Genomic DNA, 115343 nt, shown 5'->3' on the forward strand with positions numbered 1-115343 from the left:
CAAGGGTAAAACGAGGGCGGCAACCACCAACGCCCGTTCCCCGCCAATCCAGAACGCCGCCAAACTGATGGCGGGCACAAAGGCCAGCGCGGCAGGGCCACTCAGAACAGAAGCAAGAGCATCAAGAACGCGTTCGAATTTGATATGTTTCCACATCGGATTTCTGGGCCTCTACGTTTGGCAAAGCACGTATTGGGCAACCGTAGAAAACCAATCTGAGTCAGACGTTAACGCAGCTGAGGAATCTCGTCCGAATTTTCGTCTTTTTTGCCAGTGTTTAGCGCAAGGTTGGCGAAATCGAACAGTTTTGAGTCCAACAGATGCGACGGTCGCGCATTGGTCAGTGCCCGAAACATCACTTGGCGTCGACCGGGACTGTTTCTTTCCCACTGATCCAGAATCTGTTTCACCTGCTGACGCTGCAAGCCGTCCTGGCTGCCGCATAAATCGCAGGGGATGATCGGATAGTTCATCGAGGTGGCGAATTTCTCGCAATCGGTCTCGGCCACGTGTGCCAGTGGGCGGAACACGAACAGATCGCCTTCTTCGTTCACCAGTTTCGGTGGCATCGTGGCCAGACGCCCGCCGTGGAAGAGGTTCATGAAGAACGTTTCCAGAATGTCGTCCCGATGATGGCCCAGAACCACGGCTGAGCAACCTTCTTCGCGGGCGATCCGGTACAGGTTGCCCCGGCGCAGGCGTGAACACAGGGCGCAAAACGTACGGCCCTGCGGAACCTTATTTACAACGATGGAATAGGTGTCTTGATATTCAATGCGGTGAGGCACGCCCATGCGTTCCAGAAACTCGGGCAGGACCGTGGCGGGAAAACCAGGCTGACCCTGATCCAGATTACAGGCCAACAGATCGACCGGCAGCAACCCGCGCCACTTTAGTTCATAGAGAACCGCAAGCAGGGTATAGCTGTCCTTGCCGCCCGACAGGCAGACCAGCCAACGGGGCGGTTTGCCGTCCTTGTCATGGGCGGACGGGTCCACCATTCCGTAATGCTCAATGGCTTCACGGGTCTGGCGTACGATGCGTTTGCGCAGCTTCTTGAACTCGGTGGTCGAGGGCGCGCCAGCAAAGAGCGGGTGGATATCGTCAGTTTCGTCAAACATGCGCCGTGGTTACAGTCGATATGGCAAGCGAGCAAGCGTGATAAGCCGGATTGTAGATTTTGGGGCATTGTTGACCTGTGATAAAAGGGCGGCATTTATCGAGGAGATTATTATGGACTATGCCTTTGTTGCCCGCGGCAAAAGCGGAAACGGCTTTTCTAACGAGCCTGCAGCCAGCCATTTTCTGGAAATTCCGGAAAGCGCGGATGATATGATGCTGTCGCACAAGATCACAAAGCGAGAATGGCGCGACAAGGTCATATTGGCCGCTCAGGGCGGTACGACGAACCCTTATACCGAGGGTGACATCGTGTTCTACGTGCATGGGTTCAATAACTCTCAGGCGGAAGTTCTTTTGCGGCATCGCAAAATCAAAGCAGGTCTAAAAGAACACGGCTTCAAAGGCGTTGTTGTCAGCTTTGACTGGCCCAGTGCGGATTCGGCCTTGAATTACCTGGAGGACCGGATGGATGCTAAGCAATCGGCCTTCCGGCTGGTGAGGGACGGCGTCGCGATGTTTTCGGAGATGCAGCGACCAGAGTGTCGGATCGACTTGCACATACTTGCACATTCGATGGGCAGCTATGTGGTGCGCGAGGCATTTGATGATGCCGATGACCGAGCCCGAATTGCCAGCAAAAGCTGGTCAGTCAGCCAGGTCATGTTGGTGGCTGGAGATCTGTCTGTCAAATCGCTTGATCCGGAGAGCTCCAAGTCTTCATCGCTTTATCGTCACTGCGTACGACTGACGAATTACTACAATACAATGGATGACGTACTGTCGATATCTGCGGTCAAACGGATCGGGGTTGCACCAAGGGTTGGGCGGAATGGTATGAACAGGCCGCTGCATAGCAAGGCCGCCAACGTGTATTGCGCGGCGCGCTTTAAACAAGGCGGTTTTGACGGCGGTATCAATTCCGGACACACGTTTTATTTTGATGACCCGGTATTTCTTGAAGACGTGTTCCACACCATTTCTGGCAAGTTGGACCGCGAGGAAATCCCGACCCGTACACACACGACGCAGGGCAACCTTGCTTTAAGGCCGAGTTGAGACCGCTATTCTTTGATACACGTCTGCTCTAGTCTTTTGGTTTCTGCTCTGGAACCGGGTCATACCCGTCACCACCCCAAGGATGGCAGCGCCCGATCCGCCGGGCGGTCAACCACGCGCCTTTGATGGCGCCGTGCTTTTCCAATGCTTCCAGCGCATAGGCCGAACAAGTGGGTTGATAGCGGCAATTGAAACCAACCCAGGGGCTGAACACCAGCCGATAAGCCCGAATGGGCAGGGCAAGGATATGAGACAGCAGAGTCATTTCCGCGCGCTGTGAATTTTGCGCAGGGCATAGCGCAGATCATCCAGCAAAGCTTCATACGGGCGCGCGGCAGTGACCTCGGCGCGGCCGATCAGCACGTAGTCCCAACCATTCTGACCCTGTGCAGGCAGAACCGCGCGGGCAGCTTCGCGCAGGCGCCGCTTGGCGCGGTTGCGCGCCACCGCATTCCCAACCTTCTTGGAACAGGTGAACCCGACGCGAATCCCCGTAGCTTCATCCGCAGCACGTTTGCGCGCCTGCACCATCATGGACGAGGTGCCCTGCCTGCGCGCGCGGGCGGCTTTCAGGAAATCGGATCGTTTCTTGAGAACAGTCAATGTCTCAGGCACGCAAACGGACGCCGCCGGGGGCTTGACCCTCGGCTGGTTCTTACCATCCTCAGGGGCCTCCGGCGGCGTCATGTTCATAACCTGATCGGTGAGCGGTTTATGCGCTCAGCGATTTGCGGCCGCGTGCGCGACGTGCGTTCAGGATCTTGCGGCCGGCCTTGGTGGCCATGCGCGCGCGGAAACCGTGGCGGCGTTTGCGAACCAGGTTCGAAGGCTGATAGGTGCGTTTCATCGCTCCGTCTCCAATCTATGCGGTGGGGTGCGGCGCGGATTCGCCTGGCCCTAGTGTTCGAAGCCCGTCCTCTACTGGGTAGCGGTGGGTAAGTCAAACCCCTAGGTGGGGGTTTTGACGCCTTTTGCAACAATTCTGGTACGGCGTCACGCAAAAGGTTTCAAAATAGCGGTTTTATGGCCTCAAACCCTCACATTACCCGTCATTTGCATCAACGCCGCGTGAGGTCCCTGTTGCATGGGTCCCGCGCGGCGCATGTTGGGGGCAGAATGAAACGCACCAAACCGGACAACTTGATGAGCGAAACCACCCAAACCCCGCGCAGAGGGCTTGCGCGACACGTACCTTTGCTGGCGATTCTCGCCGTGGCTGCGGTGGGGTTCTTTACGTTGGGCGATTATCTGACGTTCGAGACGTTGCGTGACAACCGCGAAGCCCTTTTGGCGTGGCGGGATGCGAATTATTGGTCCATGGCGGGTGCTTTTGTGGCGATCTACATCGTCATCGTCGCCTTTTCGCTGCCCGGCGCGGCTGTGGCGTCCATGACCGGAGGGTTTCTGTTCGGCCTTTTTGCCGGAACCGTTTTTAACGTCTTTGCAGCTACCATCGGTGCATCGGCGATCTTTCTGGCCGCGCGTTGGGGGCTGGGTGAATCCCTGACCGCACGGCTGGAGGCTTCGGAAGGCACCGTGAAAAAGCTCAAGGACGGCCTGCGCGAGAACGAAATCTCGGTGCTGTTCCTGCTGCGTCTTGTGCCAGTTGTGCCGTTTTTCGTCGCCAATCTGGTGCCAGCGCTGGTGGGAGTGAAATTCCGCAATTTTCTGATCACCACGGCGCTGGGCATCATTCCGGGCGGCATCGTGTACACTTGGATCGGTGTCGGTTTGGGTGGCGTGTTCGACCGCGGTGAGACGCCGGATGTCTCGTTGCTGTGGGAACCCTTCGTTATCGGCCCCATCCTGGGCTTGTGCGTGCTGGCCGCGTTGCCGATAGTTATCAAAGCCCTACGCGGCAAAAAGGACACCTGAACTCATGCAAGAACTGAAGACGGATATCCTGGTGATCGGGGCCGGGTCGGGTGGTTTGTCCGTTGCTGCCGGGGCTAGTCAGATGGGGGCCGACGTCATCTTGCTGGAAGGTCACAAGATGGGTGGTGACTGCCTGAATTTTGGCTGTGTACCTTCCAAGGCGCTGATCGCCAGCGGCAAGACAGCTTATGGGCAGGCCCATGCCGCTGCCATGGGTGTGGCAGACGTGATGCCGCAAGTGGATTATGCGGCTGCCAAGGATCACGTCCGTGACGTGATATCCCAGATCGAACCGATGGACAGCCAGGAACGCTTTGAAGGCTTCGGAGTCAAAGTGATACGCGAATTCGGCAGCTTTGTTTCCCCCACGCAGGTGCAGGCGGGCGATCACTTGATCACTGCGCGACGGGTGGTGATTGCCACCGGCTCGTCGCCTTTGGTGCCGCCGATCCCGGGTTTGGATCAGGTGCCATATTACACCAACGAAACCATATTCGAGCTGCGCGAAAAACCCGAGCATCTGCTGATCATTGGTGGTGGCCCTATCGGGCTTGAGATGGCACAGGCCCATATCCGTCTTGGTTGCGAGGTGACCGTGATCGAAGGCATGCAGGCGCTGGGCAAGGATGACCCTGACGCGGCGGCTGTTGTGTTGGACACTTTGCGCGCCGAAGGTGTAGCCCTGCATGAACAGGCGATGGTTGCCCAAATCAGGGACAATAACGGGCTGGTCGATGTCGTGACCGAGAATGGCGATATCTACACTGGCTCGCATCTGCTGATCGCCGCCGGGCGCAAAGCCAATACCGACCGCCTTAATCTGGAAGCCGCCGGGATCGAACCAACCCGTACCGGGATTAAGGTGGACGCCTCGCTGCGCACCACGAACCGCAAGGTCTATGCCATCGGCGACGTGGCGGGCGGGCTGCAATTCACCCATGTGGCCGGGTATCATGCCGGGATCATCATCCGCTCGGCCTTGTTTGGCCTGCCATCCAAGGCAAAATCGACACATATCCCCTGGGCCACCTATACGGACCCGGAGCTGGCGCAGGTCGGCCTGACCGAGGCGCAAGCCCGCGACCAGCATGGCGACAGGGTCGAGATCGCGCGCTTTGACTATCACCATAACGACCGCGCCATAACCGAACGCAAGACGAAAGGCTTCATTAAGGTCATGGTCGTAAAAGGCCGTCCCGTGGGCGCCACAATCGTGGGTCATCAGGCGGGCGAATTGATCAACTTGTGGTCGCTGGCGCTCGCCAATAATCTGAAGATGGGGCAGATCGCTGCGATGATTTCGCCCTATCCGACGATCGGAGAGCTTAACAAACGCGTGGCAGGTGCCTATTTCACGCCAAGGCTGTTTGAGAATCAAATGGTTAAACGAGTGGTCGGGTTCGTCCAACGCTGGATACCCTAACCGGAAAAGGAGCGTATAGTGAACTCGCTGTCGGGCCGATTTCTGATCCTGACGACGGTCTTCGTAATGTTGGCCGAGATTTTGATTTTTGTCCCCTCGATTGCCCGGTTTCGCGAAGACTTCCTGTTGAACCGGTTAGAGCGTGCGCAGATCGCTTCGCTGGCCTTGTTGGCCGATGACATGCTGGCCGAGGATCTTGAGGCCGAATTGCTGGTCAATGCAGGCGTGTATAATGTGGTGCTGCGGCGCGATGAAATTCGACAGCTGATGCTGTCCTCGCCCATTCCCGAAAAGATCGCCAATACCTATGATCTGCGCGATGCCGGGCCGTGGATTTTAATCCGGGACGCCATGTCGCGCCTGTTCACACCTGAAAACGAAGTCATTCGCGTGATTGGTGAGCCGGTCAAAGATGCAGGTCTTCTGATCGAGGTCACGACAGACAGCAAGCCGCTGAGAATGGCGATGACCGATTATGGTCTGCGTATTCTGGGCCTGTCCTTTGTCATTTCAATTATCACCGCTTTTTTCCTGTTCCTTGCCGTGCGCGTTGTTCTGGTGAAGCCGATCAAGGGCGTCGTGGGGTACATGCAGCGCTATGCAAGCGCCCCTGAAGATGCCCGCGGGATCATCTCGCCCAATTCCAAAGTGACCGAGTTGCGCGAAGCTGAAGAGGCGCTGCAGCAGTTACAGACCGAACTGACGCAAGCTTTGAAACAGCGCGAACGACTGGCGCAGCTGGGTGGTGCTGTGGCCAAGGTCAGTCATGACCTGCGCAACATCCTGACGTCGGCGCAGCTGTTCACTGATCGGATCGAGGCCAGCGATGATCCGCTGGTGCGGCGCATGGCGCCGAAGCTGGTCAACTCGATCACGCGGGCTGTGTCCCTGTGTGAAAACACGCTGGCGTTTGGTCGGGCGGAAGAGCCGGCACCGACCTTGACAATGGTGCCTTTGCGCGACGTGGCCGAGGATGTTGTGGCAAGTGAAAAGCTCGCCATTGCTGATGCCTGTGTCGAGATTGTGAACGAGGTTCCGAAAGACCTCGTGGCGCGCGCAGATCCCGAACAGATTTTCCGCGTGATGATGAACCTGGTGCGCAACGCGCGTCAGGCGTTGGTGGCGTCCGGAAAACCGGGCCGAATAACGATTGCCGGCTGCGTACACGACAATGACTGGTGCGTAGAGATCAGGGATAACGGCCCTGGTTTGCCGCCGCGAGCGCGCGAAAACCTGTTCACTCCGTTTCAAGGCGGGGTGCGCAAAGGAGGCTCGGGCCTTGGGCTTGCCATCTCGCAAGAATTGGTGCGTGGACATGGTGGCGACTTGGTTCTAACCCAGACCGGACCGGAGGGAACCACCTTTGAAATCAGGCTGCCGCAGGGCGACGTGACTTTTTAAAAGTTTTTTGAAGAATCGGCTTGCACGTCCTCTGACGTGGGTCTACATACCGCCTCACCAACGCGGACCGATAGCTCAGCTGGATAGAGTACTTGACTACGAATCAAGGGGTCGGGGGTTCGAATCCTCCTCGGTCCGCCATTGGTTTCCTGTGTCAGGCGACACATAGTTCTGCCACCAGCGACAGAACCTTTCCATTTTCGCCTCACATCCTTCATCCAGCACCTAGACCGGTTTCAATGATCCTGACTTCTCCATTGGGAAATTCAGGGCTGATTTGCAGATCAGACGCCGAAGGCGCCTGTTCCTGCTGATCTGCCACGTGGCGAACGCGGATGGGGGCGAGGCAATGCTATTCGACAATAGTGGTGCGGCCCGCAGGCGTAGCCGAGGACACGGTGTTGTCTAATAGGGTTGCCCGAGGGGGAAGGCAGCGCCTTACCCCTGATGGCCAGGGGCGTTTGGCTTGTCCAAATCCCGCTGCCCCAAAACAGGTGCAGCTGTTGAACGTCACACGAACCTGACCCAACCGTCATAGTTGGACCAGAAAAGCAGTGAATGTTCGACATCAGAAGGCGCCCCCAAAGTTGGACATCAGTTGAATTTGATCTGACTTCCCTTTCGGAAAATCAGAGCTGATTTGCAGATCAGACGCCGAAGGCGCCTGTTCCTTCTGATCTGCCACGTGGCGAACGCGGAAGGGTGCGAGGCAATGCTATTCGACAAGGGCGGTGCGGCACGCAACCTAGTTTCGTGTCACTGCGTATCTTGCTTGGTCATTTTTTCTTTGTCTTCGACAGAAACAACCGTTTTCATGTTACTTCTGAGGGTGGATATTGGCGCAGTTGCAGCCAATTTACACTTTGTCCGCGAATCAGCCTTTAGTACTCGTTCCACTGAACGGCCATCACTCAACCAGAGATCGCTTCACATAAAACCGCTTTAAGGATGTTCGCGGTTTGTTATGGTGGTGAAAACAACCCTTGGTTGCGGAAGCTTGGCGTTCTCATCCTTGTTTAAACGGCTGCCTGATGAAGCGGGTTCGGATGTTGAATCATAAACTTACGGAATTCGTTTGGTAAGCACAGTAATTATACTTGCCTTTCAGGTCCCGTGCCGCTGATTCAGGTGATGGAGATAGGCGGCAACAACAGCGAGCTACATAGCCTCCAGCGTATGTGAAAGACCGTTTCGGATGTGATCTACCAACAGCTTCTTAGCGGTGCCCGCGTCTCTGGCCAATGCGGCATCGAACATGCCCTTATGCTCCTTGACGGCCTCTTCGCCGCGATAGGTCAGCACGAGCATCTGATACCGCAGATACTTGTCGTAGATGATCGAGTGCAGAGACAGAAGGTTCTTGGAGTTGCAGGCCGCGATCATCGCTTGATGAAACTCCCAATCATATCGTTTCCAGGTTTCTTTCTCGGACTCGTCGCCCTTGAGAAGCTGCTGTTCCATCAGGTGCAATTTGTGGTGCGCGGCAACGAGGTTGCCTTCCCAGTCCGTGTCGCCATTCGCAATGGACAACTCCAACGCGTGGCATTCCAGCAGGACACGCAACTCTGATATCTCGGTCAGGTCCTCGCGGGAAACAGGTGTAACCAGGAACCCCCGTTGTTCCGGGGCTTCGACAAACCCGTCGCTGGCAAGCCTGTTCAGGGTTTCACGAAGTGTCGAAAGGCTTGCTGAGTAGCGCTCTTTCAATGCGTCCAGCTTCAGTTTGGAGCCGGGTTGCAACTCTCCGAAGATGATATCCCGCTTGATGCGCTGATAGGTGCTTGCACCTATCGTAGACGGCTGTTTCGCCATGCGTTTCACCCGATATTTTTAGATTCCTCCTTCAAATACCACTTTATAGAGTTATCAGCAATCCAATGTGATGTATGGTAGAAATAAAAATATCATACATTATTGTGGAATCGCAAAAACCCCAATACGGTCGAGTTCAAGTTGGGCAAAGCAGCTCAGTCATAAACATTGGTTTCGGAGTTTCCGAACCCTCTGGAAGGAAGCAAAGTGTCAATGAACTTTCGCATTGCCATTGTCGGCATTGGCCTTGTTGGACGCCGCCACGCAGACGCGATCCGCGCGTTGCGTCATGTCGATCTTGTTGCGGTTGTTGATCCCAGTGACGAAGGGCGCACCTACGCTGCGGAGCATGGCGTTGCGTGTTACGAGACCCTCGAGGATATGTTTGCAAATCAGACGCCGGACGGAGCTGTGCTCGCGACGCCCACGACGCTTCACGTCGAACAAGGGCTCACATGTGTTCGGCATGGTTGTCCCGTACTCGTCGAAAAACCGATCGCCGTGGAAGCCTCCGCTGCACTGGAGCTTGTCCAAGAAGCGGAGAAGGCCAATGTGCCACTGATGGTCGGACATCATCGTCGGCACAATCCTTTGATCAAGTCAGCGAAGGAAGCCATTGTCGATGGGAAGATTGGAGATGTGCGCGCTGTCCATGCGAATTGCTGGTTTTACAAGCCCGATGAATATTTTGACGCCGCACCCTGGCGTAAGAAGCCCGGAGCGGGGCCCATCTCGGTCAATCTTGTCCATGATGTCGATCTTCTGCGGTACCTGGCCGGAGAGGTCGTGACCGTACAGGCGCAGTCGGCTACCTCGCAACGCGGCTATGACAACGAAGATGTCGCCGGAGCGCTATTGACGTTTGAAAGCGGAGCGATTGGGACCATTAGCGTATCCGACAGCATTGTTGCTCCGTGGAGCTGGGAGATGACGTCTCAGGAATATCCAATCTATCCGTCGACCACTGAGAGTAGCTACATGATCGGTGGCTCTCATGGGTCGTTGTCTGTCCCCGATCTAAGACTATGGACCTACCAGGGTGAGGAAAGGGATTGGTGGATTCCAATTTCGTCAACCGCGCTGAAGAAGGGTTCCTCTGACCCACTGGTCAATCAACTCGGGCACTTTGTTGACGTTGCTCGGCACGAAGCAGATCCGATTGTGTCCGGATGGGAAGGCTTCAGAACACTTCAAGTCATTGAAGCCATTCAGAATTCCTGCAGAACTGGCGAGACTGTCAAGATAAGAAACCTTCAGGAAATGCAACAACAGAAATTGCAGGTAATGAAAAATATCTGATATTTTGCAAAAAATCTTGCAAAAAGTCCAAAATAGGTCAAAACTCAGAATCGGAAAAATGCATCATGATGTCTCAGGGAGGAGCAAAGTGATTACCAAACTTACCCGCCGGGCTGCTGTGTCAGCCCTGGTTGCAACCGGTGTTCTGTTTAGCGCAACAAGTGGTGCGCTGGCGGAAGACAAAGTGCAACTTCGCCTCGCAACATCAGGATCGGAGACCGACCAGCGTTCGGTTGCCATGGCCGAGGTTTTCGCGCCCATGGTCGCCGATTTCGCAAGTTATGAGCCCAGCTATAACGGCACGATCTTCGCGCAAGGCACTGAGCTGGACGCTATCAGTCGCGGCAATCTGGAGATGTCGATCACCTCGGCGCAGGAGCTGGCACAGTTCTTCCCCGAGTTTTCGATCTTTACCGCAGGCTATGTCCACCAGGACGCCGCGCATCAGGTGGCTGTCTTCAACGATCCCTTGATGGATGCCTTCAAGCAAAAGGCCGAAGAAGAACTGGGCGTCAAACTGCTGTCGGTCATGTATCTGGGCCGTCGTCAGGTGAACCTGCGTCAGCCCAAGGATGAGTTGACGGTCACAACTCCGGCCGATCTGGACGGCGTGAACCTGCGGATGCCGGGCACCGATGCGTGGCAGTTCCTTGGCAAAGCGCTGGGTGCCGCACCGACACCAATGGCCTTCTCCGAGGTTTATACCGCGCTGTCGACCGGTGCCGTTGACGGTCAGGACAACCCATTGCCGACTGTGGTTGATGCCAAGTTCTACGAAGTGACCAATCAGATCGTCCTGACATCGCATCTGGTCGACCTGAATTATATCGCCATCGGCAAAGAGGTTTGGGACGGGCTGACACCGGAACAGCAAGCAAAGGTTCAGGAGGCTGCAGACGCAGCGGCTGAATCGGGGCGCCAGAAGCAGCTTCAGAAAGAAGAGGACCTTGTCAGCTTCCTGAAAGAGCAGGGCATGGAGGTCTATGAACCCGACCTCGCGGCGTTCCGCGATCAGGTACAGACCATGTATCTGGAAAGCGAGTTCGCCGGATCATGGCCGGATGGCGTTCTGGAGCAGATCAACGCTCTGGGCAACTAAGTTCATCTACACAAGGGAGGGAGAACCACAATGAAAGGCTTCATAAAGGGGTTCTCCCGATTGACCGAAGCGATTGCCGGCGGGATGCTGGCGGCAATCTTCCTGATCTTCCTTCTGCAAATTCTATTGCGCTATTTCTTCACCCCTGCCGGATGGACGCTAGAACTGATCGGCATCCTCTGGGTCTGGGTGATCTTTTTCAGCTGCGCTTTCATCGTGCGCGAGCGGGATCACGTAAAGTTCGACATCATCTACCTTTCGGTACCGATGCGGGTGCGCCAGGTATTTGCGATGCTGGCGGCCGCGGCAATCGTGGTCGGGATGCTCTATAGTTTCCTACCGACTTGGGACTACATCGACTGGATGAAAATCCGCAAGACCGCGACGGTACGCAATCCCTTTTCGGGTGAGAAGATACCGCTGCGCACCGTTTTCTCGATCTATGCCGTGTTCATGCTGGTCGTAGCGGCGCGGTATGCATGGCTGTTTTTTGACATTATGCGCAACGGCCCACCAAAAACCGAACTTGAAATGGTCGTGGGATACAACGTGGTCGACGAACATCCCCGTGTTGATGTGGAAGACGACGAGGACGCAAGCAAATGAGTTTTGAACTTCTTTCCTGCCTGCTCACACTCTTTGTTCTGGCAGGCATCGGGACTCCTATCGGGTATTCCATCCTGCTGGCGTCACTTATGTATCTGGGTGTCGCCGGTCTGGACGTTGCACTGGCGGGTGAAAAAATCCTGCAGGGTTTCTACAAAAGCACGATCCTGCTTGCCGTGCCTTTGTTCATCGTCGCCGCGAATATCATGAATGCTGGGTCGATCACCGATCGCCTGCTTAATTTTTGCGTCGCGGCGGTCGGGCGTTTCAAGGGCGGCCTCGGGCATGTCAACGTTGTGGCGTCGTTGATTTTCTCCGGCATGTCCGGTTCGGCTGTCGCGGATGCTGCAGGGATCGGCAAGATAATCATTGAAATGATGACCAAGGATGGCCGCTACAGCCGAGGTTATGCAGCCGCAATCACGGCGGCTTCGGCGACGATCGGCCCGATTATTCCGCCTTCGATCCCGATGGTTCTGTATGCGCTGGTCTCAAAGGCCTCTATCGGGTCGCTGTTCCTTGCTGGCATTCTGCCGGGCCTGATCATGGGTGTCGTTCTTATGGCGATGAACTACTATCTGGCTGGAAAGCGGAACTTTGCATTGGAAGAACCTGTTCCGTTGCGCGAGTTGCCGGCTAAAACCGCCAACGCGTTCCCGGCACTGCTGATGCCCGCAATTCTGCTGTACGGCATATATGGCGGCGTCACTACTCCGACAGAGGCCGCCGCAGTTGCTGCATTCTACGCCCTGCTACTGGCAGCGCTGTTCTACCGCGCACTGACCTTCCGTGGTCTTTATCAAGTGTTCGTCGACAGCGCGCGCTCTTCCGCCGCCGTCGGAGTGGTCATTGGTGGCGCGTTCATTCTGAACTTCATCGTCATTCAGGAACAGATTCCACAGTCAATCTCGGCCTTGCTGGAGGGTTCGGATGTCAGCCCGATTGTGTTCCTGATCCTCGTCAACCTGCTAATCCTCGCACTAGGGTGCGTATTGGACGCAACGACGATCATTCTGGTGATTGTGCCCTTGTTCATTCCCACCTGCGAAGCGCTTGGGATTGATCTGGTGCATTTCGGAGTGCTGGTCGTCGTGAACTCGATGATCGGTCTGATCACGCCGCCCTATGGCATTCTACTCTTTGTGATCAACGCCGTGACGGACATTCCGCTGCGTGAAATCATCTCGGAAATCTGGGCCTTTCTGGCTGTGCTCATCTTCGCCCTGATGATCATGATGCTGATGCCTGATCTGGTTCTGTGGTTGCCGCGTATGTTTGGATATCAGGGATAATGTGCCTTTCGGTTTCGACAACGTCGATCCCCGGTGATCTGGCTGAAAAGCTGAGTGCTATCGCTGACGCGGGATTCGGGGGTGTCGAACTACACGAACCGGATTTGACCGCTTTTGATGGGCCGCCATCGCAAATCCGGAATATTGCATCAGACCTCGGCCTGAAGATTTGCCTGCTACAACCCTTCCATAACCTCGAAGGTCAATCCGGCAGCGGTCGGCAGCGCGCTTTTGATCGGCTAAAGCGCAAACTCGACCTGATGAGCGAGTTGGGAACAGAATTACTGCTAATCGGGTCTGCTTACGAGGTCGATGCCGCTGCAACCGAAGAACAGGTAATCGCGGACCTTGGCGAGGCGGCCAAGATCGCGAAAGAGATGGGGTTGCGTCTGGCCTATATGGGCTTGCCATGGTCGGATCTTGTTCACTCGGATGAGCAGGCGTTAGGCGTCGTTGAAGCCATCGACAGCCCTCATTTGGGGTTGGCCTTGAACTCATTCTTCTCGCTTGCCGACGGGTCCAAACCCGCCCGCCTTCGGGACATTCCCGGAGAGCGGCTGTTCCATGTGCAACTGTCCGATGCACCCCGGCTTGAGATGGATATACGTCGGCTCAAACGGCACTTTGGGCTTCTGCCAGGGCTCGGATCGCTGAACCTTGCAGGTTTCGTGCGGGTGTTGTCCCGCGCCGGGTACAAGGGGCCTTGGTCTATTGCGCGCGTCAACGAAGCAGCTCCTCAACCCGGTGGCCGAACATTGGCCCGAGACAGCTATAGGTCGCTGGTGAACCTCTTGGACGAGGTGTCGCGGACCGAGCCCGGAACGAACTTTGGTATCCCGAAATTGCCTGAACGCGTTTACGCCTCAGGCTTGGAATTCGTTGAGTTTACAGCCGACGAAACGAGTGGGACCCAATTGGCAGACATGCTGTCAGCAATGTGTTTTCGAATGGAGCGAAAGCACGTCAGCAAGTCCGTCGAGCTGTGGCGGCAGGGGGCTATCAACATCGTAGTGAATACCGAAAAGGACGGTTTTGCCCAATCGGCGTTCCTAGGCCACGGCCCCTCGGTTTGTGACATGGGGTTGCGTGTCAAAGATGCGGATCAGACGGTCCAGCGTGCGACCGCGTTGGGCGCTCCGAATTTCTTGCAGCCGGTGGGAACAGGAGAGCTGGATATTCCGGCCATCCGTGGTGTCGGCGGCAATGTCGTCCATTTCATTGATGAGAAATCCGATCTGCATCGGGTTTGGGATATCGAATTTGAGCCGGTAGCGAAAACCAAAGCGACCCAGCCCGCCGGTTTGCGCCGTATCGACCATCTGGCACAGACGATGAGCCACGATGAAATGCAAAGCTGGCTACTGTATTACATCTCGACTTTTGAGATGGAGAAGTCGCCTATCGTGAATGTGGCCGACCCGTCCGGCGTCGTGCAAAGCCAGGCCATCGAAAGCCCCGAAGGCGAAGTGCGCCTGAACCTGAACGGGGCAGTTGGTCGCCGAACTCTGGCGGCTTCGTTCCTTGAAGATGGCTTTGGGGCTGGTGTTCAGCACATCGCCTTCCAGTCTGACGATATATTTGAAACTTCAGACCAATTGCTCAACTCCGGCTTTCCCAGCCTGTCCATCCCAGAAAACTACTACGCTGATCTGCAAGCGACTTTCGGATTGGATGACGATTTGATCGCCCAACTGCGCCGAGGCAACATTCTCTACGATCGGGCAGCAGGTGCCGAGTATTTTCAAATATACAGCCGCCCCATCTTTAATGGCTTCTTCTTCGAAATTGTTGAACGCCGCCTGGGCTATGCCGGTTATGGCGCGCGTAACGCACCAATTCGCCTCGCCGCGCAAAGCAAAATCCAGACCGTGAAAGAGGTGCAAACTCAATGACCGTGCTGGATGAAAACATGACAATGGATGAGCGCGCCGTTCGCCAATGGTGGCGCACATCCATCGTCGACATGAAACCCGGAAAGATCGCTTTTCGTGGCAATGCCATAGAGGACCTGATCGGGAACGTATCTTTCCCGCAAATGATCTGGCTGATGGTACGGGGCGGTTTGCCCAGCGATGCGCAAGCGCGCCTGTTCGAGGCTGCTTTGATCGCAGGCGTGGATCACGGACCACAGGCTCCCTCGATCGCGGCTGCGCGTATGGCTGCCACCTGCGGGGTGGGTCTCAATAATGCGATGGCGACTGCGGTGAACATGCTGGGCGACGTGCATGGTGGGGCAGGAGAGCAGTGTGCAGGGCTGTACTATGATATCGCGGCTCGCATGGATGGCGAAGCATCGTTGACCGACGCTGTGAGAGATGGTCTGGACAGCTGGCGCGAGACCTACGGCAAGATTGTCTCGGGCTTTGGTCACAGGTTCCACAAACCCGTCGACCCGCGCGCACCTCGGCTGATGCAACTAGTTCGAAATGCGGCAAAGGAAGGCACAGTTTCAGGCCGGTTTGCCGACATTGGCGAAGAGGTTCAGGCCGAACTTGCCCGTCAACGCGGAGGTCGACTGATTGCCATGAATATTGATGGCGCGACAGCTGTGATCTTCTGTGAGCTTGGCTTTCCTGCGCCCTTGTCGCGAGGGCTGTTCTGCCTGTCCCGCTCGGTCGGAATACTCGCCCACGCTTGGGAGCAGATGGGGCAGGGCGGTCGGAACAAAGGACCGATGCCCCCGAATTACTTACCCCTCTACGAAGACAGGAATGATGACACGTGAGACATCGAAATCCTTCCGGGTCGGCCTTATCGGCTGTGGTCGTATCAGCGATATCTATCTAAAAACACTATCCAAATATTCGAGCGTCGAGGTCGTAGCTTGTGCAAGCCTTGATCCTTTGGAAAGTCGCGCCAAAGCGGATCAATACGGTGTCGCCAAGGCCTGCACGCCAGATGAAGTGTTTGACGATCCGACGATCGACTGCGTTCTGAATCTGACAATTCCGGCGGCGCATGCGGAAATCAGTTTACGCGCGTTAGAGGCGGGCAAACACGTCTATTCCGAGAAGCCACTGGTTATGAATCGAACGGATGGTAAGGCGATCCTGCACATGGCCTCTGAAAAGGGGTTACTGGTCGGCTGCGCACCCGACACGTTTCTGGGCGGTCGCTGGCAGACCGTTCGGCGCTTGATCGACGAGGGTGCTATTGGCAAACCGACAGGGGTTTTTGCCCATGTCGGGACCCACGGGACGGAGCGCCACCATCCCAACCCGGATTTCTACTACCAGGCCGGTGGCGGGCCCTTGCTGGACCTTGGCCCATACTACCTGACCGCGATGATCTGCTGTCTTGGACCAATTGATGGGGTCGCTGGAATGGCACGGCGGACCTTTGAGCAGCGTATGATCGAAAACGGCCCGCGCAACGGCGAATGGATGGATGTCGAGGTCGACACGCACTCCCTGAGCCTGATGCAGTTCTCATCCGGAGCTATAGGGTCGATGACCATGAGCTTCGACATTTGGGACAGCGAAACCCCACGGTTCGAAATCTATGGTGAAAACGGAACCATCAGCATCCCTGACCCTGACCCGGTTCATGGTGCCAATGTCTTTCAGGGGGATGTCTGGTTGAAGACGCGAGACACCTCGCGCTGGTCTTATCAGCCCCGTCCAGCCGGTCGCGAAGACTGGCAGGTTGTCGAAAACAAACATGGGTTCAATGAAGACAGCCGCGGGCTCGGCCTTTTGGATCTGGCCCTGGCGGCACAAGAAGGACGCCAACCCCGTGCAAGTGGAGCGCTTGCCTACCACGTTTTCGAGGTCATGGACGCGATCGAACGGGCGCCGAAATTTGGCGCCTATCAGACGATAGAAAGCCGTTGCGAGTCACCCGAGCCTCTACCGGTCGATTTCCTAATGAATGAGAGGAAGGAGTTGGCGCATGCCGATTGAGACACTCGACTTTGCCCAGCCATTCTTTTGCGTCCAGCACATCACCGGTGAAGATAGTATGTCTATCGAGGGTCGTGCAATTGTTCTTAACCTTGGGCGACTGGATCTCTCGATCGAGGATCAGGCCGTTGCACCGCTTTCGTCCGTTATCGTGCAAGACAGCACGCTCAACGGCGTGGAACGTGCAGTCATTGTCCACGGTTTCGACGCCCATGCCGATGACAACGAGTTGTTTGCATGGGTGAAAGATACATGGCCATCTGCTTTCGATATCCGCCAAGAGGAGCGTCTGCGTGGTGTCAGCCACTACATGTCGCCGAAGGTCTTCGTGGGTAACGTTGGACTGACCATGTACCACTCGGGCTCGGTGCCGCTGAATGTCGGATTGCACAAGGATCATCCGTTCTGCCCGGTACCGGGGTTTCGCGAAGTGCATACGCAAATCGTAGGCTTTGGCAAAATGCAGCAATGCCGCGAACGGGACGTTGAAACCCTTTACCTCGAAGAATTCATGGCCCCCGGCACGACGCACAAGCCGATGTATGACGCTGAAGGCAACTATCCCTGGCATCAGTACGAGACGATTACGCCCAGCATCTTCATGGCGGTGGAAATGCTGCCAGAAGGCGTACGGGCCCCGGAAATGGAGGTTCAGAATGGCTGAGAGACTTTTACCCGAAAACCTGAATTTTGACGGTCCTTTTCCCCAGCTGTTTCGCCGTTTGCGGCTGGGCGTTGTTGGCGGAGGACGGATCTCTGTCACGCAAGCAACGGCTGCGCGGATGACCGACCGGTGGGAGGTCGTCGCAGGGGCGCTCAGTTCAGATGCCGCTCGCAGCAAGGCGCGTGGGGCTGAATGGTTCTTGCCGGCCGACCGGTGCTATGCGTCGTTCGAGGCGATGGCACAGGCCGAGGCGGCGCGCCCGGATGGCGTAGATGCCGTCATGATCACGACCCCAAACCACGTTCATTTCGGCGCGGCCAAAGCGTTTCTGGAGGCGGGCATTGACGTGCTGTGCGACAAACCCCTGACCAACGAAGTCGCCGAGGCCGAGGGGCTTGAGGAGATCACCGCTCGCACGGGGCAGGTCTTTGCCGTCGGCTATGCGATGTCGTGTTTCCCAGTGATCCGGCAGGCCAAACAAATTGTCGCCGAAGGAGGCATCGGCAAAATCAACCAAATCCATGTTGAGTTTATGCAAGATTGGATGACGCCCGAAGATGTGGCAGATGCGCCCCATGTCAAATGGCGGCTGGACCCCAAGATTTCAGGTCCGACCAGTTGTGTCGGCGATATCGGCACCCATGCCGCGCATCTGGCCAGTTTTGTCTCGGGCCTGCCTTTGACTGATCTGCGGGCCGAGTTCCATGTCTGCGGCGCGCCAAAGCCTTTGGAAGACACGGTATTCATGTTCACCCGCTATCAAAACGAGGTTCCGGGAACCCTGATGGCGACGCGCCTTGCCCCTGGAAATCGGGGTGGATTGCGGTTGCGGGTCTTTGGGAGCGAAGGAGGTTTCGAGTGGGACCTGGAGAACTCGGAACAGCTGAAGTTCAATCGGTTCGGTGAGCCGGATCGTACCATCAGCCGAGGTCACGGGCATGGCATTGGCCCCGGCGCTGAACGCCTGATCCGTACGGCGCGCGGCTTCCCCGAAGGGATTATCGAAGCATGGGCCAACCTGTATACTGAATTTGCCATGGCAGTGGCCGCGCGCCGGGACGGTGTCACAGTTCCAGCCGATTGGCTTACTTATCCCAGTGTCGATCAAGGCGCAGACGGCGTCCGATTTATTGCTGCCTCTGTACGCTCTCACCAGTCCGGAGGCGACTGGGTCACTATCTAAAGCATTGCCAAACGAAGGTTAAACACGCCCGGGGTATTGCCCGGGCGTTTTCATTTCCTGCCCAACATTAAAAGTTGATATTTTTAAAAATATCAGATATTTTTTACTACGTGTGATGAAATTGAGATTCGCAGACACGTGGAGCTGTCGTTCATGGCGAAACCCGAAGAGGCTGGCGCAAGCCCCTCTCTCTATTCCTTGGCGCATCTGACGCTGATTGGCTGTACGCCGCCCGAGTTGGTCTATATCGCCGCGCGGGCCGGTTACGATGCCGTCAGCCCACGCTTCATTCCGATGCATGTGCCCGGTGAATTCACTCAATCACCGATTGACAGGGCGCAGGTTCAGGCCACCAAAACTGCTCTTTCCACGACCGGCTTGAAAGTCCTCGATGTCGAGCTTGCGCGCATCACCGAAGATGTCGACCCGCGCAATTTTGAACCGTCGCTGGAGATCGGCGGGGAACTGGGCGCCAAACGCATGATCATGAGCGCGTGGACCAACACCCGCGATGATCGTGACTTCCTGATCGAGGTCTATTCTGAAACCTGCGAACTGGCGGCGCCCTATGGGCTGACGGTGGACTTGGAGTTTCCAAGCTTCTCGCGCTTGCGCACTTTGGACGAGGCGCTGGATATCGTCCGTGCCGCAGATCAACCGAATGGCGGTATTCTGGTCGATACGCTTTACCTGCATCTCAGCCGTGTGGATCTCGGAGAGCTCTTGCACGTCCCCTCGGACCTGTTCCACTTCCTGCATATCTCCGACTGCCTGCCCGGCATCGCCGATACGCGCGAGGGCATGATCCAGTTGGCCCGTGATGCAAGGTTGTACCCTGGCGAAGGCTGGATCGATTTCACCGGCATCATTGAACGGATGCCGCCCGTCGACTATTCCATTGAATTGCCCAACCAAAGCCGCGCTGCCGAGTTGGGATATGAAGAACACGCGCGTCGCTGTCTCAGCCACGCCAAGCGAACATTCGGCGAGGCGCGGTCACAGCGTCGTATGCCCGATGCAGCAATTCCAAAACACCAAGAGGATCATCATGGGCAAAGAGCTCACTGAAAACGACCGCAACATGGCGGGTGATATGCTGGCACGTGCCCGCGCTGCAATGGCCGAGATTGAGGATTGGGATCAGAACAGGCTGGACCGCCTGTCTCAGGCCATCGCGTGGTATGCGGGGAATGAGAAAACCTTCACGCGCCTGGCCCAGCAAGGCGTGGACGAAAGCGGTATCGGAGATCGTGAAGGGCGCCCTGCGAAGCGGTTTAAAATCCACATGGTACTACGTGATGTCCTGCGCACCCCATCGACTGGTATTGTCGAAGTCGACGAAGAGAAGGGTCTCGTGAAATATGCCAAGCCTGCCGGTGTGATTGCATCGCTGATCCCGATGACCAACCCGGCGATGACACCTCCAGTGACCGGTGTTTCCGCCGCAAATGCCCGGAATGCGGTCATCTTCAGCCCGCACCCACGAACCGCCCATACAACCTTCGAGATGGTTGAGGTCATGCGCGCGGCCTGCCGTGCCGCCGGTGCCCCCGAGGATCTGTTTCAATCGATCCGCAAGCCTTCGATCCCGTTGACGCAACACCTCATGGAGATCTGCGATCTGACGCTGGCGACCGGCGGTAAGCCGATGGTCAAAGCGGCCTATAGTTCGGGGCGTCCGGCCTATGGCGTCGGCGCGGGTAACTCGTCCATCGTCATCGATGAAACCGCAGATTTGGACATCGCCGCTCAGAACACTCGTATTTCTAAGACCTCTGACTTTGGATCAGGCTGCTCGGCCGACGGCAACATAATCATCCAGCGCTCGGTTTATAACGAGATGATCAAAGCACTGGAGGCCGAAGGCGGGTACCTGTGTTCGAATGATGAGAAGGCCATGCTCGAAGCGGCGATGTGGGACGAAAAGGGCAACCGTACATTCCCGACCATCGCCTGTCCGCCTCAGCAAACGGCCAAAGTCGCCGGCTTTAGCATCCCAGAAGATCGCAAGTTTCTGATGGTTGAAAATCAGGGGCAAATCGGGCCGCAGCACAAGTTCTCCAAGGAAAAACTGACCACGCTGATGGCGCTTTATCACTTCGACACGTTCGATGACGCGCTGGAAACGGTCAGCCGGATTTACAATACCGGAGGTAAGGGCCATTCCTGTGGGATTTATAGCCATAATGACGATCACATTGACCGGTTGGCGCGTCTGGCTCCGGTCAGCCGCATGATGGTGCGACAGCCACAATCCAAGGCCAACGCAGGTGCCTGGACCAATGGGATGCCCATGACCAGCAGCCTGGGTTGCGGCATCTGGGGCGGCAACATCACCAATGAAAACGTCACCATGAAACACATGATGAACTACACCTGGGTCAGCCGTCCGATCCCCGAGGATCGCCCCTCGGAGCCGGACCTGTTCGGTGAGTTCTTCGGGCAGGAGGTCGCGTGATGGACGGAGCGAAACTGGACGGAAAAACCGTAGCTGAACACATTGTCGACTTCCTCGAACGCCGTGAGGTGAAGCATGTGTTCGGCCTATGCGGCCATACCAATATCGCGGTTTTAGCTGCATTGGCGGAAAGCCCAATTGATTTTGTAACGGTGCGTCATGAACAAATCGCCAGCCACGCGGCGGACGCATATGCCCGCGTGACGGGCAAGGCCTCGGTGGTGTTGTCCCATCTCTCTCCGGGGCTGACCAATTGCGCCACCGGGGTCGCCAACGCCGCACTGGACTGTGTCCCGATGGTTGTGATCGCAGGCGACATTCCCACGCATTACTACGGCAAGCATCCGCATCAGGAAGTGAACCTGCACGCGGATGCGGCCCAGTGGGAGATCTACCGCCCCTTTGTTAAACGTGCATGGCGAGTAGATCGGGCAGACCTGATGGCCGAGATTTTGGAAAAGGCATTCCATCTGGCAGAAAGCGGCCAACCCGGACCGGTTCTGGTCAATGTGCCCATGGACATTTTTTCAGAGGTGATCCCATCGGACAGCTTTGATCGTATCCGCGACAACACCCGCGCGCTCAAGAAACCGTCTATAGATGATGAAACCGCGCGTGAAATCATTGAGGCTCTGGCACAGGCCGAAAACCCGGTCGCCTATGTCGGCGGTGGTATCCTGCTGGCGCAAGCCAGCGAAGAGTTGCGCGAATTCGTTGAACATATGGGCCTGCCAGTCGCGCATTCCCTGATGGGTAAAGGTGCGTTGCGGGACGACCATCCGCTTGTGCTGGGCATGACTGGTTTTTGGGGCACCGAGCTGGTTAATCAGACCTGCCTGAATGCCGACTACATTTTTGCCGTTGGGACCCGTTTCAAGGAGGCTGATTGCTCCAGCTGGTATCCCGGCTACACGTTCAACATTCCCGGCTCCAAGGTTATTCATATCGACATCGAACCGCAGGAGATCGGGCGGAACTATCCGACCGAGATCGGCGTAATCGCGGACGCCAAGGCCGCGCTTCGTGTGCTTATTCGGGTGGCCTGCGAGATGTATCCAGAGGGTTTCAGACGCCCCGCGTTGGAAAAAAAGATCGCTGGCTTCCGAACAAACTTCAAAACGCGCAATGTGGAAATGGCAACTTCATCTGCGTTTCCGATGATGCCCGAGCGCATTCTTGCAGATACCCGAAAAGCGCTGCCTGAAGATGCCATCATCACGACGGACGTTGGGTGGAACAAAAACGGTGTCGGACAACAGTTCGATATCCTGACCCCTGGCTCAATCCTGACCCCGGGTGGTTTTGCCACGATGGGTTTTGGCCCTCCGGGTGCGATCGGCGCGAAACTGGCGGCACCTGATCGTGTGGTGATCAGCCTGGTTGGCGATGGTGGTTTCGGTCAGAACCCGTCAATGCTGGCAACGGCCGTTGAACTTGATCTGGGCATCATCTGGCTGGTGATGAACAACAACGCTTTCGGAACTATCGCCGGCCTTCAAAAAGCGCATTACGGTCTGACCTATGGAACCACTTTCCCCGGATCAGCCGCCGCACCCGCAAACGGACCGGGCTATGCCGACATTGCGAGAGCCTACGGCGCGGAAGGGCACAGACTCAGCGCTGCCGACGAACTGTTGCCCGCACTGGAAACGGCAATCGCCAGTGGCAAGCCAACCGTGCTCGATGTGCCAATGATCAACAACCCGACACCAACGACCGGACATTGGAACATCCTCGACATCTATTCGCCAGACAGGGATGTTTCGCACGTTGCAACCTAAAGAAATTTAGAGTGTGCGATCCGCCTATGCATACGGCTTTTGCCTGTATCGGTTAAACAGAAGGGCAATTGCCGCTGTGCGATGGTTTTAGCTTGATGGAAAACCTTTGAGTCGCAAATGGCAAGACTCGTGCGTCGTGCTTTTTAAGGCAAATTAGAAATCAAAGATTTAGATGTCGCCGAATGGCAAAACTATGTGTCGCCTGACATCTTTGTTGAACGTCACCCGAACCTGCCCCAACTGTCATAGTTGGACCAGAAAAGCGGTGAACGTTCGACATCAGAAGGCACCCCCAGCGTTGGACATCAGTTGAACTTGACCTAGGCGCCATCAACTAACACGCCGCTGCTATTTCAGACTCCAGCAGACAGTTTCGTTTGATCTGACTTCCCGTTTGGAAAATCAGGCCTGATTTGCAGGTCGACAGCGAAGCTACCTGTTCGGGCTAATCTGCCACGTGGCGAACACAGGAGGGGCGAGGCAACGCTATTCGATAGGGGGGGTGCGGCCCGCAGGCAAAGCCGAGGACACGGCCCTGTCTAAAAGGGTTGCCTGAGGGGGAGGGCGGTGCCCTCACCCTGACGGCCAGGGGCGTTTGACTTGTCTAAATCCCGCTGGTCCACGAAAGGAAAGTGAGGGGAAGAAGGCCCGCCGCCATTAGCGATTGTATAATTCTGCCAAACTGCAAAAAACAATAGGGCCACATAGCTGCCGTTCAGAGACGTTCGCGGTTTGTTGTTCCGGAGTGTTCATCTGGAGGTTGGGTGCGCTTCGGTTTTTGGCAGATAGCCGTGCTGCCTTCCAAGATTTCTGCCTTATGCCCACAATCAGATTTTAAGTTAAGCTGACCCAAGCCGCATTCCTTGAAGAGCTTTGCACGCATGCGGCCACAAATTTAACACCATTGAGTCCGTCATGAACCGTTGGATAAACAACCGACCCGTCAGGTGAAATCCCATTTCGGAAGGCTTGGATTGCCTCTGCGGCCTCTCCATAGATATTCGCGAACCCCTCAAGATATCCCTCTGGATGTCCCGGAGGAACTCTACTCAACCGATTGGCTGCGTCACCAGCACCAGCACCATTTCGGGTGATCAAACGCTTGGGTTCGTTGTATGGCGTAAACCAAAGATAATTGGGATCTTCCTGAGACCACTCAAACCCGCCTTTTTCGCCATAGACGCGTAAACGAAGTGCGTTTTCATTGCCGGGGGCCACCTGAGACGACCACAGCATACCGCGCGCTCCACCTTCGAAACGAAGCAACACGTGCGCGTTGTCATCGACTTTGCGCCCCGGCACAAAGGCCTGCAAGTCCGCCGCCAAGCTTTCCGCCTTCAGCCCGGTTACAAAGCAAGCGAGGTTGTAAGCATGAGTCCCGATGTCACCGGTTGATCCACCCGCGCCCGAGCGTTCGGGATCGGTTCGCCACTCAGCCTGTTTGAAATCCTGCTGCTCGGTCAGCCAGTCCTGGGGGTATTCAACCTGAACCACGCGGATCTTGCCAATTTCTCCGTTAGCAACCATTTCACGTGCCTGCCGGACCATTGGATAGCCCGTATAGTTATGGGTCAGTATGAATAGGGCATTCGCGCTTTCCGCTGCTTTGACCAGCTTTTTTGCATCGGCAAGGGTCGAGGTGAGTGGCTTGTCACAAATTACGTGAATACCGCGTTTCAGGAACTCGCGCGCGGATGCATAGTGGACGTGATTTGGCGTGACAATTGAGACCGCCTCAATTCCGGATTTCAGTCGGGCTTCCCTTATCGCCATTTGTTTGAAGTCTTCATAGACCCGTTCGAGCCCCAACGCCTGACCACTTTCAAGAGATTTCTCTGGCGTCGAAGACAAAGCACCGGCAACCAATTCAAACTTGTCGTCCAGTCGCGCCGCTATTCGATGAACGCCGCCTATGAAGGCGTCGTTCCCGCCGCCAACCATGCCAAGTCGAATGCGGCCTGAGGTTTCTTCATTGCGTCCTGTGACCATCATTCAATCCCCAGCATTTTACGATTGGCTGCTTCGTCTGCGCCACCATCAGCGAAATCATCAAAGGCTTTCTCGGTAACACGGATAATGTGATCTGACACAAACTTAGCACCTTCACGCGCTCCATCCTCGGGGTGTTTGAGGCAGCATTCCCATTCGACAACTGCCCAACCATCAAAGTCATTCGCCGCCATTTTTGAAAAGACCGCCCCGAAATCCACCTGGCCATCACCAAGCGACCGGAAGCGCCCGGCACGATCGACCCAGCTTTGATACCCGGAATAAACACCCTGCCGGCCGGTCGGGTTAAACTCGGCATCTTTGACATGGAACATCCGGATCCGATCTTTGTAGATGTCGATATTGTCCAGATAGTCGAGGCATTGCAGCACGTAGTGCGACGGGTCGAACAACATGCAAGCGCGTGGGTGATTGCCTGTCCGTTCAAGAAACATCTCGTACGTCACGCCGTCGTGGAGGTCCTCACCTGGGTGAATTTCGTAACAGACGTCAACGCCGCAGTCCTCGGCGTGATCCAGTATTGGCACCCAACGACGAGCAAGCTCCTCGAATGCCGTTTCGATCAAGCCAGCAGGGCGCTGCGGCCAAGGATAGACATAGGGCCATGCCAATGCGCCTGAGAATGTCGCATGCGCTGTAATACCCAAGTTTTTCGAAGCAGATAGCGCTTTTTTAACTTGGTCTACCGCCCATTCTTGCCGGGCTTTCGGGTTTCCTCTGACGCTTTCGGCTGCAAAACCATCAAACGCGCTGTCATAGGCCGGGTGAACGGCCACAAGTTGGCCCTGAAGGTGGGTTGAAAGTTCAGTGATTTCGACGCCATTTTCCTTGGCTTTGCCTTTAAAGTCATCGCAATAACTGGCGCTGGATGCGGCTTGTTCCAGGTCGAACAACCGGCCATCCCAACTAGGAACCTGAACGCCCTTGTATCCACAGTCAGCCGCCCATTTAGTGATCGCGTCCCACGAATTGAACGGCGCTTCGTCCCCCGCGAATTGCGCAAGAAATAAAGCTGGACCTTTGATTGTTTTCATAAAATTTCCTCCCCAAAACCTGAGCCTCTATGGCGGTAAATTTTCCTTTAGATAGATGTCGATACGGATACGTTCCTGTGCTTTGTTGAACGGAACCTTGTCCGAAGTTGCGCGTAATAGACGGACGGCAGAACGAACAATGTGCCCGGTATCTTGCGAGATTAAGGCGTCAAATGTGCCAAGCCTAAGCGCCTCACGACTGAGCGGAGTAAGCTCATGAGCTATGATCACTAGATCTTTGCTGAGTTTGTTCTCTGAAAGAAATTGAATCAGGCCCGCATTGCCCGCTGCTGACGAGTATATTCCAACCAGATCCGGATAGGTTTCAAAGATTTCGGGCATCATCCCGTAAATCAGATCCGGGTCATCCCGGCCCTCGACAGACGCTACGACTTCCAGGTTCGGAAATTCCTCAGCCACAACTAGGTCAAAGCCTTGACGACGCTCTAGGTGGTCACGCGCCAAACGGGATCCTGTAAGGACCAAGACCTTGCCTTCGCGATGGACAAATCTTCCCATCAGCTGAGCGGCGGTTCGTCCTGCCGAAACGTTATCAATTCCGACAAAGTGGTCTCGCTCAGAACTTGGCAAGTCAGACACCAAGGCAACAACCGGAACGCCTTTGTCCCTGAGCCTTTTTACAGCGTCGCGGACAGAAGGCGTTTCGGGCCCGAAAACGGCGACTCCGTCAACGTCCAAACTTTCGACAGCATCTAAAATGTTGACGATATCTTGCGGCTCGAACGGAGCGACGTTCTTTACTGCAATGCGCGTCCGTTGGATAAATTGGTCACGTGTTTGTTCAGCGATCTGACTGCTTATTGCCTCCACAAACTCGTTGTCCGTGTCTGGTAAAACAAAGAGGAAATTGTAGACGCGGTTTCGCGCTAGGTTGGCTGCGGCGGTGTCGCGCACATACCCCAGCTGATCAATCGCCTTCTGTACTTTCTGTACAGTCACTGCTCGCACGCCGGGGCGCCTGTTCAAGACCCGATCAACGGTCGCCAGGCTAACACCCGCCACGCGAGCGATGTCATTAACGGTTGGCTTTTTCACCAATTCTAGTTTTTGTTTTTGATCTTCCACGTGTTCTTCAGCCCTCAATCTCCCGTGCTAAGCCTTCAAACAACAAAGCAACAGCTTCAGCGCCGGGATCGTTATGTCCAACTAGGTTTTCTTCGGGAACATAGGCCGCGCGGCCCGCCTTCGCACGACGAATACTTGCGGTGTTGTTCGCGCCTTCGCGGGCAGCCTCGGCTGCATGCGTCAGACCAGATGGTAGTGCGGCAAGTGCTGGTGCCAGGGCGTCAATCATTGTCCTATCACCGACCTTGGCACCCCCAACCTGACTGACGCGATTCAGTCCTTCGACCAGAGACTTCGGTACCGAAGCCCCGCTCGCACAGGCATCGCCAGCTGCGTTGAAGAAAATTGCGAGTATCACGCCGGAAGAACCACCCATTGTCTGGCTTAACTCATTGCCTAGTGCCGGAAATAGTTGCGTCAGATCAGCAAGCGGCATGCGGTCAAGGCTACCTTGCAAAGCTCTTGCGGCAGTGGCGAGTGTGCTTCCCGTATCGCCATCTCCGGATTTCGCGTCCAGCTCGTTCAGGTTCTTCTCTGCGTTGATGAGCAGTTCAGACAACCGGGTGATCGTTTCCCTTGTGGAGGGATTGTTCGAAGGAATTGGATCGATTGGAGTCAAACCATCAGGCAAAGGCGCTACTTTTATCGAGTCGATGGAATTGACGCCGGGCCAAGCCGCCAGGTCAACAGGCGCTTTAAGCGCCGATAAATCGTCCTGATCTACCGGCAGAATAGAAACAGAAAACCCGTGCATATCCAGCGATGTCATCATTGGGGCCGGGCCAATGATATGGTGGGCAATACCAGTTTCGGCCAGCGCATGCGTGAGGACAGCCATTTCCAGCGGCGTTGTAGAACCCAGGTTGTTGACCAACGCCACACAATCCCCGGACCCCACCCGTTGTTTCAGCTTCTCCACAACTGTGGACATAGCCGATACAGCATTTGAGAATTCGACTTGCTGTACACCGGGCTCGCCATGGATACCCAAGCCAAGCTCTGCTTTCCCGGGGGCGATCCTGTCTTCTTTCGGAGATCCCGGAACGGTACAGGTGTCCAGGCTCATACCGATGCTGACGACCTTGGCTATGGTGCGTCTTGCTGCGGCGGTGACGGTGTCCAGATCAGCACCACTTTCTGCAAGCGCTCCGGCTATTTTGTGCACGAACAACGTACCTGCCACGCCACGTGGTTGCGGAAGGTCGGGCAGGGCGATGTCATCATCAACGACGACCATCTCTACCTTGCGACCCAATGCACGGGCGCGTTCAGCCGCTAGTCCAAAGTTCAGCCGGTCACCGGTGTAATTCTTGACGATCAGCAGGCACCCAGCTTCACCCGTGACCGCAAGAATGCCCGCCAAAACCGCTTCGACTGATGGGGATGCAAAGACTTCCCCGCAGACCGCGGCCGTAAGCATACCAGCACCAACAAAGCCCGCATGGGCGGGTTCGTGGCCAGACCCTCCACCAGAAACCAAGGCGACTTTCGACTTGTCCCAATCCGACCGGTAGACAACCTTGATATGCGGGTATCCGTCCAATCGGGTAAGTTGCCCTCCGGAGGAGGCTAGAAGACCATCAATGGCCTCTGTCACCAGGGTTTCTTTTGTGTTGAGGAACTGGGCCATGCTTTTGCTCCTTAATTCACTCGCGCGCCGGACGCGTCAAAATACAATGGGTTGTGTGGGCGGATTTTTATTAATTTTCCAGATGGATAGTCCTGATGGACATCAATCAAGGTCACAACCGGGTGACCGTTTAAGTCCAGGTGCAACCGCGTTTGATCCCCAAGATGTTCAGCGCGTATCACACGCGCTTCACTGCCTTCGCCTTCAATGATGTTTTCCGGGCGCAGGCCAATCTGCGGGCCTTTGTGATCGCCTCCGAACAACTCGGACGGCAAGATGTTGATCCGAGGCAGACCCAACCGGCTGGCTACGTAAACACTGCCCGGGTTTTCATAAATGTCCCGGGGTGTTCCGTACTGCACCAACCGGCCGTTTTCCAAAACCCCGATATGCGTCGCCATTGTCATGGCTTCGACCTGATCATGGGTCACGTACAGCAAAGTCGATCCCAGATCTGCGTGAATTCTCTTCAGTTCTACCCGCAAATCCGCCCGTAGCTTGGCGTCCAGAGAGCTGAGCGGTTCGTCCATCAGAAATATCTGGGGGTCGCGCACAAGCGCCCGTCCAATTGAAACGCGCTGCATTTCACCGCCAGACAATTCAGTGGCTTTGTTGTCCATTTTGTGCGGGATCTGGAGGATCTCAGCGACTTCGTTTACCTTCCTCGTGATCTCATCCTCTGGTGTTTTCAGGATCGGCGACCGCAGAGGGAAAGACAGGTTTTCCCGCACTGTCATATGCGGGTACAGCGAGTATTGCTGGAAGACCATTGCTACATCGCGCTGAGCGGGAGTGTCTATTCCAACGTCACGCCCGGCGATGCGCACTGTTCCTGAGTCCAGTTTCTCAAGCCCTGAAATCAATCTCAGTGTCGTTGTTTTTCCCGCGCCAGTCGGACCCAACAACACCACAAAGGCACCGTTGGGGATCGTCATTGAGATATCATCCACCGCTGTGACGTTGCCGAATGACTTCGAGATGTTCTCCAAAACGACTTCAGCCATTGCTTAGTACCTCGTCGTTCAGAGCGGACCTCAACGCGCGCCCGGTAGATTTTTCAAACAAAGTTACTGCGGGGGAGCGGAACTCCAATCCCACTGTCTCACCGGGACCGACAACTTCGCGTGCATCAATCCGGGCTTTCAGTTCTCCATTCGGGCTTTGCAGCGTCACGATCTGAGTGGTTCCCAGATATTCCGCTGCCAGAACCTTGGCCCGGTAGGCGCTCGCATCCGATAGAAAAACATGTTCGGGACGGACACCAAAAACCAATTCACCTTCCGCCCCTTCCATCAATCTCGGTACGGCTTCGTCATGGCCGTTCAGTCGAACCGTTTCCGAGCCGGGTTCGACCTTTCCCTGAAACGGCAGGAAGTTCATCGAAGGAGACCCGATAAAATCCGCCACAAACATCGTCGCCGGTTTGTCGTAGATTTCCTGAGGTGTGCCGAATTGCTCGATCACAGCATTATTCATCACCACGATCTTGTCGCCCATTTGCATGGCTTCCAGCTGATCATGCGTGACGTACACAGTGGTCGCCCCCATGCGATCATGAAGCGCACGCAACTCTTCGGCCATGTGTTCCCGAAACTCGGCATCCAAGGCACCAAGGGGTTCGTCCATCATGAACGCTTTGGGTTCGCGAACAATCGCGCGCCCCAGCGCCACGCGTTGCCTGTCGCCACCTGAAAGTCCACCAACCGGGCTATCGAGGATGTCGTTGATCCCCAGAATTCCCGCGACTTCCTCTACTTTGGCTTTGACAGCAGCACGCGGCATGCCCTGCGATATCAGGGGGTAGCTGATATTCTTGCGCACGTTCATGTGGGGATACAGCGCGAACATCTGGAACACGAAGGCAATGTCCCGTTCTGATGGCGGCCGCTGGCTGATCTCTTCACCGTCCAGATAGATTTCACCCGACGTTGGAAGCTCCAACCCTGCAATCATCCGCAGTGTCGTCGTCTTTCCGCAGCCAGATGGCCCGAGCAGCATGAAAAACTCACCATCCTCAATCGTGAACGAGCTTTCGCGGACAGCCGTGAAGTCGCCGAACATCTTCTTTACGTTTTTGACTACGATCTGGGCCATTTCTACTCCGGGAAATGGCTGACGATGATGAACATGACGGTTCCGATCAGCGTGACGATGAAAGAGTAGGTGAAGGCCCAAAGGACAAAGGGCTGCATCAGCATAAAGACACCCAGTGCGATAAGGATGGTTGCGACCATCTCCCATGGGCCGCGGCGGAGCCGCATCAATCCGGTTAGAAAGTCGCTCATTTGCGCACGGCTCCGAATGTGATCCCACGCAGCAAATGTTTGCGCATCAGGATGGTGAAAATCATGACGGGGATGAGGAAGATCGTTGCACCGGCCGCCACGGCAGGCCAGTCCAGACCGCCGATACCGATAATGGTCGGGATGAACGGTGGTGCAGTCTGTGCGTTCGCGGATGTCAGCAGCACGGCAAACGCGTACTCATTCCAGGCGAAGATCAGGCAAAAGATAGCTGTTGAGGCTATGCCGGTCGCGGCTTGCGGCAGAACCACTTTGTAGAATGCCTGAAACCTCGTGTAGCCATCTATGAGGGCGGCCTCTTCGTACTCTCTTGGGATTTCGTCGATGAAACCCTTCAGCAACCAGACCGCCAGGGAAATATTCACACCCGTATACAGCAGGATCATTCCCAGATGCGTGTCGCTCAGCCCAAGGTTTCTGAACATCAGGAAGATTGGGATGGCAACAGCGACCGGGGGCATCATCCTTGTACTGAGGATGAAGAACAGCAGGTCGTCCTTTAATGGGACTTTGAACCTGCTGAACGCGTAGGCGGCCAGCGTGCCAAGAAAGATACTCAAGAACGTCGAGCCGAATCCGATGATAACTGAATTCATAAAGCGTTCACCGAATTTGGATGGTCCGACAATCACCATGTCGTATTGGCGCACGATCTCATCGGCCCAGTTCTGCGGTGGGTTCGCTTCCAGAAATTCCTGCGTCTGCCGCGTGCGTGTGGTGAAGAGATTGACGTAGCCTTCAAGCGTTGGGTCAAAGACAACCTTGGGCGGGTAGCTGATCGCATCGGCTGGAGACTTGAAGCCAGTTAGCAAAATCCAAACCAGCGGGATCATCGTGATCAGCGCGTAAGTAATGACCAAGAAGCCTGCGATCCACTTGGACCGGTTCGAAGGTTCAGTGACGGAAAAACTACTCATCTCTGTTTCACCTTGTTCAGGGCTTTGACGTAGATCGACGCAAGGCCGAACACGGTGACGAAAAGGATGATCGCATAGGCCGAGGCATAGCCCGTACGCCACTTTTCAAAAGCCTCCCGCTTGAGATTGATTGAAGTGAGTTCCGTAACAGAACCGGGCCCTCCACCGGTTAGCTGAACCACTAGGTCGAACATCTTGAAGTTCTCGATCCCTCTAAACAGCACGGCCAGCATCAGGAACGGCAACACCATCGGGATGGTGATCGTAAAGAACTGCCGCAGCTTGCTGGCTCGGTCGATCTCAGCTGCCTCGTAGATGTAGTCGGGAATGCTGCGCAGACCGGCCAGACAGATTAGCATCACGAAGGGTGTCCACATCCAGGTGTCGACAATCACGATCGCCCACGGGGCCAACGTGACCGATCCCAGCATTTCAAAGCTCGATGGGTCCTTGCCGGTAAACCAGGACACGATGTAGTTAAACAGGCCGATTTGAGGTTGATACAGGAACTTCCAGAAGTTCCCGACGACTGCAGGAGACAGCATCATCGGCAGCACGATAATCGTGGTCCAAAGATCGTTGCCCTTAAATTTCTTGTTGATCAACCATGCTAGAGTAAACCCGATCAGGACCTGGAAAAAAATTGTCCAGAACAGGAAATGCGCCGTCGCCTGCATATTCAGCCAAGTGTCCGAGTCTGTCAGGATGCGCTCGTAATTCCTGAGCCCGACATCTTTGACTTCACGCCCGATCCGGTTGGCCTTGTAGTTGGTAAAGCTCAGTTGGATGGTCCAGATCAAAGGAAAGATGTTGATCGCCAGCAATAGAAAAATCGTTGGTGAGATGAATATCCAGGCGATCGCGCGGTCGGATAACCCTCGGATTTTTCGCGCAACTCGCTCGGGCGTTGCCTGCGCAACGCGATCTACGGTCCTGTCAGACATCTCTTTGCCAGTTCTTTTTGGTTTCGGACTCACGGGTGAAGGTGGAGCGGGATTGCACCCGCTCCTAGCTGCCTCCAGACTACAGCTTGCCTTCGTCTTCGAAGACTTCCGTCCAATCTTCGATCAGAAGATCTAGCGCTTCTTGAGCTGTGCCTTGGTCGGCAACCACGTAGTCGTGGATGCGCTTCTGCATTGCCAGCAGCAGTTCCGCATAGGCGGGCTCTTGCCAGAAATCCTGAACTCCAGCCATTGCTTCCAGAAAGTCACCGGCAAACGGTTGGCTGTCTACGAAACCAGGATCTTCCAGCACCGAGTTATGTGCCGAATAGCCTCCAAGTTCCCACCATTTGGCCTGAACTTCCGGCTGTGCAAACCACTTAATGTACTCAAGTGCGGCGTCCTGTTTGTCAGAGTAGCTGACGACAGAAATACCTTGTCCGCCGAGTGTCGAGCCTGGCTGATTTTGTGGTGGGTTCACGAAGAAGTCGATCTTGTCACCGCCTGTATTGGGATCGGCATATAGACCAGGGAAGAACGCAAACCAGTTCATAGCCATAGCGACCTGACCGGACTTAAATGCATCCAAGCTCTCACCCATGTAGGAGTTGGTATATCCAGGAGGCGTCGCCGTTTTGTAGAATTCTTTATAGAACTCGAGCGCCTCAACCGCTTCCGGTGAGTTTACGGCGCCTTCCATGTCATATGAGCCCGGGGTGTTTTCGTATTTGAAGCCCCAAGGATACAGTGCTCCGGTCACACCCATGGTGATCCCTTCCGAGCCGCGCTCGGTAAAGATTGCTGCCCCATAGACGGTCTTGCCGTCGATCTCACGACCTTGGAAGAACTGCGCGATCTGCAACAACTCTTTCTGAGACTGCGGTTCACGTAGGTCCTGACCAGTCGCCTCTTTGTATGCAGCTTGAATTTCGGGGTTTTCGAACCAGTCCTTGCGATAGAACCAGCCATTCGCATCGCCCATCGCAGGCAGTGCGTAGTAATTTGGTGTGCCCTTAGGCCAAGTCGAATAAGCATAGACCGTGGCCGGCGCGAAATCGTCCATGCTGATGCCTTCAGCATCGAAGAATTCGTTCAGTTGGACATAGTGGCCGTTTTCGGCGCCGCCGCCGATCCATTGGCTGTCACCAATCAGCAGGTCGCAGAGCTTACCCCCAGAGTTCAGTTCATTCAGCATCCGGTCCGCAAAATTTGGCCAGGGAACAAATTCGAAGTTCATCGAGTGGCCGGATTCTGCTTCGAATTCTTTTGATAGCTCAACAAGCGCGTTGGCCGGGTCCCATGCAGCCCAACAGAGTGTCAGATCTTCAGCATTTGCCTTGGTAGAAAGAGTAGTAGCGGCAAAGACTATTGCGCTGGCCGAGGCCAGTTTTGTGTAAGTCATCCATTCCTCCCTTTTTTGCGCCGTCAATCGAGGATGTGCGAATCGCGGCATACATCCAAGGCTATTTGAGGTACGCACCTCAAGTCCAGATAATTTTGAGGTTCGTACCTCAAGAGGCCAGCAGAGATCGCAAATTTTGTCTCTTAGCTAATGATTCCTAGAGAAATTGTTCTTTGAACTTGATGCGCATGTATTTTTGGCAGCGAGGTATTGAATGGTCATATCGACTTAAATGGGCGCAGCCGTCATGCGGCCAACAGGTTCAGCGAACCCGCTTCTGAAGCGTTCAAAGATTATTTGGTCGATACCTTTGAGAATTCGAGATAGCGTCAAACAGCGCGGACAACTCGGGACCGTGCATAACTCTTTTTGGTTAGGTGTTGACGTATGAGCAATCTCTCCATCGTCCGATTGAACCGCTACCCTATAAAAGGCTTGAGTTCCGAGCCTATGCGAACTGTGACGCTGCGAGCAGGAGAGGGCATTCCGGGCGATCGCCTGTTCGGATTTGCTCGCTACAACTCCGGTTTCGACATTCAGAACCCAATGCCTCTGCCGAAAGATCGTTTTGTCGTATTGTTGAACGAGGCTGCACTGGCAGGCATTCAGACCGGTTTTGAAATTGAATCTCAGGCACTTGAGATCAATGCGAACGGAAAGACACGACGCTTTGATATGCGAGAGTCTGAAGATCGGGAGAAGGCGGCAGAGTTCCTTTCTTCAGAGATCGACTTAAAAGATCCAGAGCTGCCAAAGTTTGTTTCTTCTACTCCTCATAGGTTTACAGATGTATCTGTCGTATCGCCGCAAATGATGAACGCGATATCCGTTTTGAATCTGGCCTCTGTGAAAAAGTTGGGCGAACAACTGAACGCAGAAATTCACCCGGCGCGCTTCCGAGCGAATATTGAGATAGACGGATTACCTTCGTTTGCTGAGCTGGATGCAGTTGGATCAGTTTTAAGATTTGGCGATGTCGAGTTGAAGATACTCTCACGTACGAAAAGGTGTGCAGCAACTGAAGTGAACCCGAAAACGGCCGAGCGCGACTTGAAAGTACCCTACCTTATTCGGAAATTGATGGGCCATATGGATATGGGCGTCTATGTCGAAGTGGTTAGTGGTGGAACGCTAACGGTCGGTCAAACCGGGGAAATACTCGCTTAAACCTTGCCTCCTGCCAAAGTGGCTTTTCTAAGAGGTTTGAGCCATGTTCGGTCAGACGATTAAACTCAACTCTTGCTCTGACTTTCTTTTGGCTATCCGGGGTATCGAAGGACGTCGCGTTCGAGCGTTCTGATCCAGAAACGATTGGAAGGCACTCCTTTGACGGAGCCTTGACAAGATCTCTGTTTCAAATAATTTTAGTCATTAAAATATTTAGACAGGTGGTGCTCAATGTATCTGGGCTTAGATTTGGGAACGTCAGGTCTCCGCGGGATTCTGGTAGATGACTCAGGACACGTTGTCGGTGATGCCGAAGTCAGCATTTCCACCTCGACGCCCAAGCCTGGTTGGTCTGAGCAGGATCCTTTGGATTGGACCAACGCTTGCGACGAGGTTGTTGGGAAGCTTCGCGTCGGCAACCAGCAAGCATTCTCAAAATTGCGAGGTATTGGCCTAAGCGGACACATGCACGGCGCTACACTACTGGATTCTGATGGCGAAATATTGAGGCCCTGTATTCTTTGGAACGATACACGGTCAGCTGATGAGGCGAGGATACTGGATCAATCGCCAGAGATGCGCGCAATATCGGGAAACATCGTGTTCCCCGGGTTTACGGCGCCGAAACTCGAGTGGTTGCGCAGCCATGAGCCGGATGTGTTTTCAAAGGTAGACAAGGTACTGCTGCCGAAAGATTATTTGCGGTTTTGGCTTACTGGCGAATATATCTCAGACATGTCTGACAGCGCAGGAACATCCTGGCTGAACGTTGACACTCGGCAGTGGTCCGAAAGGGCGCTGGCCATAGGTCACATGCGTGTCGAGCAGATGCCAAGCTTGGTCGAAGGCAGTGATCCGGGTGGAGAGTTGAAGGTCCGTTTGAGGCAGGAGTGGGGGCTTTCGAATCCGGTTGTCGTGGCTGGAGGTGCTGGCGACAATGCTGCCGCTGCCTGCGGGATCGGGAGCATCAACGACGGCACCGGTTTTGTCTCACTCGGAACGTCTGGCGTGTTGCTTGTTGCGCGGGAAGCCTATGCTCCTGATCCGGAAACAGCCGTACACTGTTTTTGTCATGCGGTTCCTGATCGGTGGATACAAATGGGTGTCATGCTTTCAGCAACGAACAGCATGAACTGGCTTGCTCGCAATCTAGGCGAACCCGTGGAAAGACTTGCTGCAGCTATGCCAGGAGAATTAAATGGACCTTCTGCGATCACCTTCCTGCCATATCTGTCAGGAGAACGGACGCCGCATAACAATAGCCATATTCGAGGCGCGTTTTTGGGCGTGGACATCTCGTCGGAACCCGCTGAGTTGACCCAGTCCGTAATGGAGGGTGTTTCTTTCGGAATGAGAGATTGCCTGGAAGCACTGAAGAGCACCGGAACCCAGCCAAATAGCCTTATGGCAGTTGGAGGAGGTGCGCGATCTCGGTTCTGGCTGGAAACCTTGGCTACTGTTTTGCAAGTTCCGCTGGAATTGCCAAAAGGCAGCGAATTCGGTGCCGCAATGGGCGCTGCACGACTCGCGATATGTGCTGCCAACGGCGCTGAACCGGCGCAAGTCATGACGCCGCCGGAAAATCAGGAACGCATTGAACCACGCGGCGATCTGATTGACGCCTACGAAAACGAATACCGGAGATACAAGCAATTCTATCAGGCGCTTGCGCCGCTGGCAGTAAGATGAAACCAGAAACGGGTAAAGCCTCTGGGATTGAAGCTGCTAGTATCACGGACGGGGATATGCGTGTTTCGGTCCTGAACTATGGGGCTATTACGCAGGGTTGGTGGTACAAGGACGTCCCGCTCATCCTTGGGTTCGAGGAACCAAATGAGTATCTCGCCGATACGCGTTACCTGGGCGCAATTGTTGGGCGCGTTGCCAACCGGATCAGAGGCGCGACGTTTGAATTGGATGGTGCCAGTTTTGAACTGATCGCCAATGAGGGCAAAAACACCCTGCATGGCGGCGACGATGGGCTGTCTAAACAGTTCTGGGAATTCGAACTGATTGCACAGAATGAGGCCCTGTTGAGTTACGTTTCTCGCGATGGGGAGGGCGGCTTTCCAGGGGAAATCAGGTTCGAGGTCAGGATCTGCCTACAGGGTTCACGCTTGGTCTATTCAGTAGCTGCACAACCTGACCGGCCGACGCCGATAAGCATTGCGCAACACAACTACTACACTTTGGGTGCCGTAGAAGGCGTAGACCAGCATACGCTTAAACTAACTTCAAATCGGTATCTTGAAATCGACGATCAGGGTATTCCGTCGGGCAGAGTGCTTGCGACCAACGAAAACGGGTTGGATTTTTCAACGCCTAATATGATTGGAAGTGTGCCTGATGGGATTGATCACTATTTCTGCTTTGATCATGATCGCGGCCCAAAGGCTCCGGTGGCGGAACTCACTTCACCCTCTGGCCTTGCGTTGACAGTCTACTCTGACCAGCCCGGAGCACAGGTTTATTCGGGCTATGAGCTGAAAAAACCGCGGCGCACTTCGCGTGGTGTGTGTATCGAGCCATCGGGTTATCCCAACGCACCGAATATCTCTTCGTTTCCCTCAACAATCTATACTCCGGAGAACCCGTATCGGCAGGAACTTATTCTAGAAGTTTCTAAGGAATGACATGAGAGCAGTTTCGCTATTCTTGATTATAGGCTCAACAATCTCAATGGTGGACGGTGCGCGTGCCCAATCGCTTGGTCCTTTGCCAGAGTTCCTCGATCCTGACTTTGTAAGTGCTGAGCTGGGGCGTTTGCTGTTCTATGACCCGATTTTGTCTGGCAACAAGAATATCAGCTGCGCGACCTGTCATCATCCCAGGCTTGGCACGTCCGACGGTGTTTCCCTTGGTATAGGGGAAGGGGGAATTGGGTTGGGTCCAGAGCGGACATTGGACCCAGAGAATACCCCGGAACAACGTATTCCTCGAAACTCACCGGGGCTTTGGAACCTTGGAGCCACTGAGTTCACGACGTTTTTTCATGATGGGCGACTAGAGGTAGACACAACGCAACCTGATGGTATCAGAACCCCGTTGGGTACTCATATGCGGTCTGGTTTCAAGTCCGCGCTGGCCGCACAGGCGATGTTCCCGGTTTTGTCTCCAGACGAAATGGCGGGTCACTATTCTGAGAATGACGTGAGCAAAGCGGTTCGCCTCGGATTTCTGACACAGCAAGGCGGTGCGTGGGATCTGATTGCAGAACGTGTTGCGGCCATTCCAGAGTACAAGCAGAGGTTTGAGGACTTAGCGCCGGATGATGAAATTACGTTCACGGCAATTGCCAACGTAATCGCGGACTTTATCGCGTTCGAGTGGCGCGCGGATAACAGCCTCTTCGATCGCGCGATGCGAGGTGAGGCTGAATTGCCAGAAGAGGCCGAAGTTGGCATGGGCCTGTTCTACGGAAAAGCTGGCTGCAGCAACTGCCATTCGGGCTGGTTTCAGACGGATCACAAGTTTCATTCGATGGCACTGCCGCAGATCGGTCCGGGAAAGGCGGCGCGATTTGAAAACCATGTCAGGGACGACGGGCGTCTTCGCGTGACCGGTGATCCCGGCGACGCGTTTGCTTTCCGCACGCCATCTTTGCGCAACGTGACTCTGACAGCTCCTTACGGACACAACGGAGCCTACGCTGAACTTGAGGATATAGTACGCCATCATCTGGACCCGGTGGCGTCCTTGCGAAACTACTCGATCGAGATGGCCACCTTGCCGGACTTCCCCGGCTCTGACGACCAAAGGGCAATGTCGGATAATCAGCACTTGGGTGCGATTGCCCAAAGCAACAGCTTGTCGAAAGTAAGCCTGACGGATCAGGAAATCGACGCTCTTCTCAGATTTCTGGCAAGCCTTGAAGACCCGGTAGAGCGGCTAGGTGTGCCCGACCAAGTTCCAAGTGGGTTACCGGTTGAAAAGTAATCAGCGGTGAAGACGTATGATTTGGTTGGGCTGATAGTCCAACCACTCGTCTTTCGAACCATCCGGCCAGATCATACGAACCTGCACCTGGTCCTCACTCCCAAGCCCAAAATGCTGAAACCCAGCGATGCCACCAGCGTGACCGCCGCCGATTGTTAGCTCGCGGGTCTGAACACCCAGCGAGGTTTTGATTTCAACAAATCCACCAATCGCTGCGTGATTGGATTGATCCTGAGTGACATCCAGCAATAGCCAGTTGCCACCTTGAGAAGTGTTCTGGCTGACTTCTAGCTCAGAACCTCGGTTGACGACCACCAGATCCAGCTTCCCATCGTTGTTCAGGTCAGCAATCGCCGCGCCACGAGACTTAGCCATCGAGGCAGCACCGGCATCTGCTGCAGCTTCAATAAACTGTCCGTCGGAGTTCTGTAGTAGTAGGTTATTGGGGTCGTTCAGAGCTGCATCGGGCATCTGTTCTACGTTTCCCTTGGCCACGAATATATCGTCCCGGCCGTCGTTGTTGACGTCGCCAAACTGTGCGTGCCACCCGGTGGATGGCCTTCCGTCTCCACCGATATGCGGTCTATGAGCGGTCGTACCCTTTTCGTAAGTTGCATCGAGCCAGGTCGGGCCGTTTGTCACTGGGTCAAAAATCTGGAGTTTCTGGTCACCCATCGAGGTCAGATAAACTTCGGGAAATCCGTCTCCTGTAAGGTCGCGAGAGGCGATCCCCATTCCCCAGATCGAATATGGAAGCCAGCCTTCGTCTTCCGAGTATTGCCGAGGCTCGGGTTCCATCGCCCATAACTGCTCGTGACCGCCGCGAACATAGTAGTGACGGTCGTTGCTGACGCGAAGATCAGCACGGCCAGTTCGGGCCCAGTCCGAAAATAAAATAGAAAGTGAGCAGTAGCCGGGCTCAAGATGCAATGGCTCGTGATACAAGTCGCCTTCTGGGCGGTACAAAAGGGTTGGCCCGCAGGATTCAAAAGGACCTTCGGGATCAAATCGATCAACATAAGTGCCAAACGCCAAGGTCGGTAAAGTTTGCCCGCTTTCCCATGTTGCTGAGAAACCTGTGGTCCAGTGATCCTCGGACTGAAACCCGAGTTCAGTGAAAGGGCTGAATTGGCAGTCGGTATCGCCCCGAAGAAGCAGGTCTGGGCCAACACGCAAAATCGCCAAATCCACTATGCCGTCGCTATCAACGTCGAGAGGGTAGGCGCCGGTCACACCGGCCAGCGAAAGATCTTCAGGCGTCTTTGCCTGAAATGCTATCTGTTCCTTTGAGGTATTGATGAACAGTTGAGACCGGTTGGAACCGCCAGCCAAAAAGAGTTCTGGCAGCGAGTCCCCATTGCAATCGAAAACGGCCACACCACCGCCGACAAAATGCTCCCACCCGCCATCATAGACATGTTTTGGTACATCCACATTTGTAAACTGGGGAATAACAGTGTCCGCATTCGCAAATGTGCCCAAAGTCGCAAATATTGCAAACTCAAGACGCATTCGCCGTCAGCTCCTTGACCTTGAGAATTGAGATTTGTTCAATTCCATAGGCTGCCGCCCCCTTGGCCCACATCATGTCACCCCAGTGATGAACTTTGATCTGGGGCAAAGGTGCATCGACATTCACAACGCCGTTTTGAATGCGGGTCATAACTTCGTTGGAACACAAATGCTCAAAGCTCATTTGTGCCCCCGAGACGATAATGCACTCTGGGTCATACAAGTTGATCAGGTTGGAAATCCCGAGGCCAAACATCTGACCTGCGCGGGCAAGCACTGATGAAGCTCTGTCGTCACCTGAGTTGGCGCGGTCATGTATGTCGGAAACGGTTTCCATGTCGTTGGTATGACCGGTGACTGTCATCTCACGGATCAAAGCATAGTCGCCCACATAGGCTTCTAGACATCCGCGTTGACCGCATTGGCAAAGGGCTCCGTCAAGTTGAACTTTGGTGTGCCCAAACTCAGCGCCGCAGCCTCGTTCTCCACGGTATAGTTTGCCATCCAATACGATGCCAAGGCCAACACCGTGTTCGATCGTAACAACGAGGAAGTTCTTTAAACCCTTACCCAAGCCAAAAAGCTGTTCGGCCTTGGCGACAAGATTGGCGTCGTTGTCGACGAATACGGGGCAGGGCAGCTCATTTGAAAGCAAGTGGCTGAAATCAATATTTCTCTCAGCAATCGAGGATGACCAGTGGACAAAATTCTTGTTTGCATCGACCAGTCCAGCCACCCCGATAGAAACACCTGCCAAATGAGCGACAGTACGATCGATCTGACTGCAGGTTTCTTCAAGAGCTTCGCGGATCGCCGAAACAAATACTTGCGGCGACATTCTGGCGTGATCCAGAGCATATTTATGGGATGCGACTTCGTTACCTTCAAAGTCGACCAAGATAACGGAGATTACTTGCCGAGCCACCTTGAGGCCGGCCACAAGGTGCATCTGGCCGTCCAATTGCAGCAATACTCTGGGTCTGCCTCTCTTCCCCGACTTTGACTGTGCTTGGCTTTCAGTCTCCTTCACCAGCCCGGCCGAGATGAGATCAGCCGTGGCGGCGGTGACAGTCGCAGGGCTGGTTTGCAAGGCGGATGCAATATCGATCCGCGAGACGGACCCCTTGGCTCTGATGTGCTCCAATACCCGTAAGCGGGTCGTATTTCTTTGTTCCAAAGAAACCGGAGAGGCTTTGCTTTTCAGCATCTTGTCCTCGCGAATCTTGCTGTTGATCCAATCTATTTGAATTTGGGTGCGTCTTGTAGAGTAAATATTTTACCGACTGAAATAAATATGGTATTCAAATTTGTGAGAGCCGCGAATCGAAATGCGATGGCTCGGCAAATGGGAGGAAATCATGAAGAGAATTCTCAGCTTTTCGGCTGTGGCCACTTTGTTGGCTTCGACCGCATTCGCAGAGCCAGTGGTCGGCGTAAGCTGGTCGAACTTTCAGGAAGAGCGTTGGAAAACAGACGAAGCGGCCATCAAATCGGCGCTTGAAGCAGGGGGTGCCGAGTACATCTCGGCAGACGCGCAGTCGTCTTCCGCAAAGCAGCTTTCGGACATTGAAAGCCTGATCGCCCAGGGTGTAGACGCGCTTATTATTCTGGCCCAGGACGCGCAGGCAATCGGACCGGCTGTTCAGGCTGCGGCGGACGAAGGTATTCCAGTCATTGCCTATGATCGCCTGATTGAGGACGACCGTGCGTTCTATCTGACCTTTGACAATGTGGAAGTCGGCAGAATGCAGGCCCGGGCTGTTTTTGAAGCCATGCCCAAGGGCAACTACGTGATGATCAAAGGCTCTCCTACTGATCCGAACGCAGATTTCCTGCGCGGTGGTCAGCAAGAGATCATCGGAGCAGCCGTCGACGGCGGTGACATCGTAATCGTTGGTGAGGCCTATACGGATGGCTGGTTGCCGGCGAACGCGCAGCGAAACATGGAGCAGATCCTGACCGCTAATGAGAACAACGTGGATGCGGTTGTTGCGTCAAATGACGGTACTGCAGGCGGTGTTGTTGCTGCGCTGACCGCACAGGGCATGGAAGGCATTCCGGTTTCCGGTCAGGACGGCGACCACGCAGCATTGAACCGTGTCGCACTGGGAACGCAGACGGTTTCGGTTTGGAAGGATGCTCGCGAACTTGGAAAGGCCGCTGGCGAAATCGCTGTCGCATTGAGCGGTGGGACAAGCCCTGCTGATGTCGAAGGCGCAGTTAGCTGGACATCACCGGGTGGGACCGAGATGAACTCGGTTTTCCTAGCGCCTGTTCCAATCACTAAGGACAACTTGTCCGTGGTTGTTGATGCCGGATGGATCCCGCTGGAAGATCTTTGCCAAGGCGTTGAAAACGGACCTGCCCCTTGTAACTAAACCACTCAGCCCTGGGCCTCTTAGTCTGGGCCTGGGGCAAATGCTGAATATGAAAGATCGGAAATGACCGAAACTTCGTCTCAGCCGATACCTGAAAAAGCGAAACCCAGCCTGTTCCAGCAGCTGGAACTGGACATGCGACTTTTGGGAATGATCGGCGCGTTTGTCATCCTGTGCATCGGATTCAACATCTTCACAGATGGAAGGTTCCTGACGCCGCGCAATCTATTCAACCTGTCCATTCAGACAGTTTCGGTTGCCATTATGGCATGTGGGATGGTGTTCATTATCGTCACGCGACACATCGACTTGTCGGTTGGCGCGCTATTGGCAACAACCTCGGCTGTGATGGCAATGACGCAAACCGAGCTTTTGCCGCAAATACTTGGGATGGGTTTGAACAACCCGGCAACCTGGGCGATCACAATCGTTGTCGGGTTATTTGTCGGCACTCTGATTGGTGCGTTTCATGGCTGGATGGTTGGTTATCTGACGATACCAGCGTTCATCGTTACGCTTGGTGGATTTCTGGTTTGGCGAAACGTGGCGTGGTATTTGACCAGCGGCCAGACGATTGGTCCTCTGGATAGTACATTCCTGATGTTTGGCGGCACCAACGGAACATTGGGAACGACGACAAGCTGGCTGTTCGGCTTGTTTGCTAGCGCAATCGCGATCTGGGCTTTGTGGAGTGGTCGCCGGGCAAAAGCGTCACATGGTTTCCCGGTAAAACCTGTTTGGGCCGAGGCCGCTCTGGCCGGGATAATCGCAATTGCTATCCTTGGGTACGTTTACATCGTAAACAGCTACGCCATTCCGACGCGCCGGCTGCAACGTATGTTCGAAGCGCGCGGAGAGACAATGCCAGAGGGGCTGGTCGTCGGATACGGCATACCGATTTCCGTCCTTATACTAATCATAGTCGCGGTTACCCTGACGATCGTGGCACGGAAAACCCGGTTTGGTCGGTACATCTTTGCAACTGGCGGCAACCCGGATGCGGCAGAGCTTTCGGGTATCAACACTCGGCTGCTGACCGTGAAAATCTTTGCTTTGATGGGTTTCTTGTGCGCCGTTTCCGCGGTGGTCGCCTCGGCCCGCTTGGCAAACCATTCGAACGACATTGGTACACTCGACGAACTTCGGGTCATCGCCGCTGCAGTGATCGGAGGAACCGCATTGTCGGGCGGCATCGGTACCATCTATGGCGCGATCCTTGGTGCATTGATCATGCAGGCGCTGCAATCGGGCATGGCAATGGTTGGCGTTGACGCGCCGTTTCAGAACATCGTCGTCGGCAGCGTCCTCGTGTTGGCCGTCTATATCGACATCGTCTACCGCAAGCGACTGGGGGCCAAGTGATGCAAGCTCAGGATACTCAGAAAAAACCTTCCGGCACTGGGCGCGGTTCAGGCGCGCCGCCATTGGTCGAGATGCGCGATATTTCGATTTCCTTCGGTGGGATCAAGGCCGTCGACCATGTGTCGGTCGATCTCTATCCGGGTGAAGTCGTTGGCCTGCTTGGCCATAACGGGGCCGGGAAGTCCACTCTGATCAAGGTTCTGTCCGGCGCCTATCAGATGGATCACGGTGAGATTCTGATTGATGGCAAGCCAGTCGAGATTGGCAATCCCCGTGACGCCCGGGCGAATAACATCGAAACGATATATCAGACGCTCGCCTTGGCCGACAATCTGGACGCGACATCGAATCTGTTCCTGGGGCGCGAGATGACGACGCCTTTTGGTTTGGTCAACGACGCAGCCATGGAGGCCGAGTGCCGAAAGATCATGGCTCAGCTCAACCCGAACTTTCAGAAGTTCAATGACCCGGTCTCCGCCTTGTCGGGCGGGCAAAGACAATCAGTGGCGATCGCTCGGGCTGTCTACTTCAACGCACGTATTCTGATCATGGATGAGCCGACAGCAGCGCTCGGGCCGCATGAAACTCAGATGGTGGCGGATCTGATCCACCAGCTAAAGGCGCAAGGCATCGGGATATTTCTGATCGATCACGACGTGCATGCCGTCATGGAACTGTGCGACCGCGCCTCGGTCATGAAGAACGGAAAACTGGTTGGGACGGTCGATATCGCAGACGTAACTGATGACGATCTATTGTCGATGATCATTCTCGGCAAGCAGCCAGCACAAAAAGCAGAGTAGGGGGCAGAAATGCCAAGTGGATTTTTTGAAGGGATCGAGAAGGTCCAGTTTGAAGGCGTGGACAGCAAGAACCCGTTGGCCTTTCGTCACTACGACCCGGATGAAATCATCATGGGCAAGCGTATGGAGGACCATCTGCGGTTTGCGGTGGCCTGGTGGCATTCATTCGCGTGGGAGGGTGGAGACCCCTTTGGTGGACCTACGTTCGAACGCCCATGGTATCCTCAGGACGATATGGGCCGGGCCCGCCAGAAGGCAGATATTGCATTCGAATTGTTTGAACTTTTGGGGCAGCCATTCTTTTGCTGGCACGACGCTGATATCCGGCCTGAACAGGGAAATTTTGCCGATAACCTGCGCACATTGGAAGAAATCACCGATTATATCGGTGAAAAGATGCAAGTTTCTGGCACCAAACTGCTTTGGGGTACGGCCAATATGTTCAGTCATCGTCGCTGGATGTCTGGCGCCAGTACCAATCCTGATCCCGACGTTTTTGCGTTCGCTGCAGCGACAGTGAAATCCTGTATGGATGCAACTCACAAACTAGGCGGTGAAAACTATGTTCTGTGGGGTGGTCGTGAGGGCTACGAAACCCTTCTGAACACGGACCTGAAAACTGAATTGGACCACATGGGCCGTTTTCTGAACATGGTCGTAGAGTACAAACATAAGATCGGGTTCAAAGGCACCATTCTTGTGGAGCCGAAACCTCAGGAGCCTTCCAAGCACCAATACGACTATGACGCAGCTACTTGCATCGGTTTTCTCAGGAAGTATGGGTTGGAGAACGAAGTGAAACTAAATCTTGAGCAGGGCCACGCGGTCCTTGCCGGGCATAGCTTTGAGCACGAAATTGCGGTTGCGGCTGCTGAAGGGATGCTGGGTTCGATTGATATGAACCGCAACGACTACCAATCCGGATGGGATACAGACCAGTTCCCGAACAATACACCGGAAGTTGCCCTAGCTTACTATTACATCCTGAAAGCTGGTGGTTTTACCACCGGCGGCACAAATTTCGACGCCAAAATTCGCCGGCAATCGATTGACGCTGTCGATCTGGCGGCGGCTCATATAGGCGGAATGGATATATGCGCACGTGGTTTGAAAGCAGCGGCTGCAATGATTGAAGATGGAGGTTTGGAAAACGCGCTTTCGCAACGCTACTCCGGTTGGAAGTCTCCCAAAGCGGAGTCCATGTTAGGCAGTAGTCTGGATGAAATTTCCGCTCGCGTTTTAAATGAAGGAATAAACCCAGAGCCGCAATCTGGACGCCAGGAAATACTAGAGAATTATGTGAATAGATTTGTCTAACTGCCAAGCTTGGGTGTTTTCCACTGCTGTCAAAAGTCAAGCCAAGCCGTCTTTGGTGCTGAGGGCACGAATGGAGGTTTTGTTCATAACCCGTCCATATAGACAAAACCCCTCCTTATTATGGTCGAATGGCCGCAATTCGTTTAGGGTCACAAATGCTCGACGTTTGGGTCGCAAATGAGTGACGTAAATGACCGATTTATTGAAGTTTTGACCGTCGATTGAGTCAATTATCAGTGGCGTTCCACATTTCTTGTTGAACGTCACACGAACCTGACCCAACCGTCATAGTTGGACCAGAAAAGCAGTGAATGTTCGACATCAGAAGGCGCCCCCCAAAGTTGGACATCAGTTGAATTTGATCTGACTTCCCTTTCGGAAAATCAGAGCTGATTTGCAGGTCAGACAGCGAAGCTGCCTGTTCCTGCTAATCTGCCACGTGGCGAACGCGGGAGGGGGCGAGGCAACGCTATTCGACAGGGGTGGTGCGGCCCGCAGGCGCAGCTGAGGACGAGGTCTTGTCTAATAGGGTTGCCCGAGGGGGAGGGTCGCGCCCTCACCCAGACGGCAAAGGGCGTTTGGTTTGTCCAAATCCCGCTGGCCCACGAAAGGAAATTGATGGGATGGAGGGCCCGCGGCCATTTGCGATTGAACCCTTTTGTCAAACTTTAAAAAGTAATAGTGGCCACCAAGCTTCCGTTCGCCGCGGCAGCAGCACTGCACCTCACGAGCGGCGGCTATATAGCATAAGCAGACTTTGCAAATCTGCAAAGCCCACCCTCAATCCACAGACGGCGTGATCCGGCTCCATCGCCGATTTTATCAACCCCGTGTGCTTTCAAAGCGGAATTATACGAATAGATTTTGACGCTCGTTTCTAGGCAATAGGCGAGATACGTTTCGTCAGTATCTTTTCAGCGTCTCCAGTATTATATTCCGTGTATTGACGTCGTTGTGGAAAATCCTGCCGGCGAGAAACTCGGACGGAAACTCAGGCCATGTCCTGCGCATTTCAGCGACGAGCCGTCGTGCTTCTTCTGAATTTCCCAACTGATCATACGCAACGGCTTGGAATAAGAGCGAAGGCGCACTGACTGGCGCTCCGGCAGCTGGCGCTCCCTGAAAGGCTTCAACAACACTTTCGTAGTTCCCGAGCATAAGTTGTGAAACGCCCCAGATGTTTCTCGCACCAAACCTCCCAGATCCTGATTTGGGTCTCTCCGGGTTGCTAACCTCGGCAGCAAGTTCCGGGGCGTTAGCCAAGATGGCGGTCATACCTGCAACGTCGAGAATATGGCCATCCTTCGGCGCCAGTTCGACGGACATTCTAGCGTATTTCAATGCCTCGTTTGGCTGGTTTTTGACAGCCAGCACCCAACCATTAGCGCCGTTTGCCCACGCATCAGAGGGGGACAATTCAAGCGCTTTTCCAGACATTTCCGAGGCTTGATTGAAGAGATCATCCCTTTGTGCTTCATCCGGCGACAACACTGCCAGGATCGCCAAGACCTGCGCTGATCCGGCATAGCCGTCGGAAAGAGCCGGGTCGAGTTCCCTAGCGTGCTGGAACATTCCCAGCGCTATTTGCTGACGCTTGATATCAAAAACGGGGAAAAACATGCCGCGGGCTTGATCCGCAAGGTTGACCGCCTGGAGTCGTGTCAATGATTGTTCACCAAGCGCCACACGTTCTGCTTGTTCGATGGATCGAGTTGTTGGCACAACCTCCCTGTTATCCTGGCTCATCCAGATGCCAAGCACAGCGACCAATGCAAGAACACCCAGTCCAGCATGCAGCAGTTGCCGCGAACGCCAACGGCCAACTGGATTGTCGCTCTTCAGTTCACTTGATGCGCGGTCTTCGATTGTAGGTTCGAATGAAAACCGCGGCTTGTATCCGCCGGGGTCAACAAAAATGCGAACTCCATTGCCGTCCCAGTGATCTTCGTAGAACTGATGCAAAAGACGACGCAGCCGCCTTGCCTCAACGCGAACCAGGTTTTGACCACCAGTACCATCTATGCGCCGCCCATAGACCTCAACAGCGATAGCTTTGCCTCTAATCTGAGTGCTTCGACCAGATAGAGATTCCTCGACTATATAGGTGAGAAATTGCGTGAGTCGTGGTGAAGCTTGAAACCCGTCGCTTGATACGATTCGACTCAGAGCTTCCCGGATGAGTTCCGGAGAAGGCTGTTCAACATGTTGATTTACTAGCAAATCGTTGGATTTGTTCAATGTCAACTCACCCCCAGCTCACGGTGACTCACTTGGCCTTTGCGGTCAACCGCACTCATCTTGATTTGAGAATGGATAGTGGGCGTCGGGATTTTTCCAGTGACGGTGGACCTGATTGAAGAAATTCCAGAACTTTCCGATGTGCTGTCGAGGCGCATGGAAACGGATGCGCTACTCGGCGAGGTCATCGAAGACCTGAAGAAAGCATCTGCGTTTTCGAAAGACGCATCGATCACGGCCTCAGAACGCGCCGAATGGGCCCACATCAAATCTGAACTCATCAATGAGCTTCGCCGCATGTTGAAGCGCAATATGTGAGACACTTCTAACTGAGGACCAATCCATGACCAAGGAAGACAATAGAAAAGGCCAAAACGACAAACAGGTTCAGGCGTCAGATCAAATTGAAGACCCGTCGCGACGGAGTGTTCTTAAGAGCTTGGCCACAGGAGCGGCTGCGACAGGGGCGGCTGGGTTAGCGGCAGGGAGTGCTGAGGCTCACCAAGGAGACGGCCCCTTGGGAGAAACACTCAAGAACCCATACGGTGGTCGGCCCGCAGGCGGCATCTCGTTGCCGGAGTACTTCCGTCCGACGAAGTACATGACTGGTTCAAATGCGAACTATTTTCCACTTAGTGAGGAGTTGGGGCCAGATGAGATGCGCATCTCATTCTGTGGCTCAACACCATATCCGCCGCGTGAAGATCAGGCGGGTACTTGCATCATGGTGGAGTTGGGGAATGGAAAACGGTTCTTCTTTGACTTTGGCTCCGGTTGTGTCCGCAACATCATTGCCATGCAAGTGCCGGGGCAACTGATCAACGATATCTTCATCTCTCATTTGCATGTCGACCACTACGCCGACATTCCTTATATCTATCCGTTCCGGGCCTGGTCTGGAGGGTATACACCATTGCGCATCCACGGTCCCTCTGGTCGGACGCCCGAACTCGGCACAGCCGGAATGGTTAAAGGTATGCAACAGATGCTCAAATGGCATCTTGAAGCTTTCGACGTGTTCCCAATTGGTGACGGCTATGAGATCGAGGTCAACGAGTTCGATTTCCGCCAAGAAGGTGGCATCGTTTATGACCAAGACGGTGTGACTGTTCGGTCCTGGCCGCGCAGTCATGCCAAGGACGGCGCAGTTGGTTATCGGCTCGATTGGAACGGTCTGAGCTTTGTATGGACCGGCGATGGACGCCCGGATGAGCTTTCACGGAAATACGGCGAAGGTGTTGATGTCTTTGTAACCGAAATGTCGGGACAGGATATTGGTCAGTTGATGACCTACAAATACGGTATCCCACAGGATCTCTTTAATTACACTATCGATACGCATCACACCTCCCACTATGCCGTGGGTAAGCTCTTTGCTGACACAAGGCCGCGTTTGGGAATGGTGACACACTATACCCAGGACGAAGACATCGACGCTGAAATGCTGGCTGGTATTCGCGCCCACTACGACGGCCTGTTCCAATGGGGCCTCGATGTAGCCGTTGTGAATGTGACCAAGGATGCAATCTGGTACAGGAAAGCTGCACTGCCCGGAAAATCCGGTACTGTGCCACCATTTCGTGAACTGGCTGCGGCAGCCGAGGCCGGGCGTATTGAGCTTCCGGATGAAATCACATTACCGAATCCGAGGCTCACCCGAGCAGATCAGCAAGACCAGAAGTACCGTGATATGGAGATCGATCCACGCGAATACTACCCAACTGACGTTTTCCGAGCACCCGGCGGGGACTGGCCGCAGGACTTTACCATCAAAGTTTCGGATGTAATCGGCTCGCGTGATGAAGACTGAGAGGAGATCGAACAATGATTGAATTTGGTTCGACTTCTGCGATCCCTGTGACGATCCTTACCGGCTTTCTAGGAGCCGGTAAAACAACGCTTCTAAACCGCATACTGACAGGCAATCACGGGTTGCGGGTTGCGGTTCTGGTAAATGACTTTGGATCTATCAATGTCGATGCAGACTTGGTGGTCGGCCTCGAAGATGACGTTATGAGCCTCGCGAATGGGTGCGTTTGCTGCTCGATACGAGATGACTTGATCGAAACGGTGGAAGCCGTTCTCGCCCGGCCCGAGAAACCGGAATACATCGTCCTTGAAGCAAGTGGAGTGTCGGACCCGTCTTCAATCGCGATGACATTTACCGATCAGAAGTTTCGGGACATGATCCGCTTGGACAGCCTTATGTGTCTGGTCGATGCGGAACAGCTTTTTGCTGCGCCGGAACAAATGGAGTTGAAGCTCCGTCAAATCGCGTTCTCAGATATGGTTATTTTGAACAAAGTCGATCTTGTCGACAGGGCCGCTGTTCAAAGGGTGCACGATTGGCTCGGGTCTCGCTTCCGTCGCTATCGTTTGGTCGAAGCTGTCAATGCGGACGTCCCACTGGATATACTTCTTTCAGTCGGTCGCTTTGCCGCCGAACAGCTACAAACAGAAATACCCGATCATCACGAACATGGACCGGATTGTGGTTGCCAAGCCTCTGATCACTCAGACAGCTTCTCAACAACCATGATGAAGGCTGAACGCCCGATAAGCTTATCTTCTCTCCGGAGCGCAATTCGAAAGCTTCCGGGCGATGTGTATCGCCTCAAGGGCTTTGTTTTTAGCGAGGAGGATCCAGATCATCGCATTCTCGTTCAGGTCGTTGGAAAACGTATGGACATCGCACGTGATGGCGCTTGGGGTGACCGCAAACCCGAAACAAGGCTTGTCGCAATAGGCGCACCGGGGGCCCTCTCCGAGGATGTGCTTTCGGATACGCTTATGGAGACAGTCTGAAAGCCATGTTCGATCAAGTATTTTGGCTATAAGTCAACCGTGCTGGATAATTTCATCCAGTTCGGCGGCGGCGGACTGTGAGTGGGCCATTGACGTCATTGCCAACCTGGCGATCTCAAGTGCAAGCTACCCATAAAAAAACGGCCTGCTAAGAGGAGACCGCCTATGAACCTTAGGTTGCTACGCTGCTCCATACTTGCCGGGATTGGTGCCCTTTCTGGTACTGCGTGGGCAGAATCCCAGGAAGAAGAACTAGCAAAGCTACTTGCTAACCCCGTGGCCGCTCTCATTAGTGTACCATTCCAGCTGAACCATGATCAGAATTTGGGTGCTGACAGAAATGGTTCGCATTGGATATTAAACGTACAACCGGTTGTTCCCTTTCATCTTGCGGATGATTGGAACCTCATATCCCGAACAATTCTTCCAATTGCCTCCATAGATGGTGGCCTGCCGGATTCTGGATCCGAGACTGGGCTAGGAGATACTGTTCAAAGCTTATTTCTTTCGCCCAAAAAACCAAGTGCGGGCGGTTGGATCTGGGGGGCTGGCCCCGTTTTTCTGCTGCCAACGTCGACAGATAACAGCTTAGGTCTCGGAGAGTGGGGTGCTGGAGTTACCGGCGTGGCACTCAAACAGCAGGGTCAGTGGACATATGGTGGCCTGACAAATCACATCTGGGACATTGATGGTGATACCGACATCAACCAGACGTTCTTACAGCCATTTATTTCCTAGACAAATTCGAACGCGTGGACGTTCACATTAAACACTGAGTCCACCTACAGCTGGGAAACCGATCAATGGTCTGTGCCAATCAACGGTGTTGTCACCAAAGTTACCCAACTCGGGGATCAACTTATCAGCGTAGGCGGGGGAGTACGCTACTGGGCCGACGGCCCAGATAGTGGACCTGACGGTTGGGGCGTAAGACTTGTAGCTACCTTGCTATTTCCCAAATAGTTGAGCCTTTCCTGAGAGAATACCGCTTACCGGATGCAGGAATTGCGCTGATGAAAGCGAACGGCGGTTTGCTCCGCATCTCGGAGGATGTAGAGCTCGTAATGAAGGTTCGGTTTGGGCTGCGACCGGTCATTGATGTAAAAAGTAGCGAAAGGCGGCAACGAGCCCAAAGTGCAAATTGCTGAACCGTGCATCAAGGCCGGCAATGCGCAGGAAGCGGACTTTACAAAGTTGAGTGTTCCACTCTCAACCGAACTATCAGACCCGTCGGCTGCGAGCTCGTTGTCATCTAAAACCGGTGAATTCTGGGCGGCGGTAGCTTTCGAGACCAACGACGGGGTAAATGCTCCAATAGCCCAAATGAACCGATCAGTTTGAAATCGGATTTGCAAACGAGGTGGCTATTGAAACCTACTTAGAAGACTACGCTACCAAAACGCGCCAGTGTCGGTCGAGAATACCTTCCCAACCGTCAGAATTCTTTAACCCGTTGGTTGTTTCACCCATCAGCGTCATTACCATCATACGACCGCGAATTTCAGCGTCTTGAGGCCCGAAACCGGCCTGTTCGAACAACCAGGCTGAAAACTCAAACCGCCGGTCCATAGCGCGCTGATAACTCAATGCAGCGTCCGCATCAGACTTCGCCCAGACCGCAATGGCCCCGTCTGGTCTGGAAGCGTCTTCGCGAATGACCTGTTGCATCAAGAGCCTGATCCGCTCTTTCGCGGGACCTTCAAACTTTATTGCATCCTCAATGATGTGCCCGGTCAAGGCTTCTTCCCAATAGGTTAAAACGGCGTCGAGTAAATCTTTTAAATTCTTGAAGTGCCAATAGAAACTTCCGCTCGTCAATCCCAACCTACGCGCAATAGCGACGACCTTTACGCCTTCTATTCCGCGCTCTCTCAAAACGTCCAGCGTCGCAAGCAACCAATCCTCGCGCGACGCTTTTTCCTTTTTTTCGATTACTGCCATTCCGCTTTCCATAGAGGTCTCTATTGACATAGAGAAGTCTATGGTACTACCGTAGAGATGTCTATGGTTGACTTGAGAATCACGCTTTTGTGACATGCTTAGCCACGTCTAAAGGGAGGGGGAACTATGAATAGATTACTCATTTCCACGACAAGTGCAGTTTTGGCGCTTGGGCTTGCGGTCAGTGGATCTGCGTTGGCGCAGAATATGCTTCCAAAAGGTCGAACGGCTGCTGCAATCGAAGACGGAACCTATCCGGCGTCCTATTTCCCAAACACTGAAATTCTCGGTGAAAGCGAGATGCGGATCACCGCATTGGGCACGGGGATGCCAAACCAAACAAAAGCGGCCGTTTCCATTTCGTTCCTAGTCGAGTTGGGCAACGGGGATACCTTTCTTTTCGACGTTGGCACCGGATCTACTGGCAACCTTTTTTCATTGCGGCCAGATTTCTCAAAGATCGATAAAGTCTTTTTCAGCCATCTGCATGTAGACCATGTCGGTGACTTCATGGGTCTTCACGTTGGAGGCTGGCTCTCTGGTCGCTACACCCCGCTTCGTATTTTCGGTCCGTCCGGATCGGAGGAAGAACTGGGCACCAAGGCATATGTAGACGGTATGTCGAAGGCTTATGCCTGGGACCTTGCGACCAGAAGCGGTGCTTTGCCGGATGAGGGTGCGAAACTTGATGTCACCGAGTTCGATTACATGCAGGAGAACGAGATCGTTTACCAAGAAAACGATGTCACCATTCGTTCCTGGCCGGCGATCCACAGCCTCGATGGCTCGGTCAGTTATTCCCTTGAATGGAACGGGCTAAAGTACGTCTTTGGCGGAGATACCTACCCGAATAAATGGTATGTCGAGTATGCCAAAGACGCAGACTTAGCGTCTCACGAAGCGTTTTTGCCGCCAGATGCGTTGGCACCCTACTTTGGATGGGACATGAAGCAGGCAACTTATGTCGCCACCCGCGTCCACACCGAACCCGCGGCTTTTGGCAAGGTCATGTCAACGGTCAAGCCTCGCATGGCACTGGGATACCATTCTGTTCTTTCACCAGAAAACTACCAGGCGATTTTGGAAGGCGTTCGTTCGACGTATGACGGGCCGCTGACGCTTGCGCGCGATCTTCAGGTAATCAATGTCACCAAGGATCAGATTGTTGTCCGGGAGGCCAGCGTAGATGACTATGCCCTGCCACCGGCAGTCGGCGACGAATATATCAAGGCGCCTCGCTCGAAGGAAAAAGAGCCATCTGACAAGGTGACTGCTGGCAAGTGGGAAGGATACACCCCGCCGCCGATGCCGGATCAATAACGACATCTTCGCTGCATCCGCGCGGCCAGATCACAGGTCGCGCGGGACAAAAAGGCAAATGTCTTCCCATGCGAATGACGGCTGCATCACAGACGCGTGTCGAGAGCTGTGGAACTCATTGCCCAGGCAAGTGATGGAACGAAAGCATTGCCAATGAACTTGTCACGGAACACAGTAAGCAAACCACCGGGCCGTGTCAGATACATGCTGGCACTTGTAACGGCATTGGTTTTGCCGATTGGGGCGCAAGGAGATGTGACGCCCTACAGCGGTGCGGAAGTCGCCGATAACATAGCCGTCTTACGAATTGAAGACGAAGGCATTCATCTGGATCTGGAAATATACCCTCGGGACTTAACGGCCTTCGCTGCGACTCTGTCATCTGGAGAATGGTTGGAACCACAGCCGGAATTGGTCACATATGACGTTGCATCCGACAAAGGCCTTGAAGATTTCTTGATAGTTCGGGGCGACGGAACTCCGTTGCCATTGCAATTCCTAACTGCGGAGCGACGCAAAAGGATCGACCGCGCATCTCCTCTTGCCGGAATGACCGATCCTATCACCGGCAGCAAAATTCCGGCACCTCCTAATGATCCTGAAGTAATCTACGTTAGAGCATTCTATGACTTTGAGGGCCTGAAACCCGAGAAGTTGATCATCCGCCCTCCGCTGGCCAAAGACGAAAACACTGCGGTATCGATTGGCTTCATGGTCTTTGATCGCGCTGTTCCGGTCACCCGGTTCAGTTTTCTGAACAAGGAGTCGCGATTTACGGTCAACTGGTCGGACCCCTGGTTCACCGCATTTGCCAACGCAAACCTCAACCGCTCAGCCCGAAGCGGGACGACATCCTACTTGTATGTCGCTCCGCGCGAACTCCGCCACGAGGTCCTGATCCGGTCTCGTGATCTTGCGCCCTGGATCGATCAAACCTTGGGTACCGGATCAAATCTGGATCCTGCGTTACAGTCACAGATTCTTGCGGATGCACTGAACGAATTCGCAATCAAGAACCCAGTCGCCATTGAGGGCGAACAGGTAATGCCTTCGAACGTGCGCGGTTCGTTCCTGACGCTCGGGGAACGCGGGTTTCAGGTTGTTGATGGCCCCTCAACGCTTAATGCTGATACGACGTTCATCGGCGTGATATTGTCTTATCCTATTTCAGCTTTACCAGCTGAGGCGTCTGTCACCTGGAGCATGTTCAACAATATGATCCGCGAGGTTCCTGTGACGCTGACGGATGTCGCCGGTCCATTCCTGGATTGGGCGACGCCTGAGAATGCCAAGATCACGTGGGAAAATCACCTGAAACGATATGCCGAGCCTGAGGTTTCTCGGGTGAAGGCTCAAGGTGTTGTGTTTGTGCCTCTGTGGACACTGTTTACCGTTGGCCTTTCAGCTCTGGTCGGCCTGATCGCCATACTAACTTCCCAGAAGCACCTGCGGGTCAGATTGGCCATGCTGTCAATCGGTTGTTTTCTTCTCGTTTTGGTATTTTGGAATTCACGATCCATCTCATTGATAAGCCCGACTTCTGATCAAGCTGCAGATCATGTCGCTGCGGATGCTTTTTCCCAGCTCATAGCTAACGTCTATGTTGCAGCCCTCGAAGTGTCGCCAGAAAAACGCAGCGAAGCGCTAGCCCCAATCGTTCTGAATGTTGACCTTGTTGAGGTGTCTGCAGAACTGGAAGCAAGCTTGGGGATCCGGGTACCCGGTGGTGGACTCGCGCAGATCGCTGAGGTCACGGATGTCGTCATAGTAGACGGTGGATTGAATAGATACGGAGCGTTTGAAGGCGTTGCGCAATGGCGGGTCGACGCGCGGGCGGGCCATTGGGGTCATGATCACCGTCGAAGGGTGGAATACCGCGCAAGGGTCGAGTTCCGACCTGAGCGAGGTAGCTGGAAACTTAGAGCAATCACTGTGTTGGAGGCGCGTGCACCGGATGTCTAAGCGGATAAGCAGAGCTTTGTTGGTTTTTGTCACGACCTGCCTGATAGTGTTCGCGGTTGCGAGCCACGCGCATTTTCTACTGAACCTGAACGTTCGGGTATTCCACGTTGAACACACCAGCGACGGGTTGCGTATCCATCTTCGACTGCCCATGCCTTACCTTGTCGCGGACAAAACGGGAGCAATTGGGGCAGATGGCCTTCCGTCCGCTGCTCCGTTTACGACAAATGCCCTTGAGCACGGCAATGTCGTGCATTTTGCCGACACCGCTCAACTGGATGCTGACCCGCTCGGGCTCGGTCGAATCGCTGAGGCCGGAACAATTGTCGAAGTGCAAGGTCAGCGCGTAGCAGGAAACGTGGAGTCTGTGGCAATCCATCGGGTGGGCGAAGAACCGGGATTTGCTACTCTGAACGAGGCCCAAAAAGCGGTGTTTGAGGGATCAACTATGTCGCTCGATCTGCCTGTATATGTTGGCGATGTCATCGTCGATGTCACCGTACGGTATGACCTGAAAACCACCCCGTCTACCTATGCGCTGTCAAACGCTCTGAACCCCGGATTGCCAGACCAGGAAATGACCGCGAACCTCATCCTCGACTACGGCTCCAGCGACCCTCTTGTCTTTCGAACGCGGGGTCTGATGGAAGATCCGGTTGAGATTTCAAGGTCGAGTTTCGCAGGAATCGTGACTTTCATTTGGGAGGGTGTGCGCCACATTCTCGAAGGCATCGATCATGTATTGTTTGTTGTTTGCCTTGTCATCGGCGCGCCTGAACTGCGGGCGCTACTCTGGCGTGTCACCGGGTTTACAGTTGGCCACAGCGTAACACTTTCGCTTGGCTTCTTTGGCTATGTTCCATCCGGTGCATGGTTTGTCCCTTTGGTAGAAACAGGGATTGCGCTCTCAATCATCTACGCAGCTGTTCTGGCCATAAAACGAGAAGATTCGGGGCCAAACACCAACAGAAAGGTTTTCGTAGTGACGGTCCTGATGGGACTGCTTCACGGCCTGGGCTTTAGTTTCGTGCTGCATGAAATCCTGCAAGTGACTTCGCCCAATATTTGGCAGAGCCTATTGGCATTCAACATCGGCGTGGAAGTTGGTCAAGTCGCAATCGTTCTGGTGACGTGGCCGCTCCTAAATTCGATTTCAAAATTTGGCTCAACTCCTGAGTTTACGCTCAGAGTTTCGATAGCTATCGGCTGCGGAGCTGTCGCGAGTTGGTGGACATTCGAGCGTGGGAAAAACTTTCTGGACTTACTTCCAATTTAGCCGGTTACGAACGACAGCTTTGGGCTGCGACCTGCCGACTGCGACTGCAGGAGACAGATAGCCTCGGGATGGCCGGTTTGGGCTCAATCTGCTTGTCCAAACTCGCCATAGAGAAAGTCGGTAACGAGACCAAAGCTACCTCTCAGGCTCCTTGCTGATCACGGTCGTCACAGTTCGAGTTGAGCGACTTTGAGTGAGAGCTATCGCTCCCAAAACCAGCGCGCAGGCCAGCGCCTGTGTACCCTTGATTACTTCACCGAATGCAAGAACGCTAACAGCAAACATCGTGGGTAGTTCAATACTTCCGACTACAGCAGTGCGCGCTGCCCCAATAATGGGCGAACAGATCGTGTAAATCAGTTGCGGAATTAGCGCCGTCACAAGGCCCAACCCGACAACTAGAACCCAGTCGTCCCCACTTTCTGGTAGAATTTCGCCGACCTCGGATGAAAGAATGAGAGGGGCAAGGCCAATGACCGACCCAAGCGAGACTGACGCCATTCTGGCTAAAGGCGCAATACGTGACAGGCGGTGCACGAGAACACATATGCCGAAGCCAAAACCGAAAGGTGCCGCTAATGAGACGAGAAGGATTGGAATTTGGTCCGGTGGCACAGATGCCGGAGAACCTGCGAATATCGCAGCAGCGACGATCAATCCAGCTGCAACAAAGCTGCGCCGCGTTGGTTGATCACCAAAAAGCGCCCATGCGATGGCAATCGTAAACACCGGATAGGTCATGTAGAGTACGCCAACCGTCGATGCAGGAAGAGTCTCAAGAGCAGTAACATAGCCGACCCAGCCAAGACCCATAACGGCGCCCGCAACCATACCCCAGACGATTTCTCGCCACTTTGAGTGATGCATTACAAGTGCGGGCGAAAGGACAACCGCTGCCAAGATGTACCGATAAAAGGCAACCGCATAGGGAGCGAGACCCTGATCGGTGAGCCCACGGCTAAAATAGGGTACAAGGCCAAAACAGATGGATGCAAAAAGCACACCAACGACCGCAAGGGCATAGGGTATGGCGTTCCGCTTGGCTGAGGTTAGTTGGTTCATTGCTGACAACTAACACGCTATGCTGCGGTTGACATCGTCAAGACAAATGAACAGCAACTTTGTACGCGTTCGCGACCTGCTGCATGAGCGAAAGACCGAGGTGTGATCAAGGTCTGGTAAGGGCTCATCGCAGGTCCGCAATCGTTCTGTGAGCTTAAAGATCTAGCGATCAGTCTTGTGGCGAACATGGCAAAGAGCAAATGCTGGCTTGGAAGTCCTGGATAAATACCTGGAGAATTTTAGAGAAAATCTGTGATGTCTTTCGCACTTCGATAACGGATTACTTGCTGGCGATCTTCTTGCAAATTCGGATGATGTCGTCTGCCTCATGTTGAGTAAGGCCAATTTGGGAAAAGACTTCAGATGATATCCCGCAGCTTTTTATCCAGATGCTGCGTCCTGTTTCAGTTAGAGTGACAATCTTCTGGCGCTCGTTCCCGTCCCGCGTCTCACGCCGTAACAGATCTTTTTCCTCAAGGCGCCGCAACAACGGCGTCATTGTCGCTCCGGATACGTCAAGCCGTTTTGCCAAAGTGGAAATGGAGACACCATCCTCTTCGGACAATGCCATCAAGACCAAATACTGGGTGTAAGTTAGTCCCTGGGCCTTCAGAAGTATCTGGTAAAGCTGCTCTATCTTGTGCGAGGCCGCGTAGACCGCAAAACACAACTGATTGTCTAGCCGAACATCTTCGTCGGTCTCAGGCTTTTTCGTCTTGGGCACGATGGCGACTTTCATTTTTGATTTCGGGCACCTTTTAGCATCTGAAGTTTTTACTTGCAAATAATTAGGAGGCTAAATATTAGCTAGCAAATAAATGAAAATGGAGGATGTAATGATCAGACGCAGCATTATAGCTATTGGCATTTCTGTGGTGGCGACACCTGCCGTCGCAGAAGGTGACTTTGACTTTGAGAAGGGTTTCGCTGCCTTCGAAGACTTGTTTGGTGTGACTGAAGGTAAACGCCGCAATCACACCAAAGGATTTTGCGTTGAGGGCACGCTTACACCCTTAGACGAGACGATTGAAACGTACTCCAACAGCACTTTGTTCACTAGTGAATCTTCGGTTATTGCTCGGGTGTCCCACAAGGGTGGTAAGGCGAATCCAGCAGACGACAAATACGGGCTACTTGGGCTATCGATGGAGATCACGACGCCGGATGATGACCTGCACGTGATTGCCATGAACACGGAACACTTCTTTCCGGTGCCGACGAGCAAAGCGTTCATCGAACTTTTGCGTTCCAAGGCTGCTGGAGCGGACGCAACCAAGGCGTTTGCAGCCGCTAATCCTACATTGAAGACCTACAGCGAGTATCATGGCGCGTTGGATAAATCGCTTCGACCCCATGAGGGTACAACCTACTACAGCGTGAATTCTTTCCTCCTTGTAAATGACGCGGGTCAAGAAACTGCGATGCGATTCTATTTCCGCCCATCGGGGCAGGAAGATATCGTTGTTGACACTCACCCCGACTTCTTCATTGAAAACATGCAGGCCAATATCGCCAACGGGGGTGTGTCCTGGGACATGGTTATCGTTCTGGCTAACGCTGATGACAATGTCGAAGATCCCTCTGTTCAGTGGACCGGCGATCACACAGAAATCGTTGCTGCGCGTTTCACAGCGAATGCTGCGATGACTGAGGCTGACGGGCAGTGTGACGAGATCAACTTTGACCCGCTGATCTTGAGTGAAGGCTTTGCGCCATCCAATGATCCCATGTTGCAAGCACGATCGTTGATCTACGCACATGGTGTGGGAAAACGGCTGTCTGAAAAAGAATAACTTCGAATCCACTGAATCAGCGGATCAATCGATTTCCTGTGATGCTCTGCGCTGCCGGAAATACGAATTCTCAATGAGCAAAATGCATGGGCAATAAAGCCATCTCAAAGAGGGTTTCCCGGCCTGCTCGATAACTGATCAAGGAGGACGTCATGTCACAGGCAGTAACACTGATCGACGCACTGAATGGAACGTTTGGCCGTCACAATGGCTATCGCGCGTCACACGCAAAGGGGTTTACAGCACAGGGGCGTTTCTGTCCTGCTGCGGAGGAGCCGAGAGTTCAAATCCCGATGTTGAACAATGAATGCAAGGTTACGGCGCGCTTCTCCGTTGGGGGTGGAAAACCGGGCATCAGTGACAAAAGCCCTACGGTGCGCGGGATTGGGCTGGAGATCGGAAAAGGATCAGAGTCTTGGGTTCTGACGTTAATTTCGAACCCGGTTTTCTTTGCCAACTCTGCTGCACAATTCCGGGCTTTTCTTGCCGCTCGTATTCCTGATCCGGACACCGGTGCCCCGGATCCGAAGTTGGTAGAAGTCTTTAATGAGGCAAACCCCAACACGGTGCCACACCAACAATATCTGAAGTCTGTTGTGCCGTGCCGTTGTTATTCGTCTGAACAATACCACTCTGGTCATGCTTATCGGTTTGATTGGAGTGGAAGGGAAATCTCTGCCCGAATTCTGCTGGAGCCGGAGGGTGGGCGTTTGGCATTGAGCAAGGAAGAGATGGAAACCCTCTCGGATGATTTCCTTCATGACAGGTTCCTCGAAAAGCTCTGCGATGGTCCCGCCCGTTGGTCGTTGAAGTTGGTGATCGCGAACACCGCTGACAATGTGTCTGATCCGACTGTGCCTTGGAGTGGGACACATACCATGGTTGATCTTGGGACAATTCAGGTTGAGCTACCTGATGATCGTTCTGAAAGCACCAAAAAGGTGTTCGACCCAACCCGGATGCCTGAAGGAGTTAGGGCACCCCTAGATGATGTTTTTTCCCTGCGAAGTGGAGCTTACGCGGAATCTGCGGCAAGACGATCCGTCTGAGAGGCGGGTTGAGTATCTGTGGGGTACCAGCGCCCCCTTTAATAGGTATTGACAATACCTATTAAAGGGGGCAGAAACCGGGTGCCCGAAATGGAGTAGATTCTGATGACCCCTGCGATGCTTGCCAAACCACAGATGTTTGAAATTTCCGCTGAGGAAATTGAGTTATTGGTTTGCCGGTTTTACACGCAGATAAGGGTGCATCCTGTATTGGGTCCCGTGTTCAATGAGGCCATTCAGGATTGGAAAGCGCACGAAGAAAAGATCGCATCGTTTTGGCGCGGCGCGATCCTGAGGGAGCCCGGGTATTCCGGAAATCCAATGCAGGCTCATCTGGCGAATTCAGACATCCTTCCCGAGCATTTTCCCTTGTGGCTCGATCTGTTTGGCGAAACGGCACATCAGGTTCTGCTGCCAGATACCGCTCAAGCTTTTACTCATTTGACCAACCGGATCGGTAAAGGTTTGACCTTTGGGATCGAGAACTTTCGTCGCGAGGTGGGTGCCCCGCCGGTGTTGTCATGACCATATCGGTATATTCAAAAGCGCAGGTCATTACCGAGCCGCCAATCCAAGTCGTGAAACGTTGGTTGCGAGCGGGATGGCGCGATTTCAGAGCGAACCTTGAGTATTCGATATGTTACGGCATTGCGCTTGTTCTGTTAGGATGGGCATGTGTCGCGGGTCTTTTGCTCAGCGGTCAAGGTTGGGTTCTGCTGCCACTTTTGGCTGGTGGCGTGCTTGTTGGTCCCATTGCAACCGTTGGTTTGTATTCGGTTGCGAGCGGTGACACTGGACCAGCTGTCGCGAAAGGACAGATTGCTTTGGTCGGCGCGATCCTCATGGTGTTTGCCCTGACTTGGATACGTGCCGCGACAGTCATGTTCGCCATTGTATATGGTCTGCGCCCGTTTTCTGGCTTCGCTGACACTCTGCTGCTGATGATCAGCACAGCTTCGGGCTGGGCTTTGTTAATCTCTGGATCTTTGATTGGCGGATTGTTTGCATCGTTGGGGTTCGCTGTCTCAGCCTTCTCGCTTCCGATGCTTGTAGACCGCAAGATCGATGGCTTCTCAGCCATGGCGCTGAGTTTTAATGCCACCACTCATAATTTTCGACTTTGCCTGTGTTGGGGAAGTGCGATTACCGCGCTGACTTTGTTGGGGATTTTAACGGGCCTGCTAGGGCTGGCCGTAGTTTTCCCTTTGCTGGGATATTCAACCTGGCATGCCTATGCAGAGCTTTTCCATGGAGACGCACAATGACAGAAGCCCTTCCAGAAGGCGTGGTGCACTATGCGACTTCGCAATTCACGCACGACACTCTGCCAGAAAAATTGCGCAAGGATCACAGCACGAAAGCCGGTGTCTGGGGCCAATTGGCAGTGCAATCCGGCCAGCTTTTGCTGCGTCGGGACAACAAAGATGACTTGGTGTTGGCTGCGGGTGATACGGCGGTCTTTGCGCCCCAGGAAACTCACTCTGTGAACCCCATAGGAGAGGTCGCATTGGAAGTGCGTTTCCACCGGCAGGAGCGGCCAGATGCTGAATAACAATACTGTCGAAAACGTTTTGGTCCTGTGTGCTCTTGCCATTGTTCTGATCGGCGGAGTGGCCATTCTTGGTTGGGGTGTACCTCTCGCCTATGTGCTGCATGGCTGGATGATCGCCATCTTCGGCGGTTGGGGGTTGATCTGGATGATCACCCGAATGAGTGAAGAAATCCGGGACATCCCGCTTGAGTATAATGACAAGGTCACGCGTTTCGGTGTCATAGCTGCTCTATTTTGGGCCTTGGTTGGTTTTACCGTCGGAGACATTCTAGCTTGGCAACTGGCCTTTCCGGCATTGAACGGGGATATTTTCTGGTCGAACTTTGGCCGGTTGCGTCCGGTACACACGTCTGCGGTCATTTTTGGATTTGGCGGCAATGCCCTAATCGCAACTTCGTTCTACGTGGTGCAGCGCACCTCGCGGGCAAGACTGGCCAGTGAATCGCTGCCTTGGATGGTCTTTTGGGGCTATAACCTTTTCATGGTCCTTGCGGCGACCGGCTACCCCTTGGGGATTACCCAATCCAAGGAATATGCGGAACCGGAATGGTACGCGGATCTTTTGTTGCTGGTTGTATGGGTAGGGTACCTCGCGCTTTACCTAAAGACCCTTTCGCGTCGGGCAGAGCCGCATATCTATGTGGCCAACTGGTACTATCTGGCTTTCATTGTCGTCATCGCGATGCTGCACACGGTGAACAACCTCTCGGTGCCCGTCTCCATCGCTTACCCCAAAAGCTACTCGCTTTTTTCGGGGACGCAGGATGCCATGACGCAGTGGTGGTATGGGCACAACGCGGTTGGTTTCCTGCTTACGGCAGGGTTCCTGGGGATGCTCTACTACTTTCTGCCCAAAGCGGTGAACCGGCCGATCTATTCATACCGCATGTCGATTGTGGGGTTCTGGGGGATCACATTTTTGTACCTTTGGGCCGGATCGCATCACCTGCATTATACAGCCCTGCCTGATTGGGTTCAGTACCTTGGCATGACCATGTCGATCATTTTGCTGGTTCCCAGCTGGGCCTCTGTGTTCAACGGCATCCTTACGATCAACGGGGCTTGGGATAAAGTCCGGACGGACCCGGCGGTCCGGTTCATGATGGTCGCAATTCTGTTCTATGGGCTGTCGACATTTGAAGGTTCGTTCATGGCGATCCGCCCGGTAAACTCGCTAAGCCACTATACCGACTGGACGGTTGGGCACGTTCATGCCGGCGCGTTGGGTTGGGTCGCCTTCATCACCTTTGGTGCCTTGTACAAACTGGTGCCCTGGATATGGAAGCGGGACGGCGTATATTCCTTGCGGCTGGAGGCCTGGCACTTCTGGCTCGCCCTGAGCGGAACGCTGATTTACGTCGGCGCGATGTGGAACAGCGGCATCACGCAATCGCTGATGTGGCAGACCTATGATGCGGACGGCGCTTTCCTCTATTCCTTCCTCGACAGTGTGATCGCGATGCATCCCTACTATGTCGCCCGCGCGATTGGGGGGCTGTTGTATCTGATCGGAGCCTGCATCGGTGCATACAATATTTACATGACTGTGAGTGGGCCGAAGAAGGCCCAAACCCGGGAAGCCGGACCATTGGTCCAGCTGCCAGCGGAGTAAGTCCCAATGAGCACTCAGCACCAAAAACTCGAACGCCATTCACTTGGGTTTGCAATGGCAATCCTGATGGTTGCATCGATCGGTGGAATTGTCGAAATCGCGCCGTTGTTCACGATCGAAAACACAGTGGAAAAGGTCGAAGGTATGCGGCCCTACACGCCGCTGGAACTTGCCGGGCGTGACATCTATGTCCGCGAGGGGTGCTATGCCTGCCACAGCCAGATGATCCGCACCCTGCGGTCGGACATCGAACGCTATGGACATTACAGTCTGGCTGCCGAAAGCATGTATGACCATCCGTTTCAATGGGGCTCGAAACGTACAGGGCCGGACTTGGCGCGCATTGGTGGCAAATACTCTGACGCATGGCATGTGGCGCATTTGGAGGCGCCGCGAGACCTCGTCGAGGGGTCAATCATGCCGGGATATGCGTATTTGTCCGAGACGCGTCTTGCGACTGGACATTTACCTGCCTCGCTGAAAGCCCTCAGCCGGGCTGGTGTGCCCTATACGGACACCCAGATCGAAAACGCCGAAACGGACGCCGCATGGCAGGCGGATGCTGAGCAGTACTTTGAAGGAGAGTTGCAGGCAAGTTACGGTGAAAACGTTCAGGTTCGGGATTATGACGGGCAACCGGGCAGGCTGACGGAAATGGATGCCCTTGTAGCCTATCTTCAGGTTCTTGGCACATTGGCCGATCTGGATTCGTTAAATCTTGAGGAGGTTCAGCGATGACACATGATACGGTTCTCGTTTTCTCCAAGACTTGGGGCGCAATCTACCTGCTGGCCGTCTTTTTAGCTGCAGCTGTTTGGACCTATTGGCCCTCGCGCCGGAAGGTTTACGACGATGCCGCCCAATCCCCACTCGATCGTGAGGAGGATCAGCCATGTCGATGAAGGAAAAGGATTCCGTTTCCGGCACCGATCTGACTGGCCACGAATGGGACGGTATCAAAGAGTTGGATACACCTGTTCCCTGGGCTGCCCGATGGGCGCTTTGGATCAGTATCATCATAGCAGCGCTGTATTGGGTGTTTTACCCATCTTTCCCGAGTGTGCGTGACTACGCGAAGGGGATGCTCGGCTATTCCTCGCGTGCAGAAGTTGCGACGGCACTTCAACAGGCGGATGCGAGTCGAGAAATGACATTCGCGCCTTTCGCGTCCGGGGATATAGAGAAGCTGGCCGCCGATCCGACGCTTGAGGCGCGATATGGCGCGTCTATTTCCAAGCTTTACGCCGACAACTGTGCGGCTTGTCACCGGAATGATCTGAAAGGGCAGATTGGCTTTCCCAACCTGGTGGACCGTCATTGGCTATGGTCAGGCACGCCGGAAGAGATAGAGGCGACCATTCGATATGGAATCAATGCGCAGCATGACGATACACGGATCGCACAGATGCTTGCCTTTGGTGCGGATGGCATGATCGAAAATCAACAGGTTGAGGAAGTCACAGAATTTGTCTTGTTCCTCTCTGGACAGCAGCATGATGCGACGGCGGCCGAAGCCGGTAAATTGGTTTTTGAAGAAAACTGCGCGGCCTGCCACGGAGATGACGGCCGCGGGGGCTACGAGATCGGCGCGCCAGATTTGGGCGATGAAAGTTGGATCTATGGGGGCGACCGGGACGCCATCTATCACAGCATCCATTTTGGCCGACGGGGGGTGATGCCGGCGTGGGACGGACGTTTGAGTGACGCTCAGATCCGAATGCTGACACTGTACTTACTCTGGAATGCAGAAGATGTACCAAGCTGAAGAGAATCCACGATTCCGAAGGGCAATGTATCTGATGATAATGGTCCTGTTGGCCGGCTACATCGGGTTCAAGGCATGGCACCTGTCGATGGCATTCGAGGCGTGGGAAGGGCAGGCGATTGAGGGTGCCGTGCCTGGTGCAGCCAAATGAAAATCGTGGTTTTATACGATTTCAATTTGCGTATTAATGATCTGAAGCCAGCGCATGACTAACTTCTAGCGCTCGGATCAGGTTTTTCATTCCGCGATTTCCTTCCAAAACATCCTGCAATGTCTTGCTGTCCAAGGCAGTAAAAAACGCCTCCTGAGCTTCAGTCAGGATTGGCAGCAACCCACAGGCAGGCGTCATCACACAACAGCCTCCGTCTTCTTTCATACACTCAACCAAAGGGGTGCCGCGTTCGGATTTTCGCAGCAGGCCGCCAATCGAGATCGCATTGGGAGGCAAGGCCATTCGCATTCCTCCGTTGCGTCCACGAACGGATTCTACGTAGCCCTCGTGTGTGAGCCACTGGGAGATCTTGGCCAGGTGATTGAAGGGCAAGTTTTGCATAGCCGCAATCTCGCGGGTCGACATCAACCCCTCTTCGTGGGTGGCAAGATGGATCAGGATGCGCAAGGCATAGTCGGAAAACTTGGTAATTTGCATAGTTATATCTCTCATAAAAAATAGGCTTTGAAAATGCCTATTTCATTGACATCTTTTTCTAGTCTTTATAATAGGTATTTAAAATGCTTAATAAAGGAGATGGCTCATGCAGCCTGTTGTACTTTTGATCTCGCTGATCCTGATGGCAGCGCTGTCACTTGTCTTCTGGAAGGCCGCGCGCGCCTCGAACGGGGCGGAAGCAGGACCCAATGCCAACTCGAAGCGTGCGGGCTTGATCTGGGCAATGACGATTGTTGGAGTAATCGTGGCAGTCGGTTCATTGCGACCATGGCCGCACGCTTTGGCCAGTACAGACGATGCCATCACCGTTTCCATCACCAGCGGGCAGTGGTGGTGGGATATCGACACAGTTGAGATCCCTGTTGGAACGCCCATCAATTTTAGCGCCACGACCGAAGATGTTACCCACGGATTGGGCATTTACACTTCAGACCTCCGCCTTCTGACGCAGGTCCAAGTGATCCCCGGTTACACAACCGAAGTTTCTTACACGTTCGATGAACCCGGCACTTACCAAGTCCTGTGCATGGAGTTCTGCGGGGTGGCGCATCAGGACATGGTCAACGAATTCGAAGTCGTCGCGGTGGAGGACTAAATGAGCGCTGTATCTGAACTTGTCGCGGAAAAATCAATCGTCACTGAACCGCAGGCTGGGGCAGTCAAGCTTACCATGATCCTCTCAGGCGCGGTCTTTGCTTTGATGATGGTCTTTGGTCTGATCATGCGTGCTGCGCAGGGCCAATGGATCGAAGTGGATCCGGCTTTGTTTTACCAGTTGCTGACGGCCCATGGCGCCGGAATGGTTGGTACAGCTGCACTGTCTGGCGCCGCAATCATGTGGTATTTTTGCGGGCGTCATATCGTTCTGACGGCTGGAATCTTTTGGGCTTTCCTTGCTTTGTTTCTGCTGGGCGTCGTCCTGATCTTAGGCTCGATCTTCATCGGCGGATATGGCGGCGCATGGACATTCCTGTTTCCCTTGCCCGCGATGTCAGGCGGAGCGTGGGAAGCCGGCGCGGCTGCTGCGTTCATGCTTGGATATGTTTCGATCGGCGTTGGCTTTCTGCTGTATTATCTGGAGCTCGGTCGTCAGATTCATGCCCGTTATGGCAGCCTTTTGCGCGCCATGGGCTGGAACCTGATCCTAGGGCGAGAGGACAAAAATCCTCCGCCGCCAACAATCATCGCGGCGGCGGCCGTGACTATTTTCAATTCGATCGGGATAATCCTAGGTGCCGCGGTGTTGGTGGCGAGCCTTGTCCACCTGCTGGTGCCGGGTTTTGAAGTAAACGCGCTGTTGGCCAAGAACCTGATCTATTTCTTTGGCCACGTTTTCATCAATGCCTCAATCTACATGGCCGTCACTGCGGTGTATGAAATCCTGCCGGAATACACCGGCAAACCGTGGAAATCGAACCGTCTGCTTGCGATTGCCTGGAATGCAGTTCTGATCTTCGTGATGGCTGTTTACTGGCACCATCTGCTTCAGGATGTGGTGATGCCACCCTGGATGCTGGTGGTCGGGCAACTGGTCTCATACTTCAGCGGCATTCCCCTCATCGCGGTCACGGCATTCTCTACGTTCCTCTATGTGCGAGGTTCGAAAATGACCTGGGATCTGACGTCCTCACTGCTGGTTCTGTCCGTGGCAGGCTGGTCGGTCGGCTCAATCCCCGCGTCAATCGACGGGATGATCAGTGTGAACAAAGTGATGCACAATACAATGTGGGTCCCGGGGCATTTCCACACCTACCTGCTGCTGGGCGAAGTGGCCATGGCCTTTGGGTTCATGGCCTGGCTGGTCCGAGGCAAAACCATCGCCCAGATGAGCGGGTTGGACCGGGTCGCTTTTGTGACCTACCTCGCAGGCGCCGCTGGGTTTGTGACGTTGTTTCTCTTCTCTGGTGCGGCTTCGATCCCGCGTCGCTGGGCAGTGCACTACGAAGAATGGCTGACCCACGACCGCATTGGCACCTTGTTCGGCGTGCTGGTCGTGTTGGGAACATTGCTCTTTGTTCTGCGCTTTGTGCTGCGTCTTGGGCGGAGTGACAGCTGATGATTGCGCGCGCTCTTCCCTCGGTTCTGGTCGCGAGCATCGGCTTGGGAACTCTCTGGCATGCCACAGATGGAGGGCAGGCTTTCACCAGCGAAGCCGCTCGGAGATTGGACGTGGTGCGCGCACCGCGTCCAGTTCCAGCCCTGCAACTGGAAGACATGTCAGGTCAGTTGATGCCCCTGTTACCGCAAGGGGAGGAGGTGGTTTTGGTCGAGTTCATCTACACCGTGTGCGGCGACATCTGCCAGATTGCAGGCGCAGACTTTGCCAAGATCCGAGATCAATTGGAACAGCGTGGAGAGCCCGTCCGGATGATATCGGTCAGTTTTGATCCTAAGCGAGACACGCCCGATCAGATGACGATTTACGGGGAAGCCCATGAGGCGGACGGCAAAATGTGGACCGTTGCGCGGCCGAGGCCAGAAGAGTTGCCGGCATTGTTGAAGCTTTTTGACGTGACTGTCATTCCCGATGAATGGGGCGGGTTTCAGCACAATGCCGCAATCCATGTGATTGACAGCGAGGGCCGCTTTTCGGCGGTGTATGACACCGATGCGATCGACGCTGTTCTGACCCATTTGGAGGAGCGCAGCTCATGAAGTTGCTTGGCTTGGCCTTCCTGGCCTCTGCCGAGGCCGTTGCACTTCGCTATGCGGTTGTTGAAAGTCCGATCCAGCATGTCCTGGTGCAGATGCCATTGTTGGTTCTAGCCGGGGTGTTGTTGGCTTGGAACAGGCAGGTCCGGCGTGAATGGGCTGTTCCGTTGCTACTTGTGGCCTTGACCGTATTTCTGTTCTGGATGCTGCCTAGAAACGTTGATTGGGCGCTGACGCCGACAGGGGAACTTACTAAATATCTGAGCTTGCCTTTGCTGTTGGGGGCACTGCTGAAGTTGTCCTGGCCCTGGCTGGGCCCGGTGCTTCGCGGATTTCTGAAGGCGAATGCGCTGTCGATGCTGGGTGTGCTGGGTTTTCTGTATACGCATGCGCCGGTCAGGATTTGCAACTCCTATCTGGTCTCGGCTCAGAAGGATCTGGGCATGGCCTTTCTCTACCTCGCTGCATGCTTGGCCTGTCTCTGGGCTATCCCGATCCTGTTTGGAAATCCAAGTGGCCAAAGGTCGAACGCGACCGGCTGCGCAAGCTGTGGAGTGTAATACGAAATGACCTATGCTGACACAGTCATTGGGTTCGCAGAACTGGCGCAAGAGAAAGGCGTCAACCTGCGTGCAGATCCAATTGCCTTTCTGATCCTCGCCTTAAAAGCCGGGGCGTTTGTTGGTGCCGGTATCTTGCTGATCCTTTCTGTTGGGCAGGGCGCGGATCCATCCATCCGTCCCATCGTCATGGGGGCCAGCTTCGGTATCGCCTTAACCCTTGTGGTTTTTGCAGGGGCCGAGCTGTTCACTGGTCACACCATGTACATGACGCACGGATTGCTGGCCAAAAGTATTGCTTGGTGGGATGTGCTGCGCTGCTGGTTGGTCAGTTGGGCAGGAAATCTGATCGGGGCCATATTGCTGGCGTTGCTGTTCGTCGCAGGCGGTGGTGGACTTATCTTAGGGGCAGGCGAAGAGGCTTTGCTTTATAAGGTGGCCATCAAGAAGATGCACGGCACCGAGTTGGAGCTGTTCGCCAAAGCGATCCTGTGCAATTGGCTGGTTTGTCTTGCCTTGTGGTGTTCGGCGCGCGCAAAAGACGACGTTACCAAATGCATCGTCATCTTCTGGTGTCTTTATGCATTTATTGCTGCGGGGTTTGAACACAGCGTTGCGAACATGACCGTGTTTTCACTGGCGCTGATCTCAGATCACCCCGACAGCATCACCCTGGCCGGAGCCGCCCACAATTTGACGTATGTCACCTTGGGCAACGCATTCGCCGGTGCCGGGATCATGGGCTACGGCTACTGGCGAGCGGCTTCTAAACCCACGGTTAAGGGCGCCGCAACACACGCGTCAACCAAACACCCTGTCTAGTGAGGACGCGATCATGAGCGTGACACAACCTGTCAAAATCTCTGTCTCAAAAAACCGACAGTCCCATGCCGAGCCTCTTTTTGAGGCCGCCCGCATTGCACTGATTGCGACTATCTCTGTTTGGATGGGCGCCGCAGTGAGCGGTAACTTGATAGCGGCTCCGGCCAAGTTCCAAGCCCCGTCATTGACATTGCCGGTCGCCTTGGACGTTGGGCGGATGCAATTCCTGTGGATTGGCGTATTCGAGGCGTTTTGCACGCTACTAATTGCAGTTCTTCTTCTGTCGTTCCGCCAGAAACCGTCGTTGTCATTAATTGTCGCGCTCTGCGTGTTCGGATTTCAAAGGCTTTGGCTCCTTCCTTTGCTGAACGCGCGGACGCTTTTGATCATCGCGGGTCAACCAGTCGAGGACAGTTCATTGCATCTGCTCTACGTCGCGTCTGAATTTCTGAAGATCGGTTTTCTTTTTTGGGCTGGCATTCGGGAAATGAGAAGCCTGTTCCGAAAAGCAAGACCGACTGCAGTTTCGGTCCAAACCTGAACTCTCAAATATCTGAAATCAAAAGGAAGGGATGATCTCATGCGAGGTATTCTTGTGGCTGTAACAATAGCGCTGGCGGGTGCTCAAAGCGTTGCCGCAGAAGGCGACGCGGCGGCAGGCGAAAAAGTTTTCAAAAAATGTGCCGCATGTCATGCAGTTGACGAAGGTAAGAAAAAAGTGGGCCCAACGATGTTTGGTGTTTGGGGCCGAGAAGCTGGCGCTGTTGATGGTTACAAATACTCAACAGCGATGGGGGAAGCCGGATTTGTTTGGGATGAAGAACGCTTATCCGGGTTCCTAGCGTCTCCCAAAAAGTACCTGCCGGGCACGAAGATGTCCTTTCCCGGAATAAAGAAACCGGAGCAAATCTCAGACCTGCTGGCTTATCTGGAATCCCTGCAGTGACAGACCAACGGCGTTTCTTTGATGGTGACTTGTACGCTTGCCCTCAAAGAAACGCTATATTGCCTTTTCCGTGGTTGGTCAGGCTCTAAGCTTTTCCGTTCAAATACCGCGCCATTTCCGGGGCAGCCATAAGGGTCTGAATGAAAGTCCCGAAATGTTCAAGCGATCCCGTGCGTGGGTCACTGTCGCGCCATGCCAGCCTGATAGAACGGCCAAACACCCCATCCGCAATGGGATGTGTTGTTGCTAGGCCGCCGAAACGGTCGGGGCCACTCACAGACAATGCCGGAAAAAGCGCGCAACCCTCTCCCAGCGCGACCATTTGCCGGAGCATCTCAAGACTGCTGGCAACTCTTTGTCCTGGTCGGTCAATCCGGTCGCAAAACGCAACGGTCTGATCCCGTAGACAGTGTTCTTGAGAAAGTAGAACGAGCTGTGAGGACAAAACCTTAGACCAGCGAACCTTTTCATTGGGTTTGAGATCCAGATCCTTGGGACAGGCAAAAACAAATGGTTCATGAAACAGCTCAAGCGCACTTAGTGCAGGCTGTTTCGGGTTAGTTGCGATCAGCGCAGCGTCCAGAGCCCGGTTGGTGAGCATCTCTTCAAGAACATGCGTGGGTTCTTCGAATAGTGACAGCCTTAACTTGGGATAAGCGGCTTTGAGTGACTTGAGGATGAGCGGCAATAAGTAAGGACCAAGGGTCGGAAGTACACCAAACTTCAAATCACCTTCCAGATTGTCACTCAGGTTCAGCGACAATTCCAACAGCTCACGGGCCTCGCTCAGAAGGATTTCTGCTTTTTGCAGGACTATCCGGCCATTTTGCGTCAAAGAGACATGCCTGCCCTGACGTTCGAAAATCGAAAATCCAAGTCGGGCCTCTAGTTTCAATACCTGTTGGCTGATTGCAGGTTGTGAAACCCCACAGATATCAGCCGCTCGGCCAAAATGACCTTCTTCGGCAATGCTTTGAATGTACTCAAGATCTCTGAGTGAAAGACCGGCAACCGAGGTTCTTCTTGCCATGCATCACCTCTGATTATCGATCGGATAATTTATATAAGTTGGAGTAATTTGGCGGTTTTCGGTTTTGTTCTGCCAATACCAACTCAGGAGATTGGCATGACCAGCAAACCGAAACTGACCACCGCATTTGGCGCGCCAGTGCCCGACAACCAAAACACTCTGACGGCGGGGCCGCGTGGTCCTGCGCTGCTTCAGGATGTCTGGTTTCTTGAGAAGATGGCTCATTTTGATCGCGAAGTGATCCCCGAACGCCGGATGCATGCCAAAGGGTCTGGCGCTTACGGTACGTTCACAGTGACCCACGACATCACACGCTATACACGTGCCAAATTGTTCTCTGATGTTGGCAAGATGACGGATCTCTTCCTGCGCTTTTCGACCGTTGCAGGAGAACGCGGTGCGGCGGACGCTGAACGGGACATTCGCGGCTTTGCAGTCAAGTTTTACACTGAGGAAGGAAACTGGGATCTGGTGGGCAATAACACTCCAGTGTTTTTCCTTCGCGACCCATTGAAGTTTCCCGATCTTAACCACGCGGTCAAACGCGATCCGCGGACCAACATGCGCAGTGCGGATAACAACTGGGACTTCTGGACCAGCCTTCCCGAAGCTTTGCTCCAGGTGACGATTGTTATGTCTGATCGCGGCATTCCCGCAACCTACCGGCACATGCACGGCTTTGGCAGCCACACATTCAGCTTTATCAATTCGGACAGCGAACGGTTCTGGGTCAAATTCCATTTCAAAACCCAGCAGGGGATCAAAAACCTTACCGACGAAGAAGCTGCGCAAATCATCTCTGGTGACCGTGAAAGCCATCAGCGTGATCTTTATGATGCTATCGAAGACGGTGATTTTCCCAAATGGACGCTCTACGTCCAAGTCATGCCAGAGAAGGATGCGGGTACATACCACCTCAACCCATTTGATCTGACCAAGGTTTGGCCGCATGGGGACTATCCGCTGATTGAGGTTGGCGAGCTGGAATTGAACCGCAACCCCGAGAACTACTTTGCCGAAGTGGAACAGGCGGCCTTTGCGCCTTCTACAATTGTACCTGGTATCAGCTTTTCGCCGGACAAAATGCTGCAAGGACGTCTGTTTTCCTATGGCGACACTCAGCGGTATCGGTTGGGTGTCAACCATTCCCAGATCCCGGTGAATGCGCCTCGTTGCCCGTATCATTCCTACCATCGTGATGGAGCGATGAGGGTCGATGGCAATGCCGGATCTCGGATTGGCTATGAACCCAATATGCATGGCGAATGGTCCGAGCAACCGGATTTCTCCGAACCACCTTTGTCCATCGAAGGTGCTGCGGATCATTGGAACCACCGCGAGGATGATGACTATTTCTCGCAACCCGGTGATTTGTTCCGCCTGATGACGCCGGAGCAGCAAAAAGTGTTGTTCGCAAACACTGCCCGCGCGATTGGCGCTGCAAGGAAGGAAATTCAGATCCGCCACATATCGAACTGTCTCAAGGCCGATCCTGGTTATGGTGCCGGTGTGGCAAGCGCGCTTGGTTTGAGCATCGAGTGTGTAGACCTGGCATAAAAACAATTGGCAAGTCCCCGATCTTTTGGGACTTGCCTGACGCTGTGGGTTGTTGGGTAGCGAGCACCGTTTGGTGTTTTTGGGCTTTTCGTCGCCGTGTAAGACAAAACTACGGTTTGGCGATGGCGCTTGGAAAAAACGATTTCCATATGTGGGCACCTTGGCCCGATCACACATTGCAGCTACCTGGTTTGCATTCGCTTTGATCAACAGTGACGGTGCCGCCTTTGGTCGACACGACCTCCTGTGTCAGAAGACTGCCAATCTCGGACCCCAATTGAAGTTCCGAAACCTGACCAAGGTGATGCGCAACGATCTGCCCCGCCTGATCTAATAGGACAAGGCTTGGTGTGCCGCGCATGCCAAAGCGAGACATCGTGTTTGGCAACGGTCCTGCGCCCTGTTTGTCCACGCCGACAGGGAACGTGATGCGATATTCATGCAGGAAAGCTTGCAAAGACACCGGTGTCATAGCGTTGTGATGCTCGAACACGGTGTGCAGGCCAATTACGGCTACCTTCTCTTCAGGAAACGTCCTCTGAATCGACTGCGCCAGGGGAATACCGTGCAGGACACATCCTGGGCACAACATTTGAAAGGCCTCAATGACGACAACCCGTCCTTTTAGGTTTTCTAGGGTTAGGGGCGTGTCTGTGTTGAACCATTCCGTGACGTCTAACTCTGGTGCTTGCATTTTCTTTGTCCTCAGTAGCAGGCAGCCGCCGTGGGTTCGGCGGCTGCGCAATCGAATGTTAGTGAATCTTGCCCGGCAGGCTCAGATCACCGGATGCGACGTCGAAGACATCTGTGACGCACAGCAAGGGAGCATGGATATTAGCGTTCACACGCAAGGCCGAAGTGACGCCATCGTAAGCGACACCTTCCAGTTCGACGTCGCTGGCGAAGCCTGCGTTCACCGAGATTTCAGGGCCGTCAAACAAAGGCGTAAACCCAGGGCTATCCAGAAGGATTGGAAACCCAGGCCATGTCGCAGGTAGCTTGGGTGTGGAACCTTCGGGGATGTCACGCACCGCAAGCGCGTCGGGTCCGCACGCTTCGGTCGGGGTCAACACAACCCAATGGCTGTGCCATTCGATGCCGTCGTTGGCCGGATCTCCGTCACCGTTCTCGTCAAAGAGCGGTGTGTCATCAAAATCTGGATGACTGGTTGCGGCCATTGCAAGGATGCCTGTGCCGCCTTCGAACCCAACGGCCGAAGGGTCCAAAGACGTAGGCCAGACATATGACCAGACGTCTGAACCACCGACCTCTCCAGTTGCCGCCGGAACCGAGGCACCAGCCGATCCATTCGTGGTCATGTGAAAAGTGACCGTGTTTCCATTGCGGTGCGCGTGCGCGGCCAGAATGTCAAAATCCGCGACTTTACTGGCGTCAGCAGAAGATATGATCGCGCCATCCTGATGAATGGCATGGTTCCCATCAGCAAGAGCTGTGCTGCCGATGAGCAGAGCCAAAGTAGAAGTGAGCGTTGAAAGTTTCATGGGTGCCTCCAATTAAAAGATAGCGAGTCGCTACTATAATGAGAAATACATTGCAACTATAATTTCGAGTCGCTACTAAAAGTGTTATGAACACAGATCATCGCATACGCACACTGATCAACCGTCTGGCCCGAATTGATGCTTCCGAAGGATGGGCGGGAGATCTGAACCCGACTCAGAGGATGGCGCTCGAGTACCTCGCTGAGGCGAACATGTTCTCGCGCTCGCCGTCGCATGTCGCAGAGTACATCGGTACAACCCGTGGAACGATGTCACAGACGCTCAAGGCTTTGGCACGCAAAGGCTATGTAGAAGAGCACCGCAAAGAACACGATCAGCGGTCGATATCCTACGAACTCACAAAAGAAGGGGCCGAGATCGTACGTCAGCCAAATCCTGTTGCTCAGGCAATTGGAGATATGCCCTTAGAAAACCAAGCCATGCTTGAGCAGGGTCTGATGCAAGGCCTCAGTCTGGCTTTGGCCGTAAATGGAGGCCGATCCTTCGGACAATGCAAATCCTGCGCCCATCATGATGTCACGACGGAAAACGGTTTTTGCAAATTGTTGGGTGTTTCATTGGAGCCCGGCGAAAAAGACAAGATCTGCATTGAGCACGAGGAAGCCAGATGAACCATCCTGAACTGTCGGCAAACATCGACGGCATTTTCCTTGGAACCATCAAAGATCGCTGGGAAGGCAAACCGTCTTCGGCCATTCAGAAAGATCGGGTGGACGGCCGGCAGGTTGTTACCTCGCTCGGTTTTGCAGGCGATGCGCAGGCGGATTTGACCGTACACGGTGGTAAAGACAAAGCCATCCATCATTATGCACTTGATCACTATTCAGCCTGGCAAGCAGAGGGCCTAATGGCACCCGGCACAATACCAGCGGCGTTTGGTGAGAACATTTCAACAACGGGGCTGACCGAGGAAAACCTCTGCATCGGGGACATCCTGTCACTCGGGACGGCTGTAGTTCAAATTAGCCAGGGGCGGCAGCCGTGCTGGAAACTTGGACTACATACCGGGCGCAAGGAAATGCCGTACCAGTTTCAGAAGACGGGCCGAACCGGATGGTACTATCGTGTACTCGAACCTGGCGAAGTTGGCGCCGGTGATCGGATCACCTTGTCTGAAAGGCCAAATCCCAATTGGTCTGTATTGGCTGTTACACGCGCACGGTTGACTCGTCGCATTCTGCCGGAAGATGCCGAGGCTTTGTCTCAGATGGAAGAACTTGCTGAGGGTTGGCGAAAAGCTTTCCACCGAATGGCTGAAGGCAATGCCAAGGAGGATACATCGGCAAGGCTTGGAGGCTCAGCGTAAGACACCCAACGCGGTTCTGTCGCGACGTAATTTCCTTGATCTTACTAACCTTCTCAATTCCATGACAGTCAAATCCCCGTTTGTCAGTCGCTGGGTGGGGCAGGTAAAAAATGAGACATCAACTCCAGCACCGATGAAATGCCATTAACCGCTTTGGGCCAGAAATGCTTGACGTTTGGGGCAAAATTGAATGACGTGATTTGAGCATTTCTTGAGGTTTTGACTGTCGATTGAGTCAAATATCACTGACGTTCCACATCTCCTGTTGAACGTCACACGAACCTGACCCAACCGTCACAGTTGGACCAGAAACTAGGTGAACGTTCGACATCAGAAGGCGCCCCCGACGTTGGACATCAGTTGAATTTGACCTTTGCGTTATCAACTAACACGCCGCCTCCATTTCATACTCCCGCAGACAGTTTGGTTTGATCTGACTTCCCTTTCGGAACATCAGAGCCGCTACTTTTTCCGGAAAGCAGTCGGTGTCATTCCGGTCTGGCCACGAAAAAAGCGAGTGAAGTGGGACTTGTCGGAATAACCGAGCATCAAACCAATCTCCGCAATTGTCATCTGGCCTTCTTTGAGGTGCTCCTTGGCGACATCGACACGCAGCCGTTTGACTTCGCGTGGGAGCGTTGTGCCTTGCCGCTGAAGCGCTTTCAAAAACCGTTCCGGCTGTATTCCCAGTAATCCCGCCATCGCCTCCGGCCCCAAATCGGTTTCATCCAGTTTGTCGCGTAATACAGATCGCAAAGCAGCTACCACTGTTACTTCTTCATCTTGTCGCTGTGAGGCGATGGGCTTGGCAGGGCCCTCAGAGACATGGTGCAAAAACAACCATTCCACAGGAAAACTAATTTGCATTCCGGGATCGGTCCCAAGGCCAACCTCGATCCCTTTGTAGTTGATAGGCAGACCGTTGATGTATCTGCTTTCCCATCGTACACGGGAAGAATCCCAGGCATCTCCGACGACGGTCTGAAATAGGCGTACATAGATTGCCGCACCAAATCCGGTCACCTGAATGGGTGGGACAGTAGGCTCTTGTTGCCTCTCGATACGATAAGTCGCTTTGTCCGCTTCAACGACAAGGCTGTGCCGCACAGAATTGGACTCCTGCGGTACAAGTCCGACGAAACGGGTAAAGAACTCGAACAGCGTCTCGGTCGATTGCAGGGCCTGAGCGAATGGAGGCCACTGATGCAAGTCAAACGTCTCTCCGACATTCAGGCCAAGATATCGATCCCCTGACACTTCTGAGAAGGAATTCAGCAATCCATAGACCAACTCAGAGTGAACGAACACGGATGGGTCAGACAACAGTTCGGCTTTCAAGCCGACCTGATCCAGTGCTGGTTGCGGATTGATCTTACGTTCGGTGAGATATTGCAGGAACGGAGCAGCTAAGGAGAGGCGAATAAAGCCTTCGCTATGCTCTTGAGAGGTGGAGTTGAAAGGCAAGCTCGTCACCCTCGTTTGGACTAGATTTACAATGTGGCCATTTTTGCAGTCACATTCGAACATCCTAATGCGAAACTGGCAACCGAGGCAAAGGTTTCCGGGCTACAGTTGGCAAAACATGAATATGAAGGGAGTGCTTATGTCCGGTCTACGAATGTCGCTTTGCTCGACGGCAATTGTCGCTGCAGGACTTTGTTTTTCAGCGTCCGCGCAGTCTCAGGATCAAGAAGAACTCCAGACGCTGTTTACTAACGTGCATATCTTCGATGGCGTGAATGAACAGCGTATCGAGAATGCCAGCGTATTGGTCGAGGGCAACCTGATTACGTCTGTATCAACTGAAGCGATTGACGCCCCTAATGCTACGGTTATTGACGGAGAAGGGAGAACACTGACCCCCGGCTTTATTGAAAATCATGCACACCTGATGCTGCCCGGACCCACGTTGCCCGCAATGGAAGCCAACAGCACTTGGGAAGACCTCGCGATTCACGGCACTCAAATGGCTGAGATGTACTTAATGCAAGGCTTTACCACTGTAAGAGATGCAGGTGGCGCTAATGGAGGTCTTCGTCGCGCAATCGACAGCGGGACCATTGCCGGGCCGCGTTTCTACCCTGCGGCTGCTTTTCTAAGTACACGTGGTGGCCATGCTGATTTCGCTAACTTTACGGCGCCTGTTGGCCAGTCTTCAAACTTCAGCCGTCTGAATATGGCCCAAGAAGTCGACAGTGTCTCCGAAATGTACAAGTTTGCTCGCAACAACTTCCGGATGGGAGCAACACAACTGAAGTACATGCAATCAGGCGGTGTAGTTTCAGCGTTTGACCCGTGGCAGTTGTTGGCTGGATCGACGGCAGAATTAGAAGCGGCCGTGCAGGTTGCAAACGAATACGAAAGCTACGTCATGGCCCATTCCTACCGCAAGGAAACGATCATGGCGGCACTGAATGCTGGTGTGCGATCAATTGAACACGGGTTCATGTTTGATTGTGAAATATCAGCGCTGATGGAAGAGAAAGGAGCCTACATCACAACCAATCTCACAGCATTTGATCCAAATCTCTTTGATATTCCTGCCATTCGAGATGTCCCAGCCAGCTTACGAAAGGCACAGTCCGCTACGCAGGCTTTTGGTGGCTACATAAAAAACATGAATGAGTGCCCAGCCAAAAGAGGTTTTCACACGGATTGCGTAGGTTCTGTGGCAGCCTGCAATATTCAAATTGCCTATGAAAAGCATCTCAATAATGAGTTCTTTGGCTCCCACGCTTCATTGGTCGCAATGACGTCCACCGGCGGTGAAATCGCCGCTTTGTCGGGGCCGTTTATGAACCCTTATCCCGAAGGCAAATTGGGCGTGATTGAGGAAGGGGCCTATGCAGACATTCTGCTCATTGACGGCAACCCGCTTGAAGACTTCTCGGTTGTTGGCACGGGTAATCAGTGGTTCGGTGCCGATCCGAGGCCTGAAAGCCCAGATACGATCCGCCTGATCATGAAGGACGGCGTCATCTACAAAAACACACTGGATTGACCTGCCTAAACAGCCGGAGAGTATTTATGCACTATTGGTTTCGCTCCTTAGTATTTGCAGGGTTGGTTTGGTGTGGTCATCCTGTCATGGCGACGCCAGGAACCGCGTTGGACTGGTCTGACCTGCCTGACCCGTCCGCGCAGGTCTTTGAAGACCCCTATCGAGATCTCAGCCCCGAACAGTTTGACGATGTTCTCTATGTCGTACGGCTGCGCGGCAGGCTACAGCAGGATAGTGGCAGTGAAGAAGAGAGGCAGAAATGGCAAGGGTTTCTGACCGAGACTGAGGATGCCTTGGCGGCTGATGGAATTGATGTCGACTGGCTACTCGATCAGCGAGAGGTTGTAACGGAACGTCGAAGAAAGGCTGGGACGAACGGAAATCTGCAATTCGACGGTCAAACAATCACACTGGCGGGCTTTGCCATTCCTGCTCCGAATGATCCAGACGGTCGGCCTGTTGCATATTTGGTACCAGAACGAGGGATGTGCAGTCACATGCCTCCACCTCCGCCCAACCAGATGATCCGTGTGCGGTTGAACGGGGGCTGGGCACCCAGCTATTTCCATGAACCCGTTCGGCTGACAGGCACGCTAACGATCGATCCGTCTGTTCAGAATATGATGGTTGTGGATGGCCAGATGCCCATGAGCGCGACTTTCCAGTTGGAAGCAGAAAGTGTCGAAACTCTGGAAACCAAGGCAGATAGGCTGGAATGGAAGCAGCGTGCCGCTGATCGCATCCGCGCGGCGGGCAATCGCAAGACCGGCGGGGCAAAGGCGTCTGAATGATAAGACTTCTGGTTGCCGCATTGAGCATTGCCTTCGCTGGCGCAGCGTCGGCTCAGGGACTATCCGGGCCATCTTCGGTCGAAGCTGATCTAGAGCCCGGAGATGGGCTAACCGACCCACAATATCGTTCCGATTTTCCGCGAAATATCGCACCGGGTTGGTTTCAATGGAAAGACCGATTGGCTGTGGGTGGGTTTCGCTTCAACATTGATTACTTGGCATTGGGCCAATCCACAAATGCTGATCTGGGAACCGGCGAAGCGGCCAGCGGAATTGCGCGTTTCTACGGTAGTTGGCAGGCAACTGAACGCGGCTCTCTGACATTCAAGATCGAAGATCGGCACAGCTACACCGATGTTGCCCCACAGTTTTTGGGGCTGGATGGCGGAGCCCTTTCAATCACGGGAACAGCCTTCAACGATAATGGTCTGCTGCTGACCAATCTGTTCTGGACTCAAAGGGCCGAGAACGGTTCGTGGACGCTGCAAGTTGGCCAGATTGATGTAACGGACTTTGTGGACATTTATGGATTGGTCAGCCCATACAGTGGTTTCCAAAACCTGTCTTTCAATACCAATCCGACTATTAACACACCCAATCAAGGCCTTGGCATTGCCGGTGGGGTAAAGCTGAGCGAAAACTTCTACGCTGTTGCCAGCGTCTCAGACGCAAACGCCGACCCGTCTGATCCAAACTTTGATGTGTTTAGCGACGGTAATCTCTTCAAATCACTCGAATTTGGTTACACCTCCGGCTTTGATCGCATCTACTTCGACAACATCCATTTGACCCTCTGGCATGCGGATGCGGCTGACGATGGCAGTCGAGCGGAAGATTACGGCGCTGCGTTCTCTGCCGCATGGTTTGTTGACAATAAGTGGATGCCGTTCTTTCGGGCTGGGGCCTCAAAGGGTACCGCAGCGCTTTATGACCGGTCCGTATCAGCAGGTCTGGGCTACTATGGTCGCAACACTGATTTGGCCGGGCTGGGCCTGAACTGGGCCGAGGCAAGAGGCATAGACGGTGACCAGTTCACGCTCGAAGCATTCTACCGGATTTCAATCTCGCCCGGACTGCAGATCACGCCATCACTGCAGTTCATTTCTGACCCGCTGCTGAACCCCACTCAGGATAGCATTACGCTGTTCGGTCTAAGAACCCGGATCGTTTTCTGAGGGGTTCGAATGCGGCGGTAAAAACAAAGCAGTTAATGAGGTAATGTCATGAAGACCATGTTGGCCGTAAGCGCTATCACGATCACTCTAGGTTGCGCACTACACGCGAGCGAGGAAAGCAAGACTTGGGATGCATCAGAAGAGGCGAAGCAATTCGTACAAGACACCATTGTCCTCGGCATGTTGGCCAGCCCCTACGGCACTGGTTGGACCGACTACGACCAGCTTCATACTTACTTCGGGCGCGCTCGGGACAACGGTATTACGGGACACGAGATGACGCTGGCTGCTGCGGATATGTCGTTTGAAACCCTGCTAGAGCAGCACTATCACTTTCGCTCAGCCATGGCGCAGCAACCGGAAAACTACCTGATCGTCAATGAAACCCGAGATATCGAAGCCGCCCATATACAAGGCAAGACGGCCGTCATCTGGAACAGCCAAACCGCCACAATCCTGAACGGCGATCTTAAGAAAATGGCATTGCTAAAGGATATGGGGATCAAAAGTATGATCTTGGCTTACAATGACATTTTCCGAACCGGATCGGGGCAGTTGGCGGCCTATAACGGACGCGACATTGGTCTGACACCTTGGGGGAAGTCGGTCATCGATGAAATGGTGCGGTTCGGTATCTTGCTCGACCTAAGCCACACGGGTTCAAAAACGGCCAACGACGCCATGGACTACATGGATGAAAACTATCCCGGCGTGCCATATGTCTATACGCATTCTGTCCCAGCTGGGCTTTATGCGAACGAACCCAATGCCACGACACGCGGTTGTTATCGGGCCATTCCCGACGACGAGGCGCTGCGTGCGGCCAAATCGGGCGGCTATATTTCTCCGACCTTCACCGAATGGATGATGGACGGTGTTTGGCCTCAGGATATCTCACCTGAACAAGCTGCTGATATGATCGACTACTATGTCCAACTTGTGGGGGTCGACCATGTTGGGATTGCAACGGACGACATGTTCTCGACTGAACTAGTCGTACAGTTCGCAACTGCAAACGCGAGCATGTACGACGACGGCGGCTACATGATCGATGCGTTCAACAAAGGGGCCACTGGCAACGGTGAACTGGCCAAAATCCTTGCGGCGATTACCGATGACCTTTGGGCGAAGGGTTATTCCAATGAGGACCTTGCGAAGATTTATGGCGGTAACAAGATGCGAGTTTATGCGCAAGTTTGGGAGGGCAAACCACCCGAACTTTTCCTGAAAGAGTACCCGGAGCGTCTGCGCCTAAGGCAAGAACTTCGTGATGGGTTCTATTCGCGTTAGAGACGTAAGACCTAGCAGCAAGATACTTGGCGCGTAGGCGAACAGCTCGATTGCTAGCTTGCAAAATAGAACCTCCACGGCTGTTCATGCTTCCAAATCACTCGAATGAAGGGATCCGCTGATCTGTACCTGTCGGACCATCGCGCGCAGAATAGCATCGGTGAATCTGGGACTCTGGTTGAGAGTTCTTATCGGGCAGCTTTCAGTAAATCAGCATTGTTCCTTCCGTAAATCCTCAACTCTGGTACAAATGCAATTATTCGAAGATGAGGGTGCAATGAATTCACTGACCAGAATAACACGAGGAATTGGCGTCGCTTTCAAGGACGGTAGAGTGAAAGGCATTCTTGCCTTCACAGTTGGAATGATTTTATGGGCCTCGGTCTTTTACCACTTTGTCGAAGGTTGGAGTTGGCTCGACTCAATCTACTTTTCTGTCGTGACAATTTCGACCGTGGGGTTTGGTGACTTCTCACCTGAAACTGCGGCAGGGAAGATCTTCACAATGGTATACATCATCGTGGGTCTCGGTGTCTTCGTGACCGCGGCGACGACAGTGGCAGATACAATCTTGTCCCAAGACGACACAAAAGCGGACAAGTAGATTATCCCAATTTGGCCAAATCGAGTTCACGCCCAGGCATTGGTTTGACTGGGCACCTCAAGCTGTGGCCCGGATTCATTCGACTCTTCAAGCTGATAGATGATCACCAAAATTCAAAAAAATATACATATTATGTTTTTTGAGTGTAACATTCGAAAAACACATGGAGGGATGGAATGGAAAAGACACAGGACGCAAAGATTGTCGATCTGGCAATACGATTGCTCTTTCTCGGACTATTCCTCTACAGCGCCCTAGTCATGGTGGCCCCGCTTGCGAGCGTGGTTATCTGGGCAACGATCCTCTGTGTGGCGCTTTACCCGGCATTTGACTGGCTTCAGTCCAAGCTGGGAGGGCGGAAAAAACTTGCCACGACGATCTTGGTTTTGTTGGGCCTTGTTCTGACCCTCGGGCCAGTCGCTACGGCGGTGTCTGGTGCCGCAGAACTTGGGTCTGAATTCGCGGAACAAGCTGACAAGGGTGAATTGAAAGTCCCACCTGCGCCCGAGGGTCTCAAGGAGTTGCCCTTGGTGGGAGACAAAATAGCCGATGTCTGGGGAATGTTTGAGCGCAATCTTGACGGCGCGCTTGCAAAATACGGCACGCAAATCCTTGAGATCACCAAATCGCTCTTCGGTAAGGTGCTGGGCATTGGAATCGGGCTGCTTGGCTTAGCTCTGTCCGTGTTGATTATGGGGGCATTGTTCAGCCCTGGGCCAAATTTGGTCCAAGGTCTTCAGCGCTTTGCCAACCGTGTCTTTGCACCGCGCGGTGGTGAATTCGTGACACTCGCGGGCGCAACGATCCGGAACGTTACAAAAGGCGTGATTGGCGTAGCAGCCATTCAGGCGGTTTTCGTTTGGATACTGTTGGCATTGTTTGGGATTTCTTCGGCCGCCACGTTGGCATTTATCTGCCTGATACTCTCGATTATCCAAATCGGGCCCGGATTGGTTCTTATACCGGTTATTATCTATGCATGGAGTTCCATGTCCGGTGGAACAGCTTTGATCTTCACCATATTGGCCGTTCCCGTCATGATAATGGACAGTTTCCTAAGACCCGTGTTCATTTCAAAAGGCCTTGAGACTCCCATGTTGGTCATCCTCATCGGTGTTCTCGGAGGTATGATGGCGTACGGTTTGATTGGCGTCTTTATGGGGCCGGTTCTCTTCGCTGTTTTTTATGAGCTATTCAAGGTTTGGATTGATACCTCGCCTGAAGCAGAAGGCACTGTTGAAGGTGCGGCGAAATGAGAAAGACGATATGGACAACCCTGGCTGTCATTCTGATTTTTCTTGTCTGGTATCTGGTCGCTGATCGAAAAACACCATTTACCGGGAACGCCAGAGTAAAAGCTGTGGCCACACAAATCGTGCCTCAGGTGACCGGAACGGTAACGGAAGTTCTGGTAGAAAACGGCCAAGTCGTTTCGGCAGGTGATGTTCTAGTTCGAATAGATTCCAGGCCCTACGAAATCGAGCGTTCAAAGGCGGAAGCTGATCTTGAAGCGGCGACCCAAGAGGTGGGTGCGTCTTCGGCAGAGGTAAGTGCAGCACAAGCCAAACTCGCAAGGGCGCAGAGTGATCTGGATACGATGCGCATTCAGACCGAACGTGTGTTTGCGCTCGAAAAGAAAGGGTTGATTGCCGTCTCAAAGGCTGATGATGCACGAGGGCAATTGGCAGAGTCTGAGGCAAACTTTGAGAACGCAAAAGCGGATCTGGAAAAAGCAAAACAAAGGCTTGGTGACGACGGGATTGAAAACCCGAAAATCCAGCGCGCGTTGGCGGCCTTGGCGGATGCAGAACTGAACCTTGAATGGACGGAACTGCGTGCTCCGGCGACAGGTGTCATCACTAATCTGCTGATAGCCCCCGGAACGTATGCGCGATCCGGCCAGGATCTGTTGACGTTTCTTGATGCAACGGACGTCTGGATCGAGGCGTATTTTACTGAGAACAACCTAGGAAGAGCTTCGATAGGGTCTCCGGTTGATGTAGTGTTGGACATGCATCCCGGTAAGATTGTTCCGGGCGTCATCGAGAGCTTTAGCGCGGCCGTTTCCTTAAGTGGCGGTGATGAGCCCGGGCAATTGGCGAGCCCGCCAAGTACCAAAGGTTTTTTGCGGGAGCCTGAAAGGTTCCCAGTCAGGATCGTTTTGCCGGGCTATGAAGCCGGAAGCACCGAAGATGATCTTCGCTTTCAGCTGAACGGGCAGGCCGATGTGATTATGTACCTCAGCGACAACTCGTTACTGAACTTCGTAGGCCGCACCTACATCCGCTTGGTCTCAATTCTGTCCTATGCGTACTGAGGATCAACGCTCTGTCGCCCGGCTTGCGGTTGGTGTTACCGGCGTCTTTTCCTTGGGCTTATTTCTTGGCTGGCCACTCGCCGTCGTTGGGGCGGTGTTCACCGCACTGTTTTTGCAGGCACCCGCTGCATTGCCTCTGGCAGCATTTGCTAAGCTGTTTGTCTTTTCGATTGGATTGATGTTCATTTCATTCTTGGTGTCGTCAATCTTCTCACCATATCCTCTTGTTTTTCTCATTCTGGTGGCCATTGGAATAATCCTGTCTTTCATGTGGTCGGTTTCCGGAGCCGGAGTTTTACCGGGCGTCATTGCCCTGATGGGTGCACTGATGATCCCGAACTTGGTTTTGCAATCACAGGATCTGGCCTTGGTGCTCGTGTATTGGATACCGTTGAACCTGCTGTTTGCAGGCTTTGTATCGACGCTGATGTTCGTGTTGATACCCGCTGAACCTCAAACGCCCGCTCAAAAGAAGGCCGCATCGTCGCCGAACTTCGACCCACATCGCCGAATCGTCAGGATGTCGCTTGTAACAGTGCCGTTTACCTTGGCTTTTTTTATCTCCGGCGCATCTGCATTACTGGTTCTGTTTTTTGTCGCCCTGCTGAGCCAGCAGCTTGCGGCAATGCCCGCTGCAGGCAAAACAGTTGCAAAAGCTATGCTGACAGCAAACCTTCTTGGGGCGGCAGTATCCATCATATGCTACGAAATAAACGTAATAGCTCCGGTTATTATAACCCCCATTCTGCTGTGTTTTTTCTTTTGCCTAACACTCGGAGCACTTGGAAAGTCAAAAGTACCGCTCGCCGCCGCCGCCGGTTCCGCTATTACAACAGCTCTGATTGTATATGGCGGTTCGGTTGCACCGTTTTCGGACGAGGCTGACGTCAAGAGCATCACTCGCGTATTGCAAGTTGCCAGCGCCGCTTTTTTTGTAATCATCGCATATGTCGTGGTAGATGAATTCTGGCCGGAAAAAGAGCGCCGGGCAATTCAATGAGGTTATCTGCGATGAGGCTTGGAACCGAAACCAGCAGAGATCCTCCAGCTGTATGCGCGCGCTGCACAAAACCACAATGACCGCCTTGGGTTCGAAACAGACGTTCTCCGCGCGCAGGATCAATGACTGCTATCCGGCGATTTAGTAATGGTTCGTTTGATCCGCAAAGGAGCTGACCACTCAACCAGAGATCGCTTCACATAACACCCCTTCGGCGACGTTCATGGTTCGTTACGGCACCACCAATCATCCAGTGCCTGTGAAAGCCTGCCGCTCAAGCCCCCTGTTGCCGATGACCGCAACGCGGGACGGAGCCGCCGTTCGCTGCAAACATCCCAAGTTCGGCTTTGTGCAATTGAAGTCAGCGCGGGGGCACCTTTTCGGTCAGGCCGGATGTTGTTTGATCTGTTGTCGAAGGTGGTCCAGAAATAGACCAACCCGGCGAGGTTGGAAGGCTTTTTCGGGGTGGACTGCAAACACTCCAACATCCGGGAACTGCCCTGTTAAATTGATTGGCTCAAGTTGGTCTGCTTGCACCAAATCTGTCGCCATGATTTCTGGAAGCAATCCGATCCCCATCCCACGCACCAGTGCTTCGCGATATGTATTGGTTTGGTTCATGACAAGTTTCCAGGGCAGGCGCAGCTTTTGCATCCCTTTACTTGTCACGAGCGGCCAACTGTCACCGAACCGTGAAGCACCAAAGACGAGGCAGCAATGTTGGTCTAGATCGGCAACCGTTGTGGGTGTTCCATATGCGCGTAGATAAGAGGGGGACGCGAACAAACCGAGGGATGTCTGAGCCAGCTTACTAACGATCAGACTGCTATCGTCCAGCTTGATCGCTAACCGAATGGCCAAATCCACCCTGGAGGTGATGAAGTCAGTCTGCTCATTTTCAAACACCAGATCAAACAACACCTCGGGATGAAGCGTCTGAAAGCTCTGCACCGCATCCAGCAAAAGTGGCGTACCGATCCCTTCCGGAGCAGCTACGCGAATTACTCCAGATAACAGCCCCCCTTCTTGTGCAACCACGTCCTGCTCAAGTGCATCCACTTGTTCCAGGGTGGCCTTGCACCCGTGATAGTAGCGAGTTCCGGCTTCGGTCACTTCCATCGAACGAGTTGTGCGGCTAATGAGGCGCAGATCAAGCATCGCTTCCAGATCGGCCACATGTCGCCCAATAATGGCCGGACTAACATTCAAATCTTCCGCGGCTGCGGCAAAGCTTCCCAGCTCGACCACGCGAGCAAACACGGTCATTTTCTTCAGCTTGTCCATTCAATACTTTTTGTATCTTTTGAATTGTCAATGACATCAATTATCTCATGTTAGGTCAAGAGTATGTTGTTTCCAACGCAAAAGGAGACACATGCCATGAAGCGCATTCTGACGGCCATCGCCGCCGCTACCACCTTTACAAGCGCGGCCATTGCAGCAGGTGATGAAACGACACCGGCCATGACCAAGCTGAAGGACGGCGTCTATCAGTTCTACATGGCGCATTATTCCAGCCTGGTGGTGATCACGGATGAAGGCGTTCTGGTTGTAGATCCCAATCACGAATTCCGGTCCGAGGCGATGCGCGCTGAAATTGCCAAGCTGACCGATCAACCCGTGGTCAAGGTTGTTTACTCGCACGATCACTTTGACCATTCGCGGGGCGGCCAGATTTTCAAGGACGAAGGTGCGGAGTTCATAGCCCATGAAGGGTGCGTTGAGTTGATGAGCCGCGATCTGGAAAACCGGGTGGTGCTGCCTGACGTGACCTATGCAGATGAGCATCGCATCGAACTGGGCGATAAGATCATCGACTTAAAGTACTTCGGGTCCAGCGACGGCCAGTGCCAGAGCGTGATCCACATGCCCGACGACAAGGTTTTAATGGGGGTGGATTGGCATCTTCCGCGTTTTCTGGTCTCGAACGCCCGTTTGAACACGCATGATTATGTGGGCGCTCTAAACACCCTGCGCCGTGTCAGCGCAGAGCTTGACTACGATACCGTGGTTTCAGGCCACCTGGAGCATTCATCGCCTGAGCTTCTCGCTGAAGAATTGGCCTTTGTCGAAGCCCTGTACGTTGCCGTTTGGGAGGGTCTACAAAACGGCAAATCGGTCGACGAACTTAAGGATACGGTCAAACTGCCTGGTTTCGAAGATTGGCTGTTCTACAAAGAAAACCTTCCAGCCCATGTTGAGCGGATGGCTTACGCCATTTGGCACGGCCACTGAACCTCTGACTGGGTTGCGGGGCAGCCCGGTCGTTCCCCACAAATGAAATCAGAATTGGACCTCAACATGTCTAAGAAAACAGAAGCGACCGCCAAAAAGACCGTTGTCAGCGGTTGGCGTGAAGGCCGCAAATATTTCATGGCGGATCAGGAGTACACGTCGGTTGTCGCAGGCAAAGACGATACGCAATCCGAGTATGTCTTTGGCTCAGGTGAAATAGCACCGGGCGGGTGCATTCCTGATCATTATCACAAATGGGAAGACCAGACCTTCCACATCCTTGAGGGCGACCTGGAAGTTAAAATCGGCGATGAAGTTTTTAAGGCCGGGCCTGGGGCCAGCATCCAATGCCCACGCGGCGTGTCCCACTACATGAAGAACGTCGGTGATACGACCGCAAAGATGATCAGCTACATCTTCCCCGGTGATTGGGCTGAGGAGTTTATGGCCGAAACCTCGCGCCAGAACGAGATCGGCGAAATAGATTTCGCCTTGATCGAAGAGCGCTTTGGCGTCGTCTACATCTGAACCGAAAGGAAAAACGCAATGAGACTCTTAACGCTTCTTGCCACGTTCCTCGCTTTGACCAATCTGAGTGCGGCTTTCGCTGCGGGCCCTCAAGTGACCACAAAACAACTGGCGGACAACGTCTCCCTACTGCTTAACCTACTAGCACTGAAGGTCTGGTATGTATGGGTTCGCGACTTGCTGAGCGAACAAGTAACCGAATTACGATCAACGCCCGGTCAGGGCTCATCTGCTTGTCCGAACTCGCCGCAGAGAAAGTCGTTAGTGAGCCCAAAGATACAGCGGCTATAGGCCGTAAGTTTGAGCTTTGGTTAGATCTCGCGCGTGCTTTCAATCATCCACTCAAGATATTCACCGTTGGCTTGGTCAACATTAATCGAGAGAATACTGGGCGTCTCATAAGGGTGCATCCTGCGGATCGCTTCAACGACTGCGCCAAAAAGTTCCTTTCGGGTCTTCAGCAGAAGTGGGACCTCCCGTGCGGTTACGATTTTTCCCTTCCAGAGATATTTACTGCTAGTCGCAGTGTAGCGGTTCGATGAGGAAACCAAACGCTCTTCAAGAAGCTTGTCCGCGATCTGGTCAGCGACTTTCTCGGATGGGCAGTTGACCCAAATTTTGACTATCATCTGCAATCTCACAAACGCCAAACCTAAGTTCATAGTCTAACATGGGACCATTTCGACGCCATTGTTACTCCTACAACGTATCACCGCCATCTGCGTACCACTCAGAGAATGACCGGTTTCCTTTGGCACGCGTTGTCACCGATTGGGCGGCAGGTCGATTGACCGGCGTGTCGCGTGATCCAGAAGTCGAAGGTTTGGCTGGTTTGCTGATCGATCAAGCTGAAGGCTTAGAAAGACAGGAGCGTGCATTTTCTGGCGACCTGCCGCTCTTGGATGCGGCTGCACGCTTGAAAATAGATGTGATATCGATCCGGCGGTTGCGGAATGGCGGCTTTCTAAATCAGGTCACGGTGCGAAACCCGGACACGCAGCACGACCGTTGCTATATAACTGCCCAAAGCCTGCAAGCGTTTCTGGCTCGTTTTGAAACACTGGGTCAAATGGCAGAGCAGTTTGAATTTGCCGCGATTCATCTGGCTCGGGCGTTGGACCGAAGAGAAATCGAGACGATCCCCTGTGAGGCTGGGTTCGTTCGCGCTTAGTGGACGCCGCCTGGAATACGACCGATACCTGGTGCTTTAATCCAGCAAAATGCAGCGTTAGCAAGGTATTAGGATTAGAATTTGACTAAAAGCAGATAACTAAAGCGTGTCATCCATTGCAGCTCAAAGAAGATTCTTTGTTCCTTCAATTCTCAGACTACACCCAACCATCACCCAAACATATTGATCCATCGGATCACCATCGGCGACAGGCAGATCAGCAGTAGAACGGGCATCATGCACATGGCCATTACGGCTGACATTTGAACTGGTAGCCGGTTGGCCTTTTCCTGAGCGCGCAGTTCGCGATCGATACGCATATCAGTGGCAAATCTGCGCAGTGAAGCTGAAATGCTGGTGCCGTATTGATTGGATTGAAGGAAGGCGTTCGCGAAAGAGCTGACCTCGTCAATGCCAACGCGTTCGGCCATGTCCATAAAGGCGGCCTGACGCTCTTTGCCAGCTTGCAGTTCCAGTTGGAGTATCGTGAACTCTTGCGAAATCTCCGGTGCCGCATGCGCCATCTCATTCGCCACTCGCACCATTGCGGCGTCAAATCCGAGCCCGGCCTCAATCGCCACCTGTAACAGGTCCAGCGCATTTGGAAGGCTGTGTTCGATGGCCTGGCGGCGCTTTTTTATACGGTGCCGCAGCCAGAGTGCTGGACCGTAGAAACCGGTCACCATCAAAGCGGTGACAATCTGCAATGCGTTCACCCAGGTGATGCTTTGCAATAGGCCAGCAATCCCAAGCTGAACCTGAGTTTCAAGCGGCAACGACAAAGCCACTACGAAAACGGCTGGAAGCACAAAACCCATCACCAAACGAAACAGATAAAATGATCGGACGGCATGTTTGCGCTGAATACCAGCCTGCTTAAGCATTCTGCCAATTCGGGAACGTTCGCGTTTCGACGAAGGCACAAATGCCTTAAGCAGTCCGTGCGGGTCGCTGTCATCCCCCTGTATGAGGTCAAAATCTGTTCCGTGCCCCCGAGAAATCGTTCCGACCCGCATCCGGTGCGCGACCGTGTCATCGGTTGCGGTCATGCCAGAGATTCCGAGGATTACAAAGAAAACACTTACGGCAATCCCACCCAGCACAATATACTGAAGGGGAAGGTCTTGGCCGTTTAGAACATTTTGAATAAATTCCATTTTTCCGCTCCCATTCAGAATTTGAATTTGACGAGCCGCTTCAGGATAAGTCCTTGAGCAATCGTCAGACCGACTATCGCGCTCGCGAAATATGGGAACAGCGGATCGTTTCGGACATCGCCGTAGAACGAAGGTGTGGACATCTCGATTGAGAAGTAGATGAACACTGGCAGGACCGTGAGAATTAGACTGCTAAGACGCCCTTCGGCAGAGATGGCCTTGATCTTTTTTTGCATGGTTTGCCGGTCACGGATGACCTGGGATAGAATGCTTAGGACACGGGCAAGGTTGCCGCCGGTGCCGTGCTGAATACCGATGCTGACGGCAAGATAGTTCGCATCCTCTGTTCCGACACGTTTTGCAAAATCCTGAAACGCCGTTGCAACGTCGTCGCCGTAGTTAATCTGGTCCTGAATTATGCCAAACTCACTACCTATCGGGTCCGGAAGATCTGTCGCCACGTTCCCGACAGTTACAGCCACGGGGTGCCCGACTTTCAGGCCACGGGCCATAAGGTCCAATGCATCCGGTAACTGTTTCGTCAGTTTTTTGGCCCGGGTATCCTTCATGGCGATCAGTGCCAGCAGCGGCAGAACGCCAGCCAGAAGGACGCTCAGAGCTGCGGCAATTTCCGGGGCAAGGAATCGCGATATTGCGACGAAGGCCGCCATGGCCAGACAGGTGGCTGCAAGGACCACCCAGATCGGGCTGATCGTCAGCCCGGCCTGGACAAGCAGACGACGAAAACGGGCGATCAAACTGGGTTTTTCGCCAGGAGCCGTCATCGCAGGGTCACGTAGCAATTGCAGAACCTGATCGGTTGAGGCGCCCCCCTGGATCAACTTCATGCGCCGATTTCTGGCCTCGCTGAGGGATTCCTTGCGCAGGAAAAGCTGCTGTAATCCTTCGTAAGCAAGCAGAATTCCAAGGAAAATCGAAATGTAGAACAGAATGTTCAGGGTGTTCGGTTGCAGGTCAATCATGACGACATAGCCCCACGAATAAACATGTTGGTGTCTACGTCGATCCCTGCGGCAACCAACTGATCGAAGCATTTTGGACGAATGCCGGTAGGCAAGAACTCTCCCAGTACCTGTCCGTCCTCCGACTTGCCGCGACGTTTGAAAACAAAGATGTCCTGCATCGTGATCGTGTCATCTTCCATGCCGGTAATCTCGGAAATGCTGACGACTCTGCGGGTGCCGTCGCTAAGGCGGCTGAGTTGGAGTACGATCTGTATGGCCGAAGCTATCTGCGACCGGATGGTTCTGATCGGCAAGTCAGCGCCAAGCATTGTCACCATCTGCTCGACCCGGCTTAGTGAATCACGCGCCGAGTTTGCGTGAACGGTGGTCATAGACCCGTCATGGCCCGTATTCATGGCTTGAAGCATGTCAAAACATTCTGATCCACGAACTTCTCCAACGATGATGCGGTCAGGCCGCATCCTCAGGGCATTGCGAACCAGATCACGTTGGGTGATTACACCTTGCCCTTCAGCATTTGGAGGGCGGGTTTCAAGACGTACAACATGGCTTTGCTGAAGCTGAAGTTCGGCAGCGTCTTCGATGGTAACGATACGCTGTTTGCCATCGATAAACGACGATACAGCGTTCAGCATGGTTGTTTTACCCGTGCCGGTACCGCCTGAGATGAGGATATTCAACCTCGCTTCGACAAGTGCCTCAAGGAGTTTGGCTGCCTGATCATTCATGCTGTTCTGATCAACAAGCTTTTTTATTGTCAGAGGGTTGCGGGAGAACTTGCGAATTGACAAAGCTGGTCCATCGACGGAACACGGCCGAATAATTGCGTTAACGCGGCTGCCGTCTTCCAAACGCGCATCAACCCAGGGCTGAGACTCATCGATACGCCGACCAACTTTGCTGACGATCTTGTCGATAATCCGTAGCAAGTGACGTTCATCGCGGAAGCGAACAGTAGAAGACTCCAGAAGACCAAAGCGTTCGACGTACACCTGATCAAAAGAGTTTACGAGAATATCGTTGATAGTCGGGTCTTCCAGCAACGGTTCCAATGGCCCCAGGCCCATGACTTCGTGGATAAGCTCATCAACCAGCGCAGTGAAAGCCTCAGACCGCATGTGCAGGTTTTCAGCCTCGATCAGGCCGGTTACCAAAGATGCGATCTGGCGTTTCAATTCCGATCGTTCAACCTTGTCGATTACTGAAAGATTGAGCCGGTCCAGAAGCTCACCATGCAAGCGGCTTTTGAGTTCCAGATGCGCCTGCAGGTCGACGTCCACTGGGTCAGGAGTCGCCTTGGATTTGGTGGGCATGTCAATGGGTCGATCCAGTGTCAGCACATTCGACTTGGAAGCAACCTTGCGTGATCTAAATTCGTTGAACACGTTGATCTCCTTTTACGCTTTCTTCGTTGCCACGGGCTGAGTTTCAGCCGAGACCGCAGCGGCCAGTTTTGCCAAGGCTTTTCCAAGGTCCGATTGCGGCTTCATGTCCACAATCGGCCGTCCAAGATCTACGGAATTTCTGGCAACTTTCGAATTGTCGGGAAGCCAGTGTTTCAGGCTTGTTTTCAATACCTTCTCGGCTTCGCGGACATGCGAAGGCTTGATCAAAGTGTTCCGCTCTCTGTTGACCACGAACTCCACCGGAAGGCCAACGTTTGCCTCGCGGTAGAAATCAATCAACCGCCGCGCCTGGCGTACGCAGGGGACAGTAGTATCGGTAACCAAAGCCAATTTGGTGGCCCGTTTGAAAATAGGTTCAACCCATTCAACAACGGCGCAGGGAAGGTCGATGATTATATAATCATAGCGCTGTTGCAGAAGGTCCAGCATCCCTTCGATCAGATCAGGCCGCATCGATTGCAGGGGCACCATCGGGGTAGGCGCGCACAGAACGTCAACGCCAAGCCCATGCTCTTGCAGGATCGAAGACAAAAGGTGATCATCAGGAATTTCAGAATTTTCAATTAGCTGAAGGAATCCGCCGTTGTCCTCGATGTCCAGAAAGACATTCGAGTTTCCGAACTGAAGGTCAAAATCCAAAAGGGCTACTCGGTTTTTTGCGGATTTCCTGAAGAAAGATCCCTTGCCGCCGACAAGCGAGCACGCAAGGTTGACAGCAACTGTTGAAGCCCCGATACCACCGCGTGCCTTTGCGACCGGTACAACCTTGCCCAACGCCGAAGAACCATCTGAAATAGTTGTTCGCGAAACCGCACGCGCATTTAGTTTTTCACTGACTGCGGCTTTCAAACCTTCGCCATCAATTGACAGCGGCAAAACCTCATCAATACCGATCTTGTATAATTCACGCGCCTTGGAGATCGACAGATCATTCTGAGTGAGCGCAACAAACAAGGTGTTATCGTCGCGGTGCGTCAGGACAGCCTCGATAGCGCGGAGCTCTCCTGTGTCATCAGGGTCGATTTCAAAGATCACCAGATCGTGCTTGTATGCAAGATCGAGGGCAGTTCCATTCAACATCTGAAACGATGCCCCGTTCCTGGTGACTTTATTTTCCTCATTTACGGGAAAGACATCCGCAACCATCTGCGCGATCTCTTCGTTTTCCGAAACAAGCATAATTGCCTGAGATTTCGGTGTGAAAACACTTTGATCTCTCATCCTGACTCTCCTAATGCAAGGTCTTCAGCAGGCAGCGAGACGCTGAAGTTTGAGTAACCGACTGTCGAAGATATTGTGCTGTTAGTTGCGCCCGCGGCATTTGCCAGCGCGGCCAACGGTGACACGAATTGAAAATCGTTAAGGTTCAATTCGACTGAGACCATGGGTGTATACGGGCCACCCAGGAAACCCAGATTGGGGTTGAAGTCATAATGAAACTGTAAGTTGTCTATTGTGGCATCCGGGGGCAAAAGCGGGCTAATCCGGGTCCAGATTTCCGAGGCCGTAGCATTGGTTGCGACACCCGAACACGGAGGGGTTTTAGGATCCGCACAAACCCCAGCCGAGGCACTGCAGGACGTACCAAATCTCGGTGACGAAGTAGATGTGCCTCGCTGATGCGTTGTGGGCACTCCGAGGCATGCAGGCGGTCGCACGATTGCAATGCGCGCAGCAAGTTGCGAGGCTTTTTGAGCATTCGCAACACTATAGGACATGCGGCCGAAATCCAGTAGAGCCATGAAGAGGAACAGAAACAGGGAAACGACAATGGCGAACTCGACAAGAACGCCGCCGCTTTGATCCTGAAGAACTTTCTGCCCTCGGCGAAGCAAGCGCGTGTGGATATGAAGCTGACCTTTCATTGTCCGAAAATCCGTGAAGTGTCAGAGACATCCGTCGTCACGGACGATAGTCCGCTGCCAAAGAGGGACAGGATGCTGCCCATCGGAAACTGGATAGTGATGTTTGCGCTGACCGTGCCTACTGGGGCTGGGTTGACCCTATAGGTTCCAGACACACAGGACAGGCTGGGTGTCACCGAATTGACCGTTATGCTGGGCGGGAACAGGCTGTTGGCATTTTTGTCGTCTTCGACGATGCCCTTCAAAGTAGTAGTGAGTCCCGCAACAGAGCCACCAGAGGTGCAGATATCTGCCGGAGTGACTCTGGACAGATAGCGACTAGCGTCGCGAACGCCTGCTATGACCGATTGGTATGACCACATCATACGTGCAGATTCCAACGTGACCGCCAGCAGCAACAGCATAAGTGGCATGACCAGGCCAAATTCCACAAGGATCGCGCCATCATCTTTTTTTACAAAGCGTTTGAGGGATTCTGCGAAGCGAGTTTTCATGATCCTGCGCCCCATCACCGATACAGTTGCACGAGGTCGCGAAAGATACCGCCGAACCCATTGCCGCCGCTGCCGACACCTGAAACGTCAGGGAAGCCGACAACTTCGCCATGGATGTCAAAGCTTGGTGGCGAGCCGCCATCATCCCCGACTGGTTCAGTCAGGAAGACAGCAACAAACTTTGTGACCGGAACGCCCGTGGTCGAGCCGCTGACTGGATTTTGAGCACAATCAATGCCTGCCGCGGTCACGACACGACGCGCCGGGTCAGTCGACATTTGGTTCGAACACATCGGACGCCCGGTTTCGGAAAGACCCGGATCCAGAATATCTGGCGCGTTGGGATTGGAAAGGGAGTTTCCGTACGCGATCTCTCTCAGGTACATTCCGTACCGCGTATTGGCAAAGACAGTATCCGATCCCGTTAGTGTAGGCAGGTGGTCAATGTTGCCAACCCCGTTGTTCGGAATACCGTCTGCAAGGTCGTAATTTTCATTGATGTATCCTTCGCGATCCCAGACCCCGTCTCCAAACCGGTTGTTGCCGCCACAGGTACCCGCAGCCATGCAAGTGTCGCGGCCAAGGGCCGTTGTATTAGGCGAGGCCTCTTCATTACCCTGAATGCAAGCACCGCCACCCTTCTTCTGGATGCCCTTGATCACGTTCGGGGCCGGCGCAAAGTCTGGATTGTTCTTTTCACCGTTGAGGACAGAGCGGTAGATATCAAAGCGGACATTGAACGCCGCATTGGTGATACCGACCTTCTGGCCCGGTTCCGTATCCAGACCATTGGTCAGCACGCATTGCGTGATCTGGCTTTGTGCCGCGATTAAGCAGGCTAGTTTGTTCCCGCCTTCATCCGCACATACACCAGAGGTATCTTCAAATGTCGCTAGGTCGATAAAACCAAAATTACCCGGCCCCCAGGCAGTTCCATTGCCACCGCTGCGCAGCAGGATTTGGTCGCCGACGGTTAGGGTATTTTCCCAGTTAGGCGGTAGACAGAACATCAAAGGTGAGATATCGCAGGCTGCTTTGGAGTAACCAGCGACAGCCTCGGCCGAAACGCTGGCCGATATGCCGCTTCCGCCAAGCATCCGGTCCAAAGCCGAAGCAAGGTTCATGCTAAGGGATTTGGGCGTTAGCACGACCTGAGCAAACTTGGCTTCTCTTGGGTTGGTCGTGACATCCGCGCCCAACGGCGTGAGGTCCGAAACCGGCAGGGCGGAATGAAACGAAAGCGTATAATCCGATGAACCCGAAAGCGTGGCGGACCCATTGGCAAACGTCTGGCTGTCACTGATCAAGTTGGCCGCTGCATTGGTTGCGCGGGTGATGGCGTCGGGTTGTCCGTCCAACTCACCAGCGGCTGCCAGGGCTACGTGGTCCGCGAAGGACTGAAGCTCTGCATGGGTCGAGTTCATTCGGCCTACATCCAGCGTGATCGCAAAGAACCCGAGAAATGCGACAAATGCTGTGCCCCAAAGGATGGCGACCGTGCCGCGTTCGTCCCTGGCAAAGAATGATATGTTGGCTTTCAAATGCATGGCGCAGACTTACTGTGCAGAGTTCTGGCTAACTTCGATCGAGCGGGCTTTTGGCTTGACCTCTGGGTTGACAGTTGTCGGGGTAGACGGGGCATCCGTCTGATTGCTGGATTCCGTCTGGGGGCCCGTCTCCGTTTCTGTCGCTTCGTCGGCTCCGCGGGAGTTCCTCTGGATCACGACAACTTCGGATTCCGTGCCGCGATTCAATCTAACTGTCGGTTGTGCATCGACTTTTTCAACCGGGCCTTCTTCTTGCAGAAGATCGCGCAGGCGAACCATTTCCATTGGCTCATCCTCGACACCGTCCAGCGTTCTAAGGGTAAGGCTCAGGGTGCCGGCCTTTTGGGCCAAAGCCAGGCGCTGACCTTGCTGAGGGGTCACTTCTACTGTGATTGTACGGGCAATTTCGGGCTGATCACTCAGTTCTTCGGATTGCTGATCGACGCCAATCACACGGATATTCTGCAAAATAGTAACGGCGCGCAAATCCATTTTCGCACCTTGTGTCAAAACGATGTCTACCCAATCACCCGGAGTGACAAATCCGCCGACCGCGGTAACGGCATCGACTTCGATTGCCATGGCGCGTGTGTTTTCCCCCAGCTTTTGGACCAGCGTGACCTTTTCGCCAAAATTCGAAACTTTCGAAAGAAGCATGACTTCACCGGGATAGAACCGCCCCTTAGCGCGACGCATCTGTTGGCGATTATCCGGAACAAGTACGCCTAACTCGGTGAAAACCCCGGCAGGTAGCGCTTCGCGTGGCCAGAGATGAGTTGTGACGTGATGACTTTCTATTGTTTGACCAAATGCGATTTCTGAGCGCGCAACGTAGATCTCAACGAGATCGGCGTTCGTCGTAGCACTGGGTGCAGTCGTGTTAAATTGGATGTAATCCTTCGCCAGGAACACAGAGCCTGAAGCAATCGCAATTCCGAATAATGTGGTAATAACTGGTCTGATACGCATCTCTGTCTCCAAAAGTTACGCTCAAAAATTTCGAAATGTCAGTGATTAGGTTTCGAAAATCCCGGCGGTGTATTCTGCGCCGCTACACGGATGGGACGGCGCAGAATGTTGTTGTGGTTTGCAAATCGCAAGGAACCAATGGTTCAGCAGGTTGCGCTACCCAGAGCTGCGCAAGCACCCGTTACGTTCGTGTTAGTGGTGGTTCCAAGATACGAGAACGCACCAACCGCAATTGACGCGACAACCAAAAGGGCAAGGCCATATTCAACAATTGCCGCGCCGCTTTCTTCTTTGACAAACTTCTTCATAAATTTGGTCATGTTTCCCCCGAAAGGTTAAATTGAAATCCACGCTACGTTTGTCGCAGCGCAAGCCAGGCATTTCGCATTGGCTCTGAAATAACGGTAGCGGTGATAAAAACTTCCGCCTTCCGCAAAAAATAGGAAAAATACACGTAATAGGTTATTCAATTACCATTGAAGCTTCTTAAGGGAGATTAAAATAAATACTGCATTAACAAGGCTTTAATCTTCAATCGAATCAGTCAGTCTGGAAACAATGCGGCGATTCGAAGTGCAACTGTGGCTGGAAAGCTCAATAATACTCGTCGCTAAATCTTTTCTTTGAGGCATCCAAGTGTCGGGAAATTATTTTTCGGTATCTAGGTTTTACGTTATAATTACAGATAGTTATGCAAATATTGGAAGCTGCTCTCTCTTTTTTTGCCCCATAGGCATGGTCTTAAAATCAGTTGCTGGGCCCATGAACCCCGAACAAGTTTGTAATTGCGGTGGGGCCGCGGCAGAAAGTTCTGCCTCGCAACGTTTGTTGTATTGGTTAGTAGGGTAATGAGTATCAGTTTCTCCAAGAGCGCCCAGGCGCAAAATAGTTTCAACTTTGTTATGGAATGGACGCATGCTTTAACGGGCAAAAACTCCATTCCACAGGTTTTATATAAGCTAATAAAGTTGGTTAATGCGGATGCCGCATTAATTGCACGTACACTTAAGGTGGAACGAAAAGTAAAATATATTGCCCGGTGTTGCAGCGAGGAAGGAAAGGTTTGGCCCTCTCAACCTCAAACTCTGGTGGAACGGGTTCTGGGTGAAAGTTTTCTGACGGCACGGGTGGGCTCAATTTGGACGTTGTCAGACGCGTTGGTTGCGGGCAACACAGCAACACTTCGTCAATTTGAGGGCAATTTAAAGGCGTTGGGCGAGGTGATCGTGGTTCCGCTTGATACAACCGGCGGGCATGTGGATCACATCGAGCTGCATTTCAGGCATGAACCTGCCCAATATGAGCTGGACCTACTAGCCATGTTGGCGCCGACACTGGCGTCAGGTTGGTGCAAGCGAACGCCTGGTTCAATCTCCTCGTATTTGGAGAAGGGTCGAAATCATAATCTGAAAGAAGTTTCGGATACCGAGCATGTTCCAATCCTGGGCCCTCAAAATCCAGCAGGGCTCAGCCGGTGCGAGTTTCGGGTTTGCGCTATGCTGAAGGAAGGAATGACAGTTAAAAAGGTTTCAGAAGCCCTGACTGTCTGCCCAACGACTGTTCGTTCGCACCTAAGTTCGGTATTTTCGAAGACGGGTGCCTCTAATCAAGTCGAACTGTTGCACTTGTTAAATCGAAAAATTCAAGCTGGCCGCAGGTCCAGAGACGCTGAAACAGCTAACTTCGGTTGACAGCGATGGAATGCCAGTTCTGCAACGTGCTCTTTAGCCATAAAACCGAGCAAGACACCCTTTGGACTGATCGACGGCTAAGCTATGGCACAAAGCCAAGCATGGTTGATGTTTTTCGAATAAAATTTAGAGCAATCCAAATTTAAAGTTTGGTTACAAGCGGCGAAGAGCAATTCAAAACATTGTTTACGCTCCGGCGACAACTTTAACCAAAGGTGAACAATGTGTTCTCGTGGTGTTCAACAGGCATCGCGCATACTCCTTCCACCGAGCCGAGACAGTTATGGGTACTTGGCTCCCTGGAAGGGGAACTGCATGATTAAGTCTGCCACTGAAAGCGCTATGGATCAGGTTCCTGTACACTTGGAACCACCACGTTCTACCGCGCGCAAACACTTGTCTAACAGCACGAAATCCAGAAGCGGGCGTTTCCCGCCTGTCGAAATTGCTCTGAAAGCTATCGCAAGGAATGAGCAGCTTGAAAGAGCAAGAAGGACGTCTGACCCTACATCTTGACGTCCGCAGTTTTCGCGGGAAACGTCCTACCCGGGAAAACACAAATGCAAAAGCCCGCTCCAATCCGAGCGGGCTTTTTTGCTGTCTTAAGCTAAGGTTCAGAATTAAGGTACTTTTTCTGGTTCATGTTAGACGAATGCAAGGCAAAAGCGTCGCCCGGAGTCTCGTTGGCAGAATACTTAGCCGTTGCTAACAAGTTCTTCCACTTGTTCTCCCTCAGGCGTCTGACCGTCATCGACCGGATCTGTATTGGCTTCATCCTCATCGTGATCGTCGTCATCATACTTGTCTTCGTCATACGAACTGCCAAGCGCGGTTTTGACGGCTTCCTCGTCAGGATTAGAGGCTCGTACAGCGTCGAGAACATTGTCCTGCTGTTGCGTTGCGATGGCGTCATCTTCTGAAAACCCGCCCTTGTGGTGATCCAAAAGGTTGTCTTCTGCCTGATGCACGGCTTCTGCGGCCGCCAACTGATCTTCCGTAGGTCGATCAATCGGATTACCATCTTCATCCGTGGTTAAGTCGTGCGCATCTTTAACGGCTTGCGCGTCTTCCAAAGCTTCAGGGTCAGTTGTCCCAGGGTTGGCTTCCTCATTGGCGAGGATATCCTCAGCTTCCTCCAATGACAGAGGGGCTTCGTCCAAGTAATCTAGCGCTGCGTTGATTTCTTTCACGTCTTTGGGGCTTAACGTGTTGTCTTCACCCATGATGTGATTGAATTCGGTGTCCGCAACGGCAAGGCCCGCTGCAAGGCTGACCGGTCCGGTACCTTTCTTATACTGACCGTTTGCAATATGCGCGAGCTTTGCTTTGGGGCTGGAGTTAATGGCGCCGTTTAGCTTGCCGAGATTGCGAGGTTCAAGTGCAAGCGTACTATCTTCCAGAATCGTTGCTTTTCTGCTTGGCGGGCGCAAGGACCGCTTGACCGAAGTAGTCTTTGTTTGTTTTGCGGTGGTTACTGGCTTGCTACCTTTGAACAGGCCACCAATTCCCTTCCTTTGCGTTTTTTTGGCAGTTTGCTTTTTATTACCGCCAAAAAAGCCTTTCAAAGAGAATTGACCTTTCTTAGAAGACCTCGAATTGACCCCTGCGGAGCCTTTTGACTTGTGACCAGATTTTCCGGCCGCTTTGCTTGCTCCGTTCGTGGATGCGGCTGACCCGTTACCCTTGTTTTTATCTTTGCCGCTACTCGCACTGTTGCCATGGCCTTTACCACCGCTGTTGCCCTTGTCGCCCCCATTTCCATTGCCGCCACCATTACCGTTGCCACCACCATTACCGTTGCCACCGCCGTTTCCTTTGCCTTGCTTGGCATAGGCGGCATCAGGGAACGTGAATGCGCCAACAATTGCCGTGGATCCCAGCAAGGCGATTGCGATTGCAGAGGCTTTCATTAGGCCGGTCGTATTGATCTTCATGACGGTCCTCGTTTGTTGAATGCGAATTTCCACACACGATGCAATGCGTAGAAACATGACAGCACGAGTGCGCGTGTCGGAATCGGGAACTAACTGACAAATTTAAGCCTATTATCGTTGAACCTGCGACGAACCGACTGTTCATCGCCAGTTCATCTTAAAATCTGTAGAATTGAGGCGTGATTACGCGATATTGAGTACTGAGGATGAGAAAGCTTTTTATCATCGCTTGTCTGTTCGCCTTTCTCCAGGTTGGGGAAGGGCATGCTGCTGTGCGCGAACTAAAGCAATCCGAATTGCGCAAAGTGACAACGACGGGCAGCACCATCAGGTTAAAGAGGGTTCTAAAAGGTGTTGAAAAAGTCTTTGGTGGAACGCCGGTCGATGCGCGCGCGTTCCAGACTGACAAGGTCTACTATCGGATCCTCGTAAAGAAACCCAATGGGAAGATCATAAGTGTTATTGTGAATGCTCAAACCGGTGTCGTTGTGCCCAATCGTTCTAATATCGGACGCCAGATTTCAAATGCAGCCAAGTCCACATCAGGCAATTCTGCCAAATCCAACTCACAAAGCCAGACCAGCAGTAAGGGCAATCAGAGCAACAATAGTGGCGGCAACGGTAACGGCAATTCCGGTGGCAACGGTAATGGCAACTCCGGTGGCAACGGCAACGGCAACTCTGGCGGCAACGGTAACGGCAACTCCGGTGGCAACGGTAACGGTAACTCCGGTGGCAACGGTAACGGCAACTCCGGCGGTAACGGTAACGGCAACTCCGGCGGCAACGGTAACGGCAACTCCGGTGGCAACGGTAACGGCAACTCCGGTGGCAACGGTAATGGTGGTGGCAAAAAATAGTGGTTAAAATTTCGGTCGCAGGCCTATAGATAAAAGTATGAGAGTATTACTCGCAGAAGACGAACCGCACCTTTGCGAACAGATCAAAAAGCTGCTGAATGCTGAAGGCCGCGTGGTCGATATTGTCCACAACGGAGTTGATGCCCAGCATCTGGGAACTACCGAACCATATGACATGATCATCCTCGATCTCGGGCTTCCGGAACGAGATGGCATCTCGGTTTTGCGCGACTGGCGCAGCGCGGGTATAAAAACTCCGGTTTTGATCCTGACGGCACGCGATGGTTGGAGCGAACGGGTCGACGGATTGGATGCCGGTGCAGATGATTACATGACCAAACCATTCCATTTGCCCGAGCTGGCCGCGCGTGTCCGAGCCATATTGCGCCGTCAGAGTGGGCAGCTGAATCCTGTTATCGAGATGGGCAATGTCGTTCTTGATACACGCAATGGGCGGGTGACTGTTGATGGCGTTCCGATCGACTTAACAGCCCAGGAGATTGCTGTTCTTACTTACCTGGCCCACAACGCCGGTCGCCTGATCCCCAGATCCGAACTTTCGGAACATATCTACGAATATAACGGTGACCGAGATTCGAATACCATTGCGGTTTTCATAAACCGGCTGCGCAACAAATTGGGACCTGACCTGATAACAACGGTCCGGGGTCGCGGATATATGATCGATTCAGTTTGATGTTGTCGCTGCGTCAACGGGCACTGCTTGGAGGGATTGCATCTGGGGCATTGTCCGTTGGCGTGGGCACACTGGCTGTTTTTTCGTTTATCGATGCCCGAATTTCAAACAGGTTCGACGCTACGCTTCGAGATCGCCACACCCAGCTTGTCGTTGGGTTGAGCGTTACGACACAAGACCCGGATGCCCTGCGTGATCTCATGTTTGATCCGGCATACAGCGCTCCATATTCCGGCAGATACTGGCAAGTTACCACCGGCAACGGCGAGGTTTACACGTCGGCGTCTTTGTTTGACGAAACAATCGCTGAACCACCTGACATCTCTGAAGATGCAACCCTTTGGAACACTTACGGCCCCGAGGGGGAAGCGTTGCGCAGCGCATACCAAAAAATTTCTTTCGAAGATGGAACTGTCTGGGGAATTAGTGTCGCGGAAAGCCAGGCGCAGTTGGTCAATGAAAGACGGGCGGCACAGCGCAGTCTTCTACCGGTGTTTGGGTTGGTTGGCTTGATTGGAGTTGCAAGTTCATTGATGCTGATGTCCGCTATCCTGGGTCCTCTTCGTAAATTGCGTGCGGATGTCGCCCATCGTTGGGACACGGATGACAATCTGACACCCACGGATTACCCGGACGAAGTGGCCCCTTTGGTCGATGATCTGAATCAGCTTTTGCATCGCAATCGGGACATTGTATCCGGCTCACGCAGGCAAGCCGCTGATCTGGCACATGCTCTGAAAACGCCAGCCACTATTCTGAGAAATGAACTACAGGCTATGTCACAGGCCGGTGTCGACACAGGTATCGCTGACGAAGCTTTAGATCGGATCGACTCTCAACTCGGTCGGTCACTCGCGCGAATCCGGGCTCTAAACACGGCTGAGTTGACCCATTCGCGTACGGATGTTTCACACTCAGTCGAACGTCTCGCACGGTTGTTTACTACGATCGCTGAAAGAGAGGATAAAATACTGGAAGTCAAAAGCGATCCTGAGCTTTGGGTGCGCATGGATACGCAGGATATCGAAGAGGTTCTGGGGAACTTACTGGATAACGCAGTCAAATGGTGTCGTGGCAAAGTAAAACTGACCGCAAAACGTCACGAAGACTGTGTCGAAATCTGTATCGAAGATGACGGCCCAGGTATCCCAGAGGACGCAATACGCGAAGCGCTACGCTCTGGTGGACGGCTTGACACTTCGGTAAGAGGCAGCGGGCTGGGGCTGGCAATCGCGGTTGATCTTCTCAATGCATACGGTGCGCACTTCGACCTGGGAAAATCTGCCGCGTTAGGAGGATTAAGTGGTCGGGTGGTTATCCCAACCAAGTCTTAAGCGGCGACGGCTGAGAGAATGAGTGGCACAATGCGTGGATTTCTGAGCAGCCTCATCTGACTGGTCCAGTTTGATTGTTAGTGCATTGTTGGCCTCTGACCCATTGGGATGATGGTTTCCGGGGCTGGTGGGCGATGTACACCGACTGCATCAATTGTGATGTTCGAGACTCAAAAACACCAATGTACGATTGATTTGGCCCTTATCTTTTTGGGCAACGCGAAAAAAGCCTTCTGAAGTGAAAAGTTCCCTCAGCACGTAACTATCAGGGTGGTTGACTGATCCGTCGTATTGCGTCCAAGTTCCCTCTTTGCAATGTGTTACTTCAGTCCAGAGGTCGTTAAACGCGCGAATGGCTTCAGAGTCCCGGAATGGAAACTCCCATCGGCATGAAACGCCTTGGACATTGTCTAGGCCGACAAACGTTTTGCACATCGCTCCATTCGGTGAGACGCCCGTGGTATTGTAGTTATCAAGCGCGGAAACCCGGTCACATTTGTCCGCGAAGCCAGTTGTTGGTGAAGTTGCGATGACAAGCTCCAGAAAACAAACGGCCACAACTTTGGCCGTTTGTTTGGCAGTCAAGTTTTCATTCGGCCGCATCCGGGACATTTTTACTGGGGTAAACACCTTTCACGCGTTCTTTAGTTGGATCAAAATGCGGGAACGGAACAATTTTTGCCTTAAGGCGCTTTTGCTGCCCATCCAGTTGACCGATCTCAATGTCGTGCCCCTCCAGCGCATGGGTTGATGCAACACGCCCAAGGGCGATGACCTTGCCTAAGATGGGTGACTTCATCGCGCTGGTGATTTCGCCGACCTGCGCTTTTCCGATACGTACACAATCGCCCGGAGAAGGCACTGTTCCACCTTCTATATCAAACCCGACCAGCTTGCGGTGAGGGTGAGCCTTGCGTTCCTCAATTGCGCTGCGCCCGATGAAATCATCGGTCTTAGACTTCAATGGGACGGTAAAACCGACCCCGGCCTCGAACGGATCGGTCTGGTCGTCAAATTCGGACCCGGCAAAGATCAAGCCGCCTTCGATCCGCAACATGTCGAGGGCGGCAAGACCAAGCGGGGCAATTCCATAATCCTGACCAACTTCCCATACACGGTCGAAAATCTCGACAGCATCATTGGGGTGGCAGAATATTTCATATCCCAACTCGCCGGAATATCCGGTTCGGGAAATCACGACCGAGGTTCCGCGCACATCCCCGACCCGGGCTACGGTAAGCCGGAACCAAGGCAATTCTTCAATTGTTGGCTGCTGGGGTGGCGTCCAGAATATCTGCGAGAGGATGTCGCGGCTGTGCCGCCCCTGTACCGCGATATTGTGCAACTGATCTGTAGAGTTTCGCACCCAGACATTCATATTGCGCTTGCGCGCCTGTTCCTGCAGCCACAATCCGCTGGTGTCGTTGCCGCCGATCCATCGGAAGTTGGTCTCTCCCAGCCGATAGACAGTGCCATCGTCGATCATGCCGCCATGTTCATAGCACATTGCCGTATAGACAACTTGACCAACGCTCAGCTTCTTCATGTTGCGGGTCACGCAAAGCTGCATCAGCTCTTCGGCATCCGGGCCAACAACCTCGTATTTGCGCAGTGGGCTCAGATCCATTACGGCGACTTTGTCCCGACAGGCCCAATATTCTGCGATCGCGCCATGATTGGTCATCGTATTGGGCAGCCAATACCCGTTGTATTCGACAAAATCACGGGTATGACGTGCAAAGCAGTCGTGAAATGCTGTTTTCTTGGTTTCTTCCACATCCGCCTCCGCAGATTTTCTGTAGCCGTAGGACCGTTTGAAATCTTCGGTCGCTCTGTAAGTTCGCACCTGAATGTCGGTTGGATTCCAGCCATTGGCCGGGTCAATGTCGCAGGGGCAGCCGGTACTGACGCAGACAAGATCTGTCAGCGCGCGCAGCAGCACGAAATCTCCGGGTCGCGACCACGGATCATCCATGCCGATGGCATTGTCATCGTCCAGCATCGTGTTGAAAAAGAAGTTGATCGCAGGCCAGCCTGCGCGGGGCCGGATGCCATACTGGTCCAGATCTTTGTTGATATTTTCCGAGCAATTGACATGGCCGGGATAGCCCAAGTCTTCATAATACCGAGCTGTGCAGGCCAGCCCGAACGTGTCGTGGCGGCCGCACGTATCCTGCACGATCTCGACCAGGGGTTCTTGATCCACCGACCAGTACTTTGAGAATATGCCTGGTTGCGGATACAAACTGCCCATCAGGCTGCGTGTCGTGGTGGGATCAATCTCGCGTTCGATCCCCTGATCCAGTGCACGTCGACTGAACGCCTGAAAGTCTGAACATTCGCGGCCCCTGACATCCACGATCTGAATGAACTCTCCGGCTTTGACCTCATAAGATTTGGCATTGCCAGGCTGAATGTTGATATCCTTGAGTGGGTCGGCCAGAGGATCGGGCGGGCCCACGTCGGGTTTTTCCAAACCAGGAGCGGCACGCTGAATGTACAGGATAATGTCGGTTGGCGGGTTGTTGTCTTCGGGCCGCATCGCTTCGCCGGGAGCGGAGACGATCAGAAGCCCGTCGCATTCCGCGACGAAATGCGCCATGTCGCCGGGCCGTGATCCATCTGAGAAAGCCCTGATAGCATCCCCGCGTCCGATATCGAAACCTGCAACATCTAACGCGCGTAGCACTTTCTTGCCCGAAGCCGAGCCATTCGCCAGAGTCGCAATCAGCCCCTCTGGTCGACCGTGCCCCTGCGCGCCAAGCATGGCAGCGTCCGAGCTTCGATCGGGGGCAAAGAACACCATCTCGGCGGGTTGCATCCCATCGCGATCCAGCAATGTGATCGTGTCGCCTTTGGACACCGAAACCGCCCGCGACCCTGCGCCAGGGACGGGATGACGTTCCGTTCCATGCGGTAGAATCGGAAGACCGGGGGCCAGAACCCCGCTACGTTCGTAAGGCACTTCGAAAACCGGTTTCACATTCATAATGCACCTTCCTGAATGGACTCGGTTGCACCGCGGTGCGTGACCACCAAAAGGCATCCCGCCTCGGTGCGCGAAAAATGGCTGGAACCGGCGGCCAAACTGACGAAGTCACCGCTGCGATAGCTGAAACCGTCGTCATCAGTCAGATTGCCTTCGAGGACAAAGAACTCTTCCGCACCGTGATGAATATGCGGATTCGAGCGCGTTCCCGGGGCCATCTTCATCAGATAACTCCCTTGCCCGGTGACTTCGTCAAAGCTGACATTCTTCCACCAGACCTGTTCGTCGAGCAGACCGTCCATGTGCATTCTAACAAAGCCGGTATCGTCGAACCGGGCGACAGTACGCATGTTTTGCTGTTGTGCCATCTTAATCGAGCCCCAGTCGCTTTTTACGCTGTTCCGCCCAGCTGCTGATCGCCGTGTCAAAGGTCAGCGCCATCAGCGACACGTTCAGGCCGAGGACAAAGTTTTTGCCCAACTCGGTTCCGGCCAGCGTTCGCTGAAGTTCTTGCCCAAGGTCCTGCGTGCCGATAAAGGCTGCGATGATGACCATGAAAAAGGCGAACATGATGGCCTGATTGAACCCGACCGCCATAGTTGGCAGAGCCAGTGGGAACTGTACCGACATCAGCTTTTGGCGACGGGTTGAGCCGGACATGTCGGCGGCTTCGGTCATTTCCGGCGGGACGCTGCTGAGGCCAATAATAGTGTACCGGATCAGCGGTACGGCGGCGAAGATCAGGATCGAGAAAACAACCGCCACGTCATTGACACCGAACAACATGATTGCAGGGATCAGATAGATAAAGCTGGGGAAGGTCTGCGCGGTGTCGCAGGCCAGAAGGATGCTTTTCGACCAGCGTTCGGACCGGGCAGCGATTACGCCCAGCGGTATTCCGATCAGTGTGGCCAGCGCAACAGCCGAGATAACTGTATACAGAGTGATCACTGACCGGTCCCACCAACCCGAGAATGCGACGATGGTAAAAAACACTGCCGCATAGATACCTGGGCGGCGTCCGCCGACCCAATAGGCAAAGGCAACGACTATTAGGATGAAGGCGGGGGTCGGGATCGCCAGCAGCGTGTCCCGGAACGGGATCAGAACCTTGACGTTCAGGAACCAGCGCAACCATTCAGTTGTTCCCTTGATGGCGTCGATCGCCAGGAACGACTTGATCACCACGTCAATTTCCTTGCCTTGGCTCAGGTGCTGTTTGCGGCCAACTTCAGCCAGGATCGGGAACAGCTGCGACAGCAGGATAAACCCGATGAACAGACCCAGTGCGACCAGCGAGATTTGATGCCGCTTCCACCAGGGCGTGTTGCGTTCAAAGTGAACTGGTTGCTTGACCACCCAGGCCTTGGAAATCCGGTCCAAAGTCACGGCCAAAAGGACGATAGTGATGCCAATCTCGAAGGATCGTCCGAGCTTGAAACTTCCCATCATCGCCAACAGTTTGGCGCCAAGACCCGGCATTCCGATAAAGGCGGTCAGAACGACCATTGCCAGACACAGCATGATCACCTGATTGACGCCAACCAGAATTTCGGTGCGCGCTGCCGGAATGTATACATGGCGCAGCATCTGCCAGCGAGTACAGCCGGACATCTGACCCGCTTCGATCACTTCGGGGCTAACCTTCTTGAGCCCCAGCGTTGTCATCAGGATCATCGGCGGGATCGCGAATGTAATCGTTGCGACGGCCCCGGCGGTTGGACCCACCTTGAAGAAAATCACCGCAGGCAGCAGGTAGGTAAAGAAGGGCAGGGTTTGCAATATGGACAGGATGGGCTTCAGGACCCGCTCGAACCAACCGTATTTCCATGCGGCAATACCCAAAGCCAGCCCCAGCAAGAACGCCAGGGGTGCTGCAACCACGATCACCGACATTGTTTGCATGGCGATCTTCCACTGGCCGATTGCTGCGGTCCAGATAAAGGTGCCCGCGCCCAAAGCGGCCAACTTCCATCCACCGACAGCATAACCCACAACCGCGGCAACGGCGGCAATCGCAGACCATGGGATCGGTCCCAGATAGGGCCAGCGACGCTTGCCTTCCAAAAGGTTGGCCGATGTATCCAGCAGGAATTCAAGCGGACCTTCCGCGATGAAGCGGGTGACGTATATCAGGCCCAGGTCATTCTGGATGAAGTTGAAGATCGCATCCAGAACTTGTGCGGTGGGCGGGATCGCCGCTTCGGGGATGCGGTTCAGCCATTCAGGCAGAATACCAGCGGCTTTGGCAAGGATCAGTGCAAACGCCACTACAAGCAGCGCGGTAAGTACCCGTGTACGTCCCCACGGCTTGTCCGATGTCTCCGTCAGATCAGTGGACAGCGTCGCCATTATTCGGCTCCGAGCAGAACATTCAGAGCGGTGTCGCGTTCCAGGACACCGGTGATAACGCCTTTGTCATCTGCAACCGGCAAAAGGATGCGGTTGTCATTGACCAGAACTCGCGCAAGTTCGTGGATCGTTGCGCCACCATTGATCGGAGCTCCTTCCAAGGCGTGCCCGTTGACCGGTTTCGCCAGCCCTTTCGCATGCACCACGCGGGCTTTGTCGATGTCCTCGGTAAATTTCGCCACATATTCAGTGGCAGGATTCATGACGATTTGATCGGGTGTGTCACACTGTTCAACCGCGCCATTGCGCATGATCGCGATCCGATCTGCCAAACGCAGCGCTTCGTCAAAATCATGAGTAATAAAGACGATGGTTTTACCCAGCATCTCTTGAAGCCGTAGGAATTCATCCTGCATTTCACGTCGGATCAAAGGGTCAAGGGCGGAGAACGGTTCATCCAGGAACCAAATATCCGGCTCAATCGCCAGGGACCGGGCGATGCCGACGCGTTGCTGTTGCCCGCCGCTGAGTTCGCGCGGGAAATATTCTTCACGACCCTCAAGGCCGACCAGCTTGATTACTTCCAATGCGCGTTCGCGTCGGTCATGGCGATCCTGACCGCGCATTTCCAGCGGGAAGGCCACGTTATCCAGAACCGTACGATGCGGCAGCAGACCGAAGGACTGGAACACCATGCCCATCTTGTTGCGTCGCAACTCAATCAGGTCGCGCTCGCTCAGGCTCATGATGTTCTGACCGTCAACCTCAATCGTGCCGCCGGTAATGTCATGAAGACGTGAAAAGCACCGTACCAGAGTAGACTTGCCTGATCCGGACAGCCCCATGATGACCAGCATTTCACCCCGGCCAACTTCAATTGAGACGTCTTTGACCCCAGCGATGTAACCGTCCGCACGTATCTCGTCGAAACTGCGACCCGCGGGCATAGATTTCAGATAGGTCTCAGGAGAGGCTCCAAACAGTTTCCAGACGTTTTTGGCTGAGATGACGGGCGCTGTGGCGGACATGGCTGCCTTCTTTCTTGTTAGGCGCGGCCTCGCTTAACCGAGATCAGCAAGGCCGCGCCAGTTTCGTCGCGAATGACCGGTTTATCAACTGCAGGCGCTGATCCAGGGGTCAACAACAGCGCGGTTAGCGTCCAGCCATTCGGCTGCTGCCTCTTCCGGTTCCAGCTCGTCTGTATCGACCAGCTTGGCCATTTCCGCGATTTGCGGGTTGGTGAACGAAATTTCAGTCAATACGCAGTAGGCAGCCGGCCACTTATCTTTCATGCCATCCCATGCGGCTTTTTTCAGGTAACCGCTGGCTGGGTTTCCGCAATCATACAACGCATCGGGATTCGGACCTTTGGATGGATCTTTGTCGCAACCATCTTCCCAGGCCGGAAATTCAACAAACTCACCGGGCCAGACAGCTTCGGCGAAGTTGGGTGTCCAGTTGAAGACCAGAACAGGTTTCTTATCCGCCTCTGCCGCTCCGATCTCGGCCCAAAGGGCTGCAGCCGAACCCGCATTGATAACCGTGAAATTCAAATCAAGCGCTTCGGCACGTTCCTTACCGTGCTTCAACCAGTCGACGGGTCCATCCAGATACCGGCCTTTGTCCCCGGTTTCCGCTGTTGCGAAAAGATGCGCGCAGTCGTTTAAAGCTTGCCAATCAGGCAGGCCGGGGCAGGATTCCTTAGTCCACATCGGATACCACCAATCCTCGCGCGTGACTGCATCATGATCGCCTGCATCATGCAGACCACCCTTTTCCAGCGCGGCGCGGAAGGATGCGCCAAATGCACCTTCCCAGACTTCCATCTCAAGTGTGACATCGCCCAAGCGTACCGACTCGTAGACCGCCTGACTGTCTGTTGTGACGTATTCGACGTTGTCACCGATCTCTTCGAGTAGTTGACCTGTAACGTAAGACATCACGATCTGACTGGACCAGTTGTGAATTGGAATGACGATCGGATCGCTGCTGTCTTCGGCGAACGCTCCGGTGCCCGCTACCGCTGCCAAGGTTGCAGCAGAAAATAGGTTTGTGAGTTTCATGTTTGCTCCCTGAGTGACGTACATTTCTTATCTGCGGACTCTTCCGGCCCCGAATTTTCTCATTCTGCCTAAGTTTTCACGAGACGCAGAACAGAAATTTGAGAGGCATTGCCTATAAATTCTTGAGGCAAATCTGACTTTTTACTATTTTAACAGTCAGTTGCCTGATCGGTTTCCAGTCGAAACGGGCAAATGTTTTTGATTGCGATCATCTTCAGATTGGGAAACCGCCTTCAGATGCCAAAGAAAGCGCCAATTACCGGGAAGGTCCTTCCACCGCTCGATTACCTTTTGGCATTTGAAGCGGCTGCGAAGGCGCAGAGTTTTGCGCAGGCCAGCAAGGTGCTCAACATTTCTGAAACGGCAATCAGCCGCAAGGTGCGACTGCTGGAGCAGCATTATGATGTTCCGCTGTTTGTCAGAGGTCATCGCTCGGTCTCTCTGACGCAACAAGGTGCGATTTTGTTGGCAACTGTGGAAAAGTCGCTGGACCTGATGCGGGATGTTAGCCGTGACATGCTGGCTAAACATCAGGCCAACACAGTCTCGATCTCTGCGACCAACTCGGTTGCGTCACTCTGGTTGATGCCACAGCTAAGAAAATTCAACAAATCTAATGATCGCATTCGTATTTCGTTGGTGTCTTCCGACAGTGATGCAGAGTGCCTTTCAGAT

112 protein-coding genes and 1 tRNA gene (2 of these 113 only partly in view) are annotated in these 115343 nt (G+C 53.7%); 68 read left to right on the plus strand and 45 right to left on the minus strand.

All coding sequences use genetic code 11. The features are described from left to right. Positions 1-156 carry the beginning of a putative bifunctional diguanylate cyclase/phosphodiesterase gene (locus ACR0B8_RS16950; protein ID WP_226689185.1) on the minus strand. 1389 nt of this gene lie to the left of the window's left edge, so the window shows 156 of its 1545 coding nt (coding positions 1-156); it begins with the start codon at positions 154-156; the stop codon falls past the left edge of the window. Between the two features lie 71 nt (positions 157-227). After that, positions 228-1121, minus strand: coding sequence for a tRNA 2-thiocytidine(32) synthetase TtcA (gene ttcA, locus ACR0B8_RS16955; protein WP_480648869.1), 894 nt, complete (start codon positions 1119-1121; stop codon positions 228-230). On the opposite strand from ttcA, the gene ACR0B8_RS16960 reads away from it, so the two are divergent. Continuing rightward, entirely contained in the window at positions 1120-2178 is a 1059-nt protein-coding gene (locus ACR0B8_RS16960) for an alpha/beta hydrolase (RefSeq protein ID WP_480686158.1), read from the plus strand. The genes ttcA and ACR0B8_RS16960 overlap by 2 nt on opposite strands. A gap of 28 nt (positions 2179-2206) precedes the next feature. Here the strand turns inward: ACR0B8_RS16960 and yidD are convergent, their stop codons facing one another. Genes yidD through rpmH form a run of 3 tightly spaced genes read right to left on the minus strand, consistent with a single transcriptional unit; the run spans position 2207 to position 3025 of the window. Then, complete coding sequence (gene yidD / locus ACR0B8_RS16965; RefSeq protein ID WP_170378442.1) at positions 2207-2443, minus strand: membrane protein insertion efficiency factor YidD; 237 nt, start codon at positions 2441-2443, stop codon at positions 2207-2209. Further along, positions 2440-2865 (minus strand): ribonuclease P protein component, encoded by a 426-nt coding sequence (gene rnpA / locus ACR0B8_RS16970; protein ID WP_226689183.1) that lies wholly within the window; start codon positions 2863-2865, stop codon positions 2440-2442. Before rnpA ends, yidD begins: the two co-directional genes overlap by 4 nt. A 25-nt stretch (positions 2866-2890) precedes the next feature. Continuing rightward, the gene (gene rpmH, locus ACR0B8_RS16975; protein WP_005980833.1) at positions 2891-3025 is read right to left on the minus strand and encodes a 50S ribosomal protein L34; all 135 of its coding nucleotides are present in this window, start codon (positions 3023-3025) and stop codon (positions 2891-2893) included. 296 nt (positions 3026-3321) lie between these two features. Between rpmH and ACR0B8_RS16980 the strand changes: the two genes are divergently transcribed. From ACR0B8_RS16980 to ACR0B8_RS16995, 4 genes are all read left to right on the plus strand, one after another. Continuing rightward, entirely contained in the window at positions 3322-4053 is a 732-nt protein-coding gene (locus tag ACR0B8_RS16980) for a TVP38/TMEM64 family protein (protein ID WP_170414729.1), read from the plus strand. A gap of 4 nt (positions 4054-4057) precedes the next feature. Further along, positions 4058-5476, plus strand: a complete 1419-nt coding sequence (locus tag ACR0B8_RS16985; RefSeq protein WP_170397640.1) for a dihydrolipoyl dehydrogenase family protein — start codon at positions 4058-4060, stop codon at positions 5474-5476. A 15-nt stretch (positions 5477-5491) separates the two neighbouring features. Then, a complete protein-coding gene (locus tag ACR0B8_RS16990; protein ID WP_480659198.1) occupies positions 5492-6877 on the plus strand; it encodes a sensor histidine kinase in 1386 nt (461 codons plus the stop codon). Between the two features lie 64 nt (positions 6878-6941). Beyond that, positions 6942-7018, plus strand: a tRNA-Arg gene (locus ACR0B8_RS16995). A gap of 1017 nt (positions 7019-8035) precedes the next feature. On the opposite strand, the gene ACR0B8_RS17000 is transcribed toward ACR0B8_RS16995, so the two are convergent. Further along, positions 8036-8689 carry a GntR family transcriptional regulator gene (locus ACR0B8_RS17000; protein ID WP_170351617.1) on the minus strand — a complete coding sequence of 218 codons (654 nt, stop codon included), beginning with the start codon at positions 8687-8689 and terminating at the stop codon, positions 8036-8038. Between the two features lie 213 nt (positions 8690-8902). Between ACR0B8_RS17000 and ACR0B8_RS17005 the strand changes: the two genes are divergently transcribed. From ACR0B8_RS17005 to ACR0B8_RS17060, 12 genes are all read left to right on the plus strand, one after another. Continuing rightward, the gene (locus ACR0B8_RS17005; RefSeq protein WP_217356094.1) at positions 8903-9988 is read left to right on the plus strand and encodes a Gfo/Idh/MocA family protein; all 1086 of its coding nucleotides are present in this window, start codon (positions 8903-8905) and stop codon (positions 9986-9988) included. A gap of 88 nt (positions 9989-10076) precedes the next feature. After that, positions 10077-11087 carry a TRAP transporter substrate-binding protein DctP gene (gene dctP / locus ACR0B8_RS17010; protein WP_170351613.1) on the plus strand — a complete coding sequence of 337 codons (1011 nt, stop codon included), beginning with the start codon at positions 10077-10079 and terminating at the stop codon, positions 11085-11087. Positions 11088-11117: 30 nt separating this feature from the next. After that, the gene (locus tag ACR0B8_RS17015) at positions 11118-11693 is read left to right on the plus strand and encodes a TRAP transporter small permease (RefSeq protein ID WP_170351611.1); all 576 of its coding nucleotides are present in this window, start codon (positions 11118-11120) and stop codon (positions 11691-11693) included. Next, on the plus strand, positions 11690-12985 hold the full coding sequence (locus tag ACR0B8_RS17020; protein WP_170362219.1) for a TRAP transporter large permease: 1296 nt from the start codon (positions 11690-11692) through the stop codon (positions 12983-12985). Before ACR0B8_RS17015 ends, ACR0B8_RS17020 begins: the two co-directional genes overlap by 4 nt. After that, positions 12985-14877: a bifunctional sugar phosphate isomerase/epimerase/4-hydroxyphenylpyruvate dioxygenase family protein gene (locus ACR0B8_RS17025; RefSeq protein ID WP_480659140.1), complete on the plus strand. Its 1893-nt coding sequence runs from the start codon at positions 12985-12987 to the stop codon at positions 14875-14877. The genes ACR0B8_RS17020 and ACR0B8_RS17025 overlap by 1 nt, the downstream gene beginning before the upstream one ends. Beyond that, positions 14874-15710: a citryl-CoA lyase gene (locus tag ACR0B8_RS17030; protein WP_480659142.1), complete on the plus strand. Its 837-nt coding sequence runs from the start codon at positions 14874-14876 to the stop codon at positions 15708-15710. The genes ACR0B8_RS17025 and ACR0B8_RS17030 overlap by 4 nt, the downstream gene beginning before the upstream one ends. Continuing rightward, complete coding sequence (locus tag ACR0B8_RS17035; RefSeq protein WP_480659144.1) at positions 15700-16887, plus strand: Gfo/Idh/MocA family protein; 1188 nt, start codon at positions 15700-15702, stop codon at positions 16885-16887. Before ACR0B8_RS17030 ends, ACR0B8_RS17035 begins: the two co-directional genes overlap by 11 nt. After that, entirely contained in the window at positions 16877-17551 is a 675-nt protein-coding gene (locus tag ACR0B8_RS17040; RefSeq protein ID WP_226689177.1) for a hypothetical protein, read from the plus strand. Before ACR0B8_RS17035 ends, ACR0B8_RS17040 begins: the two co-directional genes overlap by 11 nt. Then, a complete protein-coding gene (locus tag ACR0B8_RS17045; protein ID WP_226689176.1) occupies positions 17544-18734 on the plus strand; it encodes a Gfo/Idh/MocA family protein in 1191 nt (396 codons plus the stop codon). Before ACR0B8_RS17040 ends, ACR0B8_RS17045 begins: the two co-directional genes overlap by 8 nt. A gap of 153 nt (positions 18735-18887) precedes the next feature. Continuing rightward, positions 18888-19802 carry a sugar phosphate isomerase/epimerase family protein gene (locus ACR0B8_RS17050; RefSeq protein WP_226689175.1) on the plus strand — a complete coding sequence of 305 codons (915 nt, stop codon included), beginning with the start codon at positions 18888-18890 and terminating at the stop codon, positions 19800-19802. Beyond that, entirely contained in the window at positions 19783-21192 is a 1410-nt protein-coding gene (locus ACR0B8_RS17055) for an aldehyde dehydrogenase family protein (protein WP_226689174.1), read from the plus strand. The genes ACR0B8_RS17050 and ACR0B8_RS17055 overlap by 20 nt, the downstream gene beginning before the upstream one ends. Further along, positions 21192-22973 (plus strand): thiamine pyrophosphate-binding protein, encoded by a 1782-nt coding sequence (locus ACR0B8_RS17060; RefSeq protein ID WP_226689173.1) that lies wholly within the window; start codon positions 21192-21194, stop codon positions 22971-22973. Before ACR0B8_RS17055 ends, ACR0B8_RS17060 begins: the two co-directional genes overlap by 1 nt. Positions 22974-23807: 834 nt before the next feature. On the opposite strand, the gene ACR0B8_RS17065 is transcribed toward ACR0B8_RS17060, so the two are convergent. The 10 genes from ACR0B8_RS17065 to ACR0B8_RS17110 form a co-directional block, all read right to left on the minus strand. Then, complete coding sequence (locus ACR0B8_RS17065) at positions 23808-24962, minus strand: Gfo/Idh/MocA family protein (protein ID WP_217356096.1); 1155 nt, start codon at positions 24960-24962, stop codon at positions 23808-23810. Then, complete coding sequence (locus ACR0B8_RS17070) at positions 24962-26017, minus strand: sugar phosphate isomerase/epimerase family protein (protein ID WP_170362210.1); 1056 nt, start codon at positions 26015-26017, stop codon at positions 24962-24964. Before ACR0B8_RS17070 ends, ACR0B8_RS17065 begins: the two co-directional genes overlap by 1 nt. A gap of 27 nt (positions 26018-26044) precedes the next feature. Further along, the gene (locus tag ACR0B8_RS17075) at positions 26045-27103 is read right to left on the minus strand and encodes a LacI family DNA-binding transcriptional regulator (protein ID WP_226689171.1); all 1059 of its coding nucleotides are present in this window, start codon (positions 27101-27103) and stop codon (positions 26045-26047) included. A gap of 7 nt (positions 27104-27110) precedes the next feature. Then, complete coding sequence (locus ACR0B8_RS17080; protein ID WP_170362208.1) at positions 27111-28733, minus strand: dihydroxyacetone kinase subunit DhaK; 1623 nt, start codon at positions 28731-28733, stop codon at positions 27111-27113. Positions 28734-28744: 11 nt separating this feature from the next. Continuing rightward, positions 28745-29737: an ABC transporter ATP-binding protein gene (locus tag ACR0B8_RS17085; protein ID WP_480659148.1), complete on the minus strand. Its 993-nt coding sequence runs from the start codon at positions 29735-29737 to the stop codon at positions 28745-28747. Next, entirely contained in the window at positions 29730-30827 is a 1098-nt protein-coding gene (locus ACR0B8_RS17090; protein WP_170362206.1) for an ABC transporter ATP-binding protein, read from the minus strand. The genes ACR0B8_RS17085 and ACR0B8_RS17090 overlap by 8 nt, the downstream gene beginning before the upstream one ends. Positions 30828-30829: 2 nt before the next feature. Next, entirely contained in the window at positions 30830-31018 is a 189-nt protein-coding gene (locus ACR0B8_RS17095) for a hypothetical protein (protein WP_010442360.1), read from the minus strand. After that, positions 31015-31953, minus strand: a complete 939-nt coding sequence (locus tag ACR0B8_RS17100) for a carbohydrate ABC transporter permease (protein WP_010442361.1) — start codon at positions 31951-31953, stop codon at positions 31015-31017. The genes ACR0B8_RS17095 and ACR0B8_RS17100 overlap by 4 nt, the downstream gene beginning before the upstream one ends. Then, a complete protein-coding gene (locus tag ACR0B8_RS17105) occupies positions 31950-32897 on the minus strand; it encodes a carbohydrate ABC transporter permease (RefSeq protein WP_170332156.1) in 948 nt (315 codons plus the stop codon). Before ACR0B8_RS17105 ends, ACR0B8_RS17100 begins: the two co-directional genes overlap by 4 nt. 79 nt (positions 32898-32976) lie before the next feature. Further along, the gene (locus ACR0B8_RS17110) at positions 32977-34296 is read right to left on the minus strand and encodes an ABC transporter substrate-binding protein (protein ID WP_170362275.1); all 1320 of its coding nucleotides are present in this window, start codon (positions 34294-34296) and stop codon (positions 32977-32979) included. A 387-nt stretch (positions 34297-34683) separates the two neighbouring features. Between ACR0B8_RS17110 and ACR0B8_RS17115 the strand changes: the two genes are divergently transcribed. From ACR0B8_RS17115 to ACR0B8_RS17130, 4 genes are all read left to right on the plus strand, one after another. Continuing rightward, positions 34684-35463, plus strand: coding sequence for an MOSC domain-containing protein (locus ACR0B8_RS17115; RefSeq protein ID WP_226689170.1), 780 nt, complete (start codon positions 34684-34686; stop codon positions 35461-35463). 231 nt (positions 35464-35694) lie between these two features. Continuing rightward, positions 35695-37152 (plus strand): xylulokinase, encoded by a 1458-nt coding sequence (gene xylB, locus ACR0B8_RS17120; RefSeq protein WP_480659151.1) that lies wholly within the window; start codon positions 35695-35697, stop codon positions 37150-37152. Then, the gene (locus ACR0B8_RS17125) at positions 37149-38096 is read left to right on the plus strand and encodes an aldose epimerase family protein (RefSeq protein ID WP_170362204.1); all 948 of its coding nucleotides are present in this window, start codon (positions 37149-37151) and stop codon (positions 38094-38096) included. The genes xylB and ACR0B8_RS17125 overlap by 4 nt, the downstream gene beginning before the upstream one ends. Position 38097: 1 nt before the next feature. Continuing rightward, positions 38098-39399 carry a cytochrome-c peroxidase gene (locus ACR0B8_RS17130; RefSeq protein ID WP_480659153.1) on the plus strand — a complete coding sequence of 434 codons (1302 nt, stop codon included), beginning with the start codon at positions 38098-38100 and terminating at the stop codon, positions 39397-39399. On the opposite strand, the gene ACR0B8_RS17135 is transcribed toward ACR0B8_RS17130, so the two are convergent. Both ACR0B8_RS17135 and ACR0B8_RS17140 read right to left on the minus strand, forming a co-directional pair. Further along, a complete protein-coding gene (locus ACR0B8_RS17135) occupies positions 39400-40911 on the minus strand; it encodes a CRTAC1 family protein (RefSeq protein ID WP_170362202.1) in 1512 nt (503 codons plus the stop codon). It abuts the gene before it with no gap. Beyond that, positions 40901-42118 (minus strand): ROK family transcriptional regulator, encoded by a 1218-nt coding sequence (locus ACR0B8_RS17140; protein WP_226689166.1) that lies wholly within the window; start codon positions 42116-42118, stop codon positions 40901-40903. Before ACR0B8_RS17140 ends, ACR0B8_RS17135 begins: the two co-directional genes overlap by 11 nt. 151 nt (positions 42119-42269) lie before the next feature. On the opposite strand from ACR0B8_RS17140, the gene xylF reads away from it, so the two are divergent. The 4 genes from xylF (at position 42270) to xylA (ending at position 46771) form a co-directional block, all read left to right on the plus strand. Continuing rightward, a complete protein-coding gene (xylF, locus tag ACR0B8_RS17145) occupies positions 42270-43289 on the plus strand; it encodes a D-xylose ABC transporter substrate-binding protein (RefSeq protein ID WP_170553447.1) in 1020 nt (339 codons plus the stop codon). A gap of 63 nt (positions 43290-43352) precedes the next feature. Beyond that, positions 43353-44651 (plus strand): sugar ABC transporter permease, encoded by a 1299-nt coding sequence (locus ACR0B8_RS17150; protein WP_226689165.1) that lies wholly within the window; start codon positions 43353-43355, stop codon positions 44649-44651. Then, complete coding sequence (locus tag ACR0B8_RS17155; RefSeq protein ID WP_170379765.1) at positions 44651-45454, plus strand: ATP-binding cassette domain-containing protein; 804 nt, start codon at positions 44651-44653, stop codon at positions 45452-45454. The genes ACR0B8_RS17150 and ACR0B8_RS17155 overlap by 1 nt, the downstream gene beginning before the upstream one ends. A gap of 9 nt (positions 45455-45463) precedes the next feature. After that, the gene (gene xylA, locus ACR0B8_RS17160) at positions 45464-46771 is read left to right on the plus strand and encodes a xylose isomerase (protein ID WP_170362199.1); all 1308 of its coding nucleotides are present in this window, start codon (positions 45464-45466) and stop codon (positions 46769-46771) included. Between the two features lie 903 nt (positions 46772-47674). Here xylA and ACR0B8_RS17165 read toward each other — a convergent pair. Beyond that, entirely contained in the window at positions 47675-49009 is a 1335-nt protein-coding gene (locus ACR0B8_RS17165; protein ID WP_170362198.1) for a tetratricopeptide repeat protein, read from the minus strand. Between the two features lie 99 nt (positions 49010-49108). On the opposite strand from ACR0B8_RS17165, the gene ACR0B8_RS17170 reads away from it, so the two are divergent. The 4 genes from ACR0B8_RS17170 (at position 49109) to ACR0B8_RS17185 (ending at position 52552) form a co-directional block, all read left to right on the plus strand. Continuing rightward, positions 49109-49327 (plus strand): hypothetical protein, encoded by a 219-nt coding sequence (locus tag ACR0B8_RS17170; protein WP_170350274.1) that lies wholly within the window; start codon positions 49109-49111, stop codon positions 49325-49327. A gap of 25 nt (positions 49328-49352) precedes the next feature. Beyond that, on the plus strand, positions 49353-50819 hold the full coding sequence (gene gntH, locus ACR0B8_RS17175; protein ID WP_226689164.1) for a guanitoxin biosynthesis MBL fold metallo-hydrolase GntH: 1467 nt from the start codon (positions 49353-49355) through the stop codon (positions 50817-50819). Positions 50820-50833: 14 nt separating this feature from the next. Beyond that, a complete protein-coding gene (locus tag ACR0B8_RS17180; RefSeq protein WP_170362197.1) occupies positions 50834-51814 on the plus strand; it encodes a CobW family GTP-binding protein in 981 nt (326 codons plus the stop codon). A 165-nt stretch (positions 51815-51979) separates the two neighbouring features. Continuing rightward, entirely contained in the window at positions 51980-52552 is a 573-nt protein-coding gene (locus ACR0B8_RS17185) for a hypothetical protein (RefSeq protein WP_480659157.1), read from the plus strand. 648 nt (positions 52553-53200) lie between these two features. On the opposite strand, the gene ACR0B8_RS17190 is transcribed toward ACR0B8_RS17185, so the two are convergent. Continuing rightward, the gene (locus tag ACR0B8_RS17190; protein ID WP_480659159.1) at positions 53201-53755 is read right to left on the minus strand and encodes a TetR/AcrR family transcriptional regulator; all 555 of its coding nucleotides are present in this window, start codon (positions 53753-53755) and stop codon (positions 53201-53203) included. A gap of 126 nt (positions 53756-53881) precedes the next feature. On the opposite strand from ACR0B8_RS17190, the gene gntH (ACR0B8_RS17195) reads away from it, so the two are divergent. The 3 genes from gntH (ACR0B8_RS17195) to ACR0B8_RS17205 all read left to right on the plus strand — a co-directional run bounded on the left by gntH (ACR0B8_RS17195) (position 53882) and on the right by ACR0B8_RS17205 (position 58313). After that, positions 53882-55075, plus strand: coding sequence for a guanitoxin biosynthesis MBL fold metallo-hydrolase GntH (gene gntH, locus ACR0B8_RS17195; RefSeq protein ID WP_480659161.1), 1194 nt, complete (start codon positions 53882-53884; stop codon positions 55073-55075). Positions 55076-55279: 204 nt separating this feature from the next. After that, positions 55280-57037: a hypothetical protein gene (locus tag ACR0B8_RS17200; RefSeq protein WP_170362195.1), complete on the plus strand. Its 1758-nt coding sequence runs from the start codon at positions 55280-55282 to the stop codon at positions 57035-57037. A 19-nt stretch (positions 57038-57056) separates the two neighbouring features. After that, positions 57057-58313: a HupE/UreJ family protein gene (locus ACR0B8_RS17205; protein WP_170362194.1), complete on the plus strand. Its 1257-nt coding sequence runs from the start codon at positions 57057-57059 to the stop codon at positions 58311-58313. Positions 58314-58448: 135 nt separating this feature from the next. On the opposite strand, the gene ACR0B8_RS17210 is transcribed toward ACR0B8_RS17205, so the two are convergent. Continuing rightward, positions 58449-59375, minus strand: coding sequence for a DMT family transporter (locus ACR0B8_RS17210; RefSeq protein ID WP_226689162.1), 927 nt, complete (start codon positions 59373-59375; stop codon positions 58449-58451). 280 nt (positions 59376-59655) lie between these two features. After that, complete coding sequence (locus ACR0B8_RS17215) at positions 59656-60114, minus strand: MarR family winged helix-turn-helix transcriptional regulator (RefSeq protein ID WP_170351589.1); 459 nt, start codon at positions 60112-60114, stop codon at positions 59656-59658. Between the two features lie 97 nt (positions 60115-60211). Between ACR0B8_RS17215 and ACR0B8_RS17220 the strand changes: the two genes are divergently transcribed. The 10 genes from ACR0B8_RS17220 (at position 60212) to ACR0B8_RS17265 (ending at position 67297) form a co-directional block, all read left to right on the plus strand. Beyond that, positions 60212-61168: a catalase gene (locus ACR0B8_RS17220; RefSeq protein ID WP_480659164.1), complete on the plus strand. Its 957-nt coding sequence runs from the start codon at positions 60212-60214 to the stop codon at positions 61166-61168. A 152-nt stretch (positions 61169-61320) separates the two neighbouring features. Continuing rightward, a complete protein-coding gene (locus tag ACR0B8_RS17225; protein ID WP_480659166.1) occupies positions 61321-62217 on the plus strand; it encodes a catalase in 897 nt (298 codons plus the stop codon). 105 nt (positions 62218-62322) lie between these two features. After that, a complete protein-coding gene (locus tag ACR0B8_RS17230; RefSeq protein WP_480659168.1) occupies positions 62323-62742 on the plus strand; it encodes a group III truncated hemoglobin in 420 nt (139 codons plus the stop codon). Beyond that, positions 62739-63482, plus strand: coding sequence for a DUF2189 domain-containing protein (locus ACR0B8_RS17235; RefSeq protein WP_480659170.1), 744 nt, complete (start codon positions 62739-62741; stop codon positions 63480-63482). The genes ACR0B8_RS17230 and ACR0B8_RS17235 overlap by 4 nt, the downstream gene beginning before the upstream one ends. Continuing rightward, complete coding sequence (locus ACR0B8_RS17240; RefSeq protein WP_480659172.1) at positions 63479-63769, plus strand: TehB family protein; 291 nt, start codon at positions 63479-63481, stop codon at positions 63767-63769. The genes ACR0B8_RS17235 and ACR0B8_RS17240 overlap by 4 nt, the downstream gene beginning before the upstream one ends. Beyond that, positions 63759-65381, plus strand: coding sequence for a cytochrome-c oxidase, cbb3-type subunit I (gene ccoN, locus ACR0B8_RS17245; protein ID WP_480659174.1), 1623 nt, complete (start codon positions 63759-63761; stop codon positions 65379-65381). The genes ACR0B8_RS17240 and ccoN overlap by 11 nt, the downstream gene beginning before the upstream one ends. Positions 65382-65387: 6 nt before the next feature. Continuing rightward, the gene (ccoO, locus tag ACR0B8_RS17250) at positions 65388-66119 is read left to right on the plus strand and encodes a cytochrome-c oxidase, cbb3-type subunit II (protein WP_226689159.1); all 732 of its coding nucleotides are present in this window, start codon (positions 65388-65390) and stop codon (positions 66117-66119) included. Further along, complete coding sequence (locus tag ACR0B8_RS17255; RefSeq protein ID WP_226689158.1) at positions 66116-66283, plus strand: cbb3-type cytochrome c oxidase subunit 3; 168 nt, start codon at positions 66116-66118, stop codon at positions 66281-66283. The genes ccoO and ACR0B8_RS17255 overlap by 4 nt, the downstream gene beginning before the upstream one ends. Then, entirely contained in the window at positions 66274-67146 is an 873-nt protein-coding gene (gene ccoP / locus ACR0B8_RS17260) for a cytochrome-c oxidase, cbb3-type subunit III (protein ID WP_226689157.1), read from the plus strand. The genes ACR0B8_RS17255 and ccoP overlap by 10 nt, the downstream gene beginning before the upstream one ends. 25 nt (positions 67147-67171) lie before the next feature. After that, on the plus strand, positions 67172-67297 hold the full coding sequence (locus ACR0B8_RS17265; protein WP_264187355.1) for a hypothetical protein: 126 nt from the start codon (positions 67172-67174) through the stop codon (positions 67295-67297). A gap of 33 nt (positions 67298-67330) precedes the next feature. On the opposite strand, the gene ACR0B8_RS17270 is transcribed toward ACR0B8_RS17265, so the two are convergent. Further along, positions 67331-67795, minus strand: a complete 465-nt coding sequence (locus tag ACR0B8_RS17270; RefSeq protein WP_170347428.1) for an RrF2 family transcriptional regulator — start codon at positions 67793-67795, stop codon at positions 67331-67333. A 106-nt stretch (positions 67796-67901) separates the two neighbouring features. Here ACR0B8_RS17270 and ACR0B8_RS17275 point away from each other — a divergent pair, with 106 nt between their 5' ends. From ACR0B8_RS17275 to ACR0B8_RS17305, 7 genes are read left to right on the plus strand one after another with little or no spacing between them, the layout of a single operon-like run. Beyond that, positions 67902-68411, plus strand: coding sequence for a cupredoxin domain-containing protein (locus tag ACR0B8_RS17275; protein ID WP_170362184.1), 510 nt, complete (start codon positions 67902-67904; stop codon positions 68409-68411). Further along, a complete protein-coding gene (locus ACR0B8_RS17280) occupies positions 68412-69872 on the plus strand; it encodes a cbb3-type cytochrome c oxidase subunit I (RefSeq protein ID WP_226689156.1) in 1461 nt (486 codons plus the stop codon). Further along, the gene (locus ACR0B8_RS17285) at positions 69872-70471 is read left to right on the plus strand and encodes an SCO family protein (protein ID WP_170362182.1); all 600 of its coding nucleotides are present in this window, start codon (positions 69872-69874) and stop codon (positions 70469-70471) included. Before ACR0B8_RS17280 ends, ACR0B8_RS17285 begins: the two co-directional genes overlap by 1 nt. Then, positions 70468-71028: a hypothetical protein gene (locus ACR0B8_RS17290; RefSeq protein WP_170362181.1), complete on the plus strand. Its 561-nt coding sequence runs from the start codon at positions 70468-70470 to the stop codon at positions 71026-71028. Before ACR0B8_RS17285 ends, ACR0B8_RS17290 begins: the two co-directional genes overlap by 4 nt. Positions 71029-71034: 6 nt before the next feature. Next, positions 71035-71850: a formate/nitrite transporter family protein gene (locus ACR0B8_RS17295; protein ID WP_170362180.1), complete on the plus strand. Its 816-nt coding sequence runs from the start codon at positions 71035-71037 to the stop codon at positions 71848-71850. Positions 71851-71863: 13 nt separating this feature from the next. After that, positions 71864-72391 carry a hypothetical protein gene (locus ACR0B8_RS17300; RefSeq protein ID WP_226689155.1) on the plus strand — a complete coding sequence of 176 codons (528 nt, stop codon included), beginning with the start codon at positions 71864-71866 and terminating at the stop codon, positions 72389-72391. A gap of 39 nt (positions 72392-72430) precedes the next feature. Further along, the gene (locus tag ACR0B8_RS17305) at positions 72431-72796 is read left to right on the plus strand and encodes a c-type cytochrome (protein WP_170362178.1); all 366 of its coding nucleotides are present in this window, start codon (positions 72431-72433) and stop codon (positions 72794-72796) included. Between the two features lie 85 nt (positions 72797-72881). Here the strand turns inward: ACR0B8_RS17305 and ACR0B8_RS17310 are convergent, their stop codons facing one another. Next, complete coding sequence (locus ACR0B8_RS17310; protein ID WP_226689154.1) at positions 72882-73826, minus strand: hydrogen peroxide-inducible genes activator; 945 nt, start codon at positions 73824-73826, stop codon at positions 72882-72884. Positions 73827-73922: 96 nt separating this feature from the next. Here ACR0B8_RS17310 and ACR0B8_RS17315 point away from each other — a divergent pair, with 96 nt between their 5' ends. Further along, positions 73923-75383 (plus strand): catalase, encoded by a 1461-nt coding sequence (locus ACR0B8_RS17315; RefSeq protein WP_226689153.1) that lies wholly within the window; start codon positions 73923-73925, stop codon positions 75381-75383. A 169-nt stretch (positions 75384-75552) separates the two neighbouring features. On the opposite strand, the gene ACR0B8_RS17320 is transcribed toward ACR0B8_RS17315, so the two are convergent. Together ACR0B8_RS17320 and ACR0B8_RS17325 are read right to left on the minus strand one after the other, a co-directional pair. After that, the gene (locus ACR0B8_RS17320) at positions 75553-76077 is read right to left on the minus strand and encodes a redoxin domain-containing protein (protein WP_170362175.1); all 525 of its coding nucleotides are present in this window, start codon (positions 76075-76077) and stop codon (positions 75553-75555) included. Positions 76078-76135: 58 nt separating this feature from the next. After that, positions 76136-76885 (minus strand): hypothetical protein, encoded by a 750-nt coding sequence (locus ACR0B8_RS17325; protein WP_226689152.1) that lies wholly within the window; start codon positions 76883-76885, stop codon positions 76136-76138. A gap of 212 nt (positions 76886-77097) precedes the next feature. Between ACR0B8_RS17325 and ACR0B8_RS17330 the strand changes: the two genes are divergently transcribed. Both ACR0B8_RS17330 and ACR0B8_RS17335 read left to right on the plus strand, forming a co-directional pair. After that, positions 77098-77517, plus strand: coding sequence for a MarR family winged helix-turn-helix transcriptional regulator (locus tag ACR0B8_RS17330; RefSeq protein WP_413247485.1), 420 nt, complete (start codon positions 77098-77100; stop codon positions 77515-77517). Then, positions 77514-78212, plus strand: a complete 699-nt coding sequence (locus tag ACR0B8_RS17335) for an MOSC domain-containing protein (RefSeq protein WP_226689151.1) — start codon at positions 77514-77516, stop codon at positions 78210-78212. Before ACR0B8_RS17330 ends, ACR0B8_RS17335 begins: the two co-directional genes overlap by 4 nt. 462 nt (positions 78213-78674) lie before the next feature. Here ACR0B8_RS17335 and ACR0B8_RS17340 read toward each other — a convergent pair whose 3' ends face one another. Beyond that, complete coding sequence (locus tag ACR0B8_RS17340) at positions 78675-79676, minus strand: helix-turn-helix domain-containing protein (protein WP_226689150.1); 1002 nt, start codon at positions 79674-79676, stop codon at positions 78675-78677. Positions 79677-79815: 139 nt separating this feature from the next. On the opposite strand from ACR0B8_RS17340, the gene ACR0B8_RS17345 reads away from it, so the two are divergent. The 8 genes from ACR0B8_RS17345 (at position 79816) to ACR0B8_RS17380 (ending at position 88390) form a co-directional block, all read left to right on the plus strand. Next, positions 79816-81213 carry an amidohydrolase family protein gene (locus ACR0B8_RS17345; RefSeq protein WP_226689149.1) on the plus strand — a complete coding sequence of 466 codons (1398 nt, stop codon included), beginning with the start codon at positions 79816-79818 and terminating at the stop codon, positions 81211-81213. An 86-nt stretch (positions 81214-81299) separates the two neighbouring features. Further along, complete coding sequence (locus ACR0B8_RS17350; RefSeq protein WP_226689148.1) at positions 81300-82004, plus strand: DUF3299 domain-containing protein; 705 nt, start codon at positions 81300-81302, stop codon at positions 82002-82004. Next, positions 82001-83179 (plus strand): carbohydrate porin, encoded by a 1179-nt coding sequence (locus ACR0B8_RS17355; RefSeq protein ID WP_226689147.1) that lies wholly within the window; start codon positions 82001-82003, stop codon positions 83177-83179. Before ACR0B8_RS17350 ends, ACR0B8_RS17355 begins: the two co-directional genes overlap by 4 nt. 48 nt (positions 83180-83227) lie before the next feature. Beyond that, positions 83228-84469, plus strand: coding sequence for a membrane dipeptidase (locus tag ACR0B8_RS17360; protein WP_226689146.1), 1242 nt, complete (start codon positions 83228-83230; stop codon positions 84467-84469). Positions 84470-84746: 277 nt separating this feature from the next. Then, positions 84747-85073 carry a potassium channel family protein gene (locus ACR0B8_RS17365; protein WP_226689145.1) on the plus strand — a complete coding sequence of 109 codons (327 nt, stop codon included), beginning with the start codon at positions 84747-84749 and terminating at the stop codon, positions 85071-85073. A 176-nt stretch (positions 85074-85249) separates the two neighbouring features. Then, positions 85250-86329, plus strand: a complete 1080-nt coding sequence (locus ACR0B8_RS17370) for an AI-2E family transporter (protein WP_170553532.1) — start codon at positions 85250-85252, stop codon at positions 86327-86329. Continuing rightward, positions 86326-87390, plus strand: coding sequence for an HlyD family secretion protein (locus tag ACR0B8_RS17375; RefSeq protein WP_170362165.1), 1065 nt, complete (start codon positions 86326-86328; stop codon positions 87388-87390). The genes ACR0B8_RS17370 and ACR0B8_RS17375 overlap by 4 nt, the downstream gene beginning before the upstream one ends. After that, positions 87380-88390 carry a DUF2955 domain-containing protein gene (locus ACR0B8_RS17380; RefSeq protein ID WP_170362164.1) on the plus strand — a complete coding sequence of 337 codons (1011 nt, stop codon included), beginning with the start codon at positions 87380-87382 and terminating at the stop codon, positions 88388-88390. Before ACR0B8_RS17375 ends, ACR0B8_RS17380 begins: the two co-directional genes overlap by 11 nt. 384 nt (positions 88391-88774) lie before the next feature. On the opposite strand, the gene ACR0B8_RS17385 is transcribed toward ACR0B8_RS17380, so the two are convergent. After that, the gene (locus ACR0B8_RS17385) at positions 88775-89674 is read right to left on the minus strand and encodes a LysR substrate-binding domain-containing protein (protein ID WP_480659181.1); all 900 of its coding nucleotides are present in this window, start codon (positions 89672-89674) and stop codon (positions 88775-88777) included. A 96-nt stretch (positions 89675-89770) separates the two neighbouring features. Between ACR0B8_RS17385 and ACR0B8_RS17390 the strand changes: the two genes are divergently transcribed. Together ACR0B8_RS17390 and ACR0B8_RS17395 are read left to right on the plus strand one after the other, a co-directional pair. Continuing rightward, complete coding sequence (locus ACR0B8_RS17390) at positions 89771-90625, plus strand: MBL fold metallo-hydrolase (RefSeq protein WP_480659183.1); 855 nt, start codon at positions 89771-89773, stop codon at positions 90623-90625. 66 nt (positions 90626-90691) lie between these two features. Continuing rightward, entirely contained in the window at positions 90692-91153 is a 462-nt protein-coding gene (locus tag ACR0B8_RS17395; RefSeq protein WP_480659185.1) for a cupin domain-containing protein, read from the plus strand. Positions 91154-91464: 311 nt separating this feature from the next. On the opposite strand, the gene cutA is transcribed toward ACR0B8_RS17395, so the two are convergent. Further along, positions 91465-91782: a divalent-cation tolerance protein CutA gene (gene cutA, locus ACR0B8_RS17400; protein ID WP_170362160.1), complete on the minus strand. Its 318-nt coding sequence runs from the start codon at positions 91780-91782 to the stop codon at positions 91465-91467. A gap of 122 nt (positions 91783-91904) precedes the next feature. Between cutA and ACR0B8_RS17405 the strand changes: the two genes are divergently transcribed. Beyond that, on the plus strand, positions 91905-92324 hold the full coding sequence (locus ACR0B8_RS17405; protein WP_170362159.1) for a hypothetical protein: 420 nt from the start codon (positions 91905-91907) through the stop codon (positions 92322-92324). Positions 92325-92494: 170 nt separating this feature from the next. Here ACR0B8_RS17405 and ACR0B8_RS17410 read toward each other — a convergent pair whose 3' ends face one another. The 9 genes from ACR0B8_RS17410 to ACR0B8_RS17450 all read right to left on the minus strand — a co-directional run bounded on the left by ACR0B8_RS17410 (position 92495) and on the right by ACR0B8_RS17450 (position 101068). Further along, entirely contained in the window at positions 92495-93481 is a 987-nt protein-coding gene (locus ACR0B8_RS17410) for a type II secretion system F family protein (protein WP_170362158.1), read from the minus strand. Between the two features lie 14 nt (positions 93482-93495). After that, positions 93496-94464 carry a type II secretion system F family protein gene (locus ACR0B8_RS17415; RefSeq protein ID WP_170362157.1) on the minus strand — a complete coding sequence of 323 codons (969 nt, stop codon included), beginning with the start codon at positions 94462-94464 and terminating at the stop codon, positions 93496-93498. Then, a complete protein-coding gene (locus tag ACR0B8_RS17420; RefSeq protein WP_226689142.1) occupies positions 94461-95852 on the minus strand; it encodes a TadA family conjugal transfer-associated ATPase in 1392 nt (463 codons plus the stop codon). The genes ACR0B8_RS17415 and ACR0B8_RS17420 overlap by 4 nt, the downstream gene beginning before the upstream one ends. A gap of 12 nt (positions 95853-95864) precedes the next feature. Next, positions 95865-97094 (minus strand): CpaE/TadZ family protein, encoded by a 1230-nt coding sequence (locus ACR0B8_RS17425; RefSeq protein WP_480659188.1) that lies wholly within the window; start codon positions 97092-97094, stop codon positions 95865-95867. Then, positions 97091-97738 carry a TadE/TadG family type IV pilus assembly protein gene (locus tag ACR0B8_RS17430; protein ID WP_226689140.1) on the minus strand — a complete coding sequence of 216 codons (648 nt, stop codon included), beginning with the start codon at positions 97736-97738 and terminating at the stop codon, positions 97091-97093. The genes ACR0B8_RS17425 and ACR0B8_RS17430 overlap by 4 nt, the downstream gene beginning before the upstream one ends. Further along, complete coding sequence (locus tag ACR0B8_RS17435) at positions 97735-98232, minus strand: TadE/TadG family type IV pilus assembly protein (protein ID WP_226689139.1); 498 nt, start codon at positions 98230-98232, stop codon at positions 97735-97737. The genes ACR0B8_RS17430 and ACR0B8_RS17435 overlap by 4 nt, the downstream gene beginning before the upstream one ends. Before the next feature lie 14 nt (positions 98233-98246). Next, positions 98247-99779, minus strand: coding sequence for a TadE/TadG family type IV pilus assembly protein (locus ACR0B8_RS17440; RefSeq protein ID WP_170516894.1), 1533 nt, complete (start codon positions 99777-99779; stop codon positions 98247-98249). 9 nt (positions 99780-99788) lie between these two features. Beyond that, positions 99789-100760: a Flp pilus assembly protein CpaB gene (gene cpaB / locus ACR0B8_RS17445; RefSeq protein WP_226689138.1), complete on the minus strand. Its 972-nt coding sequence runs from the start codon at positions 100758-100760 to the stop codon at positions 99789-99791. A gap of 131 nt (positions 100761-100891) precedes the next feature. Next, entirely contained in the window at positions 100892-101068 is a 177-nt protein-coding gene (locus tag ACR0B8_RS17450) for a Flp family type IVb pilin (protein ID WP_145975006.1), read from the minus strand. 528 nt (positions 101069-101596) lie between these two features. On the opposite strand from ACR0B8_RS17450, the gene ACR0B8_RS17455 reads away from it, so the two are divergent. Further along, the gene (locus ACR0B8_RS17455) at positions 101597-102439 is read left to right on the plus strand and encodes a helix-turn-helix transcriptional regulator (RefSeq protein ID WP_226689137.1); all 843 of its coding nucleotides are present in this window, start codon (positions 101597-101599) and stop codon (positions 102437-102439) included. Positions 102440-103134: 695 nt separating this feature from the next. Here the strand turns inward: ACR0B8_RS17455 and ACR0B8_RS17460 are convergent. Next, positions 103135-104373, minus strand: a complete 1239-nt coding sequence (locus tag ACR0B8_RS17460; RefSeq protein WP_480659191.1) for a hypothetical protein — start codon at positions 104371-104373, stop codon at positions 103135-103137. A gap of 206 nt (positions 104374-104579) precedes the next feature. On the opposite strand from ACR0B8_RS17460, the gene ACR0B8_RS17465 reads away from it, so the two are divergent. The 3 genes from ACR0B8_RS17465 to ACR0B8_RS17475 are packed head-to-tail and all read left to right on the plus strand — an operon-like array spanning position 104580 to position 107264. Further along, entirely contained in the window at positions 104580-105233 is a 654-nt protein-coding gene (locus ACR0B8_RS17465) for a PepSY domain-containing protein (protein ID WP_226689135.1), read from the plus strand. A gap of 37 nt (positions 105234-105270) precedes the next feature. After that, complete coding sequence (locus ACR0B8_RS17470; protein WP_170351510.1) at positions 105271-105930, plus strand: response regulator; 660 nt, start codon at positions 105271-105273, stop codon at positions 105928-105930. Beyond that, positions 105930-107264 carry a sensor histidine kinase gene (locus ACR0B8_RS17475; RefSeq protein WP_226689134.1) on the plus strand — a complete coding sequence of 445 codons (1335 nt, stop codon included), beginning with the start codon at positions 105930-105932 and terminating at the stop codon, positions 107262-107264. The genes ACR0B8_RS17470 and ACR0B8_RS17475 overlap by 1 nt, the downstream gene beginning before the upstream one ends. 150 nt (positions 107265-107414) lie before the next feature. Here the strand turns inward: ACR0B8_RS17475 and ACR0B8_RS17480 are convergent, their stop codons facing one another. The 6 genes from ACR0B8_RS17480 to ACR0B8_RS17505 form a co-directional block, all read right to left on the minus strand. After that, positions 107415-107849: a hypothetical protein gene (locus ACR0B8_RS17480; RefSeq protein WP_226689133.1), complete on the minus strand. Its 435-nt coding sequence runs from the start codon at positions 107847-107849 to the stop codon at positions 107415-107417. A gap of 4 nt (positions 107850-107853) precedes the next feature. Further along, complete coding sequence (locus ACR0B8_RS17485; protein WP_480659193.1) at positions 107854-110253, minus strand: trimethylamine N-oxide demethylase; 2400 nt, start codon at positions 110251-110253, stop codon at positions 107854-107856. Further along, a complete protein-coding gene (locus tag ACR0B8_RS17490) occupies positions 110250-110603 on the minus strand; it encodes a cupin domain-containing protein (protein ID WP_226689131.1) in 354 nt (117 codons plus the stop codon). Before ACR0B8_RS17490 ends, ACR0B8_RS17485 begins: the two co-directional genes overlap by 4 nt. A 19-nt stretch (positions 110604-110622) precedes the next feature. After that, positions 110623-112605, minus strand: a complete 1983-nt coding sequence (locus ACR0B8_RS17495; protein ID WP_226689130.1) for an ABC transporter permease — start codon at positions 112603-112605, stop codon at positions 110623-110625. Further along, on the minus strand, positions 112605-113633 hold the full coding sequence (locus tag ACR0B8_RS17500; RefSeq protein WP_170351499.1) for a quaternary amine ABC transporter ATP-binding protein: 1029 nt from the start codon (positions 113631-113633) through the stop codon (positions 112605-112607). The genes ACR0B8_RS17495 and ACR0B8_RS17500 overlap by 1 nt, the downstream gene beginning before the upstream one ends. Positions 113634-113717: 84 nt before the next feature. Beyond that, positions 113718-114668, minus strand: a complete 951-nt coding sequence (locus ACR0B8_RS17505; RefSeq protein ID WP_170351497.1) for an ABC transporter substrate-binding protein — start codon at positions 114666-114668, stop codon at positions 113718-113720. Positions 114669-114860: 192 nt separating this feature from the next. Here ACR0B8_RS17505 and ACR0B8_RS17510 point away from each other — a divergent pair, with 192 nt between their 5' ends. Beyond that, positions 114861-115343: the 5' portion of a LysR substrate-binding domain-containing protein gene (locus ACR0B8_RS17510; protein ID WP_226689128.1), read on the plus strand. The gene runs 498 nt beyond the window's last position; only the first 483 of its 981 coding nucleotides appear in the window; the start codon lies at positions 114861-114863; its stop codon lies off the right edge, out of view.

The organism is Ruegeria sp. BH6 (assembly GCF_056538105.1).

Coding starts and splice junctions, on each gene's coding strand:
- ACR0B8_RS17460 (WP_480659191.1), bottom strand. CDS start 104,373: ATGAAGATCAATACGACCGGCCTAATGAAAGCCTCTGCAATCGCAATC.
- ACR0B8_RS17265 (WP_264187355.1), top strand. CDS start 67,172: ATGTATCTGATGATAATGGTCCTGTTGGCCGGCTACATCGGGTTCAAG.
- ACR0B8_RS17060 (WP_226689173.1), top strand. CDS start 21,192: ATGGACGGAGCGAAACTGGACGGAAAAACCGTAGCTGAACACATTGTC.
- ACR0B8_RS17185 (WP_480659157.1), top strand. CDS start 51,980: ATGAACCTTAGGTTGCTACGCTGCTCCATACTTGCCGGGATTGGTGCC.
- ACR0B8_RS17230 (WP_480659168.1), top strand. CDS start 62,323: ATGACCCCTGCGATGCTTGCCAAACCACAGATGTTTGAAATTTCCGCT.
- ACR0B8_RS16960 (WP_480686158.1), top strand. CDS start 1,120: ATGCGCCGTGGTTACAGTCGATATGGCAAGCGAGCAAGCGTGATAAGC.
- ACR0B8_RS17255 (WP_226689158.1), top strand. CDS start 66,116: ATGACACATGATACGGTTCTCGTTTTCTCCAAGACTTGGGGCGCAATC.
- ACR0B8_RS17455 (WP_226689137.1), top strand. CDS start 101,597: ATGAGTATCAGTTTCTCCAAGAGCGCCCAGGCGCAAAATAGTTTCAAC.
- ACR0B8_RS17150 (WP_226689165.1), top strand. CDS start 43,353: ATGACCGAAACTTCGTCTCAGCCGATACCTGAAAAAGCGAAACCCAGC.
- ACR0B8_RS17355 (WP_226689147.1), top strand. CDS start 82,001: ATGATAAGACTTCTGGTTGCCGCATTGAGCATTGCCTTCGCTGGCGCA.
- ACR0B8_RS17350 (WP_226689148.1), top strand. CDS start 81,300: ATGGCGACGCCAGGAACCGCGTTGGACTGGTCTGACCTGCCTGACCCG.
- ACR0B8_RS17055 (WP_226689174.1), top strand. CDS start 19,783: ATGGGCAAAGAGCTCACTGAAAACGACCGCAACATGGCGGGTGATATG.
- ACR0B8_RS17485 (WP_480659193.1), bottom strand. CDS start 110,253: ATGAATGTGAAACCGGTTTTCGAAGTGCCTTACGAACGTAGCGGGGTT.
- ACR0B8_RS17295 (WP_170362180.1), top strand. CDS start 71,035: ATGACCTATGCTGACACAGTCATTGGGTTCGCAGAACTGGCGCAAGAG.
- ACR0B8_RS17135 (WP_170362202.1), bottom strand. CDS start 40,911: ATGCGTCTTGAGTTTGCAATATTTGCGACTTTGGGCACATTTGCGAAT.
- ACR0B8_RS17040 (WP_226689177.1), top strand. CDS start 16,877: ATGCCGATTGAGACACTCGACTTTGCCCAGCCATTCTTTTGCGTCCAG.
- ACR0B8_RS17130 (WP_480659153.1), top strand. CDS start 38,098: ATGAGAGCAGTTTCGCTATTCTTGATTATAGGCTCAACAATCTCAATG.
- ACR0B8_RS17190 (WP_480659159.1), bottom strand. CDS start 53,755: ATGGCAGTAATCGAAAAAAAGGAAAAAGCGTCGCGCGAGGATTGGTTG.
- ACR0B8_RS17315 (WP_226689153.1), top strand. CDS start 73,923: ATGACCAGCAAACCGAAACTGACCACCGCATTTGGCGCGCCAGTGCCC.
- ACR0B8_RS17430 (WP_226689140.1), bottom strand. CDS start 97,738: ATGAAAGGTCAGCTTCATATCCACACGCGCTTGCTTCGCCGAGGGCAG.
- ACR0B8_RS17280 (WP_226689156.1), top strand. CDS start 68,412: ATGAGCGCTGTATCTGAACTTGTCGCGGAAAAATCAATCGTCACTGAA.
- ACR0B8_RS17505 (WP_170351497.1), bottom strand. CDS start 114,668: ATGAAACTCACAAACCTATTTTCTGCTGCAACCTTGGCAGCGGTAGCG.
- ACR0B8_RS17235 (WP_480659170.1), top strand. CDS start 62,739: ATGACCATATCGGTATATTCAAAAGCGCAGGTCATTACCGAGCCGCCA.
- ACR0B8_RS17030 (WP_480659142.1), top strand. CDS start 14,874: ATGACCGTGCTGGATGAAAACATGACAATGGATGAGCGCGCCGTTCGC.
- rnpA (WP_226689183.1), bottom strand. CDS start 2,865: ATGACGCCGCCGGAGGCCCCTGAGGATGGTAAGAACCAGCCGAGGGTC.
- gntH (WP_480659161.1), top strand. CDS start 53,882: ATGAATAGATTACTCATTTCCACGACAAGTGCAGTTTTGGCGCTTGGG.
- ACR0B8_RS17085 (WP_480659148.1), bottom strand. CDS start 29,737: ATGGCTGAAGTCGTTTTGGAGAACATCTCGAAGTCATTCGGCAACGTC.
- ACR0B8_RS17045 (WP_226689176.1), top strand. CDS start 17,544: ATGGCTGAGAGACTTTTACCCGAAAACCTGAATTTTGACGGTCCTTTT.
- ACR0B8_RS17200 (WP_170362195.1), top strand. CDS start 55,280: ATGCTGGCACTTGTAACGGCATTGGTTTTGCCGATTGGGGCGCAAGGA.
- ACR0B8_RS17390 (WP_480659183.1), top strand. CDS start 89,771: ATGAAGCGCATTCTGACGGCCATCGCCGCCGCTACCACCTTTACAAGC.
- ACR0B8_RS17220 (WP_480659164.1), top strand. CDS start 60,212: ATGATCAGACGCAGCATTATAGCTATTGGCATTTCTGTGGTGGCGACA.
- ACR0B8_RS17015 (WP_170351611.1), top strand. CDS start 11,118: ATGAAAGGCTTCATAAAGGGGTTCTCCCGATTGACCGAAGCGATTGCC.
- ACR0B8_RS17300 (WP_226689155.1), top strand. CDS start 71,864: ATGAGCGTGACACAACCTGTCAAAATCTCTGTCTCAAAAAACCGACAG.
- ACR0B8_RS17475 (WP_226689134.1), top strand. CDS start 105,930: ATGTTGTCGCTGCGTCAACGGGCACTGCTTGGAGGGATTGCATCTGGG.
- ACR0B8_RS16985 (WP_170397640.1), top strand. CDS start 4,058: ATGCAAGAACTGAAGACGGATATCCTGGTGATCGGGGCCGGGTCGGGT.
- ACR0B8_RS17500 (WP_170351499.1), bottom strand. CDS start 113,633: ATGTCCGCCACAGCGCCCGTCATCTCAGCCAAAAACGTCTGGAAACTG.
- ACR0B8_RS17435 (WP_226689139.1), bottom strand. CDS start 98,232: ATGAAAACTCGCTTCGCAGAATCCCTCAAACGCTTTGTAAAAAAAGAT.
- ACR0B8_RS17440 (WP_170516894.1), bottom strand. CDS start 99,779: ATGCATTTGAAAGCCAACATATCATTCTTTGCCAGGGACGAACGCGGC.
- ACR0B8_RS17375 (WP_170362165.1), top strand. CDS start 86,326: ATGAGAAAGACGATATGGACAACCCTGGCTGTCATTCTGATTTTTCTT.
- ACR0B8_RS17345 (WP_226689149.1), top strand. CDS start 79,816: ATGTCCGGTCTACGAATGTCGCTTTGCTCGACGGCAATTGTCGCTGCA.
- ACR0B8_RS17290 (WP_170362181.1), top strand. CDS start 70,468: ATGAAGTTGCTTGGCTTGGCCTTCCTGGCCTCTGCCGAGGCCGTTGCA.
- ACR0B8_RS17360 (WP_226689146.1), top strand. CDS start 83,228: ATGAAGACCATGTTGGCCGTAAGCGCTATCACGATCACTCTAGGTTGC.
- ACR0B8_RS17465 (WP_226689135.1), top strand. CDS start 104,580: ATGAGAAAGCTTTTTATCATCGCTTGTCTGTTCGCCTTTCTCCAGGTT.
- ccoN (WP_480659174.1), top strand. CDS start 63,759: ATGCTGAATAACAATACTGTCGAAAACGTTTTGGTCCTGTGTGCTCTT.
- ACR0B8_RS17000 (WP_170351617.1), bottom strand. CDS start 8,689: ATGGCGAAACAGCCGTCTACGATAGGTGCAAGCACCTATCAGCGCATC.
- xylB (WP_480659151.1), top strand. CDS start 35,695: ATGTATCTGGGCTTAGATTTGGGAACGTCAGGTCTCCGCGGGATTCTG.
- ACR0B8_RS17325 (WP_226689152.1), bottom strand. CDS start 76,885: ATGAAACTTTCAACGCTCACTTCTACTTTGGCTCTGCTCATCGGCAGC.
- ACR0B8_RS17320 (WP_170362175.1), bottom strand. CDS start 76,077: ATGCAAGCACCAGAGTTAGACGTCACGGAATGGTTCAACACAGACACG.
- ACR0B8_RS17215 (WP_170351589.1), bottom strand. CDS start 60,114: ATGAAAGTCGCCATCGTGCCCAAGACGAAAAAGCCTGAGACCGACGAA.
- ACR0B8_RS17275 (WP_170362184.1), top strand. CDS start 67,902: ATGCAGCCTGTTGTACTTTTGATCTCGCTGATCCTGATGGCAGCGCTG.
- ACR0B8_RS17370 (WP_170553532.1), top strand. CDS start 85,250: ATGGAAAAGACACAGGACGCAAAGATTGTCGATCTGGCAATACGATTG.
- ACR0B8_RS17495 (WP_226689130.1), bottom strand. CDS start 112,605: ATGGCGACGCTGTCCACTGATCTGACGGAGACATCGGACAAGCCGTGG.
- ACR0B8_RS17070 (WP_170362210.1), bottom strand. CDS start 26,017: ATGAAAACAATCAAAGGTCCAGCTTTATTTCTTGCGCAATTCGCGGGG.
- ACR0B8_RS17470 (WP_170351510.1), top strand. CDS start 105,271: ATGAGAGTATTACTCGCAGAAGACGAACCGCACCTTTGCGAACAGATC.
- ACR0B8_RS17210 (WP_226689162.1), bottom strand. CDS start 59,375: ATGAACCAACTAACCTCAGCCAAGCGGAACGCCATACCCTATGCCCTT.
- ACR0B8_RS17025 (WP_480659140.1), top strand. CDS start 12,985: ATGTGCCTTTCGGTTTCGACAACGTCGATCCCCGGTGATCTGGCTGAA.
- ACR0B8_RS17305 (WP_170362178.1), top strand. CDS start 72,431: ATGCGAGGTATTCTTGTGGCTGTAACAATAGCGCTGGCGGGTGCTCAA.
- ACR0B8_RS17490 (WP_226689131.1), bottom strand. CDS start 110,603: ATGCGTACTGTCGCCCGGTTCGACGATACCGGCTTTGTTAGAATGCAC.
- ACR0B8_RS17385 (WP_480659181.1), bottom strand. CDS start 89,674: ATGGACAAGCTGAAGAAAATGACCGTGTTTGCTCGCGTGGTCGAGCTG.
- ACR0B8_RS17425 (WP_480659188.1), bottom strand. CDS start 97,094: ATGAGAGATCAAAGTGTTTTCACACCGAAATCTCAGGCAATTATGCTT.
- ACR0B8_RS17035 (WP_480659144.1), top strand. CDS start 15,700: ATGACACGTGAGACATCGAAATCCTTCCGGGTCGGCCTTATCGGCTGT.
- ACR0B8_RS17140 (WP_226689166.1), bottom strand. CDS start 42,118: ATGCTGAAAAGCAAAGCCTCTCCGGTTTCTTTGGAACAAAGAAATACG.
- ACR0B8_RS17125 (WP_170362204.1), top strand. CDS start 37,149: ATGAAACCAGAAACGGGTAAAGCCTCTGGGATTGAAGCTGCTAGTATC.
- ACR0B8_RS17080 (WP_170362208.1), bottom strand. CDS start 28,733: ATGGCCCAGTTCCTCAACACAAAAGAAACCCTGGTGACAGAGGCCATT.
- ACR0B8_RS17090 (WP_170362206.1), bottom strand. CDS start 30,827: ATGGCCCAGATCGTAGTCAAAAACGTAAAGAAGATGTTCGGCGACTTC.
- ACR0B8_RS17410 (WP_170362158.1), bottom strand. CDS start 93,481: ATGGAATTTATTCAAAATGTTCTAAACGGCCAAGACCTTCCCCTTCAG.
- rpmH (WP_005980833.1), bottom strand. CDS start 3,025: ATGAAACGCACCTATCAGCCTTCGAACCTGGTTCGCAAACGCCGCCAC.
- ACR0B8_RS17100 (WP_010442361.1), bottom strand. CDS start 31,953: ATGAGTAGTTTTTCCGTCACTGAACCTTCGAACCGGTCCAAGTGGATC.
- ACR0B8_RS16980 (WP_170414729.1), top strand. CDS start 3,322: ATGAGCGAAACCACCCAAACCCCGCGCAGAGGGCTTGCGCGACACGTA.
- ACR0B8_RS17180 (WP_170362197.1), top strand. CDS start 50,834: ATGATTGAATTTGGTTCGACTTCTGCGATCCCTGTGACGATCCTTACC.
- xylF (WP_170553447.1), top strand. CDS start 42,270: ATGAAGAGAATTCTCAGCTTTTCGGCTGTGGCCACTTTGTTGGCTTCG.
- ACR0B8_RS17005 (WP_217356094.1), top strand. CDS start 8,903: ATGAACTTTCGCATTGCCATTGTCGGCATTGGCCTTGTTGGACGCCGC.
- ACR0B8_RS17450 (WP_145975006.1), bottom strand. CDS start 101,068: ATGACCAAATTTATGAAGAAGTTTGTCAAAGAAGAAAGCGGCGCGGCA.
- ACR0B8_RS17365 (WP_226689145.1), top strand. CDS start 84,747: ATGAATTCACTGACCAGAATAACACGAGGAATTGGCGTCGCTTTCAAG.
- ACR0B8_RS17335 (WP_226689151.1), top strand. CDS start 77,514: ATGAACCATCCTGAACTGTCGGCAAACATCGACGGCATTTTCCTTGGA.
- ACR0B8_RS17225 (WP_480659166.1), top strand. CDS start 61,321: ATGTCACAGGCAGTAACACTGATCGACGCACTGAATGGAACGTTTGGC.
- ACR0B8_RS17380 (WP_170362164.1), top strand. CDS start 87,380: ATGCGTACTGAGGATCAACGCTCTGTCGCCCGGCTTGCGGTTGGTGTT.
- ACR0B8_RS17270 (WP_170347428.1), bottom strand. CDS start 67,795: ATGCAAATTACCAAGTTTTCCGACTATGCCTTGCGCATCCTGATCCAT.
- ccoO (WP_226689159.1), top strand. CDS start 65,388: ATGAGCACTCAGCACCAAAAACTCGAACGCCATTCACTTGGGTTTGCA.
- ACR0B8_RS17155 (WP_170379765.1), top strand. CDS start 44,651: ATGCAAGCTCAGGATACTCAGAAAAAACCTTCCGGCACTGGGCGCGGT.
- ACR0B8_RS17115 (WP_226689170.1), top strand. CDS start 34,684: ATGAGCAATCTCTCCATCGTCCGATTGAACCGCTACCCTATAAAAGGC.
- ACR0B8_RS17105 (WP_170332156.1), bottom strand. CDS start 32,897: ATGTCTGACAGGACCGTAGATCGCGTTGCGCAGGCAACGCCCGAGCGA.
- xylA (WP_170362199.1), top strand. CDS start 45,464: ATGCCAAGTGGATTTTTTGAAGGGATCGAGAAGGTCCAGTTTGAAGGC.
- cutA (WP_170362160.1), bottom strand. CDS start 91,782: ATGATAGTCAAAATTTGGGTCAACTGCCCATCCGAGAAAGTCGCTGAC.
- ACR0B8_RS17395 (WP_480659185.1), top strand. CDS start 90,692: ATGTCTAAGAAAACAGAAGCGACCGCCAAAAAGACCGTTGTCAGCGGT.
- gntH (WP_226689164.1), top strand. CDS start 49,353: ATGACCAAGGAAGACAATAGAAAAGGCCAAAACGACAAACAGGTTCAG.
- ACR0B8_RS17240 (WP_480659172.1), top strand. CDS start 63,479: ATGACAGAAGCCCTTCCAGAAGGCGTGGTGCACTATGCGACTTCGCAA.
- yidD (WP_170378442.1), bottom strand. CDS start 2,443: ATGACTCTGCTGTCTCATATCCTTGCCCTGCCCATTCGGGCTTATCGG.
- ACR0B8_RS17310 (WP_226689154.1), bottom strand. CDS start 73,826: ATGGCAAGAAGAACCTCGGTTGCCGGTCTTTCACTCAGAGATCTTGAG.
- ACR0B8_RS17110 (WP_170362275.1), bottom strand. CDS start 34,296: ATGACTTACACAAAACTGGCCTCGGCCAGCGCAATAGTCTTTGCCGCT.
- ACR0B8_RS17285 (WP_170362182.1), top strand. CDS start 69,872: ATGATTGCGCGCGCTCTTCCCTCGGTTCTGGTCGCGAGCATCGGCTTG.
- ACR0B8_RS17415 (WP_170362157.1), bottom strand. CDS start 94,464: ATGATTGACCTGCAACCGAACACCCTGAACATTCTGTTCTACATTTCG.
- ccoP (WP_226689157.1), top strand. CDS start 66,274: ATGTCGATGAAGGAAAAGGATTCCGTTTCCGGCACCGATCTGACTGGC.
- ACR0B8_RS17330 (WP_413247485.1), top strand. CDS start 77,098: ATGTTCTCGCGCTCGCCGTCGCATGTCGCAGAGTACATCGGTACAACC.
- ttcA (WP_480648869.1), bottom strand. CDS start 1,121: ATGTTTGACGAAACTGACGATATCCACCCGCTCTTTGCTGGCGCGCCC.
- ACR0B8_RS17020 (WP_170362219.1), top strand. CDS start 11,690: ATGAGTTTTGAACTTCTTTCCTGCCTGCTCACACTCTTTGTTCTGGCA.
- ACR0B8_RS17095 (WP_010442360.1), bottom strand. CDS start 31,018: ATGAGCGACTTTCTAACCGGATTGATGCGGCTCCGCCGCGGCCCATGG.
- ACR0B8_RS17050 (WP_226689175.1), top strand. CDS start 18,888: ATGGCGAAACCCGAAGAGGCTGGCGCAAGCCCCTCTCTCTATTCCTTG.
- ACR0B8_RS17065 (WP_217356096.1), bottom strand. CDS start 24,962: ATGGTCACAGGACGCAATGAAGAAACCTCAGGCCGCATTCGACTTGGC.